Below are 98,178 nucleotides of genomic sequence, written 5' to 3'. Positions count from 1 at the left end.
CGGACGAGGTACTGGGGGCGGGCGGGTTGCTGTGCCTGTGGAAGGAGCAGGTGGAGCGGGCGCAGTATCCGATGTTCTTTCAGGGGATGGCGGCTCTGGAGAAGGAGGCCATCGAGCTCGTGGCCTATGACACCCTGGTGGTCAAGGGGCTGCTTCAGACCGAGGAGTACATGAGGGCGCTGTTGGGGATGCGACGCCCGCCTCTGGACGAGGAGACCATCGAACAGCGGGTGGCGGCACGACTGGCCCGGCAGGACATCTTCGACCGTCGGCCCGCTCCCCTGTTGAGCTTCGTGCTCGACGAAGCGATCCTGCGGCGCCCTTACGGTGGCAAGGCCGTGCTGCGTGGGCAGTTGGAGCACCTGCTGCTGATCGGCCAGAAGCGCAACGTCGAGATCCAGGTCATGCCGGTCGACCGCGAGGACAACGCCGGTGTGAACGGGCCGTTCACCGTCGTCACGCGCAAGGACGGCAAGAAGTTCGTGTACGCCGAGGCACAGGGAATCGGTTCCCTGCAGACCGACCCGGAGCAAGGGGTCCTGGCCGCCGCACGTTATGGGATCATCCGATCACAGGCTCTCAGTCCGCGAGAGTCACTGGAGCTCATCGAAGGGTTGCTGGGATCGCTATGAACAACGCTGAGTCCTCGACCGTCGCCTCCGGCCTCGCCTGGTTCAAGAGCAGCTACAGCGGAACCGAGGGCGGCGACTGTGTAGAGGTCGCGTCCGGTACGACAGTTGTGCATGTCCGGGACTCCAAGGCCGACGCTGGACCCGTCGTCACAGTCTCGCGTGAGGCCTGGGCGGGGTTCGTCGGGCTTGCCTCGTCGGAGCAGCGCGTCTGACGCTCGTACGGTCGTGAGAGCCCTGCCTGCCTGGATCTCGGTCGGCAGGGCTCTCACGTTCAGTCCTCCGAGCTACGATGCAGCCTCTGTCGAACGGGGTCAGGCCGGAGTGACGGGCAGCACGTCCGGCGACAGGGCCGCCGCCCGCGCCGTCGCCGCCGTCATCCTGCGCCGGTGGTGCCGGCGGCACAGCACCTCGTAGCCGATGGTGTCCGCCTGGTTGACGTCGCCGACGACGACCTGCGCACCTTCGACGACCATCACCCCGCCGACCGTGCGGGCGTTGTGCGTGGCACGAGCGCCGCACCAGCACAGGGCCTCGACCTGGAGCACCTCGACGCGGTCGGCGAGTTCCACGAGTCGCTGGGACCCGGGGAAGAGCTTGGAGCGGAAGTCGGTGGTGATGCCGAAGGCGTAGACGTCGATGCCCAGATCGTCCACCGCCCGGGCCAGTTGGTCGATCTGCTCGGGCGCGAGGAACTGGGCCTCGTCCGCGATCACGTAGTCCGCGCGGCCGCCCTGCGAGAGGTGATCGACGAGATGGGCGTAGAGGTCCTGGCCGTCCGCGACCTCCACCGCGTCCGTGACCAGGCCCAGCCGGGAGGACAGCTTGCCCTCGCCCGCACGGTCGTCGCGCGTGAAGATCATGCCCTGAAGGCCGCGTGCCGAGCGGTTGTGCTCTATCTGGAGGGCCAGCGTCGACTTCCCGCAGTCCATGGTTCCGGAGAAGAACACCAGCTCGGGCATGGCGAGTCGACGGCCTTTCGGATTGTCGGAGTGTCGGTGGTGACGCGCCGGGCGGTTGGGTCCCGGCGGGCAGGCAGGCTCAGGTACGGATCTCGAGCAGCGGCACAAGCTGTTCCACGGCGGTCATCGAGCCGTGGTTGCCCACCATCGCGGACTCGTTGACCTCGTTCCGCGAGGCGATGATCAGCACGTCGTCCCGCGCGGCGGCGACGACGTCGCCGATCCGTCCGTACACCCGCTCGTCGATCGCCGGCCCGAACCAGCCTGCGGCGATGGCCTCCTCGCGGCTCGCCACCCAGAACCGGTCCCCCAGGACCTCCCGCCACACCGCGAGGACGTCCGACTCGGCGCCCGGGACCGCGTACACATGGCGGGCCCGGCCCTCGCCGCCCAGCAGGGCGACGCCTGCGCGCAGTTCCCAGTCCTCGTCGAAGTCGATGCGCGACTCCTCGTCGAAGGGAATGTCGATCATGCCGTGGTCCGCGGTCACGTAGAGCACGGAGCGGGGCGGCAGTTGCTCGGCCAGACGCTGGGCGAGCCGGTCGACGTACATCACCTGGCCGCGCCAGGCGTCGGAGTCCACACCGAAGCGGTGGCCCTTGCCGTCCACGTCGCTGTAGTAGGTGTAGACGAGGGCGCGGTCCGAGCGCGCGAGCAGCTGCGCGGACAGGTCCATCCGCTCCTCGCCGGAGAGCCGGCCGTGGAAGTGGCCGCCGCTCAGCGCGACCTGGGTGAGCGGGGTGTCCTTGAAGGTGGGTGACGAGACCTGGGCGGCCGGCACGCCCGCCTCGTGGACGCGGCGGAAGACCGTCGGGTAGGGCTGCCAGGCCGCGGGCGGGGTCCAGGGCTTCCAGCGCAGCTGGTTCATCAGAGCACCGGTCTGCGGGTCCCGCACGGTGTAGCCGGGCAGTCCGTGCTCGCCGGGCGGGAGGCCGGTGCCGACGGAGGCCAGCGAGGTGGCCGTGGTGGCGGGAAAGCCCGCGGTGATGGGGCGGCCGGTGCCTCCCCGGGAACTGCCGAGTATGGAGTGCAGGAAGGGCGCCTCCTCCGGGTGCGCCTTCAGCAGCTCCCAGCCGAGTCCGTCGATCAGGAAGACGCAGACCCGGTCGGCGGGCGCCAGGTCGAGGCCCGTGGGGCCGAAGCCGGGTACGCCGAGCCCCGCGGCCACCGTGGGAAGGAGGTCGGCCAGGGAGCCGGTGCCGTACGCGGGAGCGGGGGCGGAGTCGGGGGACAGCAGGACCGGCTCGGAGTCCTGGTCCTGCCATGCGGGCTGCACCATCGCGCGGTCAGCGGCCGGTCGCGGCGGAACCGGCGGCGGTCGCCTCGGACAGCGCCTGCGCGAAGGCCAGGGTCTGGCGCACGGCGTCCGGGCCGTCGCCGGCCTCGCTGACCCGCAGGCTCAGGTCGTCGGCGGTCGAGGAGCCGGTGTAGCCGTGGTCCGCCTCGCAGTTGGGGTCTCCGCAGGCGGCGGGCTCGAGGTCGATGCGGCTCACCGCACCCCAGCCGATGGTGAGGACGACCTCGCGGGGCAGCGTGCCCGGCGTGTACGCCTCGGGGTTGGCGACGACCCGGCTGAGCACCACGGAGGAGATCCGGTCGAGCTTGACGGACTCGGTGGAGGTGGTGGCGTACGGCGTCGGGGAGGTGTTCTCGGCGGCCTGCTCGTCGGTGTGGCTGACGATGAAGCGGTTGCCGGTGAGGACCAGGACGGTGACGTGGCGCCGCACCTCGTTGGAGTCGAACGTGGTCTCCTGGTGCACCAGGTACGACACGATGGGCTCACCGCCCACGGCGGCCTCCACCGCCTCGGCCACGAGAGCCGGGTAGTAGCCGCTGCGCTCGATCGCCGCGCGCAGCCCCTGGGTCGTCGTACCGGTCTTCGCCATGCGGACATCCTACGGGGCCGCGACGGCCCGGCCGTCCCCTGCGTCACCGCGGACGCCGGCCCGGAGCGGTCCGGTGCGCCGGACGGCCGGGGAGGCCGCCGACGACCCGCGCGGCACCGGTGGCCGGCCCCGCCGGCGGCGGCCGGTGAGGCCGGGGCGGTCCGCGGCCTGCGGGCTGATGGGCGGGCGGCGCCGTGCGGCTGCAGGCGCGGGGGGCACGGCCGCAGCGGCGCGGACCGCCTCAGTAGCTGGGGAGGCGGCGCGGTCCGAGGTCGGTGCGGGCCGGGGGCGGCGCGAGCCGGACCGTGGCGCCGAGCACGGAGAGCCCGTGCGGGGCGACGACAACCGGTTCGAGGGTGACGGACACCACCTCGGGATGGTCGTCGACCAGCCGCGACACCCGCAGCAGCAGGTCCTCGAGCGCGGCGGTGTCCACCGGCGCCGAGCCCCGCCAGCCGAACAGCAGCGGAGCGCCCCGGATGGACCTGATCAGCTCGGCCGCGTCCCGGTCCGTGGCCGGGACCAGCCGGTGCGCGGTGTCGCCGAGCAGCTCGGACGGCGCGCCGGCCAGCCCGAAGGAGAGCACGGCGCCGGCCGCCGGGTCGATGACCGCCCGCACGACGGTGTCCACCCCGCGCGGCACCATCGCCTGCACCACCGGCGTCAGCTCCTCCGGCTTCCCCAGCGATTCGGTGAGTTCGGCGAATGCCCGGCGCAGCTGGGCGTCGTTCGCCAGGTCGAGCCGTACGCCGCCGAGGTCGGCCCGGTGCCGCAGATGCGGGGCGGTCGTCTTCAGCGCCACGGGGTAGTCGAGCCGGGCCGCCGCCGCGACGGCCGCGTCGGCGTCGGGGGCCGCGAGCACGGGTGTCACCGGGATGCCGTACCGGCCCAGCAGATCGAGGGCGTCGGCCGCGCCGAGCGTGAGCCCCCTGTCGGCCCCTTCCAGCAACTCCGCGATGCGTTCCGCGGCCCCGGCCTCGTCGATGTCCTCGTACTCGGGCACTCGCCCGGGCTCCGCGGAGTCCCGCCGCCACCGGGCGTAGCGGACGGCCTCCGCCAGTGCGCGCACGGCCCTTTCGGCGGACGGATAGGCGGGGATGCAGTGGTCGGTGAGGGGTGCGGCGTCCGTGGCACCCGCTGGTTCCCCGGACCCGCCACCGGGGCCGGGCACCTGGGAGCCGCCTCCGGCCCCGGCTTCCCCGGAGCCACTGGGCGCAGGCGCGGCCGGTGACGGCGTGCCCGCGGGGCGGGCCGCGGACCCCGTGGCGGCGGTGGCCGTCCTGGGACCGCCGCGCGGGGCGGTGGCCCTGGCGGCGCCCAGCGCCTCGGCCAGGCCGCCGATCTCGACGTGCACGACGGCGACAGGCTTGGCGGCGGCGCGTCCGCCGGAGGCCGTCGCGGCGTCGACCGCCTCGCGCAGCGCCGCGGCGAGGGACTCGGCGATCCCGGAGTCGGTCTGGGCACCGTCCTGGCCGACCCATGGGATGGCCGTGATGACGACGGCGTCACAGCCGTCGTCCGCCAGGGCGTCGGTCAGGGCGTCGCGGAAGTCGGCCGGCATCGCGGCCGTGGTGAGGTCGAGGGGCGGACGGGGCCGCAGGCCCTCGGTGAGGCAGGCGTCGTAGGTGAGCAGGCCCAGTGACTCGGAGTTGCCGAGGATCGCGACGCGCGGGCCCGCCGGCAGGGGCTGGCCGGCGAGCAGCAGACCGGCGTCGACGAGTTCGGTGACGGTGTCCACACGGATGACGCCGGCCTGGCGGAAGAGCGCGGAGACGGTGGCGTCGGGGATGCGTGCCGTGGGCACCGCGTGTCCCGGCGGGGCGCTGCCGCTGTGCCGGGCGCCCTTGACGACGACCACCGGCTTGACCGCGGCGGTGCGCCGGGCGAGCCGGCTGAACTTGCGCGGGTTGCCGATGGACTCCAGGTACATCAGCGCGATGTCGGTGTCGGGGTCCTCGTACCAGTACTGGAGCAGGTCGTTTCCGGAGACGTCCGCCCGGTTGCCGGCCGAGATGAACGTGGACAGGCCGGCGCCGCGGCGGTGCAGTCCGGACAGCAGGGCGATGCCGATGGCGCCGGACTGGGTGAACAGGCCCAGCCGTCCCGGGCGGGGCAGTTCGGGCGCCAGTGAGGCGTTCAGCCGGACGCCCCGCGCGGTGTTGATGACCCCGAAGGCGTTGGGACCGATGATCCGCATCCCGTACGACCGGGCCTGCCGTACGAGGTCCCGCTGCCGTTCCCTGCCTCCGGAGCCCTGCTCGGCGTAGCCGGCGGAGAGGACGAGCAGGCCCTGCACGCCGTGCTCGCCGCAGTCGGCGACGACCGCGGGGACCCGGTCGGCCGGGACGGAGACGACGGCGAGGTCGATGTGCTCGCCGATGTCCCCGACGGACCTGAAGGCGGGCACGCCTTCGATCTCCGTACGGTCGGGCGGGAGGGACCGGTTCACGGCGTACACCCGGCCGGTGAAGCCGGAGTCGAGCAGGTTGCGGAGCACCGCGCGTCCGACCCCTCCGGGGGCACGGCCGGCGCCGATCACGGCGACCGTGCCGGGAGCGAGCAGCCGCTGGACGGAGCGCGCCTCGGCGCGCTGCTCGCGAGCGCGCTGCACGGCGAGGGAGCGGTCCGTGGGTTCGAGGCCGAACTCGAGGTGGACGACGCCGTCCTCGAAGCTGCGCTTCTGGCTGTAGCCGGCGTCCGTGAACACCTTGATCATCTTGAGGTTGTTGGGCAGCACCTCGGCGGCGAACCGCCTGATGCCGCGCTCGCGGGCGACGGCCGCGATGTGTTCGAGCAGCGCGGAGGCCAGCCCCCTGCCCTGGTGGTCGTCCTGGACCAGGAAGGCGACCTCGGCCTCGTCGGCGGGCGCGGCCGCGGGCGTGCCGTCGGGGCCGATCCGGTCGTAGCGCACGGTGGCGATGAACTCGTCGCCCACGACGGCCGCGAGGCCCACCCGGTCCACGTAGTCGTGGTGCGTGAAACGGTGCACGTCACGGTCGGAGAGGTGGGGGTACGGGGCGAAGAAGCGGTAGTACTTCGATTCGTCCGAGACCTGCTCGTAGAAGTCGACCAGCCGCTGCGCGTCGTCCGGGGTGATGGGACGGATCCGGGCCGTCCCGCCGTCGCGCAGGACCACATCGGCTTCCCAGTGATCCGGGTACGCGTGCTCCGACGGGCTCTGCATGAAGGTCAGCGTACGGGGCGTTCGGGTGGCGCGGGGCGCTTGGGCGCCCGGTGACGCGGCCGGACCGGGGCTGCCCGGGCGCACGCGACGTACTCTGCGAGGGGACCGTGCGGACACGGCGGCCCCCTGCGGACACGGCGGGCCCCTGCGGACCGTGCGGACGTCCCGGACCTCTGCGGACCCCTGCGGACCTCCGCGGCCCGGGACGCACCGTCCGGGGGCCCGTTCCGGCCGACCCGTTCGCCCGTGCCCGCGCGACCGCATGAGACACTGGTCTAGACAACATGTGAGCAACCCGAAGGGCAACACCATGGCTGAGCGCCGCGTCAACGTCGGCTGGGCCGAGGGCCTGCACGCCCGCCCCGCCTCCATCTTCGTCCGTGCGGCCGCGGCCGCCGGCGTCCCCGTCACCATCGCCAAGGCGGACGGCACCCCGGTCAACGCCGCCTCGATGCTCGGGGTCCTCGGCCTGGGCGCACAGGGCGGCGAGGAGATCGTCCTGGCGTCGGACGCCGAGGACGCGGAGGCCGCGCTCGACCGGCTGGCAAAGCTGGTCGCCGAGGGACTCGAAGAGCTTCCGGAGACCGTCTGAGCCCATTCGGTTCCGGGCTCCGCACGGCGCAGCCGCGGCAGTGGCATTTCACCGCCACCGCCGCGGCTTCACCTTTTCGGGCCGCGGGTCCCCACCATTTACCTGGTACCACCCGGAGCGAATGGCAGGGCACAGTTCGACCCTGACCGCGGAAACATTTATTCGGGCAGCACGAAGAAAGCCGCCGAAATGCTTCCTCTTTGTATACGGCGTCATTGTTAATTGGGGACGCCCGCCGTGTTTACGGAATGTTGCGAGGTCCTCACGGCCGCCGGGCGGCGCAGCCGGTGGGAGGACAGCCACCGTTCCGCGTGCTGCGCGGTGACCGCCCTTGCCCGTTCGGCGTCGCCGCGCGCCACCGCGTCCACGATGGCGCCGTGCTCGGCCCATGCCTCAACCGGCCGGGTGGAGGCGTCCACGGAGTACATCCAGGCGATCTTGTGGCGCAGCTGGGCCAGCATCGCGGTCAGGCCGGGGCTTCCCGAGGCCTGGGCGAGCGTCTCGTGGAACCAGCCCCCCAACGAGCGCAGATCCTCGCCCTGGCCCCGTCTGGCCCGCTCCTGACCCAGCCTGACCAGGCCGCGCAGCACCTTCAGGTGGGCCTCGGTACGCCGCTGGGCGGCGCGTGCCGCGCTCAGCGGCTCCAGCAGCGTCCGGATCTCCAGCAGGTCGGCCGCCTCCTGCTCGGTGGGCTCCGCGACGCAGGCGCCGGCGTGCCGGCGGGTGACGACGAAGCCCTCGGACTCCAGGGTGCGCAGGGCCTCTCGCACGGGCACGCGCGACACCCCGTACCGGCGCGCGAGCAGTTCCTCGGTGAGTCTGCTGCCGCGCTCGTAGGTGCCGGAGACGATGTCGTCGCGGATTGCCGTGCATACCGCGTGCGCAGGAATGCGCATTGCCCAACCTCCGCTTTAATCTCCGCGTAACGCGGCCGATTGACGCCTGTTCAGTGACTCTATGGCACGGAGACGGAATTTCCGACGGCGGGCGGCAAACCATGTATATCTTTTGGCCAGAACTTGAGCACACCGAAGGCCCCGGCGGGGGGAAACCGGGGCCTTCGGAGACCGGAAGCGTTCTCGCGGAACGAGCGGCCACGCGGACGCGGACAACCGCGGCGGACACGGGAGTGCACGGACCGGGCGGACGCAACGCGCCCGTCGCGGGTGTCAGACGCTGACGCCGTGCGACCGGAGGTAGGCCAGGGGGTCGATGTCCGAGCCGTACTCGGGCGAGGTGCGGGCCTCGAAGTGCAGGTGCGGGCCGCTGGAGTTCCCGGTGGACCCGGACAGGCCTATCTGCTGCCCCGGGGCGACCGTCTGGCCGACCGTGACTCCGACGGACGACAGGTGGGCGTACTGCGTGTACGTGCCGTCGTTCATCTTGATCACGATGTTGTTGCCGTACGCCCCGCCCCATCCGGCCTCGACGACCGTGCCCCCGCCGACGGCGCGCACGGAGGTACCGGACGCGGCCCTGAAGTCGACGCCGGTGTGGCTGCCCGAGGACCAGGCGGCTCCGCCGGCCTGGTAGGAGGTGCTGACCAGGGCGCTCGCGACCGGGGCGACATAGGCGTTCAGCAGGCGGCGCTCGGTGGCGCGGGCGGCGCGCTCCTTCGCCTCGCGCTCGGCCTTGGCCCTCGCCTCGGCCTTGCGGCGGGCCTCCTCGGCCTTCTTCTTCGCCTCCGCCTCGGCCTTCGCCTGCGCGGCCGCCTCCTCGGCCGCCTGCCGCTGGGCCTGCGCCTGGGCGTCGATCTGGTCGGCGAGGGTCTCACCGATGACCAGGACGCGGTTCAGGCCGGTGTCCTCGAAGGACGGGGCGGCCGCGGGCGCGGCGGCGGAGGCGGGCCCCGAGAGGGCTCCGACTACGCCGGTGGTGGTGAGTGCGGCGACGCCCGCGAGGTTCGCGCTGCGCCGGCTCGGCCGGGTGGGACGGCGGTGCTTCCCGGTGGTTCGGGTGAACGCCATGAAGTGGCTGGTCCTTTCCTTCCTTCTCGCCTACCGGGTTAGCTGACGGGTTCGGAGCAGGAAGGTCTCCTACGGGCGTCGTTGTCGTGAAGTGGCTCTCCACCGCGCCCGATTCACCCCAGGGACACGGGTCCCCGGCTCCCCGGGCTCGCGCCCGACGGGGACTCGGCGATGGCTGCCCGTGCCGCGGATGCGGCGTACTGCTGGCGGACAGCCCGGACGACGCTAAGTGGGACAAGCGTCGATCACCAAACCGATTCCGGCTTTTGTAGTGCAGCCCACAGCCCAGACGGGCAACCTCCACCGCAAAGTGGACAAAAAATCGGGCAAAGGGAAGGACCCCGACAACTCAGGAGCTGTCAGGGTCCCATTTGTCCCCTTGTCTTCCGTCCGGCGAGCCGGCGCGGACGGTGCGACTAGCCGGGGACGACGGTCACTTCACCGATTCCGAGGGCCCTGACGGGCGCCTCGATCTGCGCGGCGTCACCGACGAGGATCGTCACCAGGCGGTCCACCGGGAAGGCGTTCACGGCCGCCGCCGTCGCCTCCACCGTGCCGGTCTCCGCCAGGCGCACGTACAACTGCGCCTGGAAGTCGTCCGGGAGGTGCTGCTCGACCTGGTCCGCCAGCGTGCCCGCCACCGCGGCCGCGGTCTCGAACTTCAGCGGGGCGACCCCGACGAGGTTCTGCACGGCCACGTCGCGCTCGGTGTCCGTCAGCCCTTCGGCGGCGAGGGTGCGCAGCACCTTCCACAGGTCCTCGAGCGCCGGTCCGGTGGACGCGGTGTCCACCGAGCCGCTGACGGCGAGCATCGCCGCGCCTGTGCCCTCGGGCGTGGAGCGCATCACCTGGCTGTAGGCGCGCACGCCGTAGGTGTAGCCCTTCTCCTCACGCAGCACACGGTCCAGGCGGGAGGTGAGGGTGCCGCCCAGGCAGTAGGTGCCGAGGACCTGGGCGGGCCAGACCCGGTCGTGCCGGTCGGCGCCGATCCGGCCGATCAGCAGCTGCGTCTGGACGGCTCCCGGGCGATCCACGATCACCACCCGGCCGGTGTCGTCGGCGGTCACCGGCGGCACGGGGCGCGGCTGGGCACTGCCCCCCTTCCAGGCGCCGAGGGTGTCGCCGAGCATCTGGGCGAGGTCGAGTCCGGCCAGGTCGCCGACCACCACCGCGGTGGTGGTGGCGGGGCGCACATGGGCCTCGTAGAAGGCCCTGACCGCGGCCGCGTCGATGCGCTCCACGGTCTCCTCGGTGCCCTGCCGGGGGCGGGACATCCTGGAGGTGGCGGGGAACAGCTCCTTGGAGAGTTCCTTGGCCGCGCGGCGCGCCGGGTTCGCGGTCTCGTGCGGGATCTCGTCCAGCCGGTTGCGCACCAGCCGCTCCACCTCGCTCTCGGCGAAGGCGGGGGCGCGCAGGGCGTCGGCCACCAGGCCGAGCGCCTTGGCGAGCCGGGAGGCCGGGACCTCCAGGGAGACCCGGACGCCGGGGTGGTCGGCGTGCGCGTCGAGGGTGGCGCCGCAGCGCTCCAGCTCGGCCGCGAACTCCTCGGCGGTGTGCTTGTCCGTGCCCTCGGACAGGGCACGGGCCATGATCGTCGCTACGCCGTCGAGACCTTCGGGCTCGGCGTCTAGCGGGGCGTCCAGCAGCATTTCGACCGCGACGACCTGCTGGCCGGGGCGGTGGCAGTGCAGCACGGTGAGACCGTTGTCGAGCGTGCCGCGCTCGGGCGCCGGGAAGGCCCAGGGCTTGGCGACACCGGGCTGCGGCTGCGGGTGGAACTCCATGGTTGCGGCTGCGGCGTCACTCACCGGTCCGTCTCCTCTGCCTGCTGGGTCTCGGCCTGCTCGGTCGCGTCCTCGGTGGCCTCGCCTGCGGCGTCCTCCGCCGGGGCGGTCGGCTCGTACACGAGGACCGCGCGGTTGTCGGGGCGCAGCCGGGCCCTGGCGACCGCCTGCACCTCCTCCGCGGACACGTCGAGGACCCGTCCGACTGCGGTCAGCGCCAGCTGGGGGTCGCCGAACAGCACGGCGTACCTGCACAGTTCGTCGGCGCGGCCGGCGACGGTGCCGAGCCGGTCGAGCCACTCGCGCTCCAGCTGGGCCTGCGCGCGCTCCATCTCCTCGGGCGTGGGTCCCTCGGCCGCGAAACGGGCCAGCTCCTCGTCGACGGCGGACTCGACGCCGGCGAAGTCGACCCCGCCGGAGAACTTCACGTCGAGCCAGCCGAGCGAGGGTGCCCCGGCCAGCCGCAGCAGGCCGAACCCGGCCGCCACCGCGGTACGGTCGCGGCGCACCAGCCTGTTGTGGAGGCGGGAGGACTCGCCGCCGCCGAGGACGGTGAGCGCGAGGTCCGCGGCGTCGGCCTCCCGGGCGCCGTCGTGCGGCAGCCGGTAGGCGGCCATCAGCGCGCGCGCCGGGACGTCCTCGCGGATCTCCTCGCGCAGTTGCTCGCCGATGATGTCGGGGAGCGTGCCGTCGCGCGGCGGCTGCTTGCCGTCGTGGGCGGGGATCGAGCCGAAGTACTTCTCGATCCAGCCCAGGGTCTCCTCGGGGTCGATGTCGCCGACGACGGACAGGACCGCGTTGTTCGGCGCGTAGTAGGTGCGGAAGAAGTTCCGGGCGTCCTCGAGGGAGGCGGCGTCCAGGTCGGCCATCGAGCCGATCGGCGTGTGGTGGTACGGGTGGCCGTCGGGGTAGGCCAGGGCGGTCAGCTTCTCGAAGGCGGTCCCGTAGGGGACGTTGTCGTACCGCTGGCGGCGCTCGTTCTTGACCACGTCCCGCTGGTTGTCCAGCGACTCCTGGTCGAGTGCGGCGAGCAGGCTGCCCATGCGGTCGGCCTCCAGCCAGAGCGCGAGCTCGAGCTGGTGGGCGGGCATGGTCTCGAAGTAGTTGGTGCGCTCGAAGCTGGTGGTGCCGTTGAGCGAGCCGCCCGCGCCCTGCACGAGCTCGAAGTGACCGTTGCCCCTGACGTTGGCGGAGCCCTGGAACATCAGGTGCTCGAAGAGGTGGGCCAGACCCGTCCGGCCCTTCACCTCGTGGCGCGAGCCGACGTCGTACCAGAGGCACACCGCCGCCACCGGCGTCAGATGGTCTTCGGACAGCACCACGCGCAGGCCGTTGGCCAGGCGGTGCTCGGTCGCTTTGAGGCCGCCGGAGCCGGCCTGTTGCGTGGCCGTGTGACCCATGGGCATGTGGTCCCTTCGATCGCGCGATGACGTGAGTCGGACAGTCCTGTCACTCTATGCAAGCGCGTCGGCATCTGGCGAAGTTCCCGGAGCGTGAGCACACGTAAGTGCGGTGCCGGGGGCCTCCCCGGGCCACACGGGGCCCGCTGGAGCCGTACGGTTTGCCTTGCGGACCCTTGCGGACCCGGACGGGCCCGGACGGACTCGCAGGGTCTCGTGCGGACGCGTGCCGAGTCGTGAGGAGCCGCGCGGACGGCGCCGCGGCGCACGGCTCTCCGCCGGGCCGGCCGGGTTCACACAGGGCCACGGAGCCGCTCCGCGGCGTGTTCCGGTCCCCGGCCCGGCCGCGTGTACGGGTCCCGAACGCACGGGTCGCGGTCCGTGCTGTCAGTGGGGCGGTCCACAATGGTCCGCGTCAGCAAGAGATTTTGGTCGTGAAGGAGCCGCAGCAGCGATGGCCCGCCGCAGCACGAAGACCCCGCCGCCCGAGGAGTTCGAGGAGCGGATCCTCGACATCGACGTGGTCGATGAAATGCAGGGCTCCTTCCTCGAGTACGCGTACTCGGTGATCTACTCCCGGGCCCTGCCGGACGCCCGCGACGGCATGAAGCCGGTCCACCGCCGCATCGTCTACCAGATGAACGAGATGGGGCTGCGGCCCGACCGCGGCTACGTGAAGTGCGCCCGCGTCGTCGGCGAGGTGATGGGCAAGCTCCACCCGCACGGCGACGCGTCGATCTACGACGCGCTGGTGCGCATGGCGCAGCCCTTCTCCATGCGGCTGCCCCTGGTGGACGGCCACGGCAACTTCGGCTCGCTCGGCAACGACGACCCGCCGGCCGCCATGCGGTACACCGAGTGCCGCATGGCCGACGCGACCAGCCTGATGACGGAGTCGATCGACGAGGACACCGTCGACTTCGAGCCGAACTACGACGGCCAGGAGCGCGAGCCCGTCGCCCTTCCGGCCGCGTACCCGAACCTGCTGGTCAACGGCGCGTCCGGGATCGCGGTCGGCATGGCCACGAACATGCCCCCGCACAACCTGGGCGAGGTCATCGCCGCCGCCCGGCACCTGATCAAGCACCCGGGTGCCGACCTCGAGACGCTGATGCGCCACGTGCCGGGCCCGGACCTGCCCACCGGCGGCAGGATCGTGGGCCTCGACGGGATCAAGGACGCGTACGAGACGGGCCGCGGCAGCTTCAAGATCCGCGCCACGGTGACGGTCGAGAACGTCACCCCCCGCCGCAAGGGCCTGGTGGTCACCGAACTGCCGTTCGCCGTCGGTCCCGAGAAGGTCATCGCCAAGATCAAGGACCTGGTCGGCTCGAAGAAGCTCCAGGGCATCGCCGACGTCAAGGACCTCACCGACCGTGAGCACGGGCTGCGGCTCGTCATCGAGATCAAGAACGGCTTCGTCCCCGAGGCCGTGCTCCAGCAGCTCTACAAGCTGACGCCGATGGAGGAGTCCTTCGGCATCAACAACGTCGCCCTGGTCGACGGCCAGCCCCTGACGCTGGGCTTCAAGGAGCTGCTCGAGGTCTACCTCGACCACCGCTTCAACGTGGTGCGGCGGCGCAGCGAGTTCCGCCGCGGCAAGCGCCGGGACCGGCTGCACCTGGTCGAGGGCCTGCTGGTGGCGCTCCTCGACATCGACGAGGTGATCCGCCTCATCCGCTCCAGCGAGAACTCCGCCGAGGCGAAGCAGCGTCTGATCGGGCACTTCTCACTGTCGGAGATCCAGACCCAGTACATCCTGGACACCCCGCTGCGCCGGCTCACCAAGTTCGACCGGCTGGAGCTGGAGGCCGAGCGTGACCGGCTGGGCACGGAGATCGCCGAACTGACCAGGATCCTGGAGTCGGACGCCGAGCTGCGCAAGGTCGTCTCCAACGAACTGGCTGCGGTGGCGAAGAAGTTCGGCACCCCCCGGCGCACGGTCCTGCTGGAGTCCTCGGGCGCGACCGCCGCCGCGGTGCCGCTCCAGGTCGCGGACGACCCGTGCCGGGTGCTGCTGTCCTCGACGGGTCTCCTGGCCCGTACGGCCAACGGCGAGCCCTTCGCCGAGTCGGAGGGCGGCCGCGCCAAGCACGACGTGATCGTCTCCGCCGTACCGGCGACCGCACGCGGCGAGGTCGGAGCGGTCACCTCGGCAGGCCGTCTGCTGCGCCTCACGGTGATCGACCTGCCCCAGCTGCCGGACACCGCGAGCGCTCCGAACCTCGCGGGCGGCGCGCCCGTCTCGGAGTTCCTGACCCTGGAGCCCGGTGAGAGCCTGGTCTGCCTGACGACGCTGGACGAGTCCTCGCCGGGGCTGGCCCTCGGCACGGAACAGGGCGTGGTGAAGCGGGTGGTCCCCGACTATCCGGCGAACAAGGACGAGCTGGAGGTCATCACCCTCAAGGAGGGCGACCGCATCGTCGGCGCGGTGGAACTCCGCACGGGTGAGGAGGACCTGGTCTTCATCACCGACGATGCCCAGTTGCTTCGGTTCCAGGCGAACCAGGTCCGTCCCCAGGGCCGGCCGGCGGGCGGCATGGCCGGCATCAAGCTCGGCGAGGGCGCCAAGGTGATCCACTTCTCCGCCGTCGACCCGGCCGCGGACGCGGTGGTCTTCACCATCGCCGGTTCCCGGGGCACGCTGGACGACTCCGTCCAGACGACGGCGAAGCTCACTCCGTTCGACCAGTACCCGAGGAAGGGCCGCGCCACGGGCGGTGTCCGCTGCCAGCGCTTCCTCAAGGGCGAGGACTGCCTGTCGATCGCCTGGGCGGGCGCCGCGCCTGCCAGGGCCGCGCAGAAGAACGGCATGCCGGCCGAGCTCCCGGAGACGGACCCGCGCCGCGACGGTTCGGGCGTCTCCCTGCCGAAGCCGGTGGCGGCGGTGGCCGGCCCCGTCTAGTGCCGCGTCGGTCGGGGTTCGCCCGCTGAGGAGCGGCGTCCGGTGCCGGGGGCACCTCCCGCCGGAGGCAGGGGGAGCATCGCAAAGCGGCCGGAAGCCCTCGTAGTGGGCCTGCTCGGGCTTTCGGCCAACGCAGCATGGGCGTACCCCCCGCGCCCGGAGGGCTGCGGGGGAGTGCCGTGCAGGGCGTCGCGACGGGGCGAACCCTGGCTGACACGGCACTAGGCCGGCCCGGGTCCGTCCAGGACCGTCCGGGTCACTCCGGTTCCCGCACGTATCGCAGGACGCCCCACATGCTGTGCTCGTCGGCCACGGCATCCGGGGCGTCCTTGCACGCGTCCAGCGCCTTGGCCAGCGTGGCGGCGTCGATGCCCGACCCGATGAGCACGAGCTGGGTGCCCCGCTCCTCCCCCTCGGCCCAGGGCTCGGGCGAGAAGCGCAGGAACCTGCCGACGGCGTGGACGGCGTACTTGTTCCGCGGGTCGGCCGTCCCGAAGTCGATGTACCCCTTGACGCGGTAGAGACCGTCCGGCCGCGTGTCGAAGAAGTCCATCAGGCGGCGGGGACTCATGGGCTCGGCGGAGGTGAACGCCCGGCTGTCGTACGCGCTGTGCAGGTGTGCCGCGTGCCCGTCGCCGTGTTCGTGCCCGTCGCCGTCGCCGTCGCCGTGACCGTGACCGTGTTCTCCGGTGCCGCCATCGTCGCGGAAGAGATCCTCGAAGGAGAGCTGCCCGACCCTCTCGGTGCTGGGCCTCGGCTCGAAGAGGAGCTCCGGGTCCACCCGCCCGTACTCCGCCCGTACGACGGGCGTTCCCGGCGCGCACGCCGTCACGTGCCCGGTGATCCGCTCCAGCCGGTCTTCCCCGGCCCGGTCGGTCTTGTTCAGCACGACCAGATCGGAGATGCCCAGATGCCGGTCGATCTCGGGGTGCCGCTCCCGTACGGCCTCGAACTCCGCGGCGTCGACGACCTCGACGAGTCCCCCGTACATGACGTCCGGGTTCTCGCTCGCCAGAATCATCCGCACCAGTTCCTGCGGCTCGGCGAGCCCGCTCGCCTCGATCACGATCACATCGATCCGCGAGGACGGCCGCGTCAGCCGCTCCAGGTAGACGTCCAGCTCACTGCCGTCCACGGCGCAGCACAGACACCCGTTGCCGAGCGACACGGTGGAGTCGACCTGCCCGGCGATCACCATGGCATCGATCTCGATACTGCCGAAGTCGTTGACGACGGCTCCGATGCGGGTGCCACCGCCGCTGCGCAGGAGGTGATTGAGCACGGTGGTCTTGCCGGACCCCAGGAAGCCTGCGAGAACGATGACGGGTACGGCTCTCCGGGTCATGTGCGGCGATGCTAGTACAGCCCGCACCCCCGCCTCTCCCCCGGCGGGGCCGGTACTGGCGCGATGCATCCTGCGGCCGGGCGGCCGCCGAGCGCGAACTCTCGCGGCGCGGCGCGGCGCGGACGGCGGCGCGGCGCGGACGGCGGCGCGGCGCGGACGGCGGCGCGGCGCGGACGGCACGATCGCACGCGGCACAACGCGGACGGCACGGGCCGCGACACGGTTCCCGGGAGCCGCCTGAGCCAAGCGGCGCAAGTCAGGTTAGGCTCACCTCTGTGAGCCTGTGCACCACAGCCTCGCGGGAGCTCCACGAGCCCCTCGCGGGCACCGCCCCCACCGCCAGAACCTGGCTACTGCTCGAACAGCCGGGCCCGTGGGGCGCAAGGGCGCTCACGTCCAGCCACCTCGACCCGGAGACCGGGCGGGCACTGGAGCGGGCCGCGGAGGGGACCGGCGTACGGATCGCGCTGATCCGCAGGCCCGGGCGGCACGCGGACAGCCGCGAGCGGACCGGCCCCCGGCAGGTGTACGTGGCGCACACGGTCCCGGGTCGCGCCTGGGTCCGTGCCGCCGTCGTCACCGAACCCGAAAGCCTGCTCGGCCTCGACTTCACCGCCCTGGGATCCGGCGACCACCACCGCTTCGACACACTGCTCGACGGCACCGCCCACACCGGCGAACCGCTCGTCCTCGTCTGCACCAACGCCAAGCGCGACCGCTGCTGCGCCCTCCTCGGGCGGCCACTCGCCGCCGAACTCGCGGCCGACGGTGAACAGAACGCCTGGGAGGTCACCCACCTGGGCGGCCACCGCTTCGCGCCGACCCTCCTCGTGCTGCCGCACGGCTACGCGTACGGCCGCATGGACGCCCCCGCCGTGAAGGAGGTGCTGACGGCCGTCAGGGAGGGACGTGTCGTCACCGAGGGATGCCGGGGCGGTTCCGCCTGGGAGCGCCCGGCCCAGGCCGCCGAGCTCGCGGTTCGGGCCGCGGTCGCCGAGGACCGCGCCGACGCCCTGACCGTCGTAGGCACCCGGGGAACGGCTCCGCGCTGGGAAATCACCGTCGCGCACCGGGACGGCAGGCGGTGGCGGGTTCTCGTGGCCCGGGGAGCCTCGTTGCCGCCGCGTCCGGAGAGCTGTGGAAGCGCGCTGGGGAGCCCCGCGCGCATGGACGTGGTCTCCGTGACCGCCCTGGAGACCGCGCTCACCGCCTGAGCGGCGGTGTCCGGGTGGGTGCGCCGCCGGGCGATGTGACGTGGCCGGTTCCCGAGGCCGGGCACTCGCCGTACCGTGCCTTCGCATGAGCACCGCGTCGACCGCCACCGGCACCGCCGGCCCCGGCCCCTCGCAGGGCGCGGGCCCGCGCGGCGCGGCCGGGACCGTGAGACGGCTGCGCATCGGCTGGCCCCAACGTGCCTTCTCCCAGATCCTGCTGATGCAGCTGGCCGTCGCGACCGGTGTGACCGTGCTGGCCACCGGCCTCTTCCTCGCGCCGCTCGGCGCTCAGCTCGACGACCAGGCGATGCGCCGCGCGCTCGCGATCGCACAGACCACCGCCGTGCAGCCGCGGATCGCCGAGGACCTCCTGACCACCCCGGCGAACCGTTACGGGCCGGTCCAGCAGGAGGCCGAACGGATCCGCCGGGCCACCGGCGCCGAGTACGTGGTGATCATGAACCGGCAGGGAGTGCGCTGGTCCCACACCGACCCCGCCGAGGTCGGCAACGTGGTCTCCACCGACCCCAGCCGGGCACTCGCGGGCCACGAGGTGATGGAGATCGACAGCGGTACCCTCGGCCGCTCCGCACGGGGCAAGGTCCCGCTGCGCGATCCGGACAGCGGGCGCATCATCGGCGCGGTCTCGGTCGGCATCGCGTACGACAGCGTGCGTTCCCGGCTGCTCTCCGCGATTCCCGGACTGCTGGCCTACGCGGGCGGCGCCCTGGCCGTCGGGGCGCTGGCCGCATACCTGATCTCCCGGCGCATCCACAGGCGAACCCGCGATCTGGCCTTCTCGGACATCGCGGGGCTGCTCGCCGAGCGGGAGGCGATGCTGCACGGCATCCGCGAGGGTGTCGTGGCCCTCGACCGGGCGGGCAGGATCCGGCTGATGAACGACGAGGCGCAGCGACTGCTGGGGCTTGGGACCGACGGGCGGGGACGGACCCCGGAGGAAGTGCTGGGCCGCGGCCGCACCGCCGACGTGCTCGGCGGACGGGTCACGGGCGACGATCTCCTGACCGTGCGGGGTCACCGCGTGCTGGTCGCCAACCGGATGCCCACGGACGACGGGGGCGCCGTCGCCACACTGCGCGATCGCACCGAGCTGGAGCGGCTGGGCCGCGAACTCGACGGCACCCGTGGGCTGATCGACGCACTGCGGGCCCAGGACCACGAACACGCCAACCGGATGCACACGCTCCTCGGGCTGCTGGAACTGGAGATGTACGAGGAGGCCGTGGTGTACGTGACAGAGGTCGTGGGGGTGCACCGGGCGACCGCGGAACAGGTCACCGAGCGCGTCCACGACCCGCTGCTGGCCGCCCTGCTGGTCGGCAAGGCGACCGTGGCGGCCGAGCGCGGCGTCTCACTGCGGCTCTCGCCCGGCACGCTGATGCCCGACCGGCTGGTCGATCCGCCGGGGCTGGTGACGGTGGTCGGCAATCTCGTGGACAACGCGCTGGACGCCTCGGCCGGTTCCCTCCGGGCGGAGGTGGAGGTGGAGCTGCGCGCGGAGGGGCGTACGGCGGTGCTGCGCGTGCGCGACAGCGGGCCCGGGGTCCCTGAGGACCGGCGTGAACTGATCTTCACGGAGGGCTGGTCCACCAAGGAACCGCCCGCGCACGGCAGAAGGGGCATCGGTCTCGCGCTCGTGCGCAGACTCGCCGAACGGCAGGGCGGCACGGCGCGCGTCACCGACCGGACCTCGGGAGGTGCGGAGTTCACCGTCGTGCTGCCCGAGGCGCTGGCCGAGGAGTTGCGGCACTCCTCCGGCCCCTCCCTGCCGGAGGAGGGGCCGTGAGCCGCTCCCGGCAGCTTCCGGCAGCCTTCGGCGGGCCGCAGCGGTTGTCATGCCGCTCCCGCTCCGGTCAGTGAACGGACTTCCGTCTCGGCGTGCTTCGCGGCGTCCGGGGGCTCCGGGGAGGTGACCGTGCCGATCCACCCGGCGAGGAACCCGAGGGGGATGGAGACCAGGCCCGGGTTGCGCAGCGGGAAGAGATGGAAGTCGACTCCGGGGAAGAGCGCGTCAGGACTGCCGGAGACGACGGGCGAGAAGACGACGAGCAGCACGGCGGGGATCAGGCCGCCGTACACCGACCACACCGCGCCCCTGGTGGTGAAGTTCCGCCAGAACAGGCAGCAGAGCAGCACCGGGAGGTTCGCGGAGGCCGCCACCGCGAAGGCGAGACCGACCAGGAAGGCCACGTTGAGGTCCTGGGCGAGCAGGCCCAGCCCGATGGCGGCGGCACCGATGCCGACGGACGCGACCCTGGCCACCCGGACCTCGCTGCGCTGCTTCCGGCCGGGTCGCCTGAAGGACGCGTAGAGATCGTGGGCGACGGACGCCGAGGAGGCGAGGGTGATGCCGGCGACGACGGCGAGGATGGTGGCGAAGGCGACGGCGGCGACGATCGCGAAGAGAACCGTTCCACCTGTGGATCCGGCCCCGCCCCCCAGGTCGAGTGCGAGGAGCGGGACCGCCGTGTTCCCCGCGGGGTTGGAGGCGCGCACGGCGTCGGAGCCGACGACGGCGGCCGCGCCGAAGCCGAGCACGATGGTCATCAGGTAGAAGCCGCCGATGAGGCCGATGGACCAGACGACGGAGCGGCGGGCGGCACGTGCGGTGGGCACGGTGTAGAAGCGGGACAGGATGTGCGGCAGTCCCGCGGTGCCCAGGACCAGGGCGAGCCCGAGGCTGATGAAGTCGAGCCTCGCGGTCCAGTCTCCGCCGTAGCGCAGGCCGGGAGCAAGGAACTCGCTGCCGTGGCCGCTGTGCAGGGCGGCGGTGTTGAGCAGGGTGTTGAAGTCGCCGTCGAAGCGCAGCAGGACGAGCACGGTGAGCGCGACGGCCCCGCCCATGAGCAGCACGGCCTTGACGATCTGGATCCATGTGGTGGCGCGCATCCCGCCCAGCGACACGTAGATCACCATGAGCGCCCCGACCCCGACGACCGTCCAGGCGCGCGCCGCCTCGCTGGTGCCGCCGAGGAGCAGCGCCACCAGGCTGCCCGCGCCGACCATCTGCGCGACGAGATAGAGCAGGGAGACGGTGACGGAGGAGCTGCCCGCGGCGATCCGCACGCGGCGGTCGCTCATCCGGGCGGCGACGACGTCGGCGAGGGTGAAGCGGCCGCAGTTGCGGACCAGCTCGGCCACGAGCAGCAGCACCACCAGCCAGGCCACCAGGAATCCGACGGAGTACAGCAGTCCGTCGTAGCCGTAGAGGGCGATCAGTCCGGAGATACCGAGGAAGGAGGCCGCGGACATGTAGTCACCCGAGATGGCGAAACCGTTCTCCATGGGGGAGAACAGGCGTCCGCCGGCGTAGAACTCCTCAGGTGAACCGCGCCGCTTGCGGCCGGCCCAGGTGGTGATCGCGAGCGTCACCGCGATGAAGGCGCTGAAGAGCAGCAGCGCGAGGGTCTGGTGGTCGCCGCTCAACGGTTGATCCCCCGTGTCAGCTCCTGGGTGTCCCAGCGCAGATCGAGTGCCGCCCGGTCCCTGCGCAGCCGGGCGTGGCGTGCGTAGGCCCAGGTGAGCAGGAAGGTGGTGAGGAACTGGCCCAGCCCCGCGAGCATCGCGACGTTCACCGCTCCGGCCACGGGGCGCGCCATGAGACCGGGCGCCGTCGTCGCCGCGATGACATAGGCGAGGTACCAGCCGAGGAAGGCGAGAGCGGCTGGCACGACGAACCTGCGGTACTGACTGCGCACTTCCTGGAACGCGGCACTGCGCTGGACGTCCAGGTAGATCCCGGCGGCGGCGTCCTCCGGGTCCCGCGCGGGCGCGCCGGAGACCGCTGGAGGAGGCGGGGCGCCGGTGCCGTCGAGCTCTCCCCAGCCGGACGCCAGGGCGTCGTACCACGGGTCGTCGAACCGGTATTCCTGCCGCGTCTCCCCGGACGGGCAGCCGGTTCCTCGGCCTTCCTGCTTCCGGGCAAGGGAGCCGTCAGGACCGGACCCGCCCGTGTAAGACCGACCACTCATCGCATGCATACCCAAGGATGGACAGAGCGGGATGATCCCGGTCTCGGCAATCCAGTACCTTCACCCCATCAGGTGACGGCTGTCCCCAGGGGGCCGGCGAGCCCGTGACGGTAGGCGTATCGCACCGCCTGCGCCCGGTCGCGCAGCCCCGCCTTGGCGAAGATGTTGTTGATGTGCGTCTTCACCGTGGCCCGGCCGATGTGCAGGCGCTGGGCGATCTCGTGGTTCGACAGCCCTTCCGCGACCAGGCCCAGCACCTCCGCCTCGCGCGGGGTTAGTCCGTCCGGCAGCTCCCGGACCGGGGCGGGAGGGGGTGGTGAGGTGATCTGCTCCAGCAGACGGCGCTGGACCTGGGGCGAGAGCCCCGCGTGGCCGGCCATGACGCTCCTGATGGTGCGCACGATGTCCTCCCCGCCGGCGTCCTTGGTGAGGTAACCCCGCGCTCCGGCCCGGAGAGCCGGGAAGAGCGAGTCGTCGTCCGCGTAGGTCGTGAGCACGACCACCTGGGTCCCCGGGTGATCCCTGCGGATGCGCCGGGTGGCCTCCGCTCCGTCGCAGTGCGGCATGCGCAGGTCCATCAGCACCACGTCGGGAGCGTGCTCGGCGACGAGCCGGACGGCCTCCTCTCCGTCCTTCGCCGCACCGACGACGTGAATGCCCGGCAGCAGTCCCAGGAGCATCACGATTCCCTCGCGGACCACCGCCTGGTCGTCGGCCACGACGACTCTCACCGTCCGCCCGGGGTCCTCTCCCGCCGTCCCGGTCATGCCGGCACCCTCAGTCGCACCGCGAAGCCCTCCTCCACCGGCCCTGCCTCCAGGGTGCCGCCGAGCAGTTCGGCGCGCTCCCGCATCCCGAGCAGACCGTACCCGGAACCGGAGGAGCCGAGTTCCCCCGGAACGTCCGTGCCGCCCGAGTCCCTGACGTCCAGGGCGACCTCCCCGGGCTCGTACCGCAGCAGGATCCTCACCCGAGCCCCGGGGGCGTGTTTGCGTACGTTCGTCAGGGCCTCCTGGGCGACCCTGCGGACGGCCTGGGAGGGCTCCGCGGGCAGCGGGCGCGGCTCGCCCGCCACCTCGACCACCACCGCGCCGGGTTCGGCGAGTTCGCGCAGGAACGCCTCAACGGAGGTGAGTTCGCCCCGCAGGGCGGAAAGCGCCTGCCGGGTCTCCGCCAGTCCCTCGCGGGCCATCGCCCTTGCCGACACGACCCGTTGAAGGATCTGCCCGCGGTCCGCGCCCCGCTCGATCTGGATCCTGGCCGCTTCCAGGTGTACCAGCTGGGCGGAGAGACTGTGCGCCAGCACGTCGTGGATCTCCCTGGCGATACGGGCGCGTTCGGCCAGCGCCGCCGACTCCGCCTCGGCGGCGCGGGCGGCGCGTTCCTGGGCCAGCAGTCTGAATCCCGCTCCGCGGGCCTGCGCGTCGAGTCTGAGTGAGTATCCGACGAGCAGGACGGTCAGGATCGTTCCGGCGGTCTTCCCGGCTCCGGTGTCCGCGACGAGGGCGTGGGCGCCGAGCACCATCGCGTCGAACGCGAGACCCGCGGCGAGCGGAAGCCTCTCCAGCGCGAGCACCGAGCAGACGGTGCACACGATCACCGCGGGCGCTCTGGCCCCGGCCGCGAACGCCGCCGCGCCGAGGAGGACGGGAACGGCCAGGAGGCCGAGGGCGGGGAGCAGCCGGTGCCGCACGGTCACCCGGTGGTAGCCGAGGACGGCCGCGGCGCAGCAGAGGAGGCCGAGGGGCAGCAGTACCGTCACCCAGCCGCGGAACACACCGGTCCGCTGGGCGCTCGCGGCTGTCAGGACCACCGCGCCCGACCACATCAGGGTGTCGAGGATCGTGCGGCCGCGTGGCATGCCGAGCCGTGAGAGGGCTTCCCGGGCGGGCCACGCGGTCCGGTCGCCGATGGGCACGTACGCTCCCCTGGATGTCGTCAGGCGGTGGCGGGGGCCTTCGCGGTCCGGGCCCTGAGGGCGACGGCACCCGCGCGTATGAGCAGAGCGAGGGCGAGCACCAGCATCATGGTCTGCCCGGCGTACCGCACCCCGCCGAGCACGGCCAGGCCGTAGAGCGCGGCGCCGGCTGCGGTCCCGGCGGCCCAGGCGGCGGCTGTGGCCCTGCCGCCGCGTGCCCGGAAAGCCCCGGAGGAGTCGGCCCACAGGTGTGTGGTCCGCGCCCACACGGCGCCTGCGGCAGCGCCCAGGAGGGCTCCCGCGGCCAGCAGCGCGACGGACCGGGCCGGACGGCCGGGATCGAGGAACCCCGGGGCCCGCGCGGATACGGGGATCAGGACGGCGGGCAGGATCCACCAGGGCCTGACCTCCTGGATCACCTTCCCGGGCCGGAACCGGTGGGCGAGCGCGGCGGCTGCGGCCGCCACGATCACCACTGCGTCGGGCACGTCGGACATGGGCCCCCTCTCTGGCTGTGCGGTCCGCGATGGGCCGATGCCTTCGACGCTACGGAAGTTCGCGGGCCGGGGGATCGGAGCACGGGTGGATCCCGGGTTGAGAAAGGGCCTCCACCCACGGGTGGAGGCCCTACTCCGTCCGGGCGGGCCCTGCGGCCCGCGCCGGGTCAGGCGTCGATGCGCGACCGGTCCAGCGTGGCCGCCGAGCCGGTGATGAAGTCCTTGCGCGGTGCGACCTCGTTGCCCATCAGCAGATCGAAGGCGTGCTCCGCGGCATCGAGGTCCCCGATGTTGATGCGGCGCAGTGTGCGGTGCCGCGGGTCCATCGTGGTCTCCGCGAGCTGGTCGGCGTCCATCTCTCCGAGACCCTTGTAGCGCTGGATCGAGTCCTTGTAGCGCACGCTCTTGCGCTCGAACTCCAGCAGGGTGCTGCGCAGTTCGTTGTCCGAATACGTGTACACGTACTTGTCCTGGCCCCTCTTGGGCTGGATCAGCTCGATCCTGTGCAGCGGCGGAACAGCGGCGAAGACCCGTCCCGCCTCGACCATCGGGCGCATGTACCGCTGGAAGAGCGTCAGCAGCAGACAGCGGATGTGCGAGCCGTCGACGTCGGCGTCGGTCATCATGATGACCTTGCCGTACCGCGCCTGGTCGATGTCGAAGGTGCGTCCCGATCCGGCCCCTATGACTTGGATGATCGCGCCGCACTCGGCGTTCTTCAGCATGTCGGAGACCGAGGACTTCTGAACGTTGAGGATCTTTCCGCGGATCGGCAGCAGTGCCTGGAACTCGGAGTTCCGCGCGAGCTTCGCGGTGCCGAGCGCGGAGTCTCCCTCGACGATGAACAGCTCACTGCGGTCGACGTCGTCGCTGCGGCAGTCGGCGAGCTTGGCGGGCAGGGAGGAGGTTTCCAGAGCGGTCTTCCGCCGCTGCGCCTCCTTGTGCTGCCGGGCCGCGATGCGCGTGCGGGCCGCGGCGACGGCCTTCTCCAGCACCGCCCTGGCCTGTGCCTTGGCATCCCGCTTCGTGGAGGTCAGGAACTCCTTGAGTTCCTTGCTGACGACCTGGCCGACGATCCGGGAGGCGGCCGAGGTACCCAGCACCTCCTTGGTCTGCCCCTCGAACTGCGGCTCGGCGAGGCGGACCGTGACGACGGCGGTCAGGCCTTCCAGGGCGTCGTCCTTGACGATGTCGTCCTCGGCCACGCGCAGCAGCTTCGCCGAACGGAGCACCTCGTTGACGGTCTTGGTGAGCGAACGCTCGAAGCCGGCGACGTGGGTGCCGCCCTTGGGGGTGGCGATGATGTTGACGAACGACCGGACCGTCGTGTCGTAGCCCGTGCCCCAGCGCAGCGCGATGTCGACGCCGAGATCACGGGTGACCTCGGTGGGCGTCATGTGCCCGAGGTCGTCGAGGACGGGGACGGTTTCCTTGAAGGTGCCCTGGCCGGTGAGCCGGATGACGTCGCAGACGGCCTTGTCCTGGGCGAGGAACTCACAGAATTCGCTGATGCCGCCGTCGAAACGGAAGATCTCCTCTCCCTTGCCGCCGTCCGCGCCGAGGCCGCATTCGTCCCGGACCACGATGGTCAGCCCGGGAACCAGAAAGGCTGTCTGGCGGGCACGCTGGTGCAGCGTGTCCAGGGCGAGCTTGGCGTCCTTCAGGAAGATCTGGCGATCCGCCCAGTAGCGCACGCGCGTGCCCGTACGGGTCTTGGGCACTCTCTTGATCTTGCGGAGCCCGTTCCCCGGGTCGAAGGGGGCGTCGGGCCCCTGCTCGGTGAAGATCCCCGGGACACCGCGCCGGAAGCTGATCGCGTGCGTGTTGCCGCCGCGGTCGACCTCCACGTCGAGGCGCGCGGAGAGGGCGTTCACGACGGAGGCACCCACGCCGTGCAGACCGCCGGAGGCCGCGTACGACCCACCGCCGAACTTTCCGCCGGCGTGGAGCTTGGTCATCACGACCTCCACGCCGGACAGTCCGGTTTTCGGTTCCACGTCCACGGGAATGCCGCGGCCGTTGTCCTGCACCTCGACGGAACCGTCGTCGTGCAGAATCACCTCGATGTGGTCGCAGTAACCACCGAGGGCCTCGTCGACGGAGTTGTCGATGATCTCCCAGAGGCAGTGCATCAGGCCACGACTGTCGGTGGATCCGATGTACATACCGGGGCGCTTGCGGACTGCTTCGAGTCCTTCGAGGACGAGCAGGTGCCGCGCCGTGTAGTTGGAGCCGTCACGGTCTGCGGTCAGCAGTGCACTCGATGGCACGGACGTCTCGGCGGTCACGCGTTTCGCTCCTCGCTGAATTTCAGATCTTGCCCAGTCGCGGGCGGTGGTGGCTGGTTCGCCGCTGAGAGCGTACCCAGGCCTGGTTGAGCCGTTGTACCGCCACCCACCGCAAGGCTCATGCTAGTCCAGAGTCGCATGCGTGTTCGATCCTTCGTTTGAGTGAAGCGCATATCACGTTCCCAAGCAGGCATGAACCATTTAGGCTCCGGGCACGTCCTCATGAACAACCGGCAAGCCAGCCGGGAGGAACTGACAGCGCGACAATCAAGATGACAAGCAAGCGAAACCGTAGAGCGACGCAATACGGCTCATTCGCCGCCACCCGGCAGCAGACAGCCGTCCCGGAGAAATTTTCCGGGTGAAGCCCAGATCGGGAACGTTCTCGGCTGGTTGGATGTTGACCCAGGTACGACAGCTCGTCGAGCTAGAGAAGAGGCGACGTGACTACTGTTCTGACCCCCGCGAGCCCGCTGACGGCCGCTGATCGGTGCGACCGCTGCGGCGCCCAGGCGTATGTGCGCGTCGTCCTGTTGAGCGGCGGTGAACTGCTCTTCTGTGCCCACCACGGACGCAAGTTCGAGCCGGAACTCAAGAAGATCGCCGCCGAGATACAGGACGAGACGGAGCGACTGACGACTGCTCCCACTGCCAACGATGAGGAACGCTGACACCTCGCAACCCGACGAGCCGATGCCGGCCATGAGCCGGTCGACGGGCGGCCGTTCCCCCGCTTCGGGAAGGCCGCCCGTTCTCGTTGACGTCGGCATTCTCGCCGAGCGTGTCACGAAAGCAACTGACCGTACAGGGCTTTGACAGCCCCGAGACCCCCGACGCCCGCCCGGGCGCCGCCGCTCAGCGCGGAGCGGCCACACTCCCGGCGACCGCGGAAGCCCTCGTATAGACGCCGGGGCTGCCCGGCACGCCGCAGCCGCTCCCCCAGGAGACGAGGCCGACCAGCCGGCCGCCTGCCACCAGCGGCCCACCGCTGTCCCCCTGGCACGCGTCCCGGCCACCGGCCGCCTCGCCCGCGCACACCATGGAGTCGGCCTGGTACCGCCCGTAGGGGCCACCCGGGTAGGCCCGCTCGCACGCCTGGTCGTCCAGGACGTGGACCTGCGCCGCGTGGAGTACGGAGGCGTAGTGCCCGGCGCCCGTGGTGTCACCCCAGCCGAAGACCTGGGCGGGAGTACCCGGCCGGTAGGCGGCGTCCCCGCGGCCCGCAACCGGGAGCACGTAACCCGCCGGAAGCGGCTGCGCGAGGGTGATCACCGCATAGTCCCCGGCATTGGTGCCGGCGTCGTAGGCCGGATTCACCCGCACGGAACTCACTGGGGTCTCCACCCCCGTGCCGGTGCGCAGGTTCTCGCGCCCCGCGATCACCCTCAGATCCGGCACGAGTGCGACCGGGGACCCGAGCACCTCGGGTGCCAGACAGTGCGCTGCCGTGAGGACCTTCGTAGGGGCGATCACGGCTCCCCCGCAGAACTGGCCGGACCGCTCGCCACCGAACCGGTCCCGGCTGGCCAGCGCCACCACCCAGGGGTTCTCCGCGATCGGGACGGGCGCTCCCCCGACGACGACGCTGTCGGCGCGCGCCTCGGGCGGTCCGAGCCCGGTCGCGGTGAGCAGAGCTAGCGCTCCGGCGAGCAGTCCTGCGGTGATGGTGCGACGCATGAGGCCTCCTGACACTGAGTTGCGGTGTGCATACCCAGAGTCAGAGGACCGAACATCCCCCGCACGTGCGAATGGCGCCGGCCCGGACCCCCTCGAGGGGTCCGGGCCGGCGCCACGGCCGGGTTCCCGCTCAGTCCAGGTAGTCGCGCAGAACCTGGGAACGGGACGGGTGACGCAGCTTGGACATCGTCTTGGACTCGATCTGGCGGATGCGCTCGCGCGTCACGCCGTAGACCTTGCCGATCTCGTCGAGGGTCTTCGGCTGACCGTCGGTGAGACCGAAGCGCATCGAGACCACACCGGCCTCACGCTCGGAGAGCGTGTCGAGGACGGAGTGCAGCTGCTCCTGCAGAAGGGTGAAGCTGACCGCGTCGGCCGGCACGACGGCCTCGGAGTCCTCGATCAGGTCACCGAACTCGCTGTCGCCGTCCTCGCCCAGCGGGGTGTGCAGCGAGATCGGCTCGCGGCCGTACTTCTGGACCTCGATGACCTTCTCGGGGGTCATGTCGAGTTCCTTGGCCAGCTCCTCCGGGGTGGGCTCACGGCCCAGGTCCTGGAGCATCTGGCGCTGGACACGCGCGAGCTTGTTGATGACCTCGACCATGTGCACCGGGATACGGATGGTGCGCGCCTGGTCGGCCATGGCACGCGTGATCGCCTGCCGGATCCACCACGTGGCGTAGGTCGAGAACTTGTAGCCCTTGGTGTAGTCGAACTTCTCGACCGCCCGGATCAGACCGAGGTTGCCCTCCTGGATGAGGTCCAGGAAGAGCATGCCGCGGCCGGTGTAGCGCTTGGCGAGGGAGACGACCAGTCGGAGGTTGGCCTCCAGCAGGTGGTTCTTCGCACGTCGCCCGTCCTCGGCGATGATCTCCAGCTCACGCTTGAGTTTCGGAGCCAGCTTGTCGGAATTGGCCAGCTTGTCCTCGGCGAACAGGCCCGCCTCGATCCGCTTGGCGAGTTCGACCTCCTGCTCGGCGTTGAGAAGCGGGACCTTGCCGATCTGCTTGAGGTAGTCCTTGACCGGGTCGGCGGTGGCGCCGGCAGCGGCGACCTGCTGGGCAGGGGCGTCGTCCTCGTCCTCGTCGGAGAGCACGAAACCCTGGGCCTCGCCCTCGCCCTCCTCGACGACCTTGCCGGGCGCGACGTCCTCGAGCGCCTCGTCGGTGTCGGCGAGCTCGTCGGACTCCTTCTTGCCGGCCGTCTTCTTGGCGACGGCCTTCTTCGCCACGGTCTTCTTCGCCGTGGCCTTCTTCGCCGTGGCCTTCTTGGCCACGGCCTTCTTGGCGGGAGCGGAGGCGGCTTCCTCGGCCGGGGCCTCCGGCACGTCCGCGGGATCGGCGGCCGGAGCGGCGGCGGTCGCCCGCTTGGCAGCGGTCGGCTTGGCCGCGACGGTCTTGGTGGCGGTGCGCTTCGCCGGGCTCTTTGCTGCGACGCTCTTGCGGGTGCGCTTGGGCGCCTCTGCGGCACTGACCATCAGCGTCACACCCTCCTCGTCGAGGATCTGGTTGAGGCTGCGCAGAACGTTCTTCCACTGGGTTGGCGGAATCTGGTCAGCCTCGAAGGCCCGACGCACGTCGTCGCCGGCGATCTGCCCATCAGCCTTTCCCCGCTCGATGAGCGCCATCACAGACGCGGACTCGGCGATCTCCGGCGGGAGCGTACGGGATGTGCTGGCCGACACGAACAACCTCTCGGAACGATGGAAACGGCTTACGGCCCGGTCCCTGCTGAACCGGTGCCGACGACCGCCGGCTGGGGATGCACCGACGGCGCGGGCTGAACCGGGGAGATCTCTACAGCGCCGCGACCGGCTGCCGTATTCCCTCCTCGGCTGTCACCCTTTAGGTCATCGCGTTGTCTCGAGGAGCGTTACGCCCATTTTTCGTGGCCCCAGTCACACCACGTACCCGGCACATCCGCATGGAAGCGCACAAAAGCACTTCAATCACTCCGCCGGCCCCCGGGGCGGGCCCGGGGAGCGGCAGTGGGGAGCGGGCGGGCGGCCGTACGGCATCGGCACACCAGGAGGGGGCCGCCCGGCGCCGTCCGGCACCCGTCCGGTCCACGGAGACCCGCGCCTCGGCGGCGCCTGCGCTCAGTGCTCGCGCGGTGCCGGAACGACACGCTCCACGTCGGGGTGGACGGTGAGCAGTTGCCGCATGGCGCTCTCCGCCCCGGAGGCGTCACCGGCGGCCAGCCCGTCGACGATCCGGCCGTGCAGGACCAGCGACGACTCTCCCAGCCGGTCGCAGCCCGCGGTGGGCGCTCCGGAGACCTGGAGCGCGGCGGAGACGATCCCGGACAGGTGCTCGAGCATGCGGTTGCCGGCGACCTGGATGAGCAGTGTGTGGAACTCGGTGTCGGCGCGCGACAGCGTGAGCGCGTCGCCCTGGGCCATGGCGTGGCCCATGATCTCGACCATGTCGGACAGGCGCTGCTGGATGTCCTCCCGGCCGTGTCCGGCGGCCAGCCTGGCAGCGAGAGGCTCGATCGTGAGACGGAGCTCGGCCAGCTCACGACGCTGGTCGTCGCGCTGGGGGCCGAAGGCCCGCCACTCGATGATGTCGGGATCGAGCAGATTCCAGTCACTGACCGGGCGAACCCGGGTGCCGACGTTGGGGCGCGCGCTGACCAGGCCCTTGGCCTCGAGAACGCGGAGCGACTCGCGGACGACGGTCCTCGAGACCTCGAACCGCTGGCCGATCTCCTCAGGGACGAGCGGACGGTCGGCGCCCAGGTCTCCGGAGACGATCATCTGGCCGAGCTGCTGAACGAGTTGGCCGTGGAGCCCGCGGCCGCGGCTGCCCGCCGCGCGCCGGCTCACCCGCCCGAGATCGGGGTCCGCGCCGTCCCAGGAGGGCGCGCCCACACGATCGGCCCTGGAGGGCTCGGCGTAGGGGTAGCGGTCGAGTTCGCCCGGTCCCGCGAGGCCGGATTCGGCGGGACGGGCGGTGGTCATCATGGTGTGCGCAAGGGTACTCACGCATCCTTTGTCGGCCTGCTTTCAGCCCCTCTTGAGGTCTTTGGTGAAAAGCACACGAAAGGGTGATCGCCTACATCCTCGCAATTGACGCCTTATCGGAAAGAAGCAGGCTTTTCCTGGGGAGTTGTGGGCAATTCACGTGGCATAGGGTTCGACGTGATAGACGCGGCGCCACGTACGAGGCTCAACGAGCCCTGCTCCTAAGGGCCGTGAACAGGTAACCGCAGAGCAGTGCGGCGAGGGACAACGCCATTGCGCCGCCCACGGGTTGGGCGACGACGCGCAGTGCGGCGAGCAGCCAGCGGTCGGCTCCCTCCGGCCACTGCGCGACAGGGACGGCACGCAGACGTTCCGGAAGGCCGTCCAGGGACGGCGCCACCGGAGCGGAGGCGAATTCCCGCAGGGCGGGCATCACCGCGACCGGGACGGCGAGCACCGCCGCCACACCCGCCAGGGTGGAACGGCACATTCCGGCAGCGAGCAGACCTGACCAGGAGGAGCCGACCAGCAGTGCCCCCCAACTCGCGGCCAGGACCGGCCGGTCCGCCGGAAGCCCGATGGGGTCCAGGCCGTAGACCAGGTGGATGGCGAGTCCGTCGGCGGCCACGGTGAGGGCCGCGAGCAGCAGCGCGACACCGGCGGACACCGCGAGCTTGGCGAGGAGCAGTCCCAGCCGTCTGGGGACGTGGGCACGCCGGTCGGCGAGGACCGGGTGGCGGAACTCCTCGCCGAAGGCCAGGGCCCCCAGCAGCCCGGCACACAAGGCCGCAGGCGGCAGCGGCAGTTCATCGGGCCACGCGGCCAGGAGACGCGGCAACGGGGTGTGCCCGGTCCGGGCTGCGAAGACCGCCAGCAGCACGGACAGCGCGATCGCCAGGCAGGCGGCCACGGGCAGGGTCCGGGCGCTTGTGGCACGCCTCAGTTCGTAGCGCAGCGGGTGCAGCGGCGCCCGGGGCGGGCGTACGCGGATGAGGGGCGGTACGGAGATGCCCGCGGGTGCCTCGGGCGGATGGGAGGAGGTCTGCCGCACGCCCGGAGCGGCCGGTGAGCCGGAGTCCTGAGCGGCCGCGGCGCCGGCCGCCGGGCGCTTGTCGCCTGTGCCGACAGGGGTGCTGGGCGCGCGTTCGGCGTTCGGGGCGGGTCCCGGCGGCGCCTGGCGCGGTCGCGCTGCTGCGGCCGGCGCCGGGGACAGGGATGGGGACTGGGGCAGCGGACCCTCTGGAACGGCCGAGCCGTCGCCGGGCGGGGGGGCGCAGGCCCGTACGCCGGTGTCGCCGGTCTCCTCGACGAGGCGGTGGAGCAGGATTCCGTGCCGGAAGGCGGTCTCACCCACATCGGCGCAGTCGCTGCCGAACACCGAGAGCCGTCCGCCGCCCTCGGTGACGACCTCCACCGAACGGTGCGCGGCGCGGGCCTCCTTGGCGAGCAGCGCGGCGAGCCGGACGGCGTGCGGCGTTCTGACCGCGACGCGGGGGCGCAGCCTGATGCGGGCGAAGTCCGTGACGGCCTGGTCCGCGACGAGGCGTCCCCCGTCGATCGCGACCACCCGGTCGGCGAGGCGGGCGGCCTCCTTGGCGTCGCGGGTGGTGACCAGCACGGTGCCGCCCGCGGCGGCGTGGGCGCGCAGCATCCGGTGGAGCCAGGTGCTCTCGCGCGCGGGGAGACCGTCGGCGGGCTCGTCGAGGAGCAGGGTGTGCGGGTCGCCGACGATGGCCGCGGCGAGTGCGAGTCGGCGGTCCATGCCGCGGGAGAGGCTGTCGAGGCGCTGGTGCCCGGCTTCGGTGAGGCCGACGAGGTCGAGTACTTCACCGGCCCGGGATGCGGCGACTCCCGCGGCGGCACACATCATCCGCAGATGACCGAGCAGGCTGCGGGCCGGGCGCCCCTGGACCTCGCCGAGCACCGCGCCGATCTCGCGGGCGGGATGGGGCATCGTGTGCGGCGGGCGCCCGCGGAACAGGGTCAGGCCGCGTCCGGGCTCGAGTTCGAGCATCAGCCGCAGCGCGGTGCTCTTTCCGGCGCCCGGCGGTCCGAGCAGGACCGTGACTTGGCCGGGCCGGGCCGCGAAGGTGAGGTCGTCGACGGCGGGCGGCAGGTCCTTGCGGGGTGTGCTGGTCAATCCGACGGCCTGGATCATCACTTCTCCGCGGGACGGGCTGTCTGCCCGGGGGACGACCCTCGGGCCCCCGGCCGATGGCGTGCCCTGCGCGCCCTCACGAGGTCACATGCGGCGCAGCCACTCGGAGGTGGGGAGTTACCGCAGCAAGATAACCCGGCATTTCCGGCATTTCTGGGACCTGGGGGCGCAATTGAGCGAGGCGCCTCCCACCGGAACGGCGCCCGATGGTCGGATCGTCAGACTTCCGGACGCAGCATGGGGGGATTGAGCAAGGTCGCTCCTCCCGCCCGGAACAACTGCGCGGGCCTGCCTCCCTGCCGTGTCGTCGTACCGCCCGTGGGTACCAGGAAACCCGGGGTCCCGGTCACCTTGCGATGGAAGTTGCGCGGGTCCAGGGCCACTCCCCACACCGCCTCGTACACCCGGCGCAGTTCCCCGACCGTGAACTCCTGCGGGCAGAAGGCGGTTGCGAGCGACGAGTACTCGATCTTGGACCGGGCCCGCTCGACACCGTCGGCGAGGATCCGGGCATGGTCGAAGGCGAGCAGAGCGGGCTGTTCGTCCTCACGCGCGAGCGCGCCCTCCTGTCCCAGCAGATCCTCGACCGGTGCCCAGCGAGCACCCTGCGCGTCCCCGCCGGCCCGGGGCGCGGGCAGGTCGGGCGAGAGCGCGAGGTGGGCGACGCTGACCACACGCATACGGGGATCCCGGTCGGGGTCGCCGTAGGTGGCCAGCTGCTCCAGGTGGGCACCGCCGGCAGGGGCCGGAGCCGAAGGATCCAGGGCGTGCAGGCCGGTCTCCTCGACCAGCTCCCGCGCCGCGGCGCCTGCCAGGTCCTCGTCGGCCCGCACAAAGCCGCCGGGGAGCGCCCAGCGTCCCTGGAACGGCGGTTCACCACGGCGTACCACCAGTGCGCACAGCGAATGGCGACGCACCGTGAGCACGACCAGATCGACGGTGACGGCGAAGGGCGGGAAGGCCGACGGGTCGTAGGGCATGCCGCGATCATAGTCGTCTGCCTGACGATAAACAGTCCGTTCCCGATCTGCCCCGGCATCGAGCGAGTCGTACGTGAAGTCCCCGTTCACAGCACCAGTTGGAGGCCGCGGGGCGTTCCCGGCCGTGCCTGGGAATCGGCAGATCCGCACGGTGAGCGGGTGGCCGGCGCCCCGCATGCCGTGAACCCCGCGGAGCCGAGGGGGCGCTCCGTGCCGGCGCGAGTGCGACGGTCCCCGCCGGAAACCTCGCGGCCGGATGCAGGTGAGAGCCAGCAGAAGGGGCGCACCAACGGCCGCCGCGACGGCCCTTGCCCGCAGGCGGTGCCGGCCGGGCGCCGGTGTGCCGCCGGAGGTCCGCGGCTCCCCCGCGGACGTCTCGCGGAGCCCGTGGCCGAAGCGCTCCGCGGCATCGCGGGACAGCGGCCGCGCGCTCCGCAGACGTCGCCGGGCGCCCGGGGCCCGAACGGGCGTGTCCGGGGGTGCGTGCGGTTCGCCGTCACGCCTCGCTCCGGCTCTCACGGCGGCCGCCACGCCGCCTGCCGCCCGCCTTCCGTGTGCGGCCCGCCGGGCGGCACACGTCGTCGCGTTCGCCCGCCCCTCCCCTTCTGGGTGCCGCGGGGCCGCCACGGGGCGGTGCCGCGGCCGACCCGGCGTCCCGGGCGGCCGAGCCGGCGCCGGGGAGCGCCGCCGGGGCGGTGGCGGGCTCGCCGGCCGCCGGAACGCCCTGTGGGCCCTGTTCCTCGGCTCCGGCCGGCTCACGCCGCAGGCAGCGCCGTACGGATTCGGGGTCGAGGCCCTCGTTGCAGGCGTGGTGGAGGAGTTGGGCGAAGAGGTAGTCGGGGTCGGTGCTCAGGGCCATGCCGAGGGCGACCCTGGCGGCCACCTCGTCGCCCGTGGACCAGGCGACCCAGCCGGCGAGGGCGAGCGGGGCGGCGGCATGGGTGACGTACGGGCCGACGCAGCGCCTCGCGAGGGCACGCCACAGGCGCAGGGCCGGACCGGCTTCCGGTCCCTCCATCCACTGCGCCGCTCGGTCGCGGGTCTCACGGTCCTGCAACCCCATGACCAGCTCTGCCGCCTCGGTGTCGGAAAGCAGGGCGTCGTCGCGTCCGTCGGCGAGGACCGGGTCGGAGACGGGCACGGCATCACGGAAGCGGTCCAGCAGTCGTGCGGCGAGAGCGATGGTGTCGCGGGAGACGGCCGCCCGGCCCTCGCCGTCGAGGATGCGGGGAACCATGCGGGCGCCCGCCGCGTCCAGGGCGTGTTCCTGCTTGGCCGTGTCTCCGCCGAGGGGAGTCAGCCCCGTCTCCAGCTCCCTCAGTGTCCCGCGCACCTGGATCCCCGCGTAGGTGGCGGCTGCCGCCATCACCGAGGTCCCGGGCGGTGCCATGGGCGAGCCCTCCGCCGGGCAGCAGGCCGTGTTCGAGCAGCAGTAGGACCAGAAGCGGGCGCCGGAGACGCAGAGGGCTTCCAGCACGGGCACGTCGAGCGCTCCGCAGGCCGTTCGGAGCCGCTGGGCCAGGGGACGCAGACGTTCCACGACGTCCCGGCCGGTCTCGCCGGTGCCCGGGTCCCGGCAGAGGAAGGCGATGACTCCGTCGGGCCGTCCGCCACGCTGTTCGGCGCCGGACACCAGGCACTCGGCGACCTGCCGGGCCGCGTCGGCCCACTCGTGCTCGGCGGCGGGGATGCCGAGTCTGAGCCGGCCGCCGAACCGTCCGCGCGGGCCGTGCAGGGCGACGAGCACAAGACTGTCGGTCGGGTGGAAGCCCAGCAGGTACGGGAGGGCGTCGGCGAGTTCCGCGGCGCTGCGCAGGGTGATCGGCGGCTCGGCGGTTCGGTCGGTGGATTCGCTGTGCTTGGTCATGTTCCGACGGTCCCGCGAACCGCGCGATCCCGCTGAGCCTGTGGATAACTTTGTCCACAGGTTCGGAGGCCGTTCGCGCTTTGTCGGTGCCATCGGGTTGCATGGGGGCATGAGCAACACAGACCTCCGGTCATCCGCCGATTCCGTCCTCGCCCGCCTCGTCGGTGACACCACGGGATCCGCCCGGCTGCGCGAGGACCAGTGGCGGGCGATCGAGGCGCTCGTCGCCGAGCGGCGCCGGGCGCTGGTCGTGCAGCGCACCGGCTGGGGCAAGTCCGCGGTCTATTTCGTGGCCACCGCGCTGCTGCGGGAGCGCGGCAGCGGCCCCACCGTGATCATTTCTCCGCTTCTCGCGCTGATGCGCAATCAGGTGGAGGCGGCCGGGCGTGCGGGAATCCGCGCCCGCACGATCAATTCCGCCAACACCGAGGAGTGGGAAACCGTCCAGGCCGAGGTGGCCGCGGGCGAGGTGGATGTCCTGCTGGTCAGCCCCGAGCGGCTGAACAACCCCGATTTCCGTGATGAGGTGCTGCCCAAGCTGGCCTCGGCCACCGGCCTGCTCGTGGTCGACGAGGCCCACTGCATCTCCGACTGGGGTCATGACTTCCGGCCGGACTACCGGCGGTTGCGGACGATGCTGGCCGACCTTCCGCCCGACGTGCCGGTGCTCGCGACGACGGCCACGGCCAACGCCCGCGTCACCGCCGACGTCGCCGAGCAGCTGGGCACCGGCAGCGGCTCGGACGCGTTGGTGCTGCGCGGTCCGCTGGACCGGGAGTCCCTGAGCCTGGGCGCGCTGCGGCTGCCGGACGCGGCCCACCGGCTGGCGTGGCTGGCGGATCACCTGCCCGAGCTGCCGGGTTCCGGGATCGTCTACACCCTGACCGTCGCGGCGGCCGAGGAGGTCACCGCGTATCTGCGGCAGTGCGGACACAGCGTCACCGCGTACACGGGGAAGACGGAGAACGCCGACCGTCAGCAGGCGGAGGAGGACCTGCTCGCCAACCGGGTCAAGGCGCTGGTGGCCACCTCCGCGCTCGGCATGGGCTTCGACAAACCCGACCTGGGTTTCGTCGTGCATCTCGGCTCCCCCTCCTCCCCCATCGCCTACTACCAGCAGGTCGGCCGGGCCGGGCGGGGAGTGGACCATGCCGAGGTGCTCCTGCTGCCCGGCCCCGAGGACGAGGCGATCTGGAAGTACTTCGCCTCGCTGGCGTTCCCGCCCGAGGAACAGGTGCGGCGCACGCTCGACGTGCTGGCGGCGGCGGATCGCCCGTTGTCGCTGCCGGCCCTGGAGCCCTTGGTGGAACTGCGCCGTTCCAGGCTCGAGACCATGCTGAAGGTGCTGGACGTGGACGGCGCGGTGCGCCGGGTGCGCGGCGGCTGGACGGCGACCGGACAGCCGTGGTCCTACGACGCCGAGCGTTACGCCTGGGTGGCTCGGCAGCGCGAGAGCGAGCAACGGGCGATGCGTGAGTATGCGGCGACGAGCGGGTGCCGGATGGAGTTCCTGCGCCGGCAGCTCGACGACGAGGACGCGGCGCCGTGCGGACGGTGCGACAACTGCGCGGGCCCCCGCTTCACCGCCGAGGTCTCGCCGGCGGCGCTGGACGCCGCGCGCGGTGAACTCGGCCGTCCCGGCGTGGAGGTGGAGCCGCGCAAGATGTGGCCCACGGGTCTGGCCGCAGTGGGTGTCGACCTGAAGGGCCGCATCCCGGTCGGTGAACAGGCCGGTCCGGGGCGCGCCTTGGGACGGCTCTCCGACATCGGCTGGGGCAACCGGCTGCGTCCCATGCTGGCGCCGGGCGCACCTGACGGTCCGGTTCCCCACGATGTGGTGAACGCGGTGGTGACGGTGCTCGCAGACTGGGCGAAGGGACCGGGCGGTTGGGCATCCGGCGCATCACCGGCCGACGCCTCCGCCGGGACGGAGGACGGGGCGCGGCCGATCCCGGCGAGGCCGGTCGGAGTGGTGATCCTCGATTCGAGGTCCCGGCCGCGACTGATCCGTTCACTGGGCGAACGGATCGCGGAGATCGGCCGTATGCCCCTGCTGGGCACGGTGGAGTACGCCGAGGACTCGGGAGTCGCGCGGGTACCGCGCAGCAACAGCGCCCAGCGGCTGAAGGCGCTGCACGGAGCCCTGACGGTGCCACCACCGCTGGCGGAGGCCATCGCGGCGACGCCGGGCCCGGTGCTGCTCGTGGACGACTTCACGGACACCGGCTGGACGCTCGCGGTCGCAGCCAGGCTGCTGCGCAGAGCGGGAGCCGAGGCGGTGTTCCCCCTGGTCCTCGCCGTTCAGGGGTGACACGGAGTAACAGTGGGTGATGGGGTTGACGAACATTGACGACAAAGCGCCACATTCCCTCCCCCTCGGTCAATTGCTCGTTGCCGCATGCCGTTACGACCGCAAGAATTGGAATCGCTTCCGCACTGCCCGGGCTCGATGCCTTCGGGCCATGACGCGATGCGCTCCCACAGCCAGCTCATGTCCGCCGCAGGGGCACCCAGAACGTGCAGCTCGCGTGTTCCGCGTAGACGAAGGGAGGACCGTGACCTTCGGATTCGCTCCGTCCGCCGCGCAGTCGGGAGCCGCTTCCGCCAACTCGCCCAACCGTGCGGCCCGGATGCTGGAGCCTGCCGAATGGGCGGCCGCGGGCATCCCCCTGCTGCGCAGTCCGCGCGAGGTGGTCAGCGGTCTGCACTCCCTGCACCTGCCGACGGCCTCGACCGCCGTGGTCGCCGTACTCGACCCCGAGGAACGGCTGAGCGCCAGCGCCTCGTTCCACCGCCGCGCGATACCCGCCGACGGATGGGAGTTCCGCAACGCGCTGCTGGCCCAGCTGCGCCGGGTCATCCCGCACGATCTGCGGCGGCGCGCCCCCGTACGGACGGCGGTGCTCCTCTACTGCCGTGAGGGCGACGGCCGGTGGACGGAGGAGGACGGGGCCTGGATGTGGGGGCTGCGGGATGCCTGCACCCTGCACGGCCTGCGCTGCGGTGCGTACATCACGCTGACTCACGAGGGCTGGCAGGTGCTGGGCGAGGGCCGCAGCGGCCGGCATCCCAACGCGGACACCCCGGTCGCCGCTCCCATGGGAGCACGGCCGCACCCGGACCCGGAGCCGGGGGCCGTCGCGGTCCCGCACCCGGGGCAGCCGCGCAGGCCGCCTCGGATAGCCGCCCCGACGCAGGCCCGGCGGGCGGCGCGCTCCGACGCGTCGGCGCCCGCCGCCAGGGCGGACTCTCCGGTCAGGGCCGTGGCCCCCATCCCGGCTCAGTCCGGCGCCGCGCACGCCTCACGTGTGCCGCAGGTCCCTCGCAGCCCTCAGGCCCCGGTCATCCCACCGATCGACGGCCAGCGGGGCACGCCGCGGACCTCCGGCGGCGCCTTCTGGGCCCTGCCCAGCACGGCGGCCCGCTGAGCAACCCCGGCCGGCGGCGAGCGGTCCGGACGGGAGTCCCGCCCACCGCCCCGCCCCGGACGGACGGTGCCCCAGGCCGTGCCCGCGTGCCTGCCGCAGCGATGGTCCGGTGCGGCGGAGGCCACCGGGCAACGGCGGGCGGAGCCGGGGCTGTTCACGGCACACGGTGCCGCGGACGTGGCGCGGACACAGGCACGGCCCCGCGGGCGCCCGACCGGGCCGCCACGCTGCCGCGCCGTACGGTCCCGGGCACGCCCAAGCGGCCGCCCGGCCCTTGCGGGCCCGAGCGGCTGTGCGGGAGTCCACCGGGCAGACCGCTGCAAGCGGGAGCCCGGCGGGTCTCAGGCGCTCTTGCCGAGCAGGCTGTTGATCCGCTTCGGATCGCCGCAGACGATCAGCAGCGCGCCGGCCTTGCTCAGGGCGACGGGCAGGGCACGGCCGACCTCGCCGTCCGCACCGCCGTTCAGCGCGACCACGACGACCGGCCTGGCGGCGGCACGGCCCGCCACGGCGCTGTCGGCGTAGAAGACGTCGTCGCCCGCGTCGTGCTGCGCCCAGTAGGCCGCCTCGCCGAAGGACAGTTCGTGCGCGGCCCACGGGTGTGGTTCTCCCGTGGTGAGCACCAGGACGTCACCGGGTGCGCGGCCGTTTTCCAGCAGCAGGTCGACCGCCTCCTCGGCGGCGTCCAGCGCGCCGGTGACGGAGGCCGGAATGAGCTGGATCTGGGGCTGCGGGGTGGTGGCCGTGGCCTGCGCAGCGCCCGGACCGGCCGCGGGCTTCACCGGCTCGCGCGGAGCGCGCTGCGCCGGAGCTGCCGGCCTGGCCGGACCGGGACCGGGGCGCCCGGGACGCGGCGCTGCCGCGGGCCGGGGGCCGGGAACGGGACGGGGGGTCGCCGTGGCACGGCCTGCGGCCGGCGTCGCGCGGGGACCCGGGACACTCTCGTGAATCTGAGGCTCCTCGGGGATGAGAGGCATGGGTGGATGTCTACCAAACGTGGCTGCGGCCCGCTGCGGCGGGGTGGTACGTACGTGCGACTTTACGAACTTCAGAACTCGAAGCCGAGTTGGCCCCCGCTTTCCAGATCGTCCGTGACACTCCGGATCTTCTTGAGGTGCCGCCACCGGGGCAGCGCATCGAGATAGGCCCAGGACAGACGGTGGTACGGGGTCGGCCCCTGCTCCTCCAGCGCGGCCTTGTGCACCGGCGAGGGATAGCCCGCATTGGCCGCAAAACCGAAGTCTGCATGTTCGATACCCAGTTCGGCCATCATTTTGTCCCGGTGGACCTTGGCGATGACCGAGGCGGCCGCGACGGCGACGCAGGACTGGTCGCCCTTGACGACCGTGCGGACCTTCCAGGGCGCGCCCAGGTAGTCGTGCTTGCCGTCGAGGATCACGGCGTCGGGCCGGACGGGAAGGCCGTCGAGGGCCCGTACCGCAGCCAGCCGCAGTGCCGCCGTCATCCCGAGCCGGTCGATCTCCTCGTGTGAAGCGTGCCCCAGTGCGTGGGCGGTGACCCAGCCGTTCAGCACCCGGGCCAACTCCTCACGTCGCCTGGGTGTGAGGAGTTTCGAATCGGTGAGCCCCTCAGGGGGCGTGCGCAGTCCCGTGACGGCGGCGCAGACGGTGACCGGGCCTGCCCACGCACCCCGCCCGACCTCGTCGACGCCTGCGACGACCCTGGCTCCGGTGGTGGCCCGGAGGGAGCGTTCGACGCGATGTGTGGGCGGTTCGTACGGCATGGCGCCAGTCAGGTTACGCCGCCCGGACGAGAGGCGACACCCCGCCCCACGCGTCCGCCGGGGCGCGGTGTCGTGCGCCGCGCCTTGCGTCCCGGCGCCCTGGTGACGGCCGGCGCCGGGGCCGGGCCCGGCGGGCGCCGGACGCGGGCCCGGTAAGCGTCAGGGCCGCAGCAGCGGCAGCATCACGCGGTCGATGACATCAGCGATGTCCGCCTCCGGCCATTCGCTGGCGCACATCTTCGCGCGGTACATCATCAGGGCGGGAACGACATCGGCGACCAGGTCGTCGTCCGCGTCGGCGCGAACGTCTCCCCGCTCGATTCCGCGCCGGATGACGTCTCTTATGAGACGGGTCGAGGGCTCCACGACCCGGGCGAGGATCACACCGTGGAACCGCTCGGCGGCCGTCGCGTCGCATTCGTGAATGACAGAGCGAAGAGCGTGGCCGGGGCGTGAGTACATCGCGTCCCGCATCCGGAGACACAGCCGCAGCAGGTCCTCACGGACGCTGCCGCAGTCGGGCGCCGCACCGAGTTCGGGCAGCCCCGCCCGTAGGGCGTCGGCGACGAGATCCTCCTTGGACGGCCAGCGGCGGTAGACGGCGGCCTTGCCGGTCTGCGCGCCGGCGGCGACGCCCTCCATGGTCAGGCCGTTCCAGCCGACCGTGCCGAGCTGCTCGAGCGCGGCGTCGAGGATCGCCCGTTCCAGCACGGAACCGCGGCGGCGCGAGGGCGCCGAGGCGGTGGTCGTGGTGGCCGTCGAGCGCGAACTGGGCATCGTTTTCTCTCCATCGGGCTTCAGTGAACGCTTGCGTTCACTGCTGAGGACTCGCTACCGTCGACGTAGTGAACGGCGACGTTCACTAATCCATTCTGGGGGATTCGCAGTGACAACCTCTCTGGACAAGCCGACCGCACACCGTACGCCGGGCGCCGCCCGCCGGGAGGGGCACCCGGGGGTCGCACTCACCGTCATCGCCGCCTGCCAGCTCATGGTGGTACTCGACGCGACGATTGTGAACATCGCCCTTCCGCACATCCGGGACGCGCTCAGTTTCTCCACCACGGACCTCTCGTGGGTCCTCAGTGCCTACACCCTCACCTTCGGCGGGCTCCTGCTCCTGGGCGGCCGGGCAGGCGACATCCTGGGGCGCCGGCGCGTCTTCATGACCGGCATCCTGCTCTTCACCGCGGCCTCACTGCTCGGTGGCTTCGCCCAGGAGCCCTGGCAACTGCTCGCCGCCCGCGCCCTGCAGGGCGTCGGAGGCGCCATCGCCTCGCCCACCTCACTGGCCCTCATCACCACGATGTTCCCCGAAGGACCGGAACGGAACCGGGCGTTCGGTGTCTTCGCGGCCGTCTCCGCGGGTGGCGGCGCCGTGGGCCTGCTCGCGGGCGGCATGCTCACCGAGTGGCTCGACTGGCGCTGGGTGCTCTTCGTCAACGTGCCGATCGGACTGCTGATCGCGGTCCTCACGCCGGTCTACATCAGCGAGTCGGAACGGCACCCCGGCCGTTTCGACATCCTGGGCGCCCTCACCTCGACGCTCGGCATGGTCGCCCTCGTCTACGGCTTCATCAGGGCGGCGGAGAAGGGCTGGCGGGACGAGCTGACGCTCGCCTCGTTCGGTGGCTCGCTGATACTCCTCCTCGCCTTCACGCTGATCGAGGCCAGGGCACGGGAGCCGATCACCCCGCTGCGGATGTTCGCCGACCGCAACCGTTCCGGCACGTATGTGATCATGCTGAGCCTGGCCGCGGCGATGTTCGGCATGTTCTTCTTCATCGTCCTGTTCGTGCAGGATGTGCTGGGCTACTCACCGATCATGTCCGGCCTCGCCTTCCTGCCGGTCACCGCAGCCATCATGCTCGGCGCCGGTCTCTCCCAGCGGCTGCTGCCGGTGCTGGGCCCGAAGCCGTTCCTGATCATCGGCACGGCGCTGACCGGCACGGGCCTGGCCTGGCAGACGATGGTCACCCCCCACAGCTCGTACGCCGGGGGAGTTCTCGGACCGATGCTGCTGTTCGGCTTCGGCATGGGCCTGAACTTCGTCACGCTGACCCTGACCGCCCTGTCCGGCGTGGCACAGCACGAGGCCGGCGCTGCCTCCGGGCTGCTCAACGCCACCCAGCAGGTGGGCGGATCACTGGGACTGTCCATCCTGGTGACGGCCTTCGGGTCCGCGAGCCGCGAGGAGGGCCAGAAGCAGGTCGGGCAGTTCATGGCCCAGGCATCGGACGAGCAGAGGGCCAAGTTCGCCGAGTCGGGCGAACTGCCGCCGCCCTGGGCCCACGAAGTGCTCACCTCGGGCATATCCAGCGCCTTCTGGGTTGGGGTCGCCATGGTGGGGGTGGCGCTGCTCACCGCGGTGCTGGTCGTCCGGGTCCGCAAGAGCGACCTGGAGGCGCTGAGCGGCACGTCGGGCACGGCCGGATCCGCCGGAGCCTGAGACACCCCGAGGTCCCCGCGCGCAAGCAGCCGCACTCGCCGCGGGCGGGACGTACGGGGAGCCGGTCCCACCTGCCGGTGCCCGGTTCCCCGTACGTCGTTCGCCACGCGTCAGTACGAGCCGTCCAGCATGCGGCTGTCGTAGGCGCCGAGGCGACGGCAGGTGTCGTAGTCGGCGGTCGGCGGCCGCTTCGCCAGCAGGTCCCTGGCCCGCGCCTCTCCCAGGCTCGTCGCGTACCAGGGTTTGTCCGCCTCCTGGCCGAGAGCGTCCGCGATGCCTTCCAGCGCGCAGGAGCGCTGGGGTTCGGGAAGCCTGTCCAGGGCGGGTACGGCGTCGGCGGACAGGTCCCTGAAGTAGCTCAGGTCGATCTTGCGGCTCTCCTCGTAGCGCTGCACGTTCCGCTCCGCGACCACCGCGTCCGGGGACATCAGCCCGAAGGCGAGTACGGCGGCTCCCGCGCTCGCCGCCACGGCGCGCGGCAGCCGGCGCGCCCCGACCGCCCCGAGTGCCCCGGCCGCCATGATCAGCACGATGACGAGCCCGAGCCAGATCTCCATGGCGGCGACGGAGATCCGCAGCCGGGTCAGCCCGTACGCGTCCACGTACAGGTCCATGCGCCGCAGCGCGGACGCCACGACGACGAGCGTCAGTGTGCACAGCGTGCCGAGGACCGACCGGACGAGGGTCCGGTCGGCGGTCCTGCCGCGCGGCGCGCTGCGCAGCGCGAGAGCGATCACCACCAGCGTGAGCAGCGTGGCCCACAGCAGCTGCCAGAAGCCCTGCCGTGCGTACTCCGCGTACGACAGGTCCGTCTCCGCCAGTACCTTCCGGTAGCCGCCGAACAGCACCGCGAGCTGGACCGCGATGAACGCCGCGAAGAGCAGGTCGAGGGCGATCAGTGGCAGCGCCCACTCCGCCCGCCTGCGGGCCTTGCCCGGCCGGATACGGATGCGGTCCCAGCGCATCGGGGCGGCGGCGGTGCGGGCGACCGCCACCGCCGAGATCAGGCCGACGAGGAAGAGGAGTACCCGCCACGGTCCGTCGGCGACGGAGAAATCGGGTGTCAGGCCGCCGAGCAGATCGGCGAAGGCGGCGTCGGCGCTCGCGAAGAGGGCACCGAAGACCAGCAGCAGCACGGTGGCCACCACGACGGTGCGGACGACGGGCCCCCAGCGGTCCCGGGAGCCGTCCGCCCGAGCCCTGATCCCTTGCACGGCCCATCGGATGCCGGGGCCGACCGAAGCGAAGAGCCCGAAGGGGGCGAACAGCACTCCCGGCCAGGTACGACTGCCGTGCAGGGCGAGCGAACCCAGCGCCAGCGCCGAGACCATGGCGAGGAATGTCGGCCAGCCGGCGTCCCGCAGTGTGGGCACCAGCAGAAGCAAGAGCCCGCCGGCCGCCCACGCGACGGTCCACGCGCGAGGCCTGCGGCCGGCGGCGCGCGCCGCGAAGAACGCCGCGAGGGAGGCCGGTACGGCGACAAACAGCAGGTTGAGGCCGATCCCCTCGCCGAGCAGCAGCATGCTCAGCACGGCGGTCGCCAGCACCGACCACAAGGTGGCGGTGCCGATCGTGGCGGTCGGCCGCGCCTTGACCGCCACCACCCACGCGGGCGGCTCGGCCTTCGGCGGGGCCTGCCAGGGCGCGGGCTGCGACCAGGACTGAGCCGAGTGCGTCGCCGCGGGGCGGCGCGTTCCCTGACCGGTGTGCGCGGCCGCGCCGCGCGGGGCGGCACCCGGGGAGGAGGACCGGGAACGGGCGGCGTGACCGGGATGGCCCGGGCGGGCCGGCTGCCGGGTATCCGCCGAACCGCTCCCGGCCGCCGTCGACGCGGCGGACGCCCGCGGCGGCACGGGCTCCCGCGTGGCGCCCGCGGTGCCGGCTGCCCCGCCGGGTTCCCCCGCGCCCGGCGCCGAGCCGGACCCGGAGGGCGTGGCCCCATGCGGCACGGGCCCGGAACCGGAGGACCGGGACCCCTCGACGGCCTCGGGCCCGGACGCCCCGACCGCCATCTCCCCGGACTCGGCGGGCGCTGCTCCTGCGGCCCCCGCTGCCCCTGGGGCGCCGGGCTCGCCGGTCGTCTCCCGCACGTCGGCCCCGTCCGGCACCCTTGGCGCGTCAGGTATGTCAGGCGTATCGGGTGTATCGGCCACAGGCCCCCCTCCCGGCCGGGCCCTCCTCGCCGCCTCGGTACGGCGTCCGGGCCCCGGCGTCTCGTTCGCCCGCCGACCATGATCAACGCGGCGCGGTCCCGGACACGCTAGTACCGTGCGCTGGGCGTCAGCGCGCTCCGGCGGCACTGTGGCAGGACCGTGACACTCCGGGGCCGGCACCACGGACTCCGGCACCACCGGAGGAGGGCGCCGGATTCTCAGACCGCTCAGAGAGCCGTCGGCACCCAGTCGGGCAGTGACTCCGTGTTCCGGACCCAGCTCTCCGGCGGCGCCCCCGTCCGCCCCGCACCCAGCACTCCCCCGACGATCGCGCAGTTGGTGTCGACGTCCCCGCCCGCCTGAGCGGTCGCCCAGAACGCCTCCTCGTAGTCGCCGAGGTTCCGGGCGGCGGCCCACAGGGCGAACGGCACCGTGTCGTGCGCGCTGGTCCTGCGTCCGCACCCCAGCACGGCCGCGACCGTGGTCACGTCGGCGTAGTCGAGCATGCCGCGGGCCCGGCGCAGGCCGGCCTGGACGGCGCTGCGCGGCACCAGGTCGACGACGGCGTCGAGCAGGGCCCCGGGCTCCGGCGGCTCCGGTGGCGCGGCCACGAGGGCGGCGGCCGCGGCGACTGCCATGGCGCCTACGACGGCCTCGCGGTGCTGGTGGGTGGGGTAGGCGGAGATCTCGGCCTGGTGTGCGGCCTGCTCCGGGTCGTCGGCGTACCAGGCGCCCAGCGGGGCGATCCGCATGGCCGCGCCGTTGCCCCACGACCCCTGCCCGTTGAACAGCGCGGCGGACAGCTCCCGCCAGTCGCCGCCCTCCCTGACCAGCCGCAGCAGCCTGTTGACGGCGGGGCCGTAGCCGCGGTCGAAGTCGTGGTGGTCGGCGAAGGAGCCGGCCAGGGCGTCCTGGTCGATGCGGCCGTGGCGGGCGAGCACGGCCAGCACCGAGCAGGCCATTTCCGTGTCGTCCGTCCAGCACCAGGGGCCCTCGGGGAGTTCCCGCCGCTTCAGCAGCGGATAGTTCGCCGGTACGAAGAACTGGGAGCCGAGGGCGTCTCCCACGGCCAGTCCCCGCAGGCTGGCCAGTGCTCTCTCAAAGCGCGGGTCGTCCGCACCGGTCCGGTCGCTCGGGCGGGGGGAGGGGTCAGCGATCATCGCACAGTCACTCTAATGGGTGAGGTCGTAGGGTTCGGGGGTGCACCAGCGCTCGAAGGGCCGGTCGAGCCGGTATTTACCGTCGTCCCCCAGCATGAGCGTCCTCGAATCCGCGTTCCCCGGGTTGGACAGTGACTCGAACTCCGCGACCGTCCAGTGGAACCACCTCATGCAGAACAGCCGCATCGTCAGCCCGTGGGTGACGATCAGGACGTTCGGCGGATGGTCCGGCTTCTCGAAACTGCGGTAGAGGCTCTCCAGGAAGGCCCCCACCCGGTCGTAGACATCGGCCCCGGACTCGCCCTGCGCGAATCGGTAGAAGAAGTGCCCGTACGCGTCCCGGTACGCCTTCTGCAGCCGGACGTCCTCCCGGTCCTGCCAGTTCCCCCAGTCCTGCTCGCGCAGTCTGGGCTCCTCCCGTACCCGCACCAGCGAGGGGTCGAGTCCGAGGCGGTGGAACGTCTCATGCGTGCGCCGGTACGGGGAGACGTAGGCGCTGACCCGCTCCTGCCCGAACAGCCGGCGCATCCGCACCCCGGCCTCCTCGGCCTGTTTGCGTCCGGTCGCGGTGAGTCGCAGTGCGTGATCGGGCTCCCGTTCGTACACCGTGTCGTCGGCATTGCCCTCCGACTCTCCGTGCCGGATCAGGACAATGCGCCGAGGTCGTGCCATGCCGCAACCCTAGATCGAACGGGGCTCGTACGGGCGCCCGTGCCCGCGATGTGACGACCCCGACTCGGCAATCCAGTAGATATCGGGCAGTCGGCGCCCGGCAACCCGTGGAGACGGAGCACCTGCGCCGACACGGCGCCGGTGCGCGGTCACACCGTCCAGGTCGGCTCCAGGTCCACCACGTCTCCGGCGAGCGCGGCGAGGTCCGCCTCCGTCTGGGCGCGCAGGGACAGGCGCTCTATCCGCTCCGCGCGGTATTTGCCGTGCTCGGCGGCCGACCGCCACATGGACAGCACCAGGAACTCGTTCCCGGGAGCCTCCCCGAACAGCCCGCGCAGCATCCCGGGCGAGCCCGCCATCGCCGGGTTCCAGACCTTCTCCTGCATGAGAACGAAATTGTCGACGCGGTCGGGGTGCACCCTGCAGTGGGCGACCCGTACGACATCGGCGTCCGTGAAGCGCGGCTCGAAGCCGGTCTTCACATCGAAGCGATGGTCGAACAGCTTGACCTGCGCGTTCGTGAAGGTCCCCAGTTGCGAGGAGCCGAGGCGGTCGTGGGAGCGCGCCATGAAGGAGTCGTAGAAGGCACGGCTCTCCCAGAAGGCGAATATGTGCGCCACCCCGGGGCGCCCCCGGCTCCATCCGCCGCTCTGCCCCCGGAAGCCCGGCTCGCCGAGCAACCCCGCCCATCTCCGCTGTCCCCGCTCGAACCCCCTACGGTCCACCACGGTGCAGCGAGTCCACTTGACCAGCACCGCGCCATCGTACGGGGCCCCGCGCGCCCTTGGTCCCTCCCTGGTGAGCGGCGTCCGCGGGGACCGGTCCACCGGCCCCCTCGGGCGGCCGTTCACGGAAACCGCCGGACCCCGAGCGCGGTGACGATCGGGCCCGTGCCGGGTCGGCCGCCCTTCTCCCTCTCCCCCGGTCTCCGCGAAGCGGAACGGCTCCGGACGGCGACCGCATGTGATCATGGAAAAGATCAGGCCATCCGGAACGGAAACGCGGGCCTGCCGGGGCATCGGGCGTGACAACATCGGAGGTTGTGCCTGCCGGTCGTAATGAAGGGGGAATGCCTGGTGAGCGATCTCAACAAGGGGCTCAGGAAGGTCCAGATCACACTCAAGTGGGACCCCAGTCCTCTCGGTGAGGAGGACGACGACCTCGACATCATCGCCGCTACCTACACCGGCACGGGCCCGTACGGCGAGCCGGCCTACCTCGTGCACTTCGACAGCCGCTCGCCCGACGGCACCATCACGCTCGACCGGGACAGCCGCACCGGGCAGGGCCTGGGCATCGACGAGGCCGTGACCCTGGAGCTGGAGCGCATGGCCCCGGTGTACACACGGGTCGTCGTGGGCATCGCGATACAGCAGGGCGCGTCCCGTAAGCCGTTCGGCCGCATCAGGCGGGCCTCCTACCGCATCGCCGAGGGATACACGGAACTCGGCGGCGGTGACTTCACGCCGGTGGCCGACGCCACGGCCGCGACCGTCGCCGAGTTCTTCCGCGACGAGTCGGGCGCGTGGCGTCTGAGGTCCTCCCTGCGCGGGTTCGACACCGACCCCAGGAACTTCGCCCGGGTGATGGGCAAGGAGTGACGGCGCCTCGCGACGAGGGAGCCCGAGGGGCGGCGAGCCGATGGCTCGCCGCCCCTCGCTCTGCCCCGCGGCCCTGCGCTGCGCGTGCCGGAAGACCGGTAGGAGGGGCGTCGGCCACGGGAAGGGCGGTGGAGCCGACGACCCGGCTCCACCGCCCTGACCCGCAGGACTCACACCCCGGCGGTGCTCAGTATCAGCTGCAGCCGCTCGTCGAGCCGCAGCCCTCGCAGATGTAGCAGGAGCCGGCGCGCTGCATCTTCGTGCCGCAGGAGAAGCAGAGCGGCGCGTCGGCCTGGATGCCGAGCTGCATCTCGACGAGTTCGGCCGAGGTGTGCGCCTCCTGCGGGGCGGGCTGGGCGGCCTCCGGCTTCGGGGCGGCGACGACCGCCTTCAGTTCCTGCTGCCGGGGGGCGGACTGGGCCAGGCCCTCCACGTCCACGTCCTCGTCGTCGACGGACTGCTCGTAGGAGCCGGTCTCCAGGTGCCGCTGACGTTCCTCGGCAGAGTGGATGCCGAGGGCGGAGCGGGTCTCGAACGGCAGGAAGTCCAGCGCCAGGCGGCGGAAGATGTAGTCGACGATCGACTGGGCCATCCGCACGTCCGGGTCGTCCGTCATGCCCGCGGGCTCGAAGCGCATGTTCGTGAACTTCGAGACGTACGTCTCCAGCGGGACGCCGTACTGCAGGCCGACGGAGACGGCGATGGAGAAGGCGTCCATCATGCCCGCAAGGGTCGAACCCTGCTTGGACATCTTCAGGAAGACCTCGCCCAGACCGTCGTCGGGGTAGGAGTTGGCCGTCATGTAACCCTCGGCGCCCCCCACCGTGAACGAGGTGGTGATGCCGGGCCGTCCCTTGGGGAGGCGCTTGCGCACCGGGCGGTACTCGACGACCTTCTCGACCTTGGCCGGCTCGACCGCCTTCTCCGCGGCGGGCTCGGCCTTCCGGTCCTTCTTCTTGGCGGAGAGCGGCTGGCCCACCTTGCAGTTGTCGCGGTAGATGGCGAGCGCCTTGACGCCCATCTTCCAGGCCTCGAAGTAGACCTCTTCGACGTCCTCGACCGTGGCGGACTCGGGCAGGTTCACCGTCTTGGAGAGGGCGCCGGAGATCCACGGCTGGATCGCCGCCATCATGCGGACGTGGCCCATCGCGGAGATGGAGCGCTCGCCCATGGCGCAGTCGAAGACCTCGTAGTGCTCCTGCTTGAGCCCCGGGGCGTCGATCACGTTGCCGTGCTCGGCGATGTGGGCGACGATCGCCTCGATCTGCTCCGGCTGGTAGCCGAGGCGGCGCAGCGCCTGCGGAACGGTTCCGTTGACGATCTGCATCGAGCCGCCGCCGACCAGCTTCTTGAACTTGACCAGCGCGAGGTCGGGCTCGAGGCCGGTGGTGTCGCAGGACATCGCCAGGCCGATGGTGCCGGTCGGGGCGATGACGGACGCCTGGGAGTTGCGGAAGCCGTTCTTCTCGCCGAGGCGGATCACGTCCTGCCAGGCCTCCGTGGCGGCGGCCCAGATCGGGGTGTCCAGGTCGTCCGTGCGGACGGCCGTCGCGTTGGCGTCGGCGTGCTGCTTCATGACGCGCTTGTGGGGCTCGGCGTTGCGGGCGTAGCCCTCGTACGGGCCCACGACGGCGGCGAGTTCGGCGGAGCGGCGGTAGGACGTTCCCGTCATCAGCGAGGTGATGGCACCTGCCAGGGCGCGGCCGCCGTCGGAGTCGTAGGCGTGGCCGGTGGCCATGAGCAGGGCGCCGAGGTTGGCGTAGCCGATGCCCAGCTGGCGGAAGGCGCGGGTGTTGACGCCGATCTTCTCGGTCGGGAAGTCGGCGAAGCAGATGGAGATGTCCATCGCCGTGATGACGAGTTCGACGACCCTGGAGAAGCGCTCGATGTCGAAGGACTGGTGGCCCTCGCCGTCGTCCTTGAGGAACTTCATCAGGTTCAGCGAGGCGAGGTTGCAGGACGTGTTGTCCAGGTGCATGTACTCGCTGCACGGGTTCGAGCCGTTGATGCGGCCGGACTCGGGGCAGGTGTGCCAGCGGTTGATGGTGTCGTCGTACTGGATGCCGGGGTCCGCGCAGGCCCAGGCGGCCTCGGCCATCTTGCGGAAGAGCGCCTTGGCCTCGACCTCTTCGATGACGTCACCGGTCATCCGGGCGCGCAGTCCGAACTTGCCGCCGCTCTCCACGGCCTTCATGAACTCGTCGTTCACACGGACCGAGTTGTTGGCGTTCTGGTACTGGACGGACGTGATGTCGTCGCCGCCCAGGTCCATGTCGAAGCCCGCGTCGCGCAGGGCGCGGATCTTCTCCTCCTCCTTCACCTTGGTCTCGATGAAGTCCTCGATGTCGGGGTGGTCGACGTCGAGGATGACCATCTTGGCCGCGCGGCGGGTGGCGCCGCCGGACTTGATGGTTCCCGCGGAGGCGTCGGCCCCGCGCATGAAGGAGACCGGGCCGGAGGCGTTGCCGCCGGAGGAGAGGAGTTCCTTGGAGGAGCGGATGCGGGAGAGGTTCAGGCCGGCGCCGGAGCCGCCCTTGAAGATCATGCCCTCTTCCTTGTACCAGTCGAGGATCGACTCCATGGAGTCGTCGACGGAAAGGATGAAGCAGGCGGAGACCTGCTGGGGCTGCGGCGTGCCGACGTTGAACCACACCGGGGAGTTGAAGCTGAAGATCTGGTGGAGCAGGGCGTGGGCAAGCTCGTGCTCGAAGATCTCGGCGTCGGCGGGGGAGGCGAAGTAGCCGTGGTCCTCGCCGGCCTTGCGGTACGTCTTCACGATGCGGTCGATGAGCTGCTTGAGGCTCGTCTCGCGCTGCGGGGTGCCGACCGCGCCGCGGAAGTACTTGCTGGTGACGATGTTGACCGCGTTCACCGCCCAGAAGGCGGGGAACTCGACGCCACGCTGCTCGAAGTTGACCGAGCCGTCGCGCCAGTTGGTCATGACGACGTCACGGCGCTCCCATTCCACCTCGTCGTACGGGTGCACGCCGGGGGTGGTGTGGATGCGCTCGATGCGCAGGCCCTTGCTCGCCTTGCCGCTCTTGGCGCGGGAACCTCGTGCCGGGCCGCTCGTCGTCTCTGTCATGTGCCGCCTCCCATATGCGGGCGAAAACGCCCTGATGTGCCCAAATCTTCCGGGGCACGGTGTCTGTCTTCTGCCCGGGACGCGTCGGCGCATCCCGGACGGGTCCGGTGTGCCGCCGTGTCAGTCGGCGGCGGTGGCGGACACGGGGACCTGGGCCCCAGGGGCCCCTTCGGTCTCTCCCGTTCCACTGTGGGCGGGGGGCCGCCCGGCACGCAGCTCCGCGATCGCGGCCTCGAAGTCCTCGAGCGAGTCGAAGGCCCGGTAGACGGAGGCGAACCGCAGATACGCGACGAGGTCGAGTTCCTGCAACGGGCCGAGTATGGCCAGCCCCACGTCGTGCGTCGTCAGCTCGGCGCTGCCGGTGGCACGCACCGCCTCCTCGACCCGCTGGCCGAGCTGGGCGAGCGCGTCCTCCGTGACGGGCCTCCCCTGGCACGCCTTGCGCACGCCATTGATGACCTTGGTCCGACTGAAGGGCTCGGTCACCCCGCTCCGCTTGACCACCATCAGCGAGCAGGTCTCCACCGTGGTGAAACGGCGGGAGCAGTCGGGGCACTGACGGCGCCTGCGGATCGACGTGCCGTCATCGGTCGTACGACTGTCGACGACCCGGCTGTCGGGGTGCCTGCAGAAGGGGCAGTGCATCGTTCCCAACCCTCCTTCACAGCACGACTGAACGGCCTCGCCAGGGCCTTCCGACCCCCCGCGAAGCAGCCACCAGCATAGGCGATGCCGGAGCGCCCGGAGCACCAAGGACCACAACTTCTGGGCGGCAACTTCAATCCAACCACTACATCTGGGGTTTCGCTGCCGAATCGAACCCTTGGCGTGTCGCACTTTCCGGCCATTGGCAGGGCATGCGCGCAGGACCGGCCGAAGGGACCGGCGAAGCCTTCGCGGGGACGAGCAGAGACTACGGGAGAGAACACCCCTCCGGCACAGGGGGGCGGGGTGCCGCACCGGGGCGAGGTCCCGCCGAACAACCGGAGCGGGCCGTTCACCCCGGTATGCCGGAAGTTCGAGAGCATCGCTATACACCCTGTCGCATGATCACGTAAGGCCTATTGCGAAATTTCACTCGAACGTGTGTTTGGCGCAACCTTTCGATAGCAACTACCGTTGTCGAGCTAGGGAGAACATACGAGAGGGGCCGCCGTGACCACCACCGCAGACAGCGCCACCATCACCGCCCAGAACCGCTCCCAGAGCCGACTCGACCCGGTGCATGCCATGAACGACGCAGCCACGAACCACGAGGGGCAGAAGCCCGCACGCTCGCTGCCGGGCCGGCCTCCGGGAATCCGCGCGGACAGCACCGGGCTCACGGACCGGCAGCGTCGGGTCATCGAGGTGATCAGGGACTCCGTGCAGCGCCGCGGATACCCTCCGTCGATGCGGGAGATCGGCCAAGCGGTCGGCCTGTCCAGTACGTCGTCCGTCGCACACCAGCTCATGGCGCTGGAGCGCAAGGGATTCCTGCGCCGTGACCCGCACCGCCCCCGGGCTTACGAAGTGCGCGGCTCCGACCAGCCGAGCGCGCAGCCCACCGACACCGCGGGCAAGCCCGCCGCGTCGTACGTGCCGCTGGTCGGCCGGATCGCCGCCGGTGGTCCCATCCTCGCCGAGGAATCGGTCGAGGACGTGTTCCCCCTCCCCCGGCAGCTCGTCGGTGACGGTGAGCTCTTCGTCCTCAAGGTCGTCGGTGACTCGATGATCGAGGCCGCCATCTGCGACGGTGACTGGGTGACGGTCCGCCGACAGCCGGTCGCCGAGAACGGCGACATCGTGGCAGCCATGCTGGACGGCGAAGCCACGGTGAAGCGGTTCAAGCGCGAGGACGGCCATGTCTGGCTGCTGCCGCACAACTCCGCGTACCAGCCTATCCCCGGTGACGAGGCGACGATCCTCGGCAAGGTGGTGGCGGTACTGCGCCGGGTGTGACACCGACACACCCCGACCGACCGGGCCCCGGAACCAACTGCGCCGGTTCCGGGGCCCAGCCATGTCCCCTCGATCGACAGGGCGCCGGTCAGGCTCCGGAGGACGGGTCGGAGGACGCCTTCGCCGCGGCGTCGATCACAGCCAGGGAACGGCGCACCTGATTGCGGTCCACTGTGTACCAGAAGTCCGGCATAGAGGCGCGCAGATAGCTGCCGTAGCGGGCCGTGGCCAGCCTCGGATCCAGCACGGCGACCACACCCCTGTCCCCCGAGGCCCGGACCAGGCGGCCCGCGCCCTGCGCCATAAGCAGGGCCGCGTGCGTGGCGGCGACCGCCATGAAGCCGTTGCCGCCCGCCTCCTCGACTGCCTTCTGTCGGGCACTCATCAGAGGATCGTCGGGCCGCGGGAACGGGATCTTGTCCATGACCACCAGCTGGCAGCTCGCGCCCGGCACGTCCACGCCCTGCCAGAGCGAGAGCGTGCCGAACAGGCAGGTTCCGGGATCGGCCGCGAAGTTCTTGATCAGCTCGCCCAGCGTCTCCTCGCCCTGCAGCAGGATGGGGAACTCAGGGATGCGGGACCGCAGTTCCTCCGCGGCCGACTGGGCGCCGCGCATCGAGGAGAAGAGCCCGAGCGTACGGCCGCCCGCGGCCCGGATCAGCTCGGTGAGCTCGTCGAGCATGTCACCGCGCTCACCGTCGCGCGCCGGCCGGGACAGATGCTTTGCGACATACAGGATGCCCTGCTTGGGATAGTCGAAGGGGGACCCGACGTCGATCCCCCGCCACACCGGGATGTCCTCCCCCTCGGTGCCTTCCGGAGCCAGGCCCAGCGAGGCGCCCACACCGTTGAAGTCACCGCCGAGCTTGAGCGTGGCGGAGGTGAGGACGACGGATCGGTCCTCGAAGAGCTTCTCCCTCAGCAGGCCCGAGACCGACAGCGGGGCGACACGCAGCGAGGCGCCGAAACGGTCGTGCCGTTCGTACCAGACGACGTCGTACTCTGAGCCGCCCGCGATGCGCTCCGCGACGGCGTGCACGTTCTCGACGGCGGCCAGGGCCTGTTTGCGCACCGCGTCCTCGTCCTGGACGGATTTGTCGCGCGTGGAGCCGAGTGCCGAGATCACCGTGCGCGCCGCGTCGCGGAGCGCCATCAGGCAGTACGACAGGTCCTCAGGGATCTTCTCCAGCCGGCCGGGCAGAGCGAGCTCCATCAGCCGTTCGAAGGATTCGGCGGCGGTCTGCAGCGCGTCCGCGACCTTCTCGTCGACCAGCTTCGCGGCCCTGCGGACGGCGCGGTTGACCTGGCCGGGGGTGAGTTCGCCGGTGGCGACACCGGTGACGCGGGAGACCAGTTCGTGGGCCTCGTCGACGATCAGCACCTCGTGCTGCGGCAGCACGGGCGCACCCTCGATGGCGTCGATGGCCAGCAGCGCGTGGTTGGTGACGACGACATCGGCGAGCTTGGCGCGCTCCCGGGCGGCCTCGGCGAAGCACTCCGCGCCGTACGCGCACTTCGACGCGCCGAGGCACTCGCGGGAGGACACCGACACCTGGGACCAGGCACGGTCCGAGACACCCGGGCTCAGACCGTCCCGGTCGCCCGTCTCCGTCTCGTCGGCCCAGTCGCGCAGCCGCAGCAGGTCCTTGCCCAGCTTGCTGGTGGGCGCGGCGGCCTCGAACTGGTCGAAGAGGGCGTCCTCCTCGTCGTCCGGCATGCCCTCGTGGAGGCGGTGCAGACACAGGTAGTTGGAACGGCCCTTGAGCATGGCGTACTGGGGGCGACGGCGCAGCAGCGGGTGCAGTGCCTCGACCGTACGCGGAAGGTCACGCTCGACCAGCTGGCGCTGCAGCGCCAGCGTGGCGGTGGCGACGACGACATGCTCCCCGTGGGCCAGCGCCGGCACCAGATAGCCGAGCGATTTGCCGGTGCCTGTGCCGGCCTGGATCAACAGGTGGGAGCCGTCCTCGACGGCCTGGCCGACGGCTTCGGCCATGGCGACCTGACCAGGTCTTTCCACGCCGCCGACGGCGGTGACGGCGGCATGGAGGAGCTCGGGGAGTGAAGGCTTCGTCATAGGTCGACCAGCCTACGGTGCGGCACTGACAAGCGGGGGGTCACCGCTCGGGAAAGCGGCCGGGCACCGTGGCGGGGACGGCGGTGCCGCTGTGCGGATTCGGTGGGAGGAGGTGGCGCAGCGCACGGTCCCGGATCATGAGGGCCGCGCGCTTGTCGGGGAGGTCGGCCTCGGCCGCGAACCGGAAGCCCGCGCCCAGGAAGGCCGCGATGGACGGCGCGTTGCGGAGGTCGGGTTCCGCGATGACGCGGGCGCACCGCGGGCGTTTGTCGAACACCAGGTCGGCGACGGCTCGCAGCAGTGTGGTGCCGATGCCGCGGCCCCGGTCGGCCACGCCTCCGACGAGGAGGTGGAGGCCGGTGTCGTGGGGGCGTGCCGGGTAGTGGCGGGCCACGGTGTCGAGATCGGCACGGTAGATCTCCCAGTAGCTCATCGGTGTGCCGCCGAGGACTCCGAGGCAGGGGATGCTGCGGCCGTCCCCCGCCAGCTGGGACTCGAGGTGGGCGGCGGTGGTCCCGGCCGGACCGTCGAGACCCCAGAACGGGGCGACCGCCGGGTCGTTCATCCAGCGGGTGAGGAGCGGCAGGTCGCGCTCGACGCGCACGGGTACGAGCTGGAAGACGCCGGCGGGGGTGGTGACGGGACCCCAGCCGGGGACGGAGTCGAGCAGGTCGCCCGTCCCGGGTCCGGGGTCGGGGGGCTCGGGATCCTCTTCGAGGAGCGGGATCACCTCCTCGGTGAGGTGCAGGTCGATGGTGTCGTCGAGGGCGTCGTCGGTGCTGCCCGACGGGGCGCCGTTCCCGGTGACGGCTTCCTGCCCGGGGCCGGTTTCGATGCCTCGCACGGTGACGTCCTCCTCTCGTGTGCCGGGGTGGCGTTCATGCGTGCAGGGGGTTGGCGATCGTGACGTAGACGGACTGGGTGTCGACGGGTCCGACGAGTTCGTCGAGGCCGTGCAGCCGGGTGAGCAGATTGGCCTTGCAGCGCAGGACGGGCGAGTCGAGGAGGCGTTCCGGCAGGGGGGAACCGAGTGCGGTGGCGTCCGCGAGGAAGCGGCGGAACGCGGCCAGGAGGACACGTTCGTCGGTCAGGCCCTGGGACCCGAAGGCCCCGATGAGGCCGAGGACGTTGTTGATGCCGAGGTAGTAGGCGAACCGCTCGTCGGTGACCTCGTCGGACACGAACGTGTCGCTGAGGCTGCCGATGCCGGGCAGCCGGGCGTCGAGCGCGGAGCGGTGGGACTCCCGAAAGTAGTAGCCCTGGTTGTCGCGGTAGCGGCCGCCGGCAGGCCAGCCCTCGGTGTCGAGCAGGACGAGGGTGTTCTGCTGGTGCGCCTCGAGGGCGATGCCCGCGGCCCCGTCGAGCCCGAGCACCGGGCGTACGACGGCTTCGAGGTAGCGCAGGAACCACTCCGCGGCCACGGCCGTGGCGGGCCGGCCGGTCCGGGTGGCGAGACGGTCCACGGTCCTGGCGAGACGGGAACGCATGACGGGCTCGCCTGGCCAGGGACGTGGTGAGGTGAGCCCGGCGACGCAGACGGCGTCGTCGCCGGGGCCGAAGGGGTTGTGCCTGAGCATGGCGTCGAGGCCGGGCACGGGTGTTCCGCCGGGTCCGTCGACCGCCAGCCAGGCGGGGTCCCTGACGATGTCGAAGCCGGGGTGCGCGGACTGCCACCGCTCGGTCAGCCAGGTCCGCAGCAGCCGGTGCACCTCGGTGCCGCGGTGGAGTTCCTTGCGGAGGTTCTCGCGGCGGGAATTGGTGATGCGCAGGCCGAGGGAGAGTTTCAGCATCACCGGAGCGCCGGGCCGGTGGACGGTGCGTACGGAGGAGGTGGGGTGCCAGGGCTCGCCGTGGGCGCCGAGGTCGTGGAGGAGTCCCGCTTCGAGGAGGGCCGCGACGTCGGGGCGGTGCCTCAGCTCGTGTGCCTGCCAGGGGTGCAGAGGCAGCAGGGCGGTGTGGTCGGGGACCCGGAGGCCTTCGCCGGCGAGTCGCGCGGTGAGCACTGCGGCGGGCACCGGGCGGCCGCGCTCTGTCCAAGCGGAGTCGGTGGCCAGCACGGAGTGGTCCACACCTATCCAGTGCAGGGGGAAGGAGCCGCGCAGTTCGGGTGAGTAGAGCCGTGTCTCGGCCTCGGAGAGACCTTCGCGGCTCTTGGGGGTCGGGTGCATCGGGTGGCCGAGCAGCAGGGACTGCTCGGCGCTGAGGAACAGCTCCTCCGCCCTGTCGCCGGGCGAGGCCCGGCGGTCGGCGATGAAGACGGCGGTGCGCAGGACGGAGTCCGCGACGCGGGCCACGAGATCGGTGCCCGCCTCACGGTGCGGGCCCGGCGCCGGCGCGGTCCCCGCGTGCCCGGCCGTGACAGGTGTGGCCGTGTCCGACGCACCCGCACCCGCACCCGCACCCGCACCCGCACCCGCACCCGGGGAGCGTGACGCGACTGCCGCCTCTCGTGCGAGGAGCGCGGCGACGGTGACCGCGTCCGCCTCGGGCGCGCGGTGCGGGGCGGCTTCGAGCCTGGCCGGCCCGAAGCGGTGCCAGCCCGTGGCCGACCAGTACCGCACGGGTACGACGAGCGCCGATCCGCAGGCGGGGAGCGGCAGGCGCAGCTCCGCCCCCGACGGCCGGGGGATGTCGTGCTCGCGGACCCAGCAGCGGAGCAGGTTCTCGACCGCGGCGGCCTCCGCCGCCCTGCGGGGATCGGCGTCGTCGAGCGGATCGGAAGCCTCGTCGCCGGCTCCGGTGACCCGTGGAAGCCGCGGGCTCACGGCCGGGTCCGTGCCCGTGGCACGGCGACGTGTCACCGCGTCCCCCGCGGCGTCGCGCGACTCGCGGGCGCCGTCGAGCTGGCGCGGGACGGTGGGGGCCGACTCCGTCGGTGGCCGGGCGCCGGACGGGGCCGGACGGGCGGTTCCCGTTCGGAGTTCGGCCGGGACCGCGCCGGTCGCGGTGGCCTCCGGGGTCTTCGTGTCGTTTCCGGGCGTCCGGATCGCGGGAGTACCGGCCTGGGGGCTGGGGTTCACGGGGCCTTCCTTGTATGAGGGGGCGGTGCGGACCGTGCGGCGGCAGCGGCCGGAGGCTGAAGGGCTGGAGGGCTGAAGGGCTGAAGGGCTGAAGGGCTGGAGGGCTGGAGTCAACGGGGTGGTGCGTAGGTGCGTACGGCGGCGGCCAGCGCGTCGGCGAGACGGTCGAGCACCGCCGAGGCCTGTTCGTCGGTGATGATGAGCGGCGGCAGCAGTCGTACGACGCAGGCGTGGCGGCCGCCGAGTTCGACGATCAGGCCGCGGCGCAGGCATTCCCGCTGCACGGCGGCCGCCAGTCGGGGCGCGGCGGGCGGTGGGCCGGAGGAGGACGGGTCCGCGGCCCCGGGGTCGACGAGCTCCACGCCGAGCATCAGCCCTCTCCCGCGTACGTCCCCGACGCAGTCGAACTCGGCGGCGAGGCGCTGGAGCTCACGCTTCATCCGGGCGCCCAGCACGCGCGCACGCTCCGCGAGCCCGTTCTCCCGCACGTGGGCGAGGGTGGCGGCGCCCGCGGCCATGGCGAGCTGGTTGCCGCGGAAGGTGCCGGCATGGGCACCGGGCTGCCATACGTCGAGGTCTTCCCGGTAGACGATGACGGCGAGCGGCAGGCTGCCGCCGATGGCCTTGGAGAGCACCATCACATCGGGTACGACGCCGCTGTGCTGCACCGCCCAGAAGGCCCCGGTGCGTCCGACGCCCGTCTGCACCTCGTCGGCGATCAGCGGGACGGAGCGTTCTTCGGTGATCCTCCGCATCGTGCGCACCCAGGAGTCCGGTGCGGGGACGACCCCGCCCTCACCCTGCACGGGTTCGAGGATCATCCCGGCGGGTGCGCCCACCCCGCTCTTGGGGTCGTCGAGCAGGCTCTCGGTGAGGCGGGCGGCGAGTTCGGCGCCGCGCTCGCCGCCGGCACCGAAGGGGCAGCGGTAGTCCTGCGGGTACGGCAGCCGGGTGACCCGGGGCTCCCGGGCGCCGCCGGAGACGTCGAGGGCGCCGGCGGTCATGCCGTGGTAGGCGCCGGTGAAGGCGAGGACTCCGCTGCGGCCGGTCGCGGTGCGCACGAGTTTGAGCGCGGCCTCCACGGCGTCGGTGCCGGCCGGCCCGCAGAACTGGACCCGGGCTCGGTCGGCGAGCCCGCACGGCAGCGTGGCGAACAGTTCGGTGACGAAGGCGTCCTTGACGGGGGTGGCGAGGTCGAGGACTTGGAGCGGGGCGCCGGAGTCGAGGACCTTCCTGATGGCTTCGAGGACGACCGGGTGGTTGTGGCCGAGCGCCAGGGTTCCGGCTCCGGAGAGGCAGTCCAGGTAGCGGCGGCCGTCGGCGCCCTCGATCGTCAGACCCCTGGCCCGCACGGGCACGACGGGGAGCGAGCGGGCATAGGTCCGGGCCGCCGATTCGCGCAGCGACTGCCTCCGCAGGATCTCCTCGTACGCGGGGGCGATCCCGCCGCGCACGGTCCCGTCACCGGTTCCGCCGGAGCCGGACCGCCGCGGGATCACGCCGGGAGCGTTGCCGGCTTTCTGGGACGGTGCGGCAGACGGTGCTGCCACCCGCGCGGGTTCGGTCACGGCCACGGAACTCGGTCCTTCCGGTGGTGTCGCTCCAGGGGCGGCCGCACCGCCGGACGTACGGCTCGGGCCTCCGTACCTACCAACGACGCGGCTCGCGGCGGATCACGGTCACGCGGAAGATCCTTGGCCCAGGAACCAAGAGCCGGTCGGACGCCGTCCCCTACGACACCGGCATGGTGGAGTCCCTGTCGGTGCACCGTGACCGGCCGGGTGGGGAGCCCGGCCGGCTCAGGGGTTCGAGCGTTGTCCAGGGGGAGTCACACGATGCGATCGATCCGTCCACCCTCCGCCGCACGCGGCGGTACGAGTGTGTCCGGCGGCCGGTCACGCCCGAGCGGCCACGCGCCCGGGGCCCGGGAAGAGGAGGGCGGTCCCGGGGGCCGTTCACCGGATCTCGCGAATCGGACCCCATGCCGTGCGAGAGCTTCCCAACGGGCATAGTGGGGGGCCGCACTTCGGCTTCGAAGACGGCTGCCGGGATGCTGATCGAGTGACGTGTACATGGCGGCTTACCGCCCGCACAACTCACCCACCGGATCTCACAACTGTAAAAAAAGAACCTATCGGGGGTTTCTGCACAATGCGATCCATACGTCCGCTGGTGGTCGCCACCGGGCTTGTCACCGCCCTGACTCTCACCGCCACGGCCTGCGGTCCGTCCGAGGACGAGGCGAACGCCAAGCCGAGCTCCACCGCCTCCCAGGCCGCCGGCAGCGACGCCGGGGATCTGGCCGACATCGCCGACCGGCTCAAGGAGCACGGCATCGACGTCGACAAGTGGAAGAACGGCGCCTGGAAGAACTGGGACAAGGACGACTGGCTGCGCGAGGCGAAGGACTTCGTCAACCCGGTCATCGAAGGCCTGTGGAAGCCGGAGCGGATCCAGGAGGCGGAGCCGCCGGCCAGGACGATGTCGGCCAGTGACGCCGCCGCCGACCAGGGTGTGACGGACCCGGAGCCCGAGCCGGTCGAGGCCGAGGCGGAGAAGACGCCGTACCACGACTACGCCGCTCCGGTCGGCAAGATCGTCTTCGACACCCCGGAGGGCCAGGCGGTCTGCTCCGGCACGATCGTCAAGGACCCCGCCAACCCCGGCAAGTCCAACCTGGTGTGGACCGCGGGTCACTGCGTGCACGCGGGCCAGGAGGGCGGCTGGTTCCGCAACATCGCCTTCGTCCCGGCCTACAACGACAGCGCCAGGTCCGCGAACGAACTGAACGGCGCCGCCTCCTCCGAGGTCGCCCCGTACGGCGTGTTCTGGGCCGACTGGGTCACCACCTCCGGCGAATGGATCACTCAGGGCGCCACGACCGGCGGCGCGGGAGCCCCGTACGACTACGCCGTGCTCCACGTGACCCCCGAGGACGGCAGCGGCAAGTCCCTGGAGGAGACCGTCGGCGCCGCGCTGCCGGTCAGCTTCGGCACCCCGGCCGTCGCCGACATCGACGCCATGGGTGCCTGGGGCTACCCGGCCGCTCCGCCGTTCGACGGCGCCAAGATGTACAAGTGCATCGACAAGCCGGGTCGGCTCTCGATCAGCCCCGAGCAGCCCACGATGTACCGCATCGGCTGCACCATGACCGGCGGCTCCTCCGGCGGCGGCTGGTTCGCCGAGCAGGAGGACGGCAAGCTGGCGCTGGTGTCGAACACCTCGATCGGCCCGGTCACCGCCGGCTGGCTCGCCGGACCGAGCCTCGGCGAGGGCGCCGAGGCGGTCTTCACCTCGATGAGCGACAAGTTCGCCGGCCGGAGCTGACCGCGTACGCCGGCCGTGCCGCAGCGCGACACGGCCGGCTCGGCACCGCGGCGGGCACACGCACCGCACACGTCACGCCGCCGCTCACCGCACCAACGCCCGAAGGGCCGCTCCCCCGCGGGGGAGCGGCCCTTCGGGCGTTGGTGACCGGCCGGCGGACCGGGCCGGATCAGGCCGAGACGACCGGCACGAACGGACCGAGGTCCGCCGCCAGCTCCTCGTGCACCCGGGCCTTGAGCAGCGTGCCCTCCGGGGTGTGCTCCTCGGAGATCACCTCGCCCTCGGCGTGCACCCGTGCCACCAGGTCGCCGCGCGTGTAGGGCACGAGCGCCTCGATCCCGACCTCGGGCCGAGGCAGCTCGGCGTCGATCATGGCCAGCAGCTCGGGGATGCCCTCGCCCGTGCGCGCCGACACCGCGATCGAGTGCTTCTCGATGCGCAGCAGCCGCTGCAGGACCAGCGGGTCCGCCGCGTCCGCCTTGTTGATGACCACGATCTCGGGCACGTCCACCGCGCCCACGTCACGGATCACCTCGCGCACCGCGGCCAGCTGCTCCTCCGGCGCCGGGTGCGAACCGTCCACCACGTGGACGATCAGGTCGGAGTCGCCGACCTCCTCCATGGTGGAGCGGAACGCCTCGACGAGATGGTGCGGCAGGTGCCGTACGAAGCCGACGGTGTCGGCCAGGGTGTAGACACGGCCGCTGGGCGTCTCGGCCCGGCGCACGGTCGGGTCGAGGGTGGCGAACAGGGCGTTCTCCACCAGCACGCCGGCGCCCGTGAGGCGGTTGAGCAGCGAGGACTTGCCCGCGTTGGTGTAACCGGCGATGGCGACCGAGGGGACCCTGTTGCGGCGCCGTTCCTGCCGCTTGATCTCCCGGCCCGTCTTCATCTCCGCGATCTCCCGGCGCATCTTCGCCATCTTCTCGCGGATCCGCCGCCGGTCCGTCTCGATCTTGGTCTCACCGGGACCACGGGTGGCCATGCCGCCGCCCGAGGAGCCCGAGCCACCGCCACCCATCTGCCGGGACAGCGACTGGCCCCAGCCGCGGAGCCTGGGCAGCATGTACTGCATCTGGGCGAGCGAGACCTGGGCCTTGCCCTCACGGCTCTTGGCGTGCTGGGCGAAGATGTCGAGGATCAGGGCGGTCCTGTCGACCACCTTCACCTTGACGACGTCTTCGAGGTGGATGAGCTGGCCGGGGCTGAGCTCACCGTCGCACACGACGGTGTCGGCACCGGTCTCCAGCACGATGTCGCGGAGCTCCATCGCCTTGCCGGAGCCGATGTAGGTCGCCGGGTCCGGCTTGTCGCGCCGCTGGATCACGCCGTCCAGCACGAGGGCGCCCGCCGTCTCGGCGAGGGCGGCCAGCTCGGCGAGCGAGTTCTCCGCGTCCTGGATGGTTCCGGAGGTCCAGACGCCGACCAGCACCACGCGCTCCAGGCGCAGCTGTCGGTACTCGACCTCGGTGATGTCCTCGAGTTCGGTCGACAGACCCGCCACACGCCGCAGCGCCGCGCGGTCCGAGCGGTCGTACTGGTCGCCGTCCCGCTCGCCGTCGATCTCGTAGCTCCAGGCGACGTCCTCTTCCATCAGGGCGTCGGCCCGGCGGCCCTCGGTGAATGCGTCCTGGGAAGGGGATGAAGAGGAGGTCATTTGATCCTTTACGTCGATGGAGGTCCGCAGACTGTCAGTGGCGTCAACGCGCGGGGTCCTCGGAGGATTCCCGCCCAGCCGCCGACCTGTCGATGGTCGCACGGTGCGCCGGGCCAGTCACGCGAGTATTCCCCGCCCTGGCGGGCCCGGGCGCCGCGCGAGCGTCCGCCTTCCAGTCCGGGTGCCCCGGCATGGGCGGGGTCTTCGCCCCGTACAGCCAGCCCTCGAAGAAGGCCGAGAGGTCACGCCCGGCGATGTCCGAGGCCAGCTCGGTGAAGTCCTCCGTGGCCGCCACGGCGTCCCGGTGCGTGCCGGTCCATTCCCGCTGAAGCCGCTCGAAGGCCTCCCGCCCCATCTCCTCCCGGAGTGCGTACAGCACCAGCGCGCTGCCGTCGTAGACCACCGGGCGGAAGATGCCCAGTTTCCGCCCGGGCTCCGGCGGCTTCGGCGCGGCCGGCGGTCCCCCGGCTTCCCGCCAGACGTCGGAGTAGCGGTAGGCCGCGCGCATCCGCTGCCCGGCGGTGAGTTCGCCGTGCTCCTCGGCGTAGAGCATCTCGTACCAGGTGGCGTGCCCCTCGCTGAGCCACAGATCGCTCCAGTCGCGCGGGCTGACGCTGTTGCCGAACCACTGGTGGGCCAGCTCGTGCACCATGACGGAGTCGACGTACCACTCGGGGAGCCGCGACCCGGTGAAGAGTCCCCGTTCGAACAGGGACAGGGTCTGCGTCTCGAGCTCGAAGCCCGTCGTGGTGTCCGCGACCAGCAGACCGTACGTCTCGAAGGGGTAGCGTCCGACGCGCTCCTCCATCCACGCGATCTGCGCGGGCGTCTTGCGCAGCCACGGCTCCAGCGCGGTGGCGTCCTTCTCGGGCACGACGTCGCGCACCGGCAGCCCGTGCGGCCCCGGCCGGCGCAGGACCGCGGAGCGTCCTACGGAGACCTGCGCGAGCTCGGTCGCCATGGGGTGTGCGCCGCGGTACGTCCAGGTGGTGCCGGGGCCCCGGTCCTCGCGATCGGCGGGCAGGCCGTTGGCGACGGCGGTCAGCCCGTCTGGGGCGGTGACGCGGAAGGTGAACCAGGCCTTGTCGGAGGGATGGTCGTTGCAGGGGAAGACGCGGTGCGCGGCGTCCGCCTGGTTGGCCATCGCGAGCCCGTCACGGGTGCGGACCCAGCCGCTGTCCGGCGCGGCCGGGTCGCTGGTGTGCCGTACGGTCACCTCCATCAGGCCGCCGTAGGGGACGAAGCCGGCCGGGGTGACAACGAGGTCCTCTCCCACGGCCGTGAATCCGGCCTTCACTCCATTGACTTCGACCTCACCGACCTTTCCCCGCGCGAAGTCCAGGTTGAACCGGTCGAGCGTGTCGGTCGCCCTGGCCCGGATGGTCGTCACGGCGTCCAGCGGCCGGCGGTTGTCACCGTGGTAGGTCAGGGCAAGGTCGTACGAGATGACGTCGTATCCGGGGTTTCCCAGGTGCGGGTAGAGCGGATCGCCGATGCCGCGCGCCTGTGGGACCGGCAGGGTGGCGGCGATCAGGGTGAGCGGGGCGGCGGCCAGGAGGGCGGCTCGGGCACGTCGGTGTCGGGACGGGTGCGGCATGCCCCACAGCTACCAGCGGTCGGTCCGGGGGCGGGGGCGGCGCGCTCCTTTCCCACCCGAACGAGGCCGGGCAGGACACGGGGCCGGGCCGGACACGGGGCCTGCCTGGGCGAGACGGATCCCGGCGGGACAGGCCCGGGCGAGACGGCCGGGCGAGACGGTCCCCCGCCCTCTACCCCGCGGTCGCCGTCCGGTGCTGGGCGCGGCCCACGTCGTAGACGCCCGGCACGTCACGCATCGCCCGCATGAGGGCGGGCAGTCGCGCGGCGTCGGGGAGCTGGAGCGTGTAGGTGTGCCGCACACGCTGTTCGTTGGGCGGCTCGACGGTGGCGGAGACGATGGCCGCCCCCTGCAGGGCGATGGCCTCCGTGAGGTCGGCCAGCAGGTGGGGCCGTCCGAAGGACTCGGCGACGAGCGTCACCCGGCAGTCCGCCTCGCCGTCCTCGTCCCACCCCACGCCGACCGCACGGCGGCCCGAACGCTCCATCCGGGCCACGGCGGGGCACTGCGCGCGGTGGACGGCCACGACTCCGCCCCGTACGAGGAAGCCGGTGACCGGGTCGGGCGGCACCGGCGTACAGCAGCCGGCAAGCCGGACGGAAGCACCGGGCAGCTCGGGCACAACGGCGCCCGCGTCGGCCGTGGCGGAGGCCGCCGGGCGTGCCCCGGCGGCCTCGGTGCCCCGTTCCGCACCCGGCGCACCGGCCCCGGAGGCGGGACCGGGGCCGGGCTCCGCGCCGCCGGCGGTCGTTCCGGCGGTCGTTCCGGCGGTGTGCGCCGTCTCCGCACGTGCCTCGGGATGTGCCTCGATCCAGCGGGTGATCGCCAGGCGCGCCGCGGCCGTACGGGCATGGCCGAGCCACTCGGGCGCGGGGCCGGCGGCCGGGTCCTGGGTGAGCAGGAGCTGGAGGCTGTCGCCGTCGCGCAGCACTGTGCTCAGGGCCGCGAGGCGGCCGTTGACGCGGGCGCCGATACAGGCGTGGGCGGCCTCGCCGTGGACGGCGTAGGCGGCATCGACGCATGTCGCACCGGCCGGCAGGCCCAGCGGGTCGCCGTCGACGCGGAAGACGGTGATCTCCGCGTCCTGGGCCAGGTCGGCACGCAGCGAGCTCCAGAAGGCGTCCGGGTCGGGGGTCGCCTGCTGCCAGGCGAGCAGCCGGGAGAGCCAGCCCGGGCGGGTCGGGTCGGCGCGCTCGCCGTCGGTGGGGGCCTCGGAGCCGTCGGTCGGGACGTAGGGGTTGCCGAGGGCGACCACGCCGGCCTCGGCGACCTTGTGCATCTGGTGGGTGCGGATGAGCACTTCGACGACTTCGCCGCCCGGTGCGGCGACCGCGGTGTGCAGCGACTGGTACAGGTTGTACTTCGGGGCCGCGATGAAGTCCTTGAACTCCGAGACGACCGGGGTGAAGCAGGTGTGCAGTTCGCCAAGGACCCCGTAGCAGTCCGCGTCCTCAGTGACGAGCACGAGCAGCCGGCCGAAGTCCGCGCCGCGCAGCTCGCCGCCGCGTTTCAGTTTCACCCGGTGCAGGGAGACGAAATGCCGTGGGCGGATGACCACTTCGGCGGCGATCCCGGATTCGCGCAGGACGGCGCGGAAGGCTCCGGCCGAGCTCTCCAGGGGGTCGGGACCCGGCCGCCGGGCGTTGGCGGCGACCAGCGAACGCGTCTCCTCGTACGCCTCCGGGTTGAGGATCGCGAAGACCAGGTCCTCCAGCTCGGTCTTGAGAGTCTGCACGCCGAGCCGTTCGGCGAGCGGGATGAGCACGTCTCCCGTCACCCGGGCGATGCGCGCCTGCTTCTCCGGGCGCATGACGCCGAGGGTGCGCATGTTGTGCAGCCGGTCGGCGAGTTTGATCGACATCACGCGTACGTCGTTGCCGGTGGCGACCAGCATCTTGCGGAAGGTCTCCGGCTCCGCCGCCGCTCCGTAGTCGACCTTCTCCAGTTTGGTGACGCCGTCGACGAGATAGCTGACCTCCTCGCCGAACTCGGCACGCACCTGATCGAGGGTCACCTCGGTGTCCTCGACGGTGTCGTGCAGCAGAGAGGCCGTCAGAGTCGTTGTCTCCGCGCCGAGTTCGGCGAGGATGAGGGTCACGGCGAGGGGGTGTGTGATGTATGCCTCACCACTTTTCCGGTACTGACCGCGGTGAGAGGCCTCCGCGAGTTCGTACGCACGGCGCAGTACGGACAGATCGGCGTCCGGATGATGCGCCCGATGCGCGTCGGCGACATGGCCGATGGCGTCCGGCAGCCGGTCCCTGGACGTCGGTCCGAGCAGTGCCGCCCGGCCCAGCCTGCGCAGATCGATCCGCGGTCGGCCGCGCCTGCGGCCGTACGTTCCGGGAGCAACCGGGGCATCGGGAACACCGGGAACACCAGGGTTCGTGGCCTCTGCACTCATGGGCACCTCCGGCAGCATCGACCGGCGGTGGAACGCGCTGGCCTGATGGCGTCCGGGCCGGTGATTGATGCTATCGAGCCCACCACGTGCCGTTGCCCCGCTCTCGCTCAGCGTGAAACGGATCACCCATTCGAGCGAGGGTTCACACGATTGCGGTTTCGAACCCGGGCACACGCGGACGGGAGGCCGCCGGGGACCCCGGACGGACCCGGATGCCGGGGCCGGGCCGGGTCCTGCGCGGCGAGCGGCGCAACTCGCCGGTGATCAGAGCCAGTCGGGATCGATCTGGCCCTCGGCGACGATGACCGCGGGCCCGGTCATCTCGACCGTCCCGTCCGGCAACTCAGTGATAACGAGCGTGCCGCCCGGTACATCCACCGTGTAGGTCACGGGCGCGCCGGTCACCGCCGGGTCCAGGCCGTCCCGGCGGGCGGCGGCCACGGCGACAGCGCAGGCGCCGGTGCCACAGGAACGGGTCTCGCCCGCACCGCGCTCGTGCACCCGCATGGCGACATGACGCGGGGCGACGTCGACGACGAACTCGATGTTCGCGCCGTCCGGGTAGACGGAGGCAGGAGTGAACGGGGGAACGGTGAGCAGGTCACCCGCGTGGTCGAGGTCCTCGACGAAGGCCACGGCGTGCGGGTTGCCCATGCTGACGTTGCGCGCGTGCCAGCTACGGCCGCCGACGGCGACGGTGACGCCCTCCTCGGGGAGCTCGGCGCGCCCCATGGAGACGGTGATGTCACCGTTCTTGGCGATGTGGACCTTGCGCACCCCGGCCCTCGTGGCGACGGCGAGGTCACCCTCCCCGGCGAGACCCGCGCGCTGGAGGTACCGCGCGAAGACGCGCACGCCGTTGCCGCACATCTCCGCGACGGAGCCGTCGCCGTTGCGGTAGTCCATGAACCACTCGGCCTCGCCGGCCATGGCGGCGGCCTCGGGATGGGCCGCGGAGCGCACCACGTGCAGCACGCCGTCGCCGCCGATGCCGGCGCGCCGGTCGCAGAGCCGCGCCACGAGGCGGGGGGACAGGGCGACGGTGTTGTCGGGGTCGGGGACGATCACGAAGTCGTTCTCGGTCCCGTGCCCCTTGAGGAAGGCGATGCGCGCGGTGCTCATCCCCCGATCGTACGGGGTCCACGGCTCGCGGAGCGCTCGCACCCGGGGGCGGGCCGGACCGGCGATCCGGCTCAGCGGAGCCTGGCCACCCGCCACACGGCGAGCGCGACCACGGCCGCGAGCACCGCGGTGTAGACGAGGACGACCCTCCAGTCCGTCCGCCGCCCGGAGCCGCGCTCCGGCAGTCCCGGCCAGGTGTACCCGACCCGGCGGGCGGCCATCATGCCCCAGCCCGCCGCACAGCAGCTGATCAGCAGCCCCAGCATGGCGACCACGGCTCCGCCGTCGCCGAACTCGAAGGCCAGCGGGAAGGCGAACATCAGGGAGCCGACGGCCGCGAGGCCGACGATCGGGGCGAGCTGCCAGATCCGCAGTTTCCGCTGCGGTCGGAGTTCCCTGAACGAGGCCGCGCCGTCGATGGCGTCGAGGTCGTCGCCGGCCTCCAGGCGGCCGGAATCCAAGCCCCTGGAGTCCAGGCCACCGGAGTCCAGGCCACCGGAGTCCAGGCCTCCCGGGGCCGGGCCGCCCGGATCCGGCGGGTCGCCCGCTCCGAGGCCCCCCAGCTCTTCGAGCCCGTCCGTGTCCGCGGCTCCGCCGGAGGGTGTGCGGGAGGAACCTCCGGCCCCCGGCCGTGCCAGGCCGTCCCGGGACAGCTCCGCCGCGGCGGCGCGCTCGCGGTCGTCCCGAACCGGGTCCTGCTGTGCTCTGTCACGAGGGCCGGCCTCCATCGCCACGCGCCCTCCCAACTGATGACTGTGGTACTCGATCGAAGCTCGATGATGGCACGCCCGGGACCGCCCCGAGCACGGGCGGGGCGTCCCGATGCCATCACGTGATCAGGCTGTAATAGCCCGTTCGACCAACGCCTGAGCACGGGCAAGGAGTTCCGCCCGGTCGCCCGCGGCCCCGCTGAGCCAGCGCACCCGCGGGTCGCGCCTGAACCACGAGTCCTGGCGGCGCGCGAAGCGCTTCGTGGCGCGTACGGTCTCGGCACGCGCCTCGCCCTCTGTGCACGCCCCGGCGAGCGCCGCGAGCACCTGCTGGTAGCCGAGCGCGCGGGCCGCCGTGCGCCCCTCGCGCAGGCCCTGTGCCTCCAGTGCGCGCACTTCGTCGACCAGACCCGCCTCCCACATGCGGTCCACCCGGCGGGCGATGCGCTGGTCCAGTTCGGGGCGGGCGACGTCGACGCCGATCTGCACGGTGTCGTACACCGAGTCGTGGCCGGGGAGGTTGGCCGTGAAGGGCTGACCGGTGATCTCGATGACCTCCAGGGCCCGGACGATCCGGCGGCCGTTGCTCGGCAGGATGGCGCGGGCGGCCTCGGGGTCGGCGACGGCGAGCCGGGCGTGCAGCGCCCCCGGGCCACGCAGTACCAGCTCCTCCTCCAGCCGCTCCCTCACGACGGGGTCGGTGCCGGGGAACTCCAGGTTGTCGATGGCTCCCCGGACATACAGGCCCGAGCCGCCGACGAGGACCGGGACGGAGCCCTCGGCGAGCAGCCGGTCGATCTCGGCTCGGGCGAGCTTCTGGTACTCGGCGACGCTGGCGGTCTCGGTCACGTCCCAGATGTCGAGGAGATGGTGCGGGATGCCGCCGCGTTCCTCCGGCGTCAGTTTGGCGGTACCGATGTCCATCCCCCGGTACAGCTGCATCGAGTCGGCGTTGACGACCTCGCCGCCGAACGTACGGGCGAGGGAGACACCCAGATCGGACTTTCCGGCCGCCGTGGGGCCGACGACGGCGATGACCAGGGGAGTGGGGGATGCGGTTGTCACGGTCCCAGTCTCGCAAACCCCGTACGCCTCCTCGAACGAGCTACGTGACGGCGCGGGGCCGGGGTCGTTGCCAGTTGCGAGGTTCCGGCGGCCCATTCGGGGCGGGGGCGCTCGGGCGGCGCAATGGGGCGCTCCCGGCGGCGCGGAATTTCGCCCTCACGAGTACCATACGGAGCAGATATGGGTTTTCTGTCACGAATTCTCCGCAGGAAGTCGGGCGGCCCGACGGTGTCGACGGAAACGGGGAGTCCGGTGGCGGCCGCGGCCGAGGGGAAGACGGGGCCACCGGCTGCCCCCGCGGAGCCGGCGTCCCGGGCCGCGACGCACGCCGCTTCCGGAACTTCCGACGCGGTGCGGCTCGTTGACCTCCCGGAGGCAGGCGAGACGGCTGCGGAGGGCGTAGAGATCCCCAAGCAGCAGTCCGCCGAGGACGCTGCCGACAGTGAGACCGGCGAGGGCGCCCGCAAGTAGCGCTCCACGAAGGAAGGTGGCCCATGGGCCTGCTGGACAACATCAAGGCCAAAGCCGGGCAACTCAAGGGCAAGGCCGGCGATCTCGCGCAGCACCACGAGGGCAGGATCGAGCACGGTCTGGACAAGGCCGCCAAGGCGGTCGACAGCAAGACCAAGGGCAAGTACAGCGGGAAGATCCACTCGGGCACGGACAAGGCGAAGGGTGCCCTGGACCGGCTCGCGCACAAGGACGAGGGGAAGCAGTCGCCGCCCCCGGCCGGGCCTCAGGCTCCCTGACCAGCGGCAGATCAGCGGGTCAACCAGCGGCATCCCGCGGTATCGACGGCCGCGAAGCTCCGGCTTCGCGGCCTCGCCGTCGCCGCCCCGCCTGGGCGGGTCTCCCGACTTCGGCCGGGTGGACGAACGGGCGGACGGGCGGACGCGAAGGCCGGCTGTCCCAGGTGCCCGCGGGTCAGGACCAGGCGGCGACGAAGTAGCCCACGCCGTACGGCGCTTCCTCACAGAGCAGTTCCCCTGCCAGGCCGGCGCCCTCGGCCGCCCCCGCCAAGACCTGCCACGGCGCCCGGCCGGAGACCCTGAGTTCCCGGGCGAGCCCGGCGTCCAGCGACTCGAGGGCCCCGGTGTCGGCGGCCCCGAGGGCGCGGGCCACCACGGCGTCGAACCGCGCCGCCCGTTCGTCGAGATAGCCGGGCGCCTTGACCGTGCGGCAGGCGCTGCCGTCCCCCATCACCAGCAGGGCGAGCCGGTCGTCCTGCGCCGCGAGCTCCCGCCCCAGGGCCGCGCAGTGGTCCGCGGCGGAGGCATCGTCCACGCCCAGGCCCTCGACGGGCGCCGCCGACCAGTGCGTACGGGCCAGCAACCAGGCCGCCACGGCCAGCGGCGGCGAGAGCTCCCGGCCGGGTCCTGGCTCCCCCGCGCCCAGGCGCACATCGATGTCCACGCCGAAGCCGCGGAAGGATCCCGGCGTCCCCGCCGGGTACCTGCCGTCCCCGAGACCGACGACGACCAGCCGGTCGGGTCGCGCGGCGGCCAGCACCGACACGGCGCCCTCGCACGCGTGCCGCACCGCGTCCAGTTCGGGGGCGGCGCCCTGGGCGACCTCGGGCACGAGAAGGGGCGGGCAGGGGCACACGGCGGCGGCTACGAGCATGATCGGCACCCTAGCAACGCGCCGCCCGCCCGCCGTCGCGCACGGCCGCCGCCGCGCACGTGATGTCCGTCGGCGGCCCCGCGGCCCGGTGGGGCACCGCCGCCGGTCCCCGGGGGACGGGCACTCGGGGACGCCAGACCGCGCGACGGATCGGTGTCAGTCGCAGCCGCAGCCCGCCGCGGGTTCCGGCCGCGGGGCCGGGGCCCCGAACGTGGGCAGGCCGAGCAGCACCCCGGCCGGCTTCTCCTGCTGGGACGGGGCGGCGTTGCGCCTGGCCCAGGCGTCACCGGCACGGGTGGCCCGGACCTTGGTCGTGGGTCCCTCCGCGAGCAGGTGGTGCGGGGCGGCGTAGGTGATCCCGACCGTGACGACGTCGCCGGGGCGGACCTCATGGTCCGGCTTGGTGAAGTGGACCAGGCGGTTGTCGGGGGCCCGGCCGGAAAGACGGTGGGTGGCTCCGTCCTTGCGGCCCTCGCCCTCGGCGACCATGACCTCGAGGACCCGGCCGACCTGCTTCTTGTTCTCCTCCCAGGAGATCTCCTCCTGAAGGGCGACCAGACGCTCGTACCGCGCCTGCACCACTTCCTTGGGGATCTGGTTCTCCATCTCGGCGGCGGGCGTCCCGGGCCGCTTGGAGTACTGGAAGGTGAAGGCCTGGGCGAACCGGGCCTCGCGCACGACGTGCAGGGTCTGCTCGAAGTCCTCCTCGGTCTCGCCGGGGAAGCCCACGATGATGTCGGTGGAGACGGCGGCGTCCGGGATGGCCTCGCGGACCTTCCTGATGATGCCCAGGTACCGCTCCTGACGGTAGGAGCGGCGCATGGCCCTCAGCACCGTGTCCGAGCCGGACTGCAGCGGCATGTGCAGCTGCGGCATCACGTTCGGGGTCTCGGCCATGGCGGCGATCACGTCGTCGGTGAAGTCGCGGGGATGCGGGGAGGTGAACCGGACCCGCTCCAGGCCCTCGATGCCGCCGCAGGCGCGCAGCAGCTTGCTGAAGGCCTCACGGTCGCCGATGTCACTGCCGTAGGCGTTGACGTTCTGCCCGAGCAGGGTGATCTCGGAGACGCCCTCGCCGACGAGCGCCTCGATCTCGGCGAGGATGTCGCCGGTCCTGCGGTCCCTCTCCTTGCCCCGCAACGCGGGGACGATGCAGAAGGTGCAGGTGTTGTTGCAGCCGACGGAGATGGAGACCCAGGCGGCGTACGCCGATTCGCGGCGGGTGGGCAGCGTCGAGGGGAACGCCTCCAGCGACTCGGCGATCTCGACCTGCGCCTCCTCCTGGACGCGGGCGCGCTCCAGCAGCACGGGCAGCTTGCCGATGTTGTGCGTGCCGAAGACGACGTCGACCCAGGGCGCCTTCCTGACGATGGTGTCGCGGTCCTTCTGCGCCAGGCAGCCGCCCACGGCGATCTGCATGCCGGGCCGTTTCGCCTTCATGGGGGCGAGCCGGCCGAGGTTGCCGTACAGCCGGTTGTCGGCGTTCTCCCGCACCGCGCAGGTGTTGAAGACGACGACGTCGGCCTCGCCCTCGCCGGTGCCCTCGGGCGCCCGTACGTAGCCGGCGTCCTCCAGCAGGCCGGACAGCCGCTCGGAGTCGTGGACGTTCATCTGGCACCCGTAGGTGCGCACCTCGTAAGTCTTCGCGCTCATCTCACGGACCAGAGTACGGGGTACCTCCGGCACCCTGCCCCTGACTTCCGCGTACCTCCTCTGGCAGGATCGCGGGTGTGGTGACGGCGATTCCCAGGAGCAGGCGGGCACGGCTCGCCGTGGGCGCGGCGCTGGTGGCGCTTGCGCTGCTGCTGTGGTGGGCCCTGCGCGGCGAGGGCCGGCCCTCGCCCGGGGGCGAGGTGACCTTCGCGACGGGCGTCAGGGGCGGGGTCTACGAGCTGTACGGCAAGAAGCTCCAGCAGCGCATGGCCGACGAGCTGCCCGATGTGGAGGTGCGGCTGGTCAACAGCCACGGCTCGCCGGACAACATCGAGCGGCTGGTCTCCGGCAGGGCCGACTTCGCCGTGGCGGCCGCGGACGCCGTCGCCGCCTACGTGACGGAGCACCCCGAGGCCGGCTCCCGGCTGCGCGCCTGTGCCCGGCTGTACGACGACTACATGCAGCTGGTCGTGCGCGCGGGCTCCGGCATCCGCGAGCCCGCGGACCTGCGTGGGAAGCGGGTGGCACTGGGCCAGGCGAACTCCGGGGTGAAGCTGATCGCGGACCGGCTGCTGAAGGCCGCCGACATCGATCCCCGCAAGGACATCGAGCCGCACCTCATAGGGATCGACACGATGCCGAAGAAGCTGGCCGACGGGGAGATCGACGCGTTCTTCTGGTCGGGCGGACTGCCCACCGACAAGGTCAGCAAGCTCTCGGAGGAGATCCCGATCCGGCTGGTTCCCCTGGGCGACCTTGTCTCCGGGCTGCAGAGCCAGCGCGACACCGCCGACTACCGCTCCGCCGTGATCCCCGCGGACGCCTACAGGAACGTCGCGGAAGCGGCCGAGGTCTCGTCCGTCGCGGTGCCCAACCTGCTGCTGACGACGGACCGCACGGACGAGAACCTCACCGAGGGGGTGACCCGGACGGTGATAGAGAACCGCGACTCGATCGGCCGCGAGGTGCACGCGGCCCAGCTGGTGGATCTGCGCACGGCGATCTACACGGATCCGCTGGAGCTGCACAAGGGGGCGGAGCGGTACTACCGCTCGGTCAAGCCCTGAGGAGCCCTGACGAGCCCTCACGGCCGCTCCCCGTGCCCGCGGGACTGTCCGGCCTCCTGTCCCCGGGGCTCGTGCCCGTGCCCGCGGGGTCTGCCCGGCGCGCCCGCCGGGTCGGCACGGCGCACCGGGCCTGCCGGGCGGCCGTCAGGTCCCGGGGCCGGTCCGCGGCACGGTGACGGTCACCCTCAGCCCGTGCGGCTCGTGCGCGGCGTACGAGATCGAGCCCCCGCCCGCGGCCAGCAGCGCGCGGGAGATGGACAGGCCCAGTCCCGAGCCCCTTACGTTCTGGTGCCGGCTGCTGCGCCAGAAGCGGTCACCGATGCGTTCGAGTTCCTCCGCACTCAGGCCGGGGCCGAGGTCCGTGACGGTGATGGTCGAGGTGTCGCCGTCGGCGGCGACGCGGACCTCGACGGACTCTCCGGGGGCCGTGAACTTCACGGCGTTGTCGATGACGGCGTCCAGGGCGCTGGAGAGGGCCACCGGGTCCGCCCAGGCCGTCGTGGCCGCGGCGCCCGAGGCGGTGAGCCGGACCCCCTTGTCCTGCGCGACGGGACTCCAGGCGGCGATGCGTTCCGCGGTGAGGGCCCCGATGTCGGTGACTTTGAGGTCGGCGGGGGCGTGCTCGGCGAGCGCGAGGTCGAGCAGGTCGTCGAGCACCTGGGCCAGGCGCTTGCCCTCGGTGCGCACGGAGGCGATCTCCTCGTTGCCCTCGGGGAGTTCCAGGGCGAGCAGCTCGATGCGCAGCAGCAGCGCGGCCAGCGGATTGCGCAGCTGGTGGGAGGCGTCCGCGACGAACGCCCGCTGCTGTTCGAGCACTTCCTCGACGTTGTCGGCCATCTCGTTGAACGAGCGGGCGAGCCGCCTGAGTTCCGGCGGACCGCCGGAGGCCGCGACCCTGGAGTTCATCCGGCCGGTCGCGATGTCGTGGGTTGCGGCGTCCAGGATGCGAACCGGGCGCAGCACCCAGCCGGTGAGCCGGAACGCCAGCCCCACGGCCAGCAGCATCGCGGCGGCCTCCCCGGCGCCGATGAGCAGCCAGCCGCGCAGGATGCGGGAACGCAGTTGCCCGGTGGGCGAGTCGGTGAGGACGACGGCTATGACGTCACCGTCCCTGACGACCGGGGAGGCGACGACGAGCCGTCCGTTGCGCTGCCAGGGCCAGACCTGCTCGGGGTCGTGGCTGCGGCGGCTGGCCAGCGCCTCCCGGAAGGCTTCGTCGGCGTCGCCGCTGCCGGGCACCGTCCAGTCCTCCGGTGCCGCGGCCAGGGCCTCGCGATTGCGGTAGAAGACGCCCGCCTTGATGCCGTACACCGCGTGGTAGCGCTTCAGGTCCTCCGAGAGCGGGCCGCGCCGGTCGTCGTCGCGCCCGGTGGTGCCGGAGGGGGCGGACCCGGAGGCCGGTGTCTCGGTGAGGGCGAGGGCCGCGAAGCGCGCGGTGTCGTCGATCCGGTCGACGACGACCTCCTGCTGTTCGGCGGCCGCGAAGCTCACGGCGAGCGGGAAGCCGAGCGCCAGGAGAACGCCCGCCATGAGGACGATCAGCAGGGGGAGCAGGCGGGTGCGCACCTCAGGGAGGGTACTTCAGGAGGGGAGCGCGGTTCAGCCGGGCGGGGCGACGAGCCGGTAGCCGACGCCGCGGACGGTCTCGATCAGGTCGGGCATGCGCAGCTTGGAGCGCAGCGAGGCGACATGCACCTCCAGGGTGCGCCCGGTGCCCTCCCAGCTGGTGCGCCACACCTCGCTGATGATCTGTTCCCGGCGGAAGACCACACCGGGGCGCTGGGCGAGCAGCGCCAGCAGGTCGAACTCCTTGCGGGTCAGCTGGACCGCGGTGCCGTCGACCAGCACCCGCCGGGTGGGCAGTTCGACGCTGACCGCGCCGAACCGCAGCTCGCTCTCGGCGGCCTGGCCGGCCTCCTCGCCGCTCACGGTGCGCCGGGCGACGGCGTGGATGCGGGCGAGCAGTTCGCCGGTGTCATAGGGCTTGACCACGTAGTCGTCGGCGCCGAGGTTGAGACCGTGGATGCGCGAGCGCACGTCGGAGCGGGCGGTCACCATGATCACGGGGGTGCTGGTGCGCTTGCGGATCTTTCCGCAGACCTCGTAGCCGTCCTGGTCGGGCAGGCCGAGGTCGAGGAGCACCACCCCGAAGGGCGCGCGGTCGGTGGGCAGCAGGGCCTGCAGCGCCTCCTCGCCGCTGCGGGCGTGGGTGACGTCGAAGCCGTGTCTTGCAAGCACGGCGGACAGGGCCGCGGCGACATGGTTGTCGTCCTCGACGAGCAGAAGTCTCATGGGCCTCCCTCCGGTCTCGCTCGTGGCGGCGTAAGTCGTGTGTGCGTGTGCGGGTGTCGTGCGGGTGTACCAGGGAATCCACCCGGATGTCCGGCCGCACAGTCAAGACGTTCTCTGTTTCCGCGAGGTTTCCGTTATCGACACGGTACGCCGGGGCCGGTCCTGTTCACGCAGAGTGTCGGGATGCAGCCAGATCGTTATGCTCAATTTCCGCTCAGATGTAATGACGCTGGTCGCGGACGGTCATTAAGGTCCGTCCCAACCGAGGAGGACGGAGCAATAAGCCGATGAGCGGAGTATCAGTGACGAAGGATGCCGTGCCGGCCCCCGCAGCCGCCGACGCCCTGGTCGTGCTGAACAACGTCAACAAGCACTTCGGCGCGCTGCATGTGCTCCAGGACATCGACCTGACCATCGCCCGCGGCGAGGTCGTCGTCGTGATCGGGCCCTCGGGGTCCGGAAAGTCCACGCTGTGCCGCACCATCAACCGGCTGGAGGGCGTCGACTCCGGCGAGATCACGATCGACGGCAAGCCGCTGCCCGCGGAGGGGCGTGAGCTGGCCAGGCTGCGCGCGGACGTCGGCATGGTCTTCCAGTCCTTCAACCTCTTCGCGCACAAGACCGTCCTGGAGAACGTCGTACTGGGACAGGTCAAGGTCCGCAAGAAGGACAAGAAGGCGGCCGAGGAGCAGGCCCGCAACCTGCTCGACCGGGTGGGTGTCGCCACGCAGGCCGACAAGTACCCGGCCCAGCTCTCCGGCGGCCAGCAGCAGCGGGTGGCAATCGCCAGGGCACTGGCCATGGACCCGAAGGTCATGCTGTTCGACGAGCCGACCTCGGCACTCGACCCGGAGATGATCAATGAGGTGCTGGAGGTCATGCAGCAGCTCGCCCGGGACGGGATGACGATGGTCGTCGTCACGCACGAGATGGGCTTTGCCCGATCGGCCGCGAACCGTGTCGTCTTCATGGCCGACGGGCGGATCGTGGAGGAAGCGACTCCCGACCAGTTCTTCAGCAACCCCCGCAGCGACCGCGCCAAGGACTTCCTGTCGAAGATCCTTCACCACTGAGCCGGGTCCGTGCGCGTCCCCCCGTGGACGTGCGCGTACCGAGCCCGTTCAGCAGACACGCTCATTACGTCAACCCTAGGGAAGTTCATCATGATGCTTCGCAAGGTCACCGCCGCGGCCGCCGCAGCGCTCGTCCTCTCGCTGACCGCCACCGCCTGCGGATCCGACGACGGCGACAGCGGCTCCGGTTCCGGCGGTGGTGGCGACAAGATCAAGATCGGCATCAAGTTCGACCAGCCGGGCATCGGCCTGAAGGAGCCGGACGGCACGTACTCGGGCTTCGACGTCGACGTGGCGACCTACGTGGCCGAGGAACTCGGCTACGACGCCAAGGACATCGAGTGGGTCGAGACCCCGAGCGCCGACCGCGAGACCGCCCTGTCGCGCGGTGACGTCAAGATCATCGCCGCCTCGTACTCGATCACGGACGAGCGCAAGCAGAAGGTCGACTTCGCCGGCCCGTACCTGCTCGCGCACCAGGACCTGCTGATCCGCGCCGACGAGAGCATCGCCAAGGGCGAGGACCTCAACGGCAAGAAGCTGTGCTCCGTGACGGGTTCGACCTCGGCGCAGAACGTCAAGGACTCCATCGCCCCGAAGGCGCAGCTGCGCGAGTACGGCACGTACTCGGAGTGCATCGCCGGTCTGTCCAGCGGCGCCGTGGACGCGGTGACGACCGACGACTCGATCCTCGCGGGCTTCGCCTCGCAGGACCAGTACAAGGGCAAGTTCAAGCTCGCGGGCCTCAGCCTGAGCAACGAGAACTACGGCATCGGTGTCAAGAAGGGCGACACCGAGACGGTGGACAAGGTGAACGACGCGCTGGAGAAGATGGTCAGCGACGGCGCCTGGGAGAAGGCCGTCAAGGACAACTTCGGCCCGGCCGGCTACGAGAACGAGCCCGCTCCGAAGATCGGCGACATCGTCAAGTGACGCCGGGCCACTCCGGTGCGCCGCCGTCCGCCGTGAGGACGGCGGCGCACCCGGCCCTCCACATACGCGGAAGCCACACACGCGGAAGCGCGGGAGATCGTGTTCGACTTTCTTGAAGATTACGACGTGCTGGGGGCCTTCTGGGTGACGGTGAAACTCACCGTCCTCTCCGGAATCGGCGCCCTTGTCTGGGGCACCTTGCTGGCCGCCATGCGGGTCAGCCCTGTCCCGCTCATGCGCGGATTCGGCACCGCCTATGTGAACATCGTCCGGAACATCCCTCTGACCGTCATCATCGTCTTCACCTCGCTCGGACTCGCCGACATCTTCGGCGTGACCCTGGGCGCGGCCGACGACTTCGAGGCGCAGGGCTTCCGGCTCGCCGTCCTGGGCCTGTCCGCCTACACCGCGGCCTTCGTCTGCGAGGCGATCCGCTCCGGCATCAACACCGTGCCCGTCGGCCAGGCCGAGGCGGCGCGCGCGATCGGTCTGAGCTTCTCCCAGGTCCTTACGCTGATCGTGCTGCCGCAGGCGTTCCGTTCGGTCATCGGCCCGCTCGCCAATGTGCTGATCGCCCTGACCAAGAACACCACGGTGGCGGCCGCCATCGGAGTGGCGGAAGCGGCCCTGGTGATGAAGGAAATGATCGAGAACGAAGCACAGACGCTGCTGATCGCCGCGATCTTCGCCCTCGGATTCGTGGTACTGACCCTGCCGACCGGTCTGATCCTCGGCTGGCTCGCCAAGCGACTGGCGGTGAAGCGGTGACGTCCCTTCTCTACGACGCCCCCGGTCCCCGGGCCAAGCGGCGCAACCTCGTCCTCTCGGTCGTCTTCTTCGCCCTGCTCACCCTGCTGCTGTGGTGGATCTGGGGAGCCCTGGACGACAAGGGCCAGCTGGATTGGTCCCTGTGGGAGCCCTTCACCCAGTCCCAGGCGTGGACGACGTACCTGCTGCCGGGCCTCGGCAACACGCTGAAGGCCGCCGCGCTCTCGATGGTGATCGCCCTCCCCCTGGGCGCCGTCTTCGGAATCGCCCGGCTCTCCGACCACCGCTGGGTCAGGGTTCCGGCCAGCGCGGTCGTCGAGTTCTTCCGCGCCATCCCGGTGCTGCTGCTGATGCTGTTCGCCAACGAGATCTACGTCAGGTCCACGGACATCCCCAGTGACCAGCGCCCGATGTACGCGGTCGTCACCGGACTGGTGCTCTACAACGCCTCCGTCCTCGCCGAGGTGGTCCGGGCCGGCATCCTCTCGCTGCCCCTCGGCCAGTCGGAGGCCGCGAAGGCGATCGGTCTGCGCAAGGGCCAGACGATGACCAGCATCCTGCTGCCGCAGGCCGTCACCGCGATGCTGCCGGCGATCGTCAGCCAGCTGGTCGTCATCGTGAAGGACACCGCGCTCGGCGGTGTGATGCTGAGCTTCACCGAGCTGCTCAACGCCCGCAAGACGCTGGCCGCCAACTACGCCAACGTCATTCCCAGCTTCATCGTGGTCGCGTTGATCTTCATCGTGCTGAACTTCCTCCTCACCAGCTTCGCGAGCTGGCTGGAAGCCCGGCTGCGGCGCGGCAAGCGGTCCACGGGCGCGGTGGTGACCGCCGACGCCGTCACGGAGCTGTCGACCCCGGGCGAGCACATGGGCCACGACGACCTCACCGGGCCGGGAGGACCACCGGACGGGCCGCGCGGCAAGTTCTGACGTGCCGGTGGAGCCGGCGGACCGGCGGTACGTCAGCAACGTGTGAGTGACAGGAAGGCAGCGGTGGTCACGCCGCTGCCTTCGTCACTTGACGCAAGCACCCGCAATGGGTTGCATACGCATTGTGATCGCGCACCGGGCTCCAACTGCCAGTTCCCGCACGTTTCCCCCTACGTCACTCAGGGCCCCTGGAGCCACCCCGTGGACCCGGTGATCATCGTCGGCGCGGGCCCGGTCGGGCTCTCGCTGGCACTGGCTCTCGCGTCGCAGCGGGTGCCCTGCGTGGTGCTCGACGAGGGCCCGGGCAAGGAGGAACGGCGGCCCGCCCGCACCGTCGTGCTGCGCGAGGACACGGCCGCCCTCGTCGAACGGCTCGGCGTGGTCACGACCGGCGGCGAGGGCGGTGTGCGGCCCTCCGCGTGGCGGAGCTTCCGGCGGCGGCAGGAGTTGCGCCGGATGGTCTTCGGCGCCGCGGCGGAACCCGGCACGGATGACGCGGGCCCGGCCCCCCTGCACCTCCCCCAGCACGTGCTGACCCGGGGGCTGCGCGCCGCGCTGGCGGACGAGCACTTGGTCAAGCTGGTCCCCGGAGCGCGGCTCGACTCACTGGAACAGGACGCCGCCGGCATCACCGCACACACCCGGGGCGGCAACGCCACGTGGTGGCGCGGCAGTTGGCTGGTCGGCTGCGACGGCCCACGCTCCACGGTCCGCAAGCTCCTCGATGTCCGCTTCCCCGGCCGTACGGCGGTCGAGCGGCACGCCGTCGCGGCGTTGCGCGCCGAACTCCCGTGGACCGACGAGGCGCTGCTGCACCGCGCCCCGCCGTGGCGGGGGGCGGCCGCGGAGGTGACGGCGCGGCCCCTGCCCGACGGGGTGTGGCGGATCGACTGGCTGCTGCCGCCGCGCAGCGACCTGGTCACGCCGGAGCAGCTGATCGCCCGGGTGCGGGAGACGCTGGAGGGCTGGTGCGGCACCACACCGCCCTACGAGCTGCTGGACACCGGTGTGCACACCGTGCACCACCGGCTGGCGCGCCGCTGGCGGGTGGGCCGGGCCTTCCTCGCGGGCGACGCGGCGCATCTGCTGGGCGCGATCGGCACCCAAGGACTCGACGAGGGACTGCGGGACGTCGGCAACCTCGCCTGGAAACTCGCACTGGCCTGGCACCACGGCGCCTCGGACACGCTCCTGGACAGCTACCAGGCGGAGCGGCGCTCCGCCGTCGCCGCCCGGCTGCGCGCGGCCGACCAGGCGTTGCCGATACTGCGCGGGGGCGGAGGGTTGCGCACCTACCTCCCGGGCAGCGCGCGCAATCACGACACGCTGCTCGCCGACGGGCATCTGGGGCGCGGCCCGCTGGGTGCGCCCCCGGTGTACGCCCGATCCCCGCTGGTCCCGGCGCGATCCGACTCTGAGGTGCCGGTCGGCACGGAGCCGGGCGCACCGGTCGAGGACGTGCCGGTGACCGCTCCCGACGGTGCGGCGGTACGGCTGCGGGAACGTCTCGGCAGAGGGCTGCTGGTGGTGCTCGTCGCACCGGGCACGGGGGTGTGGGACCGGCGGCACTGGATGCAGGCAGGCGTGATGCCGAGGCTGGCGGCAGCGGTGTCCGCCCTGCCGATGCCCGCCGAACTGCTGGTGACGGAGAGCTATCCGAGCGCGGCGGCGCACACCGTGCTGGTCGTGCGGCCCGACGGACATCTCGTCGCCGCCTTCGCCGGGGTGCGGCCCGCCGAGCTGTACGCGTGCGCGGACACGGTCAGGGGCGGATCGGCGGGGGCGGGTACGAAGACCACGGCCGGGCACTGAAGCGGGAGTCATCGCTCCGGGTGGAGGGCGAGGCCCACCCGGAGGGCCGGCGGAGCCGGTTTCAGAGCCCGTACTCGTCCAGCCCTTCCAGCTCCTCCCCCTCCTCTTCGAGGGCCTGCCTGACCACCCGCAGGGCCAGGCCTTCGCCGTATCCCTTGCGGGCCAGCATTCCGGCCAGTCGGCGCAGCCGTTTGTCGCGGTCGAGGCCGCGGGTGGAGCGGAGTCTGCGCTCCACCAGTGCGCGGGCGGTCTCCTCCTCCTGTTCGGAGTCGAGCCGGCCCACGGCCTCGTCGATCACGGCGGAGTCGACCTCCTTGGTGCGCAGTTCGCGGGCCAGCGCTCGGCGGGCCAGCCCGCGGCCGTGGTGCCGGGACTCGACCCAGGCCCCGGCGAAGGCGGCGTCGTCGATCAGTCCGACGTCCTCGAAGCGGGAGAGCACTTCAGATGCGACCTCGTCGGGGATGCCCCGTTTGTACAGGGCGTCCGCGAGTTGCTTGCGGGTGCGGGGAGTCCCGGTGAGCAGGCGCAGGCAGATAGCCCGCGCCTGCTCACCCGGGTCGCGCGGTGCCGCCTCCTCGGCCCTCGACGGGGAGGAGGCACCGCCGTCCCGGCGGCCCGGTCGGCTCCCGGGGTCCGCCGCCGCGCCTGGGCGCGCCGCCCTGCGGCCCCCGGAGCCCTCCGGCCGGTCCCTCCGGATCGCCGGGCCGTCTCCCCCGGCCTCCGGCCAGTCGGTTCTCCGTGTCACGATCGGCTCGCGTCAGCTCTTGGCAGTGGCGGTCTTGGCCGCCCTTCCACCCTTGGCCGCGGGAGCGGGAGCGGGCACAGAGGCCGCGGCGGCGGCCGGAACGGCGGCCGCCGCGTCCGCGCCGGGCTCGGCCTCGGCGGCCTCCGGCCGGACTCCGACGCCCAGCTTCTCCTTGATCTTCTTCTCGATCTCGTTGGCGAGATCGGGATTGTCCTTCAGGAAGTTGCGGGCGTTCTCCTTGCCCTGGCCGAGTTGGTCGCCCTCGTACGTGTACCAGGCGCCGGCCTTGCGGACGAAGCCGTGCTCCACGCCCATGTCGATCAGGCCGCCCTCGCGGCTGATCCCCTGGCCGTACAGGATGTCGAACTCGGCCTGCTTGAAGGGCGGCGCGACCTTGTTCTTGACGACCTTGCAGCGGGTCCGGTTGCCGACCGCCTCGGTGCCGTCCTTCAGCGTCTCGATGCGGCGGATGTCGATGCGCACCGAGGCGTAGAACTTCAGCGCCCGGCCACCGGTCGTGGTCTCCGGGGAACCGAACATCACACCGATCTTCTCGCGGAGCTGGTTGATGAAGATCGCGGTGGTCTTGGACTGGTTCAGCGCACTGGTGATCTTCCGGAGGGCCTGGCTCATCAGACGGGCCTGGAGACCCACGTGGGAGTCGCCCATCTCGCCCTCGATCTCCGCGCGCGGCACCAGCGCGGCCACGGAGTCGATGACGATCAGGTCCAGCGCGCCGGAGCGGACCAGCATGTCCACGATCTCCAGCGCCTGCTCGCCGTTGTCCGGCTGGGACAGGATCAGGTTGTCGATGTCCACGCCGAGCTTCTTGGCGTACTCGGGGTCGAGTGCGTGCTCGGCGTCCACGAAGGCCACCTGTCCGCCGGCCTTCTGGGCGTTGGCCACGGCGTGCAGCGTCAGGGTCGTCTTGCCGGAGGACTCCGGACCGTAGACCTCCACCACACGGCCGCGCGGCAGTCCGCCGACGCCGAGGGCCACGTCCAGGGCGGTCGACCCGGTCGGGATCACCTCGATGGGCTCGTTCGGCCGCTCGCCCAGGCGCATCACCGCGCCCTTGCCGAATTGCCGTTCAATCTGTGCGAGCGCGGCGTCGAGCGCCTTCTCGCGGTCGGTTCCTGCCATGGGTTCCACCCGATTTGCTTGAGTCGATCGCTTCACGTCCACGACGCTAACGCCTGCCACTGACAATGCGCCCCGACGTCCACCCCAGCCTGTGGACAACTCTGTGGACAACGCACCGGGCCGGCACCGCCCGGGCGCCCGCGGAATCCGGCCCGGGACTCCATAAGAATGGATGTTCGAATTCGGTGTCAAGCGGGGCCGGTCACCACCGGTCTCCGCGGCCCTCGCCGCTGTCCTCCCCTGGACGCGCGAACCGGAGAGACGCGCGAGCGCTCTACCCTGGAAGGAGCAGCGGGCCGGGAGCAGCGGGCCGGGAGGAGACAGGATCCGTGGACGTCGACCTCAGAAAGCTGCGGTATTTCGTGGCCGTGGCCGAGGAACTGCACTTCGGCCGGGCGGCGGAGCGGCTGCGTATCGCGCAGCCCGTGCTCTCGCGGCAGATCCGGGCGCTCGAGGGCGATCTGGGGGTGACTCTCCTCGACCGCGACCACCGTTCCACCCGGCTGACCGTGGCCGGGCGGCGGCTGCTCGACGACGCGAGGCCGCTGCTGCTCTCGGCCGAGGCGCTGCGCCGGCGGGTCCAGTGGGCCGCCCACGGCGCCTCGGAGTTCACCATCGCCCTCCTGCCGGGGATCACCGTGACCGCGGCCACGCGCACGCTGACCGCCCGGCACCCCGACCTGTCGGTCCAGCTCCTGCGCCTGCCGCACACCTCCGACGAGGACCAGGCCGAGGCCGTACGGGACGGCCGGGCCGACGTCTGCTTCGTGCGCATGCCGGTCGACCATCGCGGTCTGCGGCTGTGTCCACTGTTCAGCGAGCCCAGGGTCGCGGCCCTTCCCCTGGGGCACCGGCTCGCCGGACGGGCCTCGCTCACGATTACCGAGCTGGCCTCCGAGCGCCTGCTGCACCACCCCGACGCCGTGGCACGCGCCCAGGATCTGGAGCACGTCGCCGCCGGGGACGGTGTCGCCATCCTTCCGCTGTCGACGGCCGTCTCCCACCCCCGCGAGGACGTCGTCCGGGTTCCGGTCGACGGCATCAATCCCAGCCAGGTCTGCCTGGCGTGGAGCAGCGACCGGCGTTCGCCGCTCGTGCGGGAGTTCGCCGAGATCGCCGCGGTCACGGCTCTCTCCGCCGCGCAGATCAGGGCTGCCTGACCGTCCGGCCGGGCGCGCGGCGTGCGCCCCCGTGTTCATCCGGCGCGCCGCTCCAGGGACTCCAGCCGGTCCAGAAACAGGGCACCGGCCAGGAGCGCTTCGCTGCCGCCCGGCCGTACGCCGCGCTCCCGCAGCCCCGCGTCGAGCGACCGCAGGGCCTCCCGCCCCTCGGCGGACTCGGGCCCGCCCGCTTCCAGGACACCGCTCGCGCCCCGCTGGACGAACCGCAGCCCCTGGGGGCCCGCCGTATACAGCGGACCGGTGTCCTGGAGGGTGGCCATGATGCCGAGAAGGGCCCGCAGCCGGGCCGTCTCCTCCGGGTGTCCCTGCCGTCGCGCGGCCCGCAGCGCCTCCAGGGCCCGCCTGGGGTGCGGAAACCCGGCGCGCGCCTCGCCCCTCGCGCCGGCCGCCCCGTAGCGGGCCGAGACGCTGGACCCCCGGCTCGGCCGGCTCGGTGCCCGCCGGTCACGCAGGGCGGCGAGCGCCTTGGCCGGGCCGGCCAGCTCGCACGGCGCCGCGCCCGGTTCCACCGCGGCGGCCGCGACCAGCAGGCCGAGGACCCAGACGGCGCCGCGATGGGTGTCCGTGCCGCAGGCCGCCCGTCTGACGGTCCACTCCGTGCACCGGCCGATCGCACCGAGTTCCTCGCGCAACTGCGGCGTCGCGGCCCCGGCGCGGCGCGCGGCGGCGGCCGTCGCGGCCAGGCCGGGGAAGAGCGCCCCGGCCGCCCAGCGAGCGCCCACCAGGTCCGTACGCGCGCCGGGGCCGGGCCCCCGGCCGTCGGTGAGGCCGGGTTTCGGCGTGAGTTCCACGGCCGCGACGAGGGCGCCCACGGCCGCGTCCGCCAGGACCTCACCCGGCCCGGAAGGCCGTGTCACCGCCGCCTTCCCCGGCCCCGGTGCGGCCGCGGAAGGGGATCTTCTGAGGACCATGCTGTTCGCACGCATGGACGCACGCTAGGGCGGTCGCTCCTGAATGGGCTGTCCTCACGCTGTGAACACGCTGTGGGCCCGTTTCACCGGGAGCGGTCCCAGAGCGAGCACCGGACCTGGGCCAGGGCCGATGCGGCGCCGCGCCGGGGCCTGCCCCTGCCGTGCACCCTGGGGTCGTCCGTGACTTCGTACCGCCGCACATAGGCACCCAGGAACGCCTGCAGGGTGGCGATGGCCGGGATGGCGATCAGCGCGCCGACGGCGCCGAGCAGCGCGGTGCCGGCCAGGACCGATCCGAAGGCCACGGCAGGGTGGATGTCGACGCTCTTGGCCGTGATGCGCGGCTGCAGCAGGTAGTTCTCGAACTGCTGGTAGATGACGACGAACACGAGCACCCACAGCGCGTACCAGGGATTGACGGTGAAGGCGATCAGTATGGGCAGGGCCCCTGCCAGGTACGTGCCGATGGTGGGGATGAACTGCGAGACCAGACCGACCCACATGGCGAGCGCGGGGGCATAGGGCACGTTCAGGGTCTCCAGCAGCACGAAGTGGGCGGTGCCTGAGATCAGCGCCATGAGGGCGCGCGAGTAGAGGTAGCCGCCGGTCTTGGCGACCGCGATCTCCCAGGCGCGCAGCACCTCGGCCTGCTTGGCGGGCGGGAGCACCGAGCACAGGGCCCGGCGCAGCCGCGGTCCGTCGGCCGCGAAGTAGAACGAGAACAGCAGGATCGTCAGCATTCTGAACAGACCGCCCAGCACCTGGGCGGAGACGTCGAGGACGCCCGTCGCGCTGTTCTGGACGTACTTCTGCAGCCAGTCGGAGTGGAGCAGGCTGTCCTGGATCTCGACGCGGGAGAGCTCGGTGCGGAAGGTGTCGTTGATCCACTTGATCACCGAGTCGATGTATTTGGGGAAGTCCTCGACCATCGCGGTGATCTGTCCGGCGAGCATCGTTCCCATGAGGGTGATGAACCCGGCACTGGCGACGAGCACTCCGAGGAAGACGAGCCCGGTGGCGAGGCCCCTGCGCACGCCGCGGGCGGCCATCCAGTCGACCGCCGGTTCCACGGCGAGGGCGAGGAAGAACGCGATCAGGACGTTGATCAGCAGCCCCACGAGCTGGTGGAAGCCCCAGACCACGAGCTGGAAGCAGCCGATGAGGGAGAGGGCGAGCACCATGGCGCGCGGCAGCCAGCGCGGCATCCGGGCCGCCGCACCGGCCGCGGCACCAGCCATGCCGACCGGCGGCGGGACGGAGTCGGCACTCGCGGAGGCGGTGGCCGCCGCGTCTTGAGCGCGGCCGGTGGACGGGGGTCCGGAAGCCGCGGTGGCGTCGTCGGCCGGCGCCACCGCCGGTGAGTCCGGCAGCGCGCCCGCCGCCGGTGCGCCGGTCGGCGTGCCGGAGATGGGCTCGTCGGTCGTCTCGTCTGTGGTGGCCACCGGCCCAGTGTCCCGTACGGCGGGCGCCGCCCGTGACGGTGGACGCGCTCCCGGCCGAGCCGGGTCGTTCCCGGAGCTCCCGAGGGCCGCGGGCTGCTCCCCGGGAACCGTGGAGCCGCTCCCGGCGCCGGCGCCATCCGCCGGCGTCCGCGTCAGCGCTTGTCGGCGGGAATGCCCATGGCGGCGCAGACGCCCTGCCAGACGGACCTGGCCTCCCACCCCGCGTCGAGTGCCTCGTACACGGTGCGGCCGCCGAGCTCGGACATCACGTGGTCGCGCGCGAAGGTGTCCGCGTACGCCGCGCCGAAGTAATCCGTCATCCGTTCCCAGAACACCGTCAACCGCATGACCCCAGTATTGCTCCCCTGAGAGTGCAGCCGGACCGGAGCCGCTCGCCTACAGCGCTTTCCGCTCCTACGGTCTGCACATGGCCCGAACCGGAGCATCTTCCCTGTCCCGTGCAGAACACTTCGTATGGCTCACGGCCCGTGTACTCGAGCAGCGGCGATTCGCCCATCACTTCCTGGGCGGAGGCGCGGACGCCGTCGAGGCCGCCCTGGCCGCCTACCTCAACGAGGACGGCGGCTACGGTCACGCCCTGGAACCCGACCTGCGTGGCCCGGTGAGCCAGCCCCTCCACACCGCGCACGCCCTGCGCGTCCTGGACTCCGTCGGACGCTGCGGCGGGCAGCGGACGGAGCGCGTGTGCCGATATCTGACCGAGGTGTCGACGGTGGACGGCGCGCTGCCCGCCGTCCACCCCTCGCTGCGTGGCTATCCGCACGCCCCGTTCGTGCTGGTGACCGACTCTCCGCCGAGTGATCTGCTGGCCACGGGACCCGTGGTGGGCCTGCTGCACCGCAACGACGTGTGGCACGCCTGGCTGTTCCGGGCGACCGACTTCTGCTGGTCGGCGGTGGAGTCCTTGGAGAAGTCCCATCCGTACGAGGTCGAGGCGGCCGTCGCCTTTCTCGACGGCGCCCCGGACCGCGCCCGGGCGGAGGCGGCGGCGGACCGGCTGGGACGGCTGGTGCGCGAGCAGCGGCTCGCCGTGCTGGACCCGGAGCGGCGCACCGACCACCCCGTGCCGGACGGCTACGCCCCCGGGGAGCTGCACCATCCGCACGACTACGCGAAACGGCCGGGCTCGCTGGCGCGCGGCTGGTTCACGGACGAGGAGATGGAGCGCTCGCTGGACTTCCTTGCGAGCGAGCAGCAGGAGGACGGCGGCTGGCCGCTCCGCCGGCGGCAATGGGCCCCCGGAACGGCCCTGGAGGCGCGCCCGGCCGTGACGATCGAGGCCCTGCTGACGCTGCGCGCGTACGGGCGGGACATCGGCTGAGGGACGGGACGCGCGGGCGGACGCCACGGCGCGGCAGCGCGTCCGTCCGTCCGTCCGCGGGATCATCCGCCCATGGCGCGCGCCCCCGCGGTGACGATCACGGCCGCGCCGACGACGAGCAGGAAGGGGGCGCGCAGCACCAGCGCGAGCGCCGCCGCCGCGAGCCCTGCCGCGCGGGCGTCGACGGCGAGGTGCTGGCCGGTGCTGAACGTCTGCTGCGCGGTGAGCGCGGCCAGCAGCGCCACGGGGAGCAGCGCGGCCAGCCGCTTCACGAGCGGACGTTCCAGCGAGCCGGCGGGGACCAGCAGGCCGATCAGCTTGACCAGGTAGCAGCCGAGGGCGGTGACTGCGATGGCGGTCCAGGTGTTCAACGGTTGTCCTCCGGGGCGGCGTGCGGCTCGTGCCGGTCGGCGTGCCCGTTGGCCGGTGGCCTGCCCTCGGCTTCGGTCCGGTGGATCCGGCGGCCCTGTAGGCAGAGCACGGCGGGTGCGGCGAGCGCGGCGACGAGCACGGGCACGCCGCCGGGCAGCACCGGCAGGAAGCCGAGGCCGAGGACGACGGCCGTTCCGGCGACGGCGCGCTCGGTGGTGCTGCGCAGCATGGGGGCGAGCAGGGCGAGGAAGACGGCGGGCCCTGCCGCGTCCAGACCCCAGGCGTTGGTGTCGCCGATGGCCTCGGCGCCGAGCGCCCCCAGGAGAGTGGTGAGGTTCCACAGCACGTAGAGGGTGGCGCCGGTGACCGTGAACCCGATGCGCGCGCTGCGCCGGCCGGGCTGGGCGAGCGCCACAACGGTCGTCTCGTCGATGACCCAGTGCGCGGCGAAGGGACGGGCCGCGCGCGGCAGCGCCAGCAGCTGGGACAGGCGCAGGCCGTAGAAGGCGTTGCGTACGCCGAGGAAGAAGGCACCGGCCGCGGCGGTGAGCGGGTTGCCGCCTGCCGCCAGGGCTCCGACCAGCGCGAACTGCGAGGCGCCGGTGAAGACGAGAAGGCTGAGTACACAGGTCTGCGCAAGGCTCAGGCCGGCGCCCGCCGAGGTGACGCCGAACGCGAAGCCGGACAGGCCGACGGCGATACCGACGGCCAGCGCGTCCCTGACGACGGCCGAGTCCCGCTTGCTCCCGCCGGCGACGGGGATTCCGGCCGCTCCCGGGGCGCGGCCGCCTCCCCGACCGCCTCCGGATGGGCTTCCGGGTGCGCTTCCGGGTGCTTTCTCTTCCGGGTGTGTCGTTTCTGCCACGGCTGGGACGTTACGGGGACGGGGGCAGGCGGGTCTTGTACGTTCTTGCGCACGCGTTTCCGCTCGCCCGGTCTCGCCAGGCTCACGTTCTCGCATGCTCAGGTTCGCGCGCGCTCACGGCGGTAGGCGCCGGGCGGCACTCCCACGATGCGGGTGAAGTGCCGGTTCAGGTGCGGCTGGTCGGTGAAGCCCACCGCGACCGCGGCCTCGGCCGGGGTGACGCCCCGGTCGAGCATTCTGCGGGCGGCACGGACCCTGGCGTCGGTGAGCCAGGCGTGCGGGGGCATTCCGTAGGCCGCCTTGAAGGCGCGCAGCAGTGCGAACGGGCTGGTGCCGAGGTCGGCGGCGAGCCTCTCCAGGGAGGGCGGCCCGGCCATGTGCTCCTCCAGGACGGCCCGGGCGCGGGCGGCGTTCCGCGCGCCGGCGGAGCGCGCCGTGCGCGGTGGCATGCCGCCGCCGTTGAGACGCAGCAGACGCGCGACGGCCACCCGCAGCAAGGTGTCCGCGGCGAGCGCGTTCCCCTCGTCGGCGGCGCGCAGGACCTCGGCGACCAGGCGCGCCGCGTAGGGGTCGTGGAGCACCGGGGACGAGAACCCGGGGGTGCCGCGGATCCCGGTGGTCTCGGCTGCTATCTCGGCCACCACGTCCGGCCCCGGGTACACGGCTCCGTACTGCCAGCCCTCGGGGCCCTCGGCCCTGCCGGTGTGCGGGGTGTCGGGGTTGACCAGCGCCAGCGTGCCGGGCCCGGCGTACCGGTCCTCCCCTGTGTGGTGGAACACCTCGACGCCGTCGGTGATGGCGGCGATCACGTAGTTCTCGTGGGTGTGCGTCACGAACGTCTTGCGGACGTAGCTGGCGCGGAGCAGGTCGACACCCGGCAGTTCCTCGTACTGCCAGTGCCTGGCCCGCTCGCCCCTCGTGGCGGGCACCGCCGACCGCGCCACCTCCTCGTCCATGCCTCCCATTCTGCGCCCCGGCCGTGGGTGCCGGGTGCGGGCCGTCGGGGCGCGGACACACGGGTGCGGCGGGCATTGTCAGTGGCGCGGTGCAGGATGGAGGCATGGCGGACAAGGACAGGGCGGACGACCCGGCTTCGGTGCTGGCGGCCTTCTCCCCCGCGACCCGGAGCTGGTTCGCGGGGGCGTTCACGGCGCCCACGGCGGCCCAGGCGGGTGCGTGGCGGGCGATCGGCGCGGGATCCGACGTCCTCGTGGTCGCGCCCACCGGCTCGGGCAAGACCCTTGCCGCGTTCCTCTCCGCGCTGGACGGACTGGCCTCCACGCCGCCGCCCGCCGAGGCCGGGAAGCGCTGCCGTGTGCTCTATGTCTCCCCCCTCAAGGCCCTCGCCGTCGACGTCGAGCGGAATCTGCGCAGCCCGCTGACCGGCATCAAGCAGGAGTCGGTGCGGCTCGGGCTGCCCGAGCCGGAGGTGAGGGTGGGCATCCGCTCCGGGGACACCCCGCCGGCCGAGCGCCGGGCGCTGGCCACCCGACCGCCCGACATCCTCATCACGACCCCCGAGTCGCTGTTCCTGATGCTGACGTCCTCGACCCGCGAGGCCCTGACCGGCGTCGAGACCGTCATCCTGGACGAGGTGCACGCGGTCGCGGGGACGAAACGAGGGGCGCATCTGGCGCTGTCCCTGGAGCGGCTCGACGAGCTGCTCCCCCGGCCCGCCCGGCGGATCGGTCTCTCGGCCACGGTCCGCCCCGTGGACGAGGTGGCCCGGTTCCTGTCGCCGCGGCGCCGGGTGGAGATCGTCCAGCCGCCGTCGGGCAAGGAGTTCGACCTGTCGGTGGTCGTGCCCGTGGAGGACATGGGCGAGCTGGGCGGCTCCCCGGTGCAGGAGGGTGACACCGGAGAGCGGCCCTCGATCTGGCCTCATGTGGAGGAGCGGATCGCCGACCTCGTCCAGGCGCACCGCTCGACGATCGTCTTCGCCAACTCGCGGCGGCTCGCCGAGCGGCTGTGCAACCGCCTCAACGAGATCGCGTACGAACGGGCCATGGGGGAGGCGCTTCCCGAAGGGCCGCCTCCGGCGGAGATCATGGCCCAGTCGGGGAAGGCCCACGGCGCGCCGGCGCTGCTGGCCCGCGCGCACCACGGCTCGGTGTCCAAGGAGCAGCGGGCGCTGGTCGAGGAAGACCTGAAGGCGGGCCGGCTGCCCGCGGTCGTCGCCACGTCCAGCCTCGAGCTGGGCATCGACATGGGCGCGGTGGACCTGGTCGTCCAGGTCGAGTCGCCGCCCTCGGTGGCCTCCGGGCTGCAGCGGGTGGGCCGCGCGGGCCACCAGGTGGGCGCGGTCTCCAAGGGCGTGGTCTTCCCGAAGTACCGCGGAGACCTGGTGCAGTCGGCGGTGGTCACCGAACGGATGCGGCAGGGCGCGATCGAGTCGCTGCGCGTCCCGTCCAACCCGCTCGACGTCCTCGCCCAGCAGCTGGTCGCGATGGTCGCCCTGGACAGCTGGCAGGTCGACGACCTCCTCGCGGTCGTCCGCCGCGCCGGCCCCTTCGCCTCCCTGCCCGAGTCCGCGTTCACCGCTGTCCTGGACATGCTCGCGGGCCGCTACCCGTCGGACGCCTTCGCCGAGCTGCGCCCGCGTGTGGTCTGGGACCGCGTCGCCGGTACGGTCACGGGCCGCCCGGGGGCCCAGCGGCTCGCCGTCACCTCTGGCGGCACCATCCCCGACCGCGGGCTGTTCGGTGTCTTCCTCGCCGGCGCCGACCCGAAGAAGGGCGGCGGCCGGGTCGGTGAGCTCGACGAGGAGATGGTGTACGAGTCGCGGGTGGGCGATGTGTTCACCCTCGGTACGACCTCGTGGCGCATCGAGGACATCACCCGTGACCGGGTGCTGGTCTCGCCCGCTCCCGGCGTGCCGGGACGGCTGCCCTTCTGGAAGGGCGATCAGCTGGGCAGGCCGCTGGAGCTGGGGCGCGCCGTGGGGGCGTTCCTGCGCGAGGTGGGCGGACTCTCGGCGGAAGACGCCCGGCTGCGGCTGCTCGCCGCTGGCCTGGACGCCTGGGCCGCCGACAACGTGCTGGCCTATCTCGACGAGCAGCGCCGCGCCTGCGGCCATGTCCCCGACGACCGGACCATCGTCGTCGAGCGGTTCCGTGACGAGCTGGGCGACTGGCGCGTCGTCATCCACTCCCCGTTCGGCGCCCAGGTGCACGCCCCCTGGGCGCTGGCGCTGGGCGCCCGCCTCGGCGAGCGGTACGGCATGGACGCGCAGGTCATGCACGCTGACGACGGGATCGTGCTGCGGCTGCCGGACGCCGACCTGATGGGCCTCGACCTGCTCGACACGGAACCGGCCGGGCAGGGCACGGAGTACGACGCGGAGCAGGCGCCCGTCGGCGCGTCCGACGCCCTCTTCGACAAGGGCGAGATCGAGCAGATCGTCACCGACCAGGTGGGCGGCTCCGCGCTGTTCGCCGCCCGCTTCCGTGAATGCGCCGCCCGCGCCCTGCTGCTGCCGCGCCGCAGCCCCGGCAAGCGCACCCCGCTGTGGCAGCAGCGCCAGCGTGCCTCGCAACTACTCCAGGTGGCCAGCGAGTTCGGCTCCTTCCCGATCGTCCTGGAGGCGGTCCGCGAGTGCCTCCAGGACGTCTTCGACGTACCGGGCCTCGCGGAGCTCATGGGCGACATCGAGTCCCGGCGGGTGCGCCTGGTGGAGGTGACCACCCCGGAGCCCTCGCCCTTCGCCCGCTCCCTCCTCTTCGGCTACGTGGCCCAGTTCCTGTACGAGGGGGACTCGCCCCTCGCCGAGCGGCGTGCCGCCGCGCTGTCGCTGGACTCCAGGCTGCTCGCGGAACTGCTCGGCCAGGCGGAGCTGCGTGAACTGCTCGATCCCGAGGTGCTGGCCGAGCTGGAGCAGGAGCTCCAGTGGCGCACCGAGGACCGGCGGATCAAGGACGTCGAGGGGGTCGCCGATCTGCTGCGGCTGCTCGGCCCGCTCACCGACGCGGAGCTGACGGAGCGCGGCGGCGAACCGGAATGGCCGCGTGAACTGGCCGCGACCCGCCGCGCCATCCGGGTGCGGATCGCGGGCCAGGACCACTGGGCCGCCGTGGAGGACGCGGGACGGCTCCGGGACGCGCTGGGCACCGCACTCCCGGTCGGCGTCCCCGAGGCGTTCACGGAGCCCGTCAAGGATCCCCTCGGCGACCTCCTCGCCCGCTACGCCCGTACGCACGGCCCGTTCACCTCCGCCGCCGCCGCGGCCCGCTTCGGCCTCGGCACTGCCGTCACCGACGGGGCGCTGCACCGTCTCGCCGCGAGCGGCCGGGTCGTGCCGGGCGAGTTCCGCCCTCCCTTCGCCCGCCACCACCTTTCCGACGAGGCACCGCGCGCCGCGGGAGCCGACCTGGGCACCGGCCAGGAGTGGTGCGACGCGGCGGTCCTGCGCAGGCTGCGCCGGCGGTCCCTGGCCGCGCTGCGCCAGGAACTCGAACCCGTGCCGCCCGCCACGCTCGCGACCTTCCTGCCGCAGTGGCAGCACCTGGGCACGCACAGTCTGCGGGGCGTCGACGGACTGGTGCGCGCCGTCGAGCAGTTGCAGGGTGCTCCGGTGCCCGCCTCCGCGCTGGAGAAGCTGGTCCTGCCCGCCCGGGTCTCGGACTACCACCCGGCCATGCTCGACGAGCTGACGACGGCGGGAGAGGTCGTGTGGGCGGGCGCGGGCTCGCTGCCGGGCAAGGACGGCTGGGTCTCGCTCTATCTCGCCGACACGGCCCCGCTGCTGCTCCACGAGCCGCACCCGCTGGAGCTGTCCCCGCTGCACCGGTCCGTGCTCGACACGCTCTCCGGCGGCTACGGGCTGTTCTTCCGCCAGATCGCCGATCAGGTCCGGGCCGCCGCCCATCCCGAGGCCACCGATCCCCAACTGGCCGATGTGCTGTGGGAGCTCGCCTGGTCCGGGCGGCTCACCAACGACACCCTGGCCCCGCTGCGCTCGCTGATGGGATCGGGCCGTACGGCGGGGGCCACGGCGCACCGGGCCAAACGGGCCGTTCCCCGCGGCCGCTTCGGTGCGCTCGCCGTGTCCGGCTCCCGCCCTGTCTCCCGCTCGGGGCCGCCCACCGTCGCCGGCCGCTGGTCGCTGCTCCCGGACCGCGAGTCCGACACCACGCACCGGGCACACGCCCTTGCCCGTACGCTCCTCGACCGCCACGGTGTGGTGACGCGGGGCGCGGTCTCGGCGGAAGGCGTCGAGGGCGGGTTCTCCGCCGCCTATCGCGTCCTGTCCGCCTTCGAGGACAGCGGTCAGGCCCGCCGCGGTTATGTCGTGGAGGGCCTGGGCGCGGCCCAGTTCGCGATGGACGGCGCCGTCGACCGGCTGCGGGCGATCAACACGGCGCGTGAGCGCGGCCGGGCTTCTCAGCCGGAGTTCGGCGGGTATCAGGGCCGGCGGGACGCGGAGCCGTCCCCGCGCACCGTCGTCCTCGTCGACGGTGAGCTCACTCTGTACATGGAACGCGGCGGCAAGACACTGCTCGCCTGGCGGTCGCCCGACTCGGAACCCGGCGACGACGACCGCCTGGCCGCCGCCGTCTCCGCGCTCGCGGACTCGGCCCGCGCCGGGGCTCTCGGCTCCCTCACAGTCGAGCGCACCAACGGCACCCCGTCGCTCTCCTCGCCCCTCGGCCGTGCCCTGGAGGCGGCGGGTTTCCATCCCACACCGCGAGGGCTGCGCCTGCGCCCCTGACTCCCACGGGGGCCGGGTCTCCCCGCCCGGGCCGGTGCCGCACCCTCTGCGGCGGCACCGGCACACACCCGGCCGTGGCGGCACCCCGCATCATGGAGACATGCCCGAAGGAGACACCGTCTGGCAGGCCGCGAAGCGCCTGCACGAAGCACTCGCGGGCGAGCGGCTCGTCCGCTGGGACATGCGGGTGCCCAAGCTCGCGACGACCGACCTCACAGGCCGCACCGTCGTCGAGGTGGCCGCGCGCGGCAAGCACCTGCTGACACGGGTCGAGGGCGGGCTGACGCTGCACTCGCACCTCGGGATGGACGGCTCCTGGAAGCTCTGCGGTGCCTCGGAGCGCCCGAGGGGCGGCCCCGCGCACCAGATCCGTGCGGTGCTCGGCACGGCCGGGCGCACCGCCTTCGGCTACCGGCTGCCCGTGCTGGAACTGCTGCGCACCGCCCAGGAGGACCGGGCCGTCGGTCACCTCGGGCCCGATCTGCTCGGCCCCGACTGGGATCCGGACCAAGCGCTGCGGAACCTCCTGGCCGTGCCGGAGCGGCCGCTCGGCGAGGCCCTGCTCGACCAGCGCAACCTGGCGGGCATCGGCAATGTCTACAAGAGCGAGCTGTGCTTCATGGCCGGTGTCACCCCCTGGCTGCCCACGGGCGAGTTCCCTGCCCCCGCGCGTCTCGTCGCGCTCGCCAGGAAGCTGCTCGAGGCCAATCGCGAGCGCCCGGCGCGAATGACCACCCGCGTGGACCGCCCCGACCGGCGTCTGTGGGTCTACGGCCGCGTGCCCCGTCCCTGCCTGCGCTGCGGCACCTCCATCCGGTCCGCCGATCAGGGCGACGGTCTGCGCCTGCGCCCCACCTACTGGTGCCCTCGCTGCCAGTCCGGCCCGTACCCCACC

At 72.1% G+C, this 98,178-nt stretch carries 76 protein-coding genes, 1 pseudogene and 1 riboswitch; of the genes and pseudogenes, 25 read left to right on the top strand and 52 right to left on the bottom strand.

Annotated elements, in window-relative coordinates; genetic code table 11:
• Together GUY61_RS00385 and GUY61_RS00380 are read left to right on the top strand one after the other, a co-directional pair.
• Positions 1–632 (top strand): DUF5753 domain-containing protein (locus GUY61_RS00385; protein WP_166627977.1); only part of this gene is annotated, 632 nt, incomplete at its 5' end.
• Positions 629–844, top strand: a complete 216-nt coding sequence (locus GUY61_RS00380) for a DUF397 domain-containing protein (protein WP_166627976.1) — start codon at positions 629–631, stop codon at positions 842–844. The genes GUY61_RS00385 and GUY61_RS00380, both read left to right, overlap by 4 nt.
• Positions 845–943: 99 nt before the next feature.
• Here GUY61_RS00380 and GUY61_RS00375 read toward each other — a convergent pair whose 3' ends face one another.
• The 4 genes from GUY61_RS00375 to GUY61_RS00360 all read right to left on the bottom strand — a co-directional run bounded on the left by GUY61_RS00375 (position 944) and on the right by GUY61_RS00360 (position 6,661).
• Complete coding sequence (locus tag GUY61_RS00375) at positions 944–1,591, bottom strand: thymidine kinase (protein WP_166627975.1); 648 nt, start codon at positions 1,589–1,591, stop codon at positions 944–946.
• A gap of 79 nt (positions 1,592–1,670) precedes the next feature.
• On the bottom strand, positions 1,671–2,870 hold the full coding sequence (locus tag GUY61_RS00370; protein WP_166627974.1) for an alkaline phosphatase family protein: 1,200 nt from the start codon (positions 2,868–2,870) through the stop codon (positions 1,671–1,673).
• Positions 2,871–2,877: 7 nt separating this feature from the next.
• Positions 2,878–3,477, bottom strand: a complete 600-nt coding sequence (locus GUY61_RS00365; RefSeq protein ID WP_166627973.1) for a DUF5998 family protein — start codon at positions 3,475–3,477, stop codon at positions 2,878–2,880.
• A gap of 241 nt (positions 3,478–3,718) precedes the next feature.
• Positions 3,719–6,661, bottom strand: coding sequence for a bifunctional GNAT family N-acetyltransferase/acetate--CoA ligase family protein (locus GUY61_RS00360; RefSeq protein ID WP_166627972.1), 2,943 nt, complete (start codon positions 6,659–6,661; stop codon positions 3,719–3,721).
• Between the two features lie 310 nt (positions 6,662–6,971).
• On the opposite strand from GUY61_RS00360, the gene GUY61_RS00355 reads away from it, so the two are divergent.
• Positions 6,972–7,253 carry an HPr family phosphocarrier protein gene (locus GUY61_RS00355; RefSeq protein WP_166627988.1) on the top strand — a complete coding sequence of 94 codons (282 nt, stop codon included), beginning with the start codon at positions 6,972–6,974 and terminating at the stop codon, positions 7,251–7,253.
• A gap of 218 nt (positions 7,254–7,471) precedes the next feature.
• Here the strand turns inward: GUY61_RS00355 and GUY61_RS00350 are convergent, their stop codons facing one another.
• From GUY61_RS00350 to GUY61_RS00335, 4 genes are all read right to left on the bottom strand, one after another.
• A complete protein-coding gene (locus tag GUY61_RS00350) occupies positions 7,472–8,149 on the bottom strand; it encodes a GntR family transcriptional regulator (RefSeq protein WP_166627971.1) in 678 nt (225 codons plus the stop codon).
• A gap of 273 nt (positions 8,150–8,422) precedes the next feature.
• Positions 8,423–9,220, bottom strand: coding sequence for a M23 family metallopeptidase (locus GUY61_RS00345; protein ID WP_166627970.1), 798 nt, complete (start codon positions 9,218–9,220; stop codon positions 8,423–8,425).
• A 13-nt stretch (positions 9,221–9,233) separates the two neighbouring features.
• Positions 9,234–9,401, bottom strand: a riboswitch (cyclic di-AMP (ydaO/yuaA leader).
• A gap of 235 nt (positions 9,402–9,636) precedes the next feature.
• Complete coding sequence (locus GUY61_RS00340; RefSeq protein WP_166627987.1) at positions 9,637–11,004, bottom strand: pitrilysin family protein; 1,368 nt, start codon at positions 11,002–11,004, stop codon at positions 9,637–9,639.
• A gap of 20 nt (positions 11,005–11,024) precedes the next feature.
• Positions 11,025–12,410, bottom strand: coding sequence for a pitrilysin family protein (locus GUY61_RS00335; RefSeq protein WP_208105359.1), 1,386 nt, complete (start codon positions 12,408–12,410; stop codon positions 11,025–11,027).
• 448 nt (positions 12,411–12,858) lie between these two features.
• Here GUY61_RS00335 and GUY61_RS00330 point away from each other — a divergent pair, with 448 nt between their 5' ends.
• On the top strand, positions 12,859–15,309 hold the full coding sequence (locus tag GUY61_RS00330) for a DNA topoisomerase (ATP-hydrolyzing) subunit A (protein ID WP_166627968.1): 2,451 nt from the start codon (positions 12,859–12,861) through the stop codon (positions 15,307–15,309).
• Between the two features lie 256 nt (positions 15,310–15,565).
• Here the strand turns inward: GUY61_RS00330 and GUY61_RS00325 are convergent, their stop codons facing one another.
• Positions 15,566–16,654, bottom strand: coding sequence for a GTP-binding protein (locus GUY61_RS00325; RefSeq protein ID WP_166627967.1), 1,089 nt, complete (start codon positions 16,652–16,654; stop codon positions 15,566–15,568).
• Between the two features lie 275 nt (positions 16,655–16,929).
• On the opposite strand from GUY61_RS00325, the gene GUY61_RS00320 reads away from it, so the two are divergent.
• Positions 16,930–17,868: a sucrase ferredoxin gene (locus GUY61_RS00320; RefSeq protein ID WP_166627966.1), complete on the top strand. Its 939-nt coding sequence runs from the start codon at positions 16,930–16,932 to the stop codon at positions 17,866–17,868.
• Between the two features lie 220 nt (positions 17,869–18,088).
• Positions 18,089–19,675, top strand: a complete 1,587-nt coding sequence (locus GUY61_RS00315) for a sensor histidine kinase (RefSeq protein WP_243766053.1) — start codon at positions 18,089–18,091, stop codon at positions 19,673–19,675.
• 47 nt (positions 19,676–19,722) lie between these two features.
• On the opposite strand, the gene GUY61_RS00310 is transcribed toward GUY61_RS00315, so the two are convergent.
• The 6 genes from GUY61_RS00310 to GUY61_RS00285 all read right to left on the bottom strand — a co-directional run bounded on the left by GUY61_RS00310 (position 19,723) and on the right by GUY61_RS00285 (position 26,563).
• Positions 19,723–21,315, bottom strand: a complete 1,593-nt coding sequence (locus GUY61_RS00310) for a cation acetate symporter (RefSeq protein WP_166627964.1) — start codon at positions 21,313–21,315, stop codon at positions 19,723–19,725.
• Positions 21,312–21,869, bottom strand: a complete 558-nt coding sequence (locus tag GUY61_RS00305; protein ID WP_166627963.1) for a DUF485 domain-containing protein — start codon at positions 21,867–21,869, stop codon at positions 21,312–21,314. The genes GUY61_RS00310 and GUY61_RS00305 overlap by 4 nt, the downstream gene beginning before the upstream one ends.
• A gap of 59 nt (positions 21,870–21,928) precedes the next feature.
• On the bottom strand, positions 21,929–22,627 hold the full coding sequence (locus GUY61_RS00300) for a response regulator transcription factor (protein WP_166627962.1): 699 nt from the start codon (positions 22,625–22,627) through the stop codon (positions 21,929–21,931).
• The gene (locus GUY61_RS00295) at positions 22,624–23,778 is read right to left on the bottom strand and encodes a sensor histidine kinase (RefSeq protein ID WP_398953658.1); all 1,155 of its coding nucleotides are present in this window, start codon (positions 23,776–23,778) and stop codon (positions 22,624–22,626) included. The genes GUY61_RS00300 and GUY61_RS00295 overlap by 4 nt, the downstream gene beginning before the upstream one ends.
• A gap of 20 nt (positions 23,779–23,798) precedes the next feature.
• The gene (locus GUY61_RS00290) at positions 23,799–24,275 is read right to left on the bottom strand and encodes a DUF1453 domain-containing protein (protein ID WP_166627961.1); all 477 of its coding nucleotides are present in this window, start codon (positions 24,273–24,275) and stop codon (positions 23,799–23,801) included.
• Between the two features lie 167 nt (positions 24,276–24,442).
• The gene (locus GUY61_RS00285) at positions 24,443–26,563 is read right to left on the bottom strand and encodes a type IIA DNA topoisomerase subunit B (protein WP_166627960.1); all 2,121 of its coding nucleotides are present in this window, start codon (positions 26,561–26,563) and stop codon (positions 24,443–24,445) included.
• A 443-nt stretch (positions 26,564–27,006) separates the two neighbouring features.
• Here GUY61_RS00285 and GUY61_RS00280 point away from each other — a divergent pair, with 443 nt between their 5' ends.
• Positions 27,007–27,234: a hypothetical protein gene (locus GUY61_RS00280; RefSeq protein ID WP_166627959.1), complete on the top strand. Its 228-nt coding sequence runs from the start codon at positions 27,007–27,009 to the stop codon at positions 27,232–27,234.
• Between the two features lie 184 nt (positions 27,235–27,418).
• Here the strand turns inward: GUY61_RS00280 and GUY61_RS00275 are convergent, their stop codons facing one another.
• The 6 genes from GUY61_RS00275 to GUY61_RS00250 all read right to left on the bottom strand — a co-directional run bounded on the left by GUY61_RS00275 (position 27,419) and on the right by GUY61_RS00250 (position 36,210).
• Entirely contained in the window at positions 27,419–28,240 is an 822-nt protein-coding gene (locus tag GUY61_RS00275) for a trypsin-like serine protease (RefSeq protein ID WP_166627958.1), read from the bottom strand.
• A gap of 130 nt (positions 28,241–28,370) precedes the next feature.
• Complete coding sequence (locus GUY61_RS00270; protein ID WP_166627957.1) at positions 28,371–29,924, bottom strand: RNA polymerase sigma factor; 1,554 nt, start codon at positions 29,922–29,924, stop codon at positions 28,371–28,373.
• A 414-nt stretch (positions 29,925–30,338) separates the two neighbouring features.
• Positions 30,339–31,226: a FadR/GntR family transcriptional regulator gene (locus GUY61_RS00265; protein WP_166627956.1), complete on the bottom strand. Its 888-nt coding sequence runs from the start codon at positions 31,224–31,226 to the stop codon at positions 30,339–30,341.
• Between the two features lie 184 nt (positions 31,227–31,410).
• On the bottom strand, positions 31,411–33,363 hold the full coding sequence (locus GUY61_RS00260; RefSeq protein WP_166627955.1) for an ABC transporter ATP-binding protein: 1,953 nt from the start codon (positions 33,361–33,363) through the stop codon (positions 31,411–31,413).
• A gap of 218 nt (positions 33,364–33,581) precedes the next feature.
• Entirely contained in the window at positions 33,582–34,343 is a 762-nt protein-coding gene (locus GUY61_RS00255) for an NUDIX domain-containing protein (RefSeq protein ID WP_166627954.1), read from the bottom strand.
• A 496-nt stretch (positions 34,344–34,839) separates the two neighbouring features.
• Positions 34,840–36,210: a DUF4192 domain-containing protein gene (locus tag GUY61_RS00250; protein ID WP_166627953.1), complete on the bottom strand. Its 1,371-nt coding sequence runs from the start codon at positions 36,208–36,210 to the stop codon at positions 34,840–34,842.
• Between the two features lie 109 nt (positions 36,211–36,319).
• Between GUY61_RS00250 and GUY61_RS00245 the strand changes: the two genes are divergently transcribed.
• Complete coding sequence (locus GUY61_RS00245) at positions 36,320–38,521, top strand: RecQ family ATP-dependent DNA helicase (RefSeq protein WP_166627952.1); 2,202 nt, start codon at positions 36,320–36,322, stop codon at positions 38,519–38,521.
• 244 nt (positions 38,522–38,765) lie between these two features.
• Positions 38,766–39,425: pseudogene (locus GUY61_RS00240) on the top strand (hypothetical protein); the annotation flags it as partial.
• Between the two features lie 554 nt (positions 39,426–39,979).
• Here GUY61_RS00240 and GUY61_RS00235 read toward each other — a convergent pair.
• The 3 genes from GUY61_RS00235 to GUY61_RS00225 form a co-directional block, all read right to left on the bottom strand.
• Positions 39,980–40,615 carry a hypothetical protein gene (locus GUY61_RS00235; protein WP_166627951.1) on the bottom strand — a complete coding sequence of 212 codons (636 nt, stop codon included), beginning with the start codon at positions 40,613–40,615 and terminating at the stop codon, positions 39,980–39,982.
• 71 nt (positions 40,616–40,686) lie between these two features.
• The gene (locus GUY61_RS00230) at positions 40,687–41,382 is read right to left on the bottom strand and encodes a ribonuclease HII (protein WP_166627950.1); all 696 of its coding nucleotides are present in this window, start codon (positions 41,380–41,382) and stop codon (positions 40,687–40,689) included.
• A 159-nt stretch (positions 41,383–41,541) separates the two neighbouring features.
• Positions 41,542–42,159, bottom strand: a complete 618-nt coding sequence (locus GUY61_RS00225; protein WP_166627949.1) for a TetR/AcrR family transcriptional regulator — start codon at positions 42,157–42,159, stop codon at positions 41,542–41,544.
• Between the two features lie 109 nt (positions 42,160–42,268).
• Between GUY61_RS00225 and GUY61_RS00220 the strand changes: the two genes are divergently transcribed.
• Positions 42,269–43,831 (top strand): MFS transporter, encoded by a 1,563-nt coding sequence (locus GUY61_RS00220; RefSeq protein WP_398953647.1) that lies wholly within the window; start codon positions 42,269–42,271, stop codon positions 43,829–43,831.
• Between the two features lie 110 nt (positions 43,832–43,941).
• Here the strand turns inward: GUY61_RS00220 and GUY61_RS00215 are convergent, their stop codons facing one another.
• On the bottom strand, positions 43,942–45,378 hold the full coding sequence (locus tag GUY61_RS00215) for a DUF4153 domain-containing protein (RefSeq protein WP_398953644.1): 1,437 nt from the start codon (positions 45,376–45,378) through the stop codon (positions 43,942–43,944).
• On the opposite strand from GUY61_RS00215, the gene GUY61_RS39500 reads away from it, so the two are divergent.
• Positions 45,353–45,496 carry a hypothetical protein gene (locus GUY61_RS39500; RefSeq protein WP_243766046.1) on the top strand — a complete coding sequence of 48 codons (144 nt, stop codon included), beginning with the start codon at positions 45,353–45,355 and terminating at the stop codon, positions 45,494–45,496. The genes GUY61_RS00215 and GUY61_RS39500 overlap by 26 nt on opposite strands.
• A 715-nt stretch (positions 45,497–46,211) precedes the next feature.
• On the opposite strand, the gene GUY61_RS00210 is transcribed toward GUY61_RS39500, so the two are convergent.
• The 3 genes from GUY61_RS00210 to GUY61_RS00200 form a co-directional block, all read right to left on the bottom strand.
• The gene (locus tag GUY61_RS00210) at positions 46,212–47,144 is read right to left on the bottom strand and encodes an ADP-ribosylglycohydrolase family protein (protein WP_166627948.1); all 933 of its coding nucleotides are present in this window, start codon (positions 47,142–47,144) and stop codon (positions 46,212–46,214) included.
• 12 nt (positions 47,145–47,156) lie between these two features.
• A complete protein-coding gene (locus GUY61_RS00205; RefSeq protein WP_166627947.1) occupies positions 47,157–47,816 on the bottom strand; it encodes a histidine phosphatase family protein in 660 nt (219 codons plus the stop codon).
• A 149-nt stretch (positions 47,817–47,965) separates the two neighbouring features.
• On the bottom strand, positions 47,966–48,571 hold the full coding sequence (locus tag GUY61_RS00200) for a YdbC family protein (RefSeq protein WP_166627946.1): 606 nt from the start codon (positions 48,569–48,571) through the stop codon (positions 47,966–47,968).
• 321 nt (positions 48,572–48,892) lie between these two features.
• Between GUY61_RS00200 and GUY61_RS00195 the strand changes: the two genes are divergently transcribed.
• Entirely contained in the window at positions 48,893–49,417 is a 525-nt protein-coding gene (locus GUY61_RS00195; protein WP_166627945.1) for a TerD family protein, read from the top strand.
• Positions 49,418–49,610: 193 nt separating this feature from the next.
• Here the strand turns inward: GUY61_RS00195 and GUY61_RS00190 are convergent, their stop codons facing one another.
• The gene (locus GUY61_RS00190) at positions 49,611–52,502 is read right to left on the bottom strand and encodes a vitamin B12-dependent ribonucleotide reductase (protein WP_166627944.1); all 2,892 of its coding nucleotides are present in this window, start codon (positions 52,500–52,502) and stop codon (positions 49,611–49,613) included.
• Between the two features lie 120 nt (positions 52,503–52,622).
• Complete coding sequence (gene nrdR, locus GUY61_RS00185; protein WP_166627943.1) at positions 52,623–53,147, bottom strand: transcriptional regulator NrdR; 525 nt, start codon at positions 53,145–53,147, stop codon at positions 52,623–52,625.
• 510 nt (positions 53,148–53,657) lie between these two features.
• On the opposite strand from nrdR, the gene lexA reads away from it, so the two are divergent.
• On the top strand, positions 53,658–54,443 hold the full coding sequence (lexA, locus tag GUY61_RS00180; RefSeq protein ID WP_166627942.1) for a transcriptional repressor LexA: 786 nt from the start codon (positions 53,658–53,660) through the stop codon (positions 54,441–54,443).
• Between the two features lie 88 nt (positions 54,444–54,531).
• On the opposite strand, the gene GUY61_RS00175 is transcribed toward lexA, so the two are convergent.
• The 4 genes from GUY61_RS00175 to GUY61_RS00160 all read right to left on the bottom strand — a co-directional run bounded on the left by GUY61_RS00175 (position 54,532) and on the right by GUY61_RS00160 (position 60,994).
• Positions 54,532–56,520: an ATP-dependent DNA helicase gene (locus GUY61_RS00175; RefSeq protein WP_166627941.1), complete on the bottom strand. Its 1,989-nt coding sequence runs from the start codon at positions 56,518–56,520 to the stop codon at positions 54,532–54,534.
• 40 nt (positions 56,521–56,560) lie between these two features.
• Positions 56,561–57,364, bottom strand: coding sequence for a GNAT family N-acetyltransferase (locus GUY61_RS00170; protein ID WP_166627940.1), 804 nt, complete (start codon positions 57,362–57,364; stop codon positions 56,561–56,563).
• Between the two features lie 34 nt (positions 57,365–57,398).
• Positions 57,399–59,540: an IucA/IucC family protein gene (locus GUY61_RS00165; RefSeq protein ID WP_398953635.1), complete on the bottom strand. Its 2,142-nt coding sequence runs from the start codon at positions 59,538–59,540 to the stop codon at positions 57,399–57,401.
• A 110-nt stretch (positions 59,541–59,650) separates the two neighbouring features.
• The gene (locus GUY61_RS00160) at positions 59,651–60,994 is read right to left on the bottom strand and encodes a diaminobutyrate--2-oxoglutarate transaminase family protein (protein WP_166627982.1); all 1,344 of its coding nucleotides are present in this window, start codon (positions 60,992–60,994) and stop codon (positions 59,651–59,653) included.
• A gap of 697 nt (positions 60,995–61,691) precedes the next feature.
• Between GUY61_RS00160 and GUY61_RS00155 the strand changes: the two genes are divergently transcribed.
• Complete coding sequence (locus GUY61_RS00155) at positions 61,692–62,867, top strand: serine protease (protein ID WP_166627939.1); 1,176 nt, start codon at positions 61,692–61,694, stop codon at positions 62,865–62,867.
• Between the two features lie 169 nt (positions 62,868–63,036).
• On the opposite strand, the gene hflX is transcribed toward GUY61_RS00155, so the two are convergent.
• The 6 genes from hflX to miaA form a co-directional block, all read right to left on the bottom strand.
• Entirely contained in the window at positions 63,037–64,524 is a 1,488-nt protein-coding gene (gene hflX, locus GUY61_RS00150) for a GTPase HflX (protein WP_166627938.1), read from the bottom strand.
• 43 nt (positions 64,525–64,567) lie between these two features.
• Positions 64,568–66,121, bottom strand: coding sequence for a M1 family metallopeptidase (locus GUY61_RS00145; protein ID WP_166627937.1), 1,554 nt, complete (start codon positions 66,119–66,121; stop codon positions 64,568–64,570).
• A gap of 172 nt (positions 66,122–66,293) precedes the next feature.
• The gene (locus tag GUY61_RS00140; RefSeq protein WP_166627936.1) at positions 66,294–68,525 is read right to left on the bottom strand and encodes a bifunctional (p)ppGpp synthetase/guanosine-3',5'-bis(diphosphate) 3'-pyrophosphohydrolase; all 2,232 of its coding nucleotides are present in this window, start codon (positions 68,523–68,525) and stop codon (positions 66,294–66,296) included.
• A 264-nt stretch (positions 68,526–68,789) separates the two neighbouring features.
• Complete coding sequence (dapF, locus tag GUY61_RS00135; RefSeq protein WP_166627935.1) at positions 68,790–69,647, bottom strand: diaminopimelate epimerase; 858 nt, start codon at positions 69,645–69,647, stop codon at positions 68,790–68,792.
• Between the two features lie 71 nt (positions 69,648–69,718).
• On the bottom strand, positions 69,719–70,375 hold the full coding sequence (locus GUY61_RS00130) for a hypothetical protein (RefSeq protein ID WP_166627981.1): 657 nt from the start codon (positions 70,373–70,375) through the stop codon (positions 69,719–69,721).
• A gap of 108 nt (positions 70,376–70,483) precedes the next feature.
• Positions 70,484–71,422 carry a tRNA (adenosine(37)-N6)-dimethylallyltransferase MiaA gene (gene miaA / locus GUY61_RS00125; protein ID WP_166627934.1) on the bottom strand — a complete coding sequence of 313 codons (939 nt, stop codon included), beginning with the start codon at positions 71,420–71,422 and terminating at the stop codon, positions 70,484–70,486.
• A gap of 494 nt (positions 71,423–71,916) precedes the next feature.
• On the opposite strand from miaA, the gene GUY61_RS00115 reads away from it, so the two are divergent.
• Positions 71,917–72,171, top strand: a complete 255-nt coding sequence (locus GUY61_RS00115; protein ID WP_166627932.1) for an antitoxin — start codon at positions 71,917–71,919, stop codon at positions 72,169–72,171.
• Positions 72,172–72,346: 175 nt separating this feature from the next.
• On the opposite strand, the gene GUY61_RS00110 is transcribed toward GUY61_RS00115, so the two are convergent.
• Both GUY61_RS00110 and miaB read right to left on the bottom strand, forming a co-directional pair.
• Positions 72,347–73,045, bottom strand: a complete 699-nt coding sequence (locus GUY61_RS00110) for a class III extradiol dioxygenase subunit B-like domain-containing protein (RefSeq protein ID WP_166627931.1) — start codon at positions 73,043–73,045, stop codon at positions 72,347–72,349.
• A 156-nt stretch (positions 73,046–73,201) separates the two neighbouring features.
• Entirely contained in the window at positions 73,202–74,698 is a 1,497-nt protein-coding gene (gene miaB / locus GUY61_RS00105) for a tRNA (N6-isopentenyl adenosine(37)-C2)-methylthiotransferase MiaB (RefSeq protein ID WP_166627930.1), read from the bottom strand.
• A gap of 77 nt (positions 74,699–74,775) precedes the next feature.
• Here miaB and GUY61_RS00100 point away from each other — a divergent pair, with 77 nt between their 5' ends.
• Complete coding sequence (locus tag GUY61_RS00100; protein WP_166627929.1) at positions 74,776–75,765, top strand: TAXI family TRAP transporter solute-binding subunit; 990 nt, start codon at positions 74,776–74,778, stop codon at positions 75,763–75,765.
• 144 nt (positions 75,766–75,909) lie between these two features.
• On the opposite strand, the gene GUY61_RS00095 is transcribed toward GUY61_RS00100, so the two are convergent.
• Together GUY61_RS00095 and GUY61_RS00090 are read right to left on the bottom strand one after the other, a co-directional pair.
• Entirely contained in the window at positions 75,910–77,331 is a 1,422-nt protein-coding gene (locus GUY61_RS00095) for a HAMP domain-containing sensor histidine kinase (protein WP_166627928.1), read from the bottom strand.
• Positions 77,332–77,364: 33 nt separating this feature from the next.
• Entirely contained in the window at positions 77,365–78,057 is a 693-nt protein-coding gene (locus tag GUY61_RS00090; protein WP_166627927.1) for a response regulator transcription factor, read from the bottom strand.
• A gap of 287 nt (positions 78,058–78,344) precedes the next feature.
• Between GUY61_RS00090 and GUY61_RS00085 the strand changes: the two genes are divergently transcribed.
• The 5 genes from GUY61_RS00085 to GUY61_RS00065 all read left to right on the top strand — a co-directional run bounded on the left by GUY61_RS00085 (position 78,345) and on the right by GUY61_RS00065 (position 83,575).
• Positions 78,345–79,130 carry an amino acid ABC transporter ATP-binding protein gene (locus GUY61_RS00085; protein ID WP_166627926.1) on the top strand — a complete coding sequence of 262 codons (786 nt, stop codon included), beginning with the start codon at positions 78,345–78,347 and terminating at the stop codon, positions 79,128–79,130.
• A 90-nt stretch (positions 79,131–79,220) separates the two neighbouring features.
• Positions 79,221–80,063, top strand: a complete 843-nt coding sequence (locus GUY61_RS00080; protein ID WP_166627925.1) for a glutamate ABC transporter substrate-binding protein — start codon at positions 79,221–79,223, stop codon at positions 80,061–80,063.
• 99 nt (positions 80,064–80,162) lie between these two features.
• Complete coding sequence (locus GUY61_RS00075; protein WP_166627924.1) at positions 80,163–80,831, top strand: amino acid ABC transporter permease; 669 nt, start codon at positions 80,163–80,165, stop codon at positions 80,829–80,831.
• Positions 80,828–81,763 (top strand): amino acid ABC transporter permease, encoded by a 936-nt coding sequence (locus GUY61_RS00070; protein ID WP_166627923.1) that lies wholly within the window; start codon positions 80,828–80,830, stop codon positions 81,761–81,763. Before GUY61_RS00075 ends, GUY61_RS00070 begins: the two co-directional genes overlap by 4 nt.
• A 201-nt stretch (positions 81,764–81,964) precedes the next feature.
• Complete coding sequence (locus GUY61_RS00065) at positions 81,965–83,575, top strand: FAD-dependent monooxygenase (protein WP_166627922.1); 1,611 nt, start codon at positions 81,965–81,967, stop codon at positions 83,573–83,575.
• 61 nt (positions 83,576–83,636) lie between these two features.
• On the opposite strand, the gene recX is transcribed toward GUY61_RS00065, so the two are convergent.
• Together recX and recA are read right to left on the bottom strand one after the other, a co-directional pair.
• The gene (recX, locus tag GUY61_RS00060; RefSeq protein ID WP_313896428.1) at positions 83,637–84,320 is read right to left on the bottom strand and encodes a recombination regulator RecX; all 684 of its coding nucleotides are present in this window, start codon (positions 84,318–84,320) and stop codon (positions 83,637–83,639) included.
• Between the two features lie 12 nt (positions 84,321–84,332).
• Positions 84,333–85,463, bottom strand: a complete 1,131-nt coding sequence (gene recA, locus GUY61_RS00055; protein ID WP_166627921.1) for a recombinase RecA — start codon at positions 85,461–85,463, stop codon at positions 84,333–84,335.
• Between the two features lie 329 nt (positions 85,464–85,792).
• Between recA and GUY61_RS00050 the strand changes: the two genes are divergently transcribed.
• Positions 85,793–86,623: a LysR substrate-binding domain-containing protein gene (locus tag GUY61_RS00050; protein WP_166627920.1), complete on the top strand. Its 831-nt coding sequence runs from the start codon at positions 85,793–85,795 to the stop codon at positions 86,621–86,623.
• Between the two features lie 35 nt (positions 86,624–86,658).
• Here GUY61_RS00050 and GUY61_RS00045 read toward each other — a convergent pair whose 3' ends face one another.
• The 3 genes from GUY61_RS00045 to GUY61_RS00035 all read right to left on the bottom strand — a co-directional run bounded on the left by GUY61_RS00045 (position 86,659) and on the right by GUY61_RS00035 (position 89,344).
• A complete protein-coding gene (locus GUY61_RS00045) occupies positions 86,659–87,501 on the bottom strand; it encodes a triphosphoribosyl-dephospho-CoA synthase (protein WP_313896426.1) in 843 nt (280 codons plus the stop codon).
• Positions 87,502–87,638: 137 nt separating this feature from the next.
• Positions 87,639–88,907, bottom strand: a complete 1,269-nt coding sequence (locus GUY61_RS00040) for an AI-2E family transporter (RefSeq protein ID WP_398953671.1) — start codon at positions 88,905–88,907, stop codon at positions 87,639–87,641.
• A gap of 242 nt (positions 88,908–89,149) precedes the next feature.
• Positions 89,150–89,344, bottom strand: coding sequence for a DUF3046 domain-containing protein (locus GUY61_RS00035; protein ID WP_166627919.1), 195 nt, complete (start codon positions 89,342–89,344; stop codon positions 89,150–89,152).
• An 80-nt stretch (positions 89,345–89,424) separates the two neighbouring features.
• Between GUY61_RS00035 and GUY61_RS00030 the strand changes: the two genes are divergently transcribed.
• On the top strand, positions 89,425–90,339 hold the full coding sequence (locus GUY61_RS00030) for a hypothetical protein (RefSeq protein WP_166627918.1): 915 nt from the start codon (positions 89,425–89,427) through the stop codon (positions 90,337–90,339).
• A gap of 62 nt (positions 90,340–90,401) precedes the next feature.
• Here the strand turns inward: GUY61_RS00030 and GUY61_RS00025 are convergent, their stop codons facing one another.
• The 3 genes from GUY61_RS00025 to GUY61_RS00015 form a co-directional block, all read right to left on the bottom strand.
• Complete coding sequence (locus GUY61_RS00025; RefSeq protein ID WP_166627917.1) at positions 90,402–90,710, bottom strand: AzlD domain-containing protein; 309 nt, start codon at positions 90,708–90,710, stop codon at positions 90,402–90,404.
• Positions 90,707–91,576 carry an AzlC family ABC transporter permease gene (locus GUY61_RS00020; RefSeq protein ID WP_166627916.1) on the bottom strand — a complete coding sequence of 290 codons (870 nt, stop codon included), beginning with the start codon at positions 91,574–91,576 and terminating at the stop codon, positions 90,707–90,709. Before GUY61_RS00020 ends, GUY61_RS00025 begins: the two co-directional genes overlap by 4 nt.
• A 98-nt stretch (positions 91,577–91,674) precedes the next feature.
• Positions 91,675–92,532, bottom strand: coding sequence for an AraC family transcriptional regulator (locus GUY61_RS00015; protein ID WP_166627915.1), 858 nt, complete (start codon positions 92,530–92,532; stop codon positions 91,675–91,677).
• 104 nt (positions 92,533–92,636) lie between these two features.
• Between GUY61_RS00015 and GUY61_RS00010 the strand changes: the two genes are divergently transcribed.
• On the top strand, positions 92,637–97,283 hold the full coding sequence (locus GUY61_RS00010) for an ATP-dependent helicase (protein WP_166627914.1): 4,647 nt from the start codon (positions 92,637–92,639) through the stop codon (positions 97,281–97,283).
• 100 nt (positions 97,284–97,383) lie between these two features.
• Positions 97,384–98,178: Fpg/Nei family DNA glycosylase (locus tag GUY61_RS00005; RefSeq protein ID WP_166627913.1), on the top strand; the 795-nt coding region annotated here is incomplete at its 3' end.

The sequence above is a fragment of the Streptomyces sp. GC420 genome, assembly GCF_009916105.1.
Lineage (GTDB): Bacteria > Actinomycetota > Actinomycetes > Streptomycetales > Streptomycetaceae > Streptomyces.
The sequence above is the reverse complement of the archived record's forward strand: the minus strand, read 5'-3'. Positions and strand labels throughout refer to the sequence as shown.

Excerpts from the sequence above, each read along its gene's own strand:
- GUY61_RS00380 (WP_166627976.1), top strand. The coding sequence starts at position 629 with ATGAACAACGCTGAGTCCTCGACCGTCGCCTCCGGCCTCGCCTGGTTC.
- GUY61_RS00375 (WP_166627975.1), bottom strand. The coding sequence starts at position 1,591 with ATGCCCGAGCTGGTGTTCTTCTCCGGAACCATGGACTGCGGGAAGTCG.
- GUY61_RS00370 (WP_166627974.1), bottom strand. The coding sequence starts at position 2,870 with ATGGTGCAGCCCGCATGGCAGGACCAGGACTCCGAGCCGGTCCTGCTG.
- GUY61_RS00365 (WP_166627973.1), bottom strand. The coding sequence starts at position 3,477 with ATGGCGAAGACCGGTACGACGACCCAGGGGCTGCGCGCGGCGATCGAG.
- GUY61_RS00360 (WP_166627972.1), bottom strand. The coding sequence starts at position 6,661 with ATGCAGAGCCCGTCGGAGCACGCGTACCCGGATCACTGGGAAGCCGAT.
- GUY61_RS00355 (WP_166627988.1), top strand. The coding sequence starts at position 6,972 with ATGGCTGAGCGCCGCGTCAACGTCGGCTGGGCCGAGGGCCTGCACGCC.
- GUY61_RS00350 (WP_166627971.1), bottom strand. The coding sequence starts at position 8,149 with ATGCGCATTCCTGCGCACGCGGTATGCACGGCAATCCGCGACGACATC.
- GUY61_RS00345 (WP_166627970.1), bottom strand. The coding sequence starts at position 9,220 with ATGGCGTTCACCCGAACCACCGGGAAGCACCGCCGTCCCACCCGGCCG.
- GUY61_RS00340 (WP_166627987.1), bottom strand. The coding sequence starts at position 11,004 with ATGGAGTTCCACCCGCAGCCGCAGCCCGGTGTCGCCAAGCCCTGGGCC.
- GUY61_RS00335 (WP_208105359.1), bottom strand. The coding sequence starts at position 12,410 with ATGCCCATGGGTCACACGGCCACGCAACAGGCCGGCTCCGGCGGCCTC.
- GUY61_RS00330 (WP_166627968.1), top strand. The coding sequence starts at position 12,859 with ATGGCCCGCCGCAGCACGAAGACCCCGCCGCCCGAGGAGTTCGAGGAG.
- GUY61_RS00325 (WP_166627967.1), bottom strand. The coding sequence starts at position 16,654 with ATGACCCGGAGAGCCGTACCCGTCATCGTTCTCGCAGGCTTCCTGGGG.
- GUY61_RS00315 (WP_243766053.1), top strand. The coding sequence starts at position 18,089 with ATGCAGCTGGCCGTCGCGACCGGTGTGACCGTGCTGGCCACCGGCCTC.
- GUY61_RS00305 (WP_166627963.1), bottom strand. The coding sequence starts at position 21,869 with ATGCATGCGATGAGTGGTCGGTCTTACACGGGCGGGTCCGGTCCTGAC.
- GUY61_RS00300 (WP_166627962.1), bottom strand. The coding sequence starts at position 22,627 with ATGACCGGGACGGCGGGAGAGGACCCCGGGCGGACGGTGAGAGTCGTC.
- GUY61_RS00290 (WP_166627961.1), bottom strand. The coding sequence starts at position 24,275 with ATGTCCGACGTGCCCGACGCAGTGGTGATCGTGGCGGCCGCAGCCGCC.
- GUY61_RS00275 (WP_166627958.1), bottom strand. The coding sequence starts at position 28,240 with ATGCGTCGCACCATCACCGCAGGACTGCTCGCCGGAGCGCTAGCTCTG.
- GUY61_RS00260 (WP_166627955.1), bottom strand. The coding sequence starts at position 33,363 with ATGATCCAGGCCGTCGGATTGACCAGCACACCCCGCAAGGACCTGCCG.
- GUY61_RS00255 (WP_166627954.1), bottom strand. The coding sequence starts at position 34,343 with ATGCCCTACGACCCGTCGGCCTTCCCGCCCTTCGCCGTCACCGTCGAT.
- GUY61_RS00250 (WP_166627953.1), bottom strand. The coding sequence starts at position 36,210 with ATGACCAAGCACAGCGAATCCACCGACCGAACCGCCGAGCCGCCGATC.
- GUY61_RS00245 (WP_166627952.1), top strand. The coding sequence starts at position 36,320 with ATGAGCAACACAGACCTCCGGTCATCCGCCGATTCCGTCCTCGCCCGC.
- GUY61_RS00235 (WP_166627951.1), bottom strand. The coding sequence starts at position 40,615 with ATGCCTCTCATCCCCGAGGAGCCTCAGATTCACGAGAGTGTCCCGGGT.
- GUY61_RS00230 (WP_166627950.1), bottom strand. The coding sequence starts at position 41,382 with ATGCCGTACGAACCGCCCACACATCGCGTCGAACGCTCCCTCCGGGCC.
- GUY61_RS00225 (WP_166627949.1), bottom strand. The coding sequence starts at position 42,159 with ATGCCCAGTTCGCGCTCGACGGCCACCACGACCACCGCCTCGGCGCCC.
- GUY61_RS39500 (WP_243766046.1), top strand. The coding sequence starts at position 45,353 with ATGCTCAGCACGGCGGTCGCCAGCACCGACCACAAGGTGGCGGTGCCG.
- GUY61_RS00210 (WP_166627948.1), bottom strand. The coding sequence starts at position 47,144 with ATGATCGCTGACCCCTCCCCCCGCCCGAGCGACCGGACCGGTGCGGAC.
- GUY61_RS00205 (WP_166627947.1), bottom strand. The coding sequence starts at position 47,816 with ATGGCACGACCTCGGCGCATTGTCCTGATCCGGCACGGAGAGTCGGAG.
- GUY61_RS00190 (WP_166627944.1), bottom strand. The coding sequence starts at position 52,502 with ATGACAGAGACGACGAGCGGCCCGGCACGAGGTTCCCGCGCCAAGAGC.
- nrdR (WP_166627943.1), bottom strand. The coding sequence starts at position 53,147 with ATGCACTGCCCCTTCTGCAGGCACCCCGACAGCCGGGTCGTCGACAGT.
- GUY61_RS00175 (WP_166627941.1), bottom strand. The coding sequence starts at position 56,520 with ATGACGAAGCCTTCACTCCCCGAGCTCCTCCATGCCGCCGTCACCGCC.
- GUY61_RS00155 (WP_166627939.1), top strand. The coding sequence starts at position 61,692 with ATGCGATCCATACGTCCGCTGGTGGTCGCCACCGGGCTTGTCACCGCC.
- hflX (WP_166627938.1), bottom strand. The coding sequence starts at position 64,524 with ATGACCTCCTCTTCATCCCCTTCCCAGGACGCATTCACCGAGGGCCGC.
- GUY61_RS00145 (WP_166627937.1), bottom strand. The coding sequence starts at position 66,121 with ATGCCGCACCCGTCCCGACACCGACGTGCCCGAGCCGCCCTCCTGGCC.
- GUY61_RS00140 (WP_166627936.1), bottom strand. The coding sequence starts at position 68,525 with ATGAGTGCAGAGGCCACGAACCCTGGTGTTCCCGGTGTTCCCGATGCC.
- dapF (WP_166627935.1), bottom strand. The coding sequence starts at position 69,647 with ATGAGCACCGCGCGCATCGCCTTCCTCAAGGGGCACGGGACCGAGAAC.
- GUY61_RS00130 (WP_166627981.1), bottom strand. The coding sequence starts at position 70,375 with ATGGAGGCCGGCCCTCGTGACAGAGCACAGCAGGACCCGGTTCGGGAC.
- GUY61_RS00115 (WP_166627932.1), top strand. The coding sequence starts at position 71,917 with ATGGGCCTGCTGGACAACATCAAGGCCAAAGCCGGGCAACTCAAGGGC.
- GUY61_RS00110 (WP_166627931.1), bottom strand. The coding sequence starts at position 73,045 with ATGCTCGTAGCCGCCGCCGTGTGCCCCTGCCCGCCCCTTCTCGTGCCC.
- miaB (WP_166627930.1), bottom strand. The coding sequence starts at position 74,698 with ATGAGCGCGAAGACTTACGAGGTGCGCACCTACGGGTGCCAGATGAAC.
- GUY61_RS00090 (WP_166627927.1), bottom strand. The coding sequence starts at position 78,057 with ATGAGACTTCTGCTCGTCGAGGACGACAACCATGTCGCCGCGGCCCTG.
- GUY61_RS00085 (WP_166627926.1), top strand. The coding sequence starts at position 78,345 with ATGAGCGGAGTATCAGTGACGAAGGATGCCGTGCCGGCCCCCGCAGCC.
- GUY61_RS00080 (WP_166627925.1), top strand. The coding sequence starts at position 79,221 with ATGATGCTTCGCAAGGTCACCGCCGCGGCCGCCGCAGCGCTCGTCCTC.
- recA (WP_166627921.1), bottom strand. The coding sequence starts at position 85,463 with ATGGCAGGAACCGACCGCGAGAAGGCGCTCGACGCCGCGCTCGCACAG.
- GUY61_RS00035 (WP_166627919.1), bottom strand. The coding sequence starts at position 89,344 with ATGCGGTTGACGGTGTTCTGGGAACGGATGACGGATTACTTCGGCGCG.
- GUY61_RS00030 (WP_166627918.1), top strand. The coding sequence starts at position 89,425 with ATGGCCCGAACCGGAGCATCTTCCCTGTCCCGTGCAGAACACTTCGTA.
- GUY61_RS00015 (WP_166627915.1), bottom strand. The coding sequence starts at position 92,532 with ATGGACGAGGAGGTGGCGCGGTCGGCGGTGCCCGCCACGAGGGGCGAG.
- GUY61_RS00010 (WP_166627914.1), top strand. The coding sequence starts at position 92,637 with ATGGCGGACAAGGACAGGGCGGACGACCCGGCTTCGGTGCTGGCGGCC.